We start from the raw sequence: 115,343 nt of genomic DNA on the forward strand, positions 1-115,343 counted from the left end.
GGCAGGGGCAGTTTTATTCATGTAAGCGAATTAGTTTATCCGAATGTAACATGTTTCTTGCGGTCAGGCGGGATTCTGACAGACAATTTGTAGCTTGTAGCATCAATAGTTTTTATGCGTAAAAAATGGTTGCTGGCCATTCCGGCACTGCTCTTTGTTGGATATATCGTGGGACCTAATCCGTCTACTCCCGTTTACCGTACCGACCTGCCGGTACTGCCTTCCGATGCCGGGGAACTGGAGACCCACATAAAAAACAAGGAAGCCGAACACAAAATAAAGCCCGATAACCAGGCCCGCATCGTCTGGTTCAATGATTCCATCAAACAACAGACGGAATACGCCATCGTTTACCTGCATGGATTTTCCGCCTCCCAGTTTGAAGGAGCGCCTACGCATACCAATATCGCCCGTAAATTCGGCGCCAACATCTACCTGTCAAGGTTAGCCGAACATGGCATTGATACCACCGACGCACTGGTTAATCTGACGCCGGAAAAATATTGGGAAAGCGCTAAGGAAGCATTGGCTATCGGAAAGCAACTGGGGAGAAAGCTGATCCTGATGGGCACATCTACGGGCGGTACCAACGCCATCCAGTTGGCAGCAACCTACCCTGATGATGTCCATGCGTTGATACTGCTATCCCCCAATATAGCCATCAACGACCCGAATGCCTGGCTGCTCAACAATCCATGGGGATTACAGGTGGCGAAACTGGTGCTGGGCAGTCCATACAGATATTCCTCCGACAAGCGACCAATGTACAACCAGTACTGGAACAGCCCCTACCGGCTGGAAGCGACAGTAGCGCTGGAGGAAATGCTGGAAACAACCATGTTGCCGGAAACTTTTTCGAAAGTAAAGCAACCCGTATTGCTCCTGTACTACTACAAGGATGAGGACAACCAGGATCCGGTGGTAAAGGTATCCGCTATGCGGGAAATGTTTCACCAACTGGGTACGGCACCCAATTTAAAAAAGGAAATATCAATGCCGCTGACCGGCGATCATGTGATCGGCTCCCCGTTCAAATCCAGGGATGCAGCCGGGGTGGAAAGGGAGATAGAACAATTCATGAAGCAGGTAGTCCTTCAGCAACAGGTGTCAGATTCCAACCATCCTTGACGACTCATACATCTGTTCGAGGTTGTAGTCAGTTGCAAGTCTTTTGTGATTGACGATATCGACGATGGTACCGATGAGACAGAGACCTCCTGTGAGAAAGTAAACTACGCCCAGTCCAACTTCCCCGGTGATCATGCGCTGGATACCTGCTACGCCGATAAAGCCAAGGCAGGTCAGCAAAAGAATTTCATCAGGCTTTTTTCTTTTACCGCTGTAGAGCATCAGGAACTGGTTTCGCTGGGAGTCGGTCATTTTGCTGGTGAGTTCCCTTATCCCGGCCATCTCTTCCGGCTGCAGTCCGGGCAGCCCCATCAGGTAATTATCCATGAATTATGTTTTGGGTTTTATAGTTAACTGTTACCAGTTTGATGATTCGTGCTGCAATGGCTAACAGTGCAGGTATGCCTGCCCAATGATATGTAAGGGATTGTGTAAAACGGCCATGCATAACCGCATTAATGCTGCGACCGATTCCGCAACCCATACAATTACCTTCGCCCGGCACCAGGTCAATTCCGGCTGCCCTGAAAGGACACCACCCCTGTGCATTTTCAGCAGGGTTGATCATGGTATAAAGCCACACCATGGCTCCGGTCCAGATCAGCAACTCATTGTTACGGTATAACCAGTTGATTACCATCCACCCAAATATAATTAAATTCCACCTCCCTTTCACCTCTCAGGTATCCAATATCAGTTCTCACCACTCACCCCTATCTTTGTTTACTAAACAGCTTGCTATGATCCGCTCCAGAATCGCCGGAATTGGAATGTATGTCCCGAAGAATGTAGTGACCAACAACGACCTTACCCAGTACATGGACACCAATGATGAGTGGATCCAGGAAAGAACAGGAATAAAAGAAAGGCGCTGGGCGGACCGGACCGGCGAAACCACTACCACCATGGCGGTGGAGGCAGCGCGGATCGCTATTGAAAGGGCGGGAATCACCGCGCAGGATGTTGACTTTATCGTATTCGCCACATTATCTCCCGATTATTATTTTCCCGGCTGCGGGGTATTGGTGCAACGTGCCCTGAAGATGAAGGAGATCGGGGCGCTGGACGTGCGCAACCAGTGCAGTGGTTTCGTGTATGCCTTATCGGTAGCCGACCAGTTTATCCGCACAGGAACCTATAAAAATATTTTAGTAATAGGCAGTGAGAAACATTCCTTCGGGCTGGACCTTACCACCCGCGGCAGGAATGTATCCGTGATCTTTGGTGATGGCGCCGGTGCGGTTATCCTGCAACCCACTACAGAAGAAGGCCGCGGGATATTAAGCACCCATCTGCACAGTGATGGCGAAAGCGCAGAGATCCTGGCTATGTATAACCCTGGTACCCATGCCAACCATTGGGGTCATCATGCCGACTTTAACGATGCGCCGGTGGCAGACATGTTCATGAGTCATGCCATGATCGACAATGCGCAGAATTTCCCCTTTATGGACGGACCGGCAGTATTCAAAAAAGCCATTGTCAAATTCCCGGAAGTAATCATGGAAGCGTTGGAAGCCAGTAAACTCAAACCATCCGATATCAATATGCTGATACCGCACCAGGCAAACCTGCGCATAGCACAGTTCGTGCAGCAGAAACTCGGACTGGGTGATGACCAGGTGTACAATAATATCCAGCAGTATGGAAATACCACAGCGGCATCGGTGCCCATTGCCCTTTGTGAGGCCTGGGAAAAAGGAAAAATCAAGGAAGGCGACCTGGTATGCCTGGCTGCCTTCGGCAGTGGTTTCACCTGGGCCAGTGCACTGTTGAGATGGTAGGATTTTAACCTGTTTTAGCCGGATATTCACTTACGGCTGGTAATTTATTAGGATAAGGTTAATTTAAGGTCTGTTTTACACTTAAAACGACCGATATGAAGGTTCTGCATTTTACCATCCCGGTACCGGGCGAAAGAAATATCATAGTGCAGCGGGATAAAATGCCTTATATGTATCCGCACCTGCACCGCCATGATGAAATGCAGCTCACCTGGATTATCAAAGGGGAAGGCACACTGGTAGTGGAAAATAATATGCACCCGTTCCGGTCCAACGAGATCTATTGCATCGGCGCCAACCAGCCCCATGTATTTAAGAATGAACCCGATTATTTTTCCGGTGACCTGGAGGTGGAAGCGCTGACGATCTTCTTCAATCCGAATGGAAAACTCCGGCACCTTTTTGAACTGGCAGAAACCAGGCAGATCAGGAGTTTCCTCCACAAGCACCGGACGGGTTTCATGTTACCCGAAGAAACTGTTGAAGAGATCAGCGGTCAGATATCACTGATAGAAGAACAGGGCGGGGTTGAACAGCTAATTTCCTTCCTGGATATGCTCAGGAAATTCTCTGCCTTCACCAACCTGAAAGAACTTTCGGGCATATCGGAAATGGCAGGATTCAGCGAGCATGAAGGGATTCGGCTGGGGAATATTTACAACTATATCCTGGGCAATTATGCCCGGCAAATCACCCTGGAGGACGTTGCCCGGCAGGCGCATATGACTCCGCAGGCGTTCTGTCGATATTTCAAAAAAAGGACCCGGCATACATTTGTATCCTTCCTGAATGAAGTGCGCATCAATGAAGCCTGCAAGAAATTGACGGACGGAACATTTGACAGTATTTCCGCCATTGCCTACAACTGCGGATTCAACAGCATCACCAATTTCAACCGGGTGTTTAAGTCCGTGGTAGGAAAATCACCCAGCGAATATGTGGAGGAGTATTTCCTGCATACGTATGAGGCAGCGAGTTAGGGAATTCCGCTCCAAAAAAACATTGCCTTCACAACAGGTAATGCCGGGTAAAACAAACACGAACAACTAATATATATCTGGCTTATAGTGGTTATTCAGACCCGGAATAAGGTGACCTGCTTCCGTGGAATTTCCAATAAAGAGACAGTTTTCACGCATCATTTTATCTGCAAAAAACACCAGTTGGTGTAAAATGTCTTCCAGGCATTGAATCCCAGCCCCTGTTTACCGATGGGGAAAATAATGGAGGAAGCGGAATTCGGAATGGAATTGCCTAAATAATAGGCTGCCCTTTTATCCCGGCTCTCACTTACTACCTTTCGATAACTCAGTTTCCTGTCCTTATCGACCAATGCCTCCACCAGTGCCAGGTCGCCGGCGCTTTTCGTTGCAACTGTCTTTTCACCTTCAGACCGGTCCACATTGGTTTCATTATCATTGTAAACAATAACGATTTCATTCCCGATAACTGAGCTAATCACCCCTGAGGAAGAAACAGAAACGGAGGGCGATTGTACCAGCTTAATAGTTCCAGAGCCACTACCCGCGGAACTGGATAAAACCATTTTCCTTGGAATGGCCACATGCTCAAATGTTTTGTTGTTCATATCAGGAAAAAAAAGAAGCACCGGACCAACGTTCAGGGTGGAAGTAGTCACCGTCTTTGTCTCGTTTCGCATGTTGGGCACCGATTGAGAGATTTTTACGTCAACATGCTCCGGACTGCCGGAAATGGCAATGGATCCATTTTCCAGTTCCATCAGTGGAAATTCCGCTCTGTATAATCACTATTTTCCGTCAATAATTGATCACAGAAATCAATGCAGACAAAATCGCTGCCATTAGAGAATTGATTCGAAATTTGTACCTGACTAATAGTGGTCATTCAGGCCCGGAATAAGGTGGTCAGCTTCAGTGGAATTTCCACCCTATTCCCCCATCTTGATATCCGCATACTGCCAGGCCTGCTCAAATTCCTGCTGAACTTGCTTCGCTTCGGGATGCTTGTTCTGCAGGGCTAATGACCGTTGCAGTCCGGCTAAGGCCCAGCCGTTTTTCCTCCATTGCTTCAAATCCTGCCGGTACACTTTTTCGGCCGCAGCATATTGTCCAGATTGTAATAAGGTGGCGCCCAGTTGATGGCGGACAGAGAAAAACCAGTCCGGCGGCTCATTATAGTTCAGGCCATCTTCCAACGCAACGGCCCGCTCCAGCAGCGCAATGGCGGTGTCTAACCGGCCCTGCCTGCCCGCAAGGTTGGCTGCCAGGGAATGCCGCGCAATCTGCACCAGGTCCGCCACGGTATTGATATTCCAGATTGACAGCTTTTCCAGGCTGCTGTCGGTAGAAATAATTTCCAATGCCGCCAGTTCCTTTTGCGCATTTGCCAGGTCATTCTTACCCGCAAATGCAGTACCCCTGGCGTAATGCCAGATCGCTTTAGGATAAGGCAGATGGTTGGGCGGACTGGGAAGCGACAAAATGGTATCATACATACCAAGCTTCGTTGCAATGTAGTAGGGTATGGAATAATAATGCTGCAGGGTGCCCCATCCCGGCATTTGCATGATCTCTGCAGAGGTATTGTGCTGCAGTTTCCGGGCTGCCATCCAGGCCAGGGCTGAATTCCCTTCCAGCGTGGCCGTCGCCGCCAGGAAATGATAGTTGTGCGGATAATATGCCAGCGGATAAGCGCCCTGTGCATGACAGGCAGTAATATAGGAACTGTCCACCTCCACCGCCTTGAGATTGGACAAAGTGCCCTGGTGGTAGTCGCCCGTATTGATGTAAATATGAGAAGGCATATGTACCAGGTGCCCCGATCCCGGCACCATCGTCAACAGCAATGCTGCACTGGGAAGCGCTTTCTCCGGACTGGCAGATGCTTCCAGCGCATGAATATAAAAATGATGCGCGCCGGGATGACTGGGATGCAGTTTCATTAAATGTTCCAGCACTGCCAGTATTTCACCGGTCCAGGGCTTGGGCGCCTTGCTGCCCTTTTCATACAGATCCCAGGGATGCAGGTCCATCATAGCCTCCGCATACAGCGCCCCGATATCAGGATTGTTGGGATATTGGTCAAACACTTTTTTCATGGCATTGGCATAGGCAATATCCAGCGGCGAACGGTCTGCGGGCGGCTGTTCCGAATATCTTTGCCCCAGGGCTTCGATCAGCGCAGCTTCTGCCGGCGTGGCATTTTTAGCCAGTGCGCGCGCCCGGGTAACGGCCTCGTATGCCCGCTGAAAATTATCCTCCTCCATACCTGCATTGTAGTTGGGACCCAGCACAAATGCATAGCCCCAATATGCCATGGCACAGGAAGAATCAATCCGCATGGCTTCATAAAAGGAACGGGCGGCTTCAGCATGGTTGAACCCATAAGCCAGCATCAGTCCCTGGTTGAAATACTCCTGCGCTTCCTTATTGTTGGTGGTGATCCTGAAATGTATTCCTTCCAGTCCAGCCAGCCGGGGCGCTTTTTTGCCGGATGAATACCAGTCCTTATCATGGGTGGGTGGCGGGGAGCAGCTTATGGATTTCCTTTGGGCGGGTTCGTCCAACAGCCCCTCCTTTGTTCCCGCGCTGTTATTACAGCTATAGAGCAGGAAGCAATAGAGCAGTAACAGTTGAACCTGTTTCATAATGTTGGTTTTCTACTGGACAATCCATTCGTGAATACCCGCCGAATGTTCTTCCGGCAGTTGCACTTCCAGTCGCAATGCCCTGGTAAGCACCGGTTTGAACCTAACCATATTATACCTGTCTTTACTGATGGCATCAGAAGCAATCACCTCTACAGGCACCCATCTTCCCTTCTCAAGATAATAAATTTTATAATATGTCGGAATTCTGCAGCCACCAAAAGGCGCATCATCAAACCAGTAAACTTTTGATTCACTTACCATGTAGTCCTGGTCAAAATCATACTGAACCCATTCCAGGGTATTCTGTTTAGGCCACCAGTGCAGGTAAACAGAATTGTGATCCTGCGCATCCGCGGGTTCATACTGGTCGTTGAGTCCGCGCAGCATCCTGGGGTTGGACTGCGAAGAGCTGACCTTACTTTTTGATGCGATGGTGGGCGAGGGTTTGGGGCGGACAGACGATTCGTTGTAGGGAATCCAGACCTGCATTTCACCGGCACCGCGGTTATTCCAGGAATAATATGGAATTGCCTTCACGGTTTGTGCTGTTTTCAACAAGGCTTCTGAATTCAACTGCCTTTTGGTGGAAATACCTTTGGCAGTTAACACCATCACGCCATTCAGCAGACCAGGTTCATAGCCGGAAACAAAATCAGCCTGGCGGTCCACCATGATATTGTTGACCGCACTATCGAGGTTATCAGCACCTTCCAGGCAATACACCAAGGGCCCCCGCTGCAAGGCAAAACGATTTAGGTCGTCCTTTACTTTTTGATTGGCGAGCACTTTTTCAATTTCCATCGGCAGCTCCAACTCAAGTTTATCACCCTTGCTCCAACTGCGGCTGATCACGGCATAACCCTTCTCCATCAGGTATTTCACCGGCTTCCCATTCAGTCGTATGTTAACGGGCTTTCTTTCCTGGTCGAGGAATTGGTACAAACTACCGGGAACGGCTTCCTGCCTGGCCCAGCCGGGAATCCTGAGGTGTATGGTGAAAGCTGATTTTTTATCGGGATCAACTTTTAAAACCACTTTCCCCTTCCAGGGATATTCTGTTTCCTGGCCGACAGACAGTTTTCCAGCCGGCATATCGATCTGCGATGCACTGGCTACATAAAGATTCACATAAAGATGGTTATCCCGCTGCGCATATACATAACCGGGAATTGACGGCATGAACCGCGTCATGTTAGAAATGCAACAGGCACAGCCAAACCAGGCACTGCGCTGGTGCTGTCCCATGGATGCCAGCGGGTTGGGATAAAAGAAACGGTCACCACTCAACGAAACCCCTGAAAGCAGGCCATTGTAGAGGATGCGTTCCAGCACATCAATATAGCGGGCATCGCCGTTCATGAGGAACATGCGGCTGTTCCAGTATACATTGGCAATGGAGGCACAGGTCTCCGCATAGGCCGACATATTCGGCAACTGGTAAGCCGCGCCAAAAGCTTCCCCATTTCCCGTAGCACCAATGCCGCCGGTCAGGTATAATTTATGTTCCACCACATCCTGCCAGATATCGTTGATGGCACGGATATATGCTTTGTTCCCTGTTAATGCCGCCACATCAGCCATGCCGGTATACATATACGCTGCGCGCACGGCATGGCCTACCGCTTCATGCTGATCGGTTACCATTTTGTGCGACTGGCTGTATTCGGCTCCCCTGATCCGGCCATTGCCCCTGATATCCAGGAAGAACTTTGCCAGGTCGAGGTATTCCTTCTTACCGGTTACCCTGTACATGCGCGCCAGTCCCATTTCCACCACCTGGTGTCCCGGAAAATAGGCGGCTTTACCCGGACCGAAATCTTTCACCAGCAGGTCGGCATTTTTGATGGCAATATCGAGGAAGGATTTTTTTCCGGTTGCCAGGTAATGTGCCACAGCGGCTTCGAACAGGTGCCCCGAGTTATACAATTCGTGACTAAGATCGGGATCATTTTCCCAGCGCTTCGGACTGATCCAGGGATGCAGGGTATCAGGCTTCATGGTCCGGAAAGTATAGAGGTAACCATCAGGCTCCTGTGCATCACCGATGATGGCGATCAGTGTATCGAGGGTTTTATCCAGCGCCGGATCAGGTTTTGTTTGCAATGAATAGGAAGCCCCTTCAATCAGTTTGTACAGGTCGGTATCATCAAACGGGTATTCGGTGATTTTTCCAACGGGCATCTTACCTGCTGCCTTCAGGAAATTATCAATGCGCCCGGTTTCCCTGCATTTCTGCAAGGTGTAGGGGATGGTAACGCTGGCATTCACTTCCATCTTGGGCGCCCAGAACCCATCGTTGAAATGCACCTGGGTAAATGGTACCGGCCTGATCGGATAATCGCCCTTAACGGATTGTGCATGCAGCCCGGTAGCCATTACTGCACAGGCTAATATCGATGCAATTGAACGGATTCTCATGTTTACTAAATTTAAAACGGCTAAAATTATTTTAAATGTATGCATGACATTTATAAATAAGTGAACACAAATTGACTGTTGCTGCACATATTTTCTCCTTCCCTTCCTGTACGTCCGGATTTGTTTGTAAATTAAGTGTCGTAACCGAAATTAAAACGATCAATATGTCAAGTCAACGCCGGAATTTTCTCCGTAATACGGGTGGACTGTTATTGGGCACCACACTTTTGCCTGTTTTCACTGAGGATTTGCTAGCTGCTGTTCCTGCAACAACCGCCCCTTCCGACCAGTTAACTTTTGGACTGATTGGCGTTAATGGAATGGGATGGAGCAACCTGCAGGCCTTGCTGAAGATACCAGGAACGAGATGCGTGGCACTCTGTGATGTAGATGAAAATGTTCTCAGGCGCAGGGCGGCAGAGCTGGAAAAAATCAATATGCCGGTAAAGACTTATTCAGACTACCGCCAGTTGCTGGATAACAAAGAGGTGCAGGCAGTGATTATTGGCACTCCCGACCACTGGCATTGCCTAATGATGACTGATGCCTGCGCGGCAGGAAAATATGTGTATGTGGAAAAACCATGCGGTAACTCCGTGGAAGAATGCGCTGTGATGGAAGCTGCCCAGCAACGATATAAAAGCATTGTACAGGTTGGTCAGTGGCAACGGAGCGCCCCGCATTTCAGGGATGCCATCGATTTTGTACACAGCGGAAAACTGGGCAATATCCGCACGGTAAAATCCTGGGCCTATATGGGCTGGATGAAACCGGTTCCCATTAAACCGGATGGCACACCGCCTCCCGGTGTGGACTATACGAAGTGGCTGGGACCGGCCACCAGCAGGCCTTTCAATAGCAACCGTTTCCATTTCAATTTCCGATGGTTCTGGGATTATGCAGGCGGGCTGATGACAGACTGGGGTGTTCACATGATCGACTATGCGCTGCTCGGCATGAAGGCAGGATTTCCCAACAGGGTTCTGGCTTCTGGCGGCAAAATGGCCTACCCGGATGATGCCTCCGAAACACCGGATACGCTTACCGCCGTATTTGAATATGACAAATTCAATATGGTATGGGAACATGCCACCGGTATTGATCTCGGTCCATACGGACTCACCCATGGGACTGCTTTTATCGGTAATAACGGAACACTGGTACTGAACCGTGAAGGCTGGTATGTAACACCAGAGAAGGGAAAGATGGAAGCCGTTGAACTGCAGAAAGACCAGGGAACGGCATTGGTAAGGCATATGCAGAATTTTGTGGATGCCATCAAAGCCGGATCACCCGATGGTTTGCACACCCCCATACAGGAAGCATCGCTCACCGCACAGGTTTGCCAGTTGGGAAATATTGCTTTCCGCACCCGGGAAAAACTGACCTGGAATCATGCTAAAAAATCATTCGATTCCGCTGCGGCGAACAAATTACTCAAAGCGCAATACCACAATAATTACAAGCTTCCCCGGATTGGATAATATCCGGTTAGCTGCCGTCGATATCAGGCAAGGCAGCCAGTCGCGCCTTGTTACAGGATTCACTAACTTCCGTCTCCTGTAACAATTCAGCTTATGAGTCACACCAATTTTAAACCGACCCTGCGATTGCTCGACGCCACAATGATTGTGGCAGGTTCCATGATCGGCTCGGGTATATTTATCGTAAGTGCAGATATCACCCGAAATGTAGGAAGTGCCGGCTGGCTGATAGCAGTATGGCTGATAACCGGATTCATGACCATTACTGCCGCACTGAGTTATGGCGAACTAAGCGCCATGTTCCCCAAAGCCGGCGGACAATATGTGTATCTGAAAGAAGCCTATAATCCACTTGTCGGATTCCTGTATGGCTGGAGTTTTTTTTCTGTCATACAAACCGCCACCATTGCAGCAGTTGCCGTTGCCTTTGCAAAGTTTGCCGCATATATCTTTCCTTCCATCAGCGAAGACAAAGTAGCTGTTGACCTTGGAATACTGGCCATCTCCCCTGCCCAACTGATATCCATACTGGTCATAGTCATACTAACCTATATCAATACACGAGGAATAAAAAGCGGGAAAACAATCCAGACAACATTTACCCTCACCAAGCTTTTGAGTTTATTCGGGCTGATCCTGTTCGGGATACTGGCTTTCCGTCAGGATCTGTGGAATTCAACCTGGACAAATGCCTGGTCTCTCCAATCCCGCACCCCATCAGGCGTTCTGGGCGAGTACACCACTTTTGCCGCCCTGGGTGCAATCGCCGCTGCCATGGTGGGATCCATCTTCAGCAGTGATTCCTGGAACAACGTAACCTTTATCGCCGGTGAAATCAAAAACCCACAACGCAATATAGGACTCAGTCTTTTTCTTGGCACCCTGATCGTAACCGTTATATACGTACTCACCAACCTGGTGTATTTGTCCGTGTTGCCACTGAACGAAATTGCCGGCGCCGAGAAAGACAGGGTGGGCGTAACTGCAGCACAGGTCATCTTCGGCGGGGCAGGCACCCTCATCATTGCACTGATGATAATGGTCAGCACCTTCGGCTGCAATAACGGCCTCATTCTGGCTGGGGCCCGGGTTTATTATACAATGGCGAAGGATGGGCTTTTCTTTAAAAAAGCAGGTTCGTTGAACAACAACGATGTACCGGGTTATGCGCTCTGGTTTCAATGTGTTTTTGCCTGTGCCTGGAGCCTCAGTGGCAAATATGGCCAGCTGCTGGATATGATCTCCTTTGTGGTAGTTGGATTCTATATGCTTACCATCGCAGGCATCTTCATCCTGCGTAAACAAAGGCCTGATGCTGACAGGCCCTATAAGGCATTTGGCTACCCCTTACTTCCCGTAATCTACATATTGATGGGACTCAGCTTCTGCATTCTGCTGATCATCTTCAAGCCGGAATTTACCTGGCCGGGACTCATCATTACCCTTCTCGGCATCCCGATTTACTATGGAATCCGGAAACGCGTCTGACGTGCGTCTGACGTACGTCAGACGCACGTCAGACGCGTGGGGGGGTTAAACAATGGCATCCCTCGTATAAACGCCGTTTATTTTCCTCATTAAATTCAATGGATTGCTGTTCTGCAGGGCGGGCGGCAGGTGTTCGGCAGGACAATCCTGCCAGCATACCGGCCGCAGGAACCGATGCATGGCATCAGAACCTACCGAAGTAGATCGCGCATCAGTGGTAGCCGGGAATGGTCCGCCGTGTACCATGGCATGACATACTTCCACACCTGTTGGCACCTGGTTAAAAATGATGCGGCCAACTCTTCCGATCAAGGACTGAACATGCGCACCGAAGGCCTCCAAATCAAATGCATCTCCAAATACTGATCCGGTCAGTTGGCCATGTATGGTACCAATCGCCTGCAGCATTTCAGCCGGACTGGCACAGGTTACCAACAGTGATGCAGGACCGAAAATTTCTTCCTGCAGGTCCGGATTCTGCATAAAATCCGCAGCGCTCACCTGCAGTAAAGCCGGAGTGCCCTGGAATTCACCTGAAGCATTTGCCCCTTCGGTCAGCACCTTTACACCGCTGATTGATTTTACTTTTTCCTTATTGAAATAAAAACTGTCGCAGATGGTTTTGTTCAGCATGGTGCCCCCGGGAACCGCAGCCAGCGCCTTTCCCAGCTCATCCGCAAAGAAGCTTGTATGCTCATCTTCCACCACAAAGAGTAATCCGGGATTAGTACAGAATTGTCCCACACCCAGTGATATGGATGCGGCCAGTTGCTGGGCAAGCACTGTGGGACCAGAGGCAATTTTTCCCGGCAACAACAGCACCGGATTGATGCTGCTCATCTCTGCGTAAACCGGAACAGGAACGGCACGCTCATTATTTGCTGCCCGGAATAAAGACATACCTGCACGGAATGAACCGGTAAATCCGATCGCTTTAATTCCGGGATGCCTGGCAAGATATTGTCCCAGCGTAACACCTTCCCCCACCAGGGAGGAAAATACTCCATCGGGCATACCTGCGCGTGCGGCCGCTCGCTGCACCGCACCGGAAACCAATTCATTGGTCCCGAGGTGCGAAGTATGCGCCTTCACAATAACAGGGCATCCCGCTGCGAGTGCAGAGGCAGTATCTCCCCCTGCTGTTGAAAACGCAAACGGAAAATTACTTGCCGCGAAAACAGCCACCGGACCAATGGCCACCTGCATCTTGCGAAGGTCGGCCCGGGGCAGTGGTTTTCGGTCAGGCATGGCCGTATCAATCACAACTCCGGCCCAGCTTCCTTCCCGCAATACTGTAGCGAAGAGTTTCAACTGGTTCACAGTCCGGTCTTTTTCACCATTCAGCCTGCCCAACGGCAAACCTGTTTCCATATTTGCACGGGCTACCAGCACCTCGCCAATGGCAGCAATCTCTTCGGCTATTGCTTCCAGGAAACCGGCCCTTGCATTAGCGGGGAGAACACTGAACGCAGAAAAGGCCTGCCCCGCCTTGTTGATGGCCAATTCTATTTCCTCCTCACTGGCCACAGAAAAAGCTTCCGGCAACTGCCTGCCTGAAACAGTACTGAAAGCAAATAATTTCTTCGGTTGTTCCCCGGCCTTATCCAGACCGATCACACTAAGCCCATTCAGCATTTGAAAAATTTTGAAGATTAAGATAGTCCGGCAATTCAGGCCGGGTGGCCAGGGCATCATCGATCACCTTCTGCACCGCAGCCCTTTCTGCCCCTTCCAGCACCAGGCGTGGCGCTCTTACATATTCAGTACCAATCCCTGTAGCTTTCGCCGCCAGTTTGATATACTGCACCAGTTTGGGATGGATGTCCAGTTCACACAGGGGCAAAAACCACCGGTTTATCGCTACCGCATCATCAATGCGGCCTGCCTTTACCAGCCGGTAGATCGCAACCGTTTCACGCGGGAATGCATCCACCAGTCCGGCTACCCATCCGTGTGCACCCAGCAACAGGCTTTCCAGTGCAATAGGGTCAACTCCGGTCAGTACTTTGTACCGCTCACCAAATCGGTTAAGCATCCTGGTTACATTCATTGTGTTACGGGTGGATTCCTTTACCGCCTGTATATTCTGGTTGTCAAGCATCTGCTCAAACATATCCAGGGTAATTTCAATCTTGTAATCAACCGGGTTATTATACAGCAGGATTGGCAGGGAAGTGCTTTCTGCCACCGCTTTAAAGAAAGCAACAGTTTCCCTTTCATCTGCCTTATAGCGCATCGGCGGCAGCAGCATTAAACCATCCGCACCATTGGCTTCTGCTTCACGGGCAAGTGCAACAGCCACTTTTGTGCTTTGTTCCGCAATATTCACTATCACCGGAAGTGCAGAAGGAACAATTCCTTTTGAATAAACCAGGAGATCCCTTTTTTCCTCGCTGAGAAGGGTGCTCGTTTCACCGAGTGAGCCACCAATGATGATACCATCCACGCCGGCACTCACCTGTGCATCAACGTTGGTCTTATACATTTCAAAATCCACCCTGTCATTCTTATCAAAAGGTGTCAGCAGCGCGGGATATACTCCGTGCCAGTTAATATTTGCCATAAATTTTCTGTTAGTTCAAAATTGATAGTCAAAATTACTTCCTGCCGGCTGCCAATGCTATCCGGCAATTAATACATTGTTTACCGATTTTAACAAGTTAATCAATTCCTTATTTCACCGGGATAAAAGCGCCAGCTGGTTGAAAAATTCTGCCGGGGTGGCCGGTTTGTCAGGATCTGCCGGATCATTTCAACGGGCATCTGGTTTTGCTGCAGGATGGCATCATGGTATTGCTTATAACTCATCTTGCCGCTGTCAACCAGTTCTTTTTTAAGTGCGTAAAACTGCAGGCCACCGATCATGTAGGCAAGCTGGTACAACGGACCGTAATTTCCCTGGAAAGACCTTCTCACCTCTCCCTCCGCATTAGCGCGCTCATGGCCTACACGATCCACCAGGAAATCAATACACTGCTGCGGCGTCCATTTTCCGAGATGGTAATTGAGCGAGAAAATAATCCGGGCGCAACGGTGCATTCGCCAGAACAGCATACCGATCCTGTCTTCAGGTCCGCGCGGGAAGCCCATATCCCAGAGGATCATCTCCCAGTACAAGGACCATCCTTCGATCCAGAAAGGAGTATAAAAATTTCGATAGGCCCGGTAGCGATCATTCTGGTACATCTGCAGGTGGTGTCCAGCAATCAGTTCATGATGAACTGTGGCGCGTGAAAAATGCGGATTGTTTCCCCGCATACTCATTAACTTGTCCGGCTCCGCCATCGTATTGGTTGGATAGGAAATGATAATACTTTCACCTCCCAGGAAAAAAGGATTGACCAACTGCTGCCTGGGCGACATCATGTTCATGCGCCAGGTTTCTTCTGCAATGGGCGGAATCGTAACCAGGTCTCTTTTCTTAATGAAATCTACACTTTGGTTATAAAGGTCCAGGATCATCTCCGGTTGTTTACCCTCAGGCACATAGGTATTTTTAACCTTCTCCATAGCAGCTTTCCAGTCCGTTCCAAAACCCATTTCCCTGGTCGCTTTCAGCAACTCCTTATCACACCAGGCAAATTCCTGTTCTGCAATGCGAATCAGCTCTTCTGCCGTGTAAGGAATATATTCCAACTCAAGTTGTTTCTTTAATTCAACAGCACCGATCGGTCGTCCGATGATACCACTGCCATCATCAGCCGAAGAGGAATTTTTTCTTGCCCTTGCCAGCATGGAATCACTGTATACATTCAGCAGGCTGTCCATCCCCTTATATGGCGCTTCCATCCACCAGGTGAACTGCGGGTCATAACCGTAATAAAAATCATGAATGCTTTTAAGCGCATCACGGACATCCTTTACCCTTCTTTGTGCAGCATAAGCAGTTACCAGGTTGATCTGCTGGTCCGTTTCCAGCTTTTTGATCTGTTGCTTCAGTTCCGTCTGCCAGCCATGCATTTCCTTTGCCAACTCTGCTGCCGGCAATACTGCACCGCGGCGACGTTTCTTTTCATACCTAAAAACCTCCTCCGCAAATGGGCTATAGCCCTTCGAAGCAACAGCAGTTACAGCTTCCTCTTCCAGCAAACGCAGATCATTCTGCAGGTTCCTGCTGAACAATACATAATCAACCTTACCATCGAGCCCCAGCTTATCAAAATTGAATTGCTGCAATCGCAATGAATACTGCCGGTCAAGGAGTTTCAGTCTTTCGGTACGTTCTGGTGATGTTTCGAGCATGTAAAATCTGTCGAGGCTTCCCCGGTCTGCATTGTACTGGATGATTGTATTGGTGAGTTCCGATGCCTGCAGGGAAATTTCATGACCTGTATTAACCTGGGCATTCATTAGTGCCGGCGCAAAAAGCAGGAACGGTGCCCACAGCATTGCCATACAGGAATCGAATCGTTTTATCATTTACTTGAGCTTTTATAGTATAAAAATAAAGGACCCGCCTGAATAGCGGGCCCCATTCTTTTATTGGACATCTCACCAGACAGGTGTATTGTCTCTTTTACACTTTATATGCATTTTGCATTACACACACTTCAGAGGATAAAAATCGGAAAGGATTCACCAATTCCGGATGATATTGATTCGTTCAGGAAAGCTAACTTCGGAGAACTAAAGGCAAGGAATGAAAAAGACATTTTTCTGTATTGATGCGCATACCTGCGGCAACCCGGTGAGGCTGGTGGCAGGTGGCGGACCCGTATTGCAGGGAAACACCATGAGTGAAAAACGCCAGCACTTCCTGAAGGAATACGACTGGATCCGGAAGGGACTGATGTTTGAACCCAGGGGGCATGACATGATGAGTGGTTCCATTTTATATGCACCTCATGATCCGGACAATGATGTGGCTGTGTTGTTTATTGAAACCAGTGGTTGCCTGCCCATGTGCGGACATGGAACCATTGGCACCATCACCATTGCGGTGGAAGAAGGATTAATAATTCCAAAACAACCTGGCCGCATCAGGATGGAAGCACCGGCGGGACTGGTTGATATTGAATACAAACAGGAAGGCGGCAAAGTAAAATCTGTAAAACTGACCAATGTGCCGGCCTACCTGGCTGCTACTGAACTGACGGCAGTCTGTCCTGAACTGGGTGAACTGGTTTTCGATGTGTCTTATGGCGGTAATTTTTATGCAATTGTGGATGTGCAGAAAAATTTTGCCGGACTGGAACACTATTCCGCCGACAAACTGATTGCCTGGGCACGTGAATTACGGCAACGCATCAACGAAAAATACGAATTCGTTCATCCGGAGAATCCGACCATCAACGGATGCTCACATATTTTGTGGACAGGGGCTGTGCTGGATCCGGCTTCAACAGCGCGGAATGCGGTTTTTTATGGCGACAAGGCCATCGACCGCAGTCCCTGCGGCACCGGCACATCAGCCCGTATGGCACAGTGGTACACGAAAGGCAAACTAAAAAAAGGTGACCGCTTCATTCATGAAAGCATTATCGGATCCACCTTTACCGGCACTATTGAAGAAGAAACCACCGTAGCCGGGAATCCGGCCATTCGCCCGGGCATCGAAGGATGGGCACGCATTTACGGATACAATACCATTTCCATTGACCCATCTGATGACCCGTATGCGTATGGGTTTCAGGTGTTGTGAAAGGTGTCTGACATGTGGTGAAAGGCGTCTGACGGGATTCAGGCGTCTGACGTTTAGCATTATTGGAAACCGTGGATCCAAACGTCAGACGCCTGAATCCCGTCAGACGCCTTTCCACCCAAAAAACACAACATGAAAAAAACACTCATCACCCTTGCAATAGCGACCATCAGCAACCTTGGCATGGCGCAAAATTATATCCCGGTAAAAAATGACCCGAGGCTGAAGGTTAAACCTGCGGCCCCCATCAGGGCCTGGGCTTTTGACCTGAAAGACGTGAAACTGCTCGAAGGCAGCCCTTTCAAAAAAGCCATGGACAAGGATGCCGGTTATCTCCTCTTCCTCGAGCCAGACCGGCTGCTGCATCATTTCTACGAGAATGCGAAACTTCCCCCAAAAGCGCCCGTTTACGGCGGCTGGGAATCAGAAGGACTATCGGGTCACACCCTCGGTCACTACCTTTCTGCCATCAGCCTGATGTATGCTTCCACAGGAAACATCGAATTCAAAAAGCGCTTAGACTATATAGTTAGTGAACTCTCCCGCTGCCAGCAGGCCCGCGGAACGGGGTTTGTCGGCGCCATGCCCGGCGAAGACAGCGCATGGGCAAGGGTCTCCAGGGGCGAAATAAAATCCGGCGGCTTTGATCTCAACGGGCTCTGGGCACCCTGGTATGTGGTGCACAAACTGATGGCCGGATTGCTGGATGGTTACCTGTACACCGGCAACAAGCAGGCAATTAACATAGCAGAGGGCCTGAGCGACTGGACCGGCAACCTGCTTAAGGAACTCAACGAAGAGCAGATTCAGAAAATGCTGCGCTGCGAATACGGTGGCATGAACGATGCGCTGGCACAGTTGTACGCCATCACCGGAAATAAAAAACACCTCGAACGTTCCTATTTATTTTTCGATGATTTCGTAATGAAACCATTGTCACAGGAAATAGATCCGATGCCCGGAAAACACAGCAATACCAATGTTCCCAAGGCCATCGGAAGCGCTTCCCAGTACACGCTTACCGGCAACCAACGCGAAAAAACCATCGCTTCCTTTTTCTGGAAAACCATGGTTCATAACCATAGCTATGTAATCGGCGGAAACAGCAACTACGAATACTGCGGGGAGCCCCGCAAACTAAATGAACGCCTCAGCGATAATACCTGCGAAACCTGCAATACTTATAACATGCTCAAACTGACCAGGCAGTTATATAGCTGGCAGCCCACAGCAGAACTGGGCGATTTCTATGAGCGTGCACTCTACAACCATATCCTCGCTTCGCAAAACCCGGAAAACGGTATGATGACCTATTTCGTTCCGCTGCGGATGGGCACTAAAAAACAATTCTCTGATTCCCTTAACACTTTCACCTGTTGTGTTGGCAGCGGCATGGAAAATCACAGCAAATACGGCGAAGGAATTTATTACAACGGCACTGACGGCAGCCTGTATATAAACCTTTTCATTCCTTCTGTTTTGCAATGGAAAGAAAAGAACATCACCATAAAACAGGAAACAAATTTCCCCGAATCAGATGAGATAAGGTTCACCATCTCTGCAAAAAAACCAGCCAGCTTTCCGATCAGAATCCGCCAACCATATTGGGCATCCACCGCCATCATCAACGTCAACGGAAAAATCAAAACAGTGCAAGCCGATAAAGACGGCTTCCTGGTGCTGGATCAAACCTGGAAAAACAATGACCGGATCAATCTCTTACTGTCCAAAAAACTGCACACCCAGAGCATGCCCGATAATCCCAACCGCATTGCTGTGCTGTATGGGCCGCTGGTGCTCGCAGGCCGGCTCGGCGAGCAAATGCCGGATCCCGTTTTCGGAACCCCTGTCCTGTTGACCGATGATAAAAATGTCAACAACTGGATCAGTCCGGTCGCCAACCAACCCCTCACCTTCGAAATGAAAGGCGTCGGCAAACCATCCGATGTGCAGCTCATTCCATTTTACCAGATGTACAAGGAGTACTACAGTGTGTACTGGGATTTTTTCACCCATGCTGACTGGTCCAACCGCCAGGCAGCGTATGAAGCGGAAAAGAAAAGGCAGGGAGAAATCGCAGCCCGTACTATTGACTTCTTCCGGATCGGCGAAATGCAGCCGGAACGCGACCACAACCTGAAAGCAAGCGAAAAAAGCTATGTCAGCGATGCCATCGGCGTGAATGGCAGGGAAGTACGTGCAGGAGGATATTTCTCCTTCGAAATAAATGTTGACCCCACTCTTAACAACAATCTTCTATTCACCTACCTGGGTGATGACAAAGACCGGAAATTTGACATCCTTGCTGAAGGCAAACTGGTCAAAACGGAAGAACTCACCGGCGGGCCAACAGGAAAATTCTATGATCGCGAATACGAACTTCCCAAAGAGTTAATCGGCGATAAAAGCCGGATCACGATCCGCATCGAATCGAACCATGGCAGAACCGCCGGCCGGATCTTTGGCGTAAGGACCATTAAGGGAACCGAAAGGCCAAAGGAACAACATCCGCAGGCACTATCGTCTCAGGGCGATAGCGTGCTGCTTTTCTCCTACTTCAAGGGTAACGGGGAAGACGGGCTGCACCTGGCTTACAGCGAAGATGCGCTCCACTGGAAGGCACTTAAAAATGATCAGTCCTTCCTCAGTCCAACCGTTGCCAAAGACAAACTGATGCGCGACCCCTGCATCACCCGAGGTCCGGATGGATTGTTTCACATGGTCTGGACCGTTAGCTGGAACGACAGGGGAATCGGCTATGCCAGCTCCAAAGACCTGGTGAACTGGTCGGAGCAGGTATTCATTCCCGTTATGTCGCATGAGCCCGGAGCACTCAATTGCTGGGCCCCGGAAATCACCTATGACCCAAAGGCAAAACAATTCATGATCTACTGGTCCACCACCATACCAGGCCGCTTCCCGAAAACCGAGGCCCTGGGCGATGAAAAATATAACCACCGCCTGTATTACACTACCACCAGGGATTTTAAAACATACAGCGCCACCAGGCTGCTGTACGACAAGGGCTTCAATGTCATCGATGCAAGCATTGTCCGCAACGGAGAACAATATATCATGTTCCTGAAGGACGAAACGCTCAAACCAAGTCCGCAGAAAAATATCAGGATCGCCACCAGCAGGAAACTCAAAAAAGATTATTCCTCACCAGGTCCTGCCATTACCGGAAACTACTGGGCAGAAGGCCCTACTGCCATCCGTTTCAACCACAAATGGTGGCTGTACTTCGACAAATATACCCAGCACCAGTATGGCGCGCTGCAGTCCGCTGACCTGCAGCAATGGACTGATATTTCCAGCCAGGTGAAATTCCCGGAAGGCTCCAGGCATGGCACAGTGTTCATGATCAGCCGGGCAGAATTTAACCACTTATTACAAAACTGAAACACTAGCTTTGAAGGCATTAATTGCCCATGATGCCAACATCCAAAAGCAATAAAAAATATATTTTTCTTGTTAACCCGATTTCCGGAACCTCCGCAAAAACCGGCCTCGGGGAACAGGTATTGAAAGTGGCAAACAGTCACGGGGTGACGGCAATAATTTTGCCTACTGTTGCCGGGGGGGATTACCGGTTTGTTGAACAAAAGATAATCGAAGAAGGTTTCACAGAGGTTATCATCTGCGGTGGCGATGGTACCGTTAACCAGGTGGTAAACAGTATACGGCATTTGCCCGTAAATTTCGGGATCATACCCTTTGGTTCCGGCAACGGACTTGCCTTTAGCGCACGTATCCCAAAATCCACCCCAAAAGCCCTGGAACTTGCCTTCACCGGTAAAGCCCGCTATGTGGATGCATTCATGGTAAATGACTCCTTCGCCTGTATGCTCTGTGGTCTTGGGTTTGATGCAAAAGTTGCCCACGATTTCGCCAACCAGCCCGGCCGGGGATTGCTGACCTATACGCAACAAACGCTGAAGAATTTTTTCTCCGCAAAGCCCTATCATTTTGAGATGGTGGCAAATGACCATATTATCCAGACAGATGCTTTTTTCATCAGCGTGGCCAACAGCAACCAGTTTGGCAATAAGTTTACCATCGCCCCGAAAGCAAGCCTGAACGATGGATTGCTCGATATAGTAGTGGTGCCTAAAATGAACAAAGCCATCCTGCCATTTGCCATCATACAGCAAATCAGCGGTGGGAAACTGACCGGGACAAAGGACGACAACTATCAATCGATACAGTACTTTCAGGCAAGCCGTATCCAGATCAGGAACCGCGATGACGCGCCGCTCCACATTGATGGCGAACCGCGGGAAACAATGGAAACACTCAATATAAAAATCATTCCGCGTTGTTTCCAGTTGATCCAGCCAATGACCGATTAAATAGCAAACTCATCTTTCCGTTAACTGCATGACGGTGGTATCCGACTTAAGCAAGCTCCCGAAATGCTGGAATGTTTGCCTGTTGGCTTTGTCATCTAGGGCCCGGACAATATCATTTTTTTCCCTTTGGGTAAGATGGAAATTCAATGCAGCCCTGGACTCTTCTTTTTCGGGCTGGTACTGAAAGGTCAGTTTTTGAAAACGTCCTTCCATAAGGTCTGATGTAAGGCCAAGCAGATCCTGCTGGTTATATTGCTGCATCTTATGCCAGTTATATTGCAGCAACAACATGGGCCTGGTAACGATCTCTGAGATGTCTTTTGATTCGAAGGGATATTCCCACCCCCCACCCTGCCTGTCACGGATCTGCACCAGGACCACGCCCCTTGTATTTGCACGGATCCAGTCACTGAATACATGGGTGAAACGAAGTGCCGTTTCCACACCATAGTTATCGCGCAGGCCTGCATCCATCACATCGATCTTGGGTTCGGTGGGCAGCCACACATTCGGAAGCACATACGGAAATGTTGCGTTCATGCGAAGGGCCGTGAGTAGCCGAAGATTCATGGGATCCTTTTTCTCCAGCAGGGCGGCAAAATCAATGGCATCAGGATCACTGGCATCCTGCAACCTGGAATCGCCGGCAGGTCGCATGAGGAAACTTACGGGCAGGGTGCTGATCAGCAGTTTCCTGCCATCTCGGGTGATTACCGAATTAAATATCATGGCCGGCACCAGGGCCTTATGTTCTTCATCCGCCAGCATGCCCAGTTCTTTATCCAGCAGGTAGCGGGTATTTTTATTCAGTTGCTGTTCAAAGGAATAAGCGCGATCCTTTACATATTCGTAATTGCCCACACGGAATTTCTGTGCAGGTGCTGCCAGGTCGCGGGCCACAAAGGACGAAAAAATCGGGTTCAGCAGGTCCCTGGAGATATCATCCACATAAACCGGGTCCTGCAGGACTATCGGTTTGCCAAGATCCCTTTCCCTGGACAGCGCCCTGAAATAAGCCGCCCCCAGCATACCGCCGGACGCACCGGTGATCATAAAAGTCTGCCGCATCAACTCCCCGCCGGAGATGCTGTCCAGCTTTTGCATCACTCCCATGGTAAAAGTGGCGCTCCTGGTTCCGCCCCCGCTCACAGCCACCAGGTAGAGGTAGGGCTTTTCCGTACCCTGCCTGGCTTTCCAGTTCTCCAGCACTTCCAGCATCCGGGTTTTATCGGATTCCATTTTTTCGTTTGTGCTTAATCGTTTAAGACTGGCTGGTGAATATTCAGCCTTCGGAATATCCTTACGGTAATCCAGTCCGTATGCTTTATTGGTAGGATCGATTATCCCATACCGGTAGAGCAGGTTGACCACTATGATCACCAGCACGGCAAAAGGCATACTCCAGCTTTGCAGGAAATAGGAGATCGCGCCCACCACTGCCACGAAGATGGCCAGGAAAACGGTAATACTTGCCGCCGCAGGTAACTGGAAAATATCATAGTCCAGGATAAAACCTATCACCATAAGGAACACAAAAGCAATAAAAATCGACAGGACGGCAGCCAGGTGGTGGCGGTTGAAAATATTCTCCAGGAAGTCCTTGCTGTAATGCGATACATCCCTCACTGCCTTTACTTTTCCCCGGCCACTGAAATAGGTGGTTACTTTGATCAGGCGGCTGCCGCCGCTGTTCAGCACTATATGGGACCTGACGCCGCGATGCAGGGGCAAAGGGGAGGGATCAAGGTTGATCATATTGCGGGCAATATGCATGTCGGCCCCGAAAAAATACCCGAACGAAATGAATATTATCAGCAGTAAACCCAGCAGGAAGCCTGCCACCAGTGTAATGATCTCTGCCGGGGCCATCAGTTCCTTGTGCATATCAAAGTCAACCGCCCTGATAAAATAAAAAATGAGGAAGATCAAAGGAATCACGGCATTATTGATACAGTATTTCAGGAAGGGACGGGTGGCAGTTGCCAGGAAGCGGAAATGCCTGCTGAACAGGATAAAAGTGGTAACATTCCAGCTCATGATGAAAATACCCACTGTGGCCCCTACAATACTGGCACTTAGTGCATTCACCTTACCCAGGTATTCGGGTGAAAGGTAAAGGGAATCCATACCAAAAGTGGCCATAAAACTTCCGTTAATGGCCCCAAACAGCACAAGCCAGAAAAGCAGCAGCACCTGGAACTTCTTTAAATGAAGCAGGATAAGCTGTACGGGAAAGGAATAGAATATGGCTTTCAGGTTTTGCTTCATAGCTGGTTCAAGGTACACTCTATAAACGTGTAGACAAGAACCAAATTATGCCTGCTGCCTTCGGCTGAAAAGATATAGCATAAATACCAGCGATAATACCAGGAACATGGCCACCAGCTGGTGTAACTGCGCCATCCATTCAAAATTGCCCCAGACATTGGGTACAATCCCGGTACTTGTAAGTACTGATAAGATACCCAGCAGTACCTGGATGACTACCAGTACCAGCGGCAAACGGCCGTATTTCAGGAACAGGGTGCCTGCCGCTTCACGTGCCGCTTTCCGGTACCAGATGATCACCAGCACTATTATCAGGTAGGCAATATTGCGGTGCAGGAAATGAATGGTGAGGGTGTTGTCTATGAGGTTGAGGAGGATTGGTTCATCGCGGCCCATCCCGGACGGGAACCAGCTGCCGTTGATGGTAGGCCAGGTTGGCGCCACTGTGGCTGCCCGGTGCCCTGCCATCAGGGCGCCATAAATCAATTGGATGGTCAGAAGTGCCAGCATCAGCACGGTTAGTTTTTTAACCGGTGCTGAATGAACCCGTTCCCCCGGAGGCACCAGCAACCGGAGGGCAAACCAGAAAGTATAACAGAGCAGGCCGATGGCCAGGATGAAATGCAGGGCAAGCCGGGTTGGTTTTACATAAACTGCATCACCGGTAAGCCCACTGGCCACCATGATCCAGCCGACCGCTCCCTGCAATGCCCCCAGCAAAAAGAGTATGAGCAGTGGATTGACCATATCCCTGCGGAGGTATTTTCGGGCTACCAGGTACACAAAACCAATGAGAAAGACAAAACCGATCAGCCTTGCCCATACACGGTGAAACCATTCCCAGAAAAAGATGAATTTAAAATCGCCCAGGGTGAAGTCGGTGTTTAACAACCTGTATTGCGGTGTCTGCTGGTATTTTCGGAATTCTTCCATCCATGCAGCTTCGCCAAGTGGGGGCAGTGTTCCCGTTACTACGTCCCATTCTGTAATCGACAGGCCGGAACCCGTCAAACGGGTGATCCCGCCCAGTAATACCTGTACAATGATCATTGCGACACCAATCAGCAACCAGGTCGCTACGGCCTTATTCCCCTTTTGCATTCCGATCTGTTCCATGGGATGCAAATTTAAGGGAACTAATGAGTTTTATGTTTCGCAGGAACCGCCAGTAATGGAATATGGATACCGTCGGCCACGCGGGAGGTAATGCTGTAATTGAAAAGTTTCTCGAATACGGTACGCTCATGCACGAACATCATCAGCAGGGCCTCTTTGCGGTCGGCTGTAAACTGGACCAGGTTCCGCCACATGGGCAGGTCATTGACCTTGGGTACCAGGTGAGCTTTTACATCCGGGTAGTTTTTCAGTACATCATCAAGATGTTCCTGGTCGGCCGCCGGAACCGAGGTTAGGGTGACAAGCTCCGTGCTGGTCTGCATCCAGCCCGCCCAGTGCAGTATATTCGGAATGCATTCCGTTGCTTCCTTCAGGGTTACAGCCGCTACCAGTTCCCTGAGTTTCACCGGGTGCCAGTGCGGCGGCACTGCCAGGATTGGGAACAGGGAATGATTGATCATGGTGGAGGTATTGGAACCCCAGAACCTTTCGATGGCATTGGTAGCGCCATGTGTACCCATAACGATCAGATCAGCCTTGTTCAGCAACATATGGTTGATAATGCCGCCGTTGATCATCACACTCTCCCTTACCAGCGAAGTCACTTCCGGAGCCCCTGTTTCACAGCAATTGCTGATTCTTTCCTTCACCACGGCATTCAGTTTCTCTTCAATAATTCCCAGGTCCACGTGATGCGGATCAATTCGCCAGTCTTTGGGGTATTCATGTGCTGCTTTAAAATTCAGAATGTGCAGCACTTCCACCGAAAATCCCTTGCCGTCTGCTATCAGCAGCGCCTGGTCCAATGCAGCAATGGCATTGGCTGAAAAGTCGAAAGGAACTAAAATATTTGCCATGATTCAACGAGAACTTTGAGCCAAGATACAGAAGAAAACCTAAGCGGTTCCCTTTAAAATTTTATTCCAGTACAGCCATGGAAGTATGTAACGCTTCAGTACCCACATAGACCACCGGGGCTTGGACTGGTCGAAGGGGAAGGTTTCCATCCGCACATTGTCATAACCAAACTCTGCCAGGATCAATTTTCCATAACCAACCACCAGCGGACAGCTTCCGTAACCGGAATATTTTCCAGGCATAGGCTGGCCATCCATCAGTGCAAGCATGTTCTTCACCATCACAGGCACCTGCTTGCGCACGGCTGCACCGGTTTTTGAATTGGGCGCACTCATCGCATCACCTAAACCGAAGATATTGGCATAGCGTGTATGCTGAAGGGTGTATTTATCTACCTCCACCCAGCCGGCTTCATTGGCAAGGGGACTTGCTTTGATAAAATCAGGAGCACTCATGGGTGGCACCACATGGATCATATCAAAATGTTTCTGAACCATTTTGGTAACACCTTCAGCATCAGTCACCTTGAATGTGGCCAATTTATTAGGTCCGTCAATGGCAACCAGGTCGTGCTTGAAATTCAGCTTGATGCCGTATTCGTTCACTTTTTTCATCAGCTGCTCGGCGTATTCCTTGATGGCAAAAATCACTCCGCCGGCGGTTACAAATTCAACGGTAGCTTTTCCCTGGAGGCCGTGCTTGCGCAGGTAATCTGCTGCCAGGTACATGATCTTTTGGGGTGCACCACCACATTTTACTGCAGTACTCGGACTGGTAAACAGCGCGGTTTGTCCCTCTTTCAGCTGGCGAAGGCACTCAAAAGTATAAGGAGCGTAATCCACAGAATAGTTGGTGGTAACCCCGTTCTTGCCCAGGGTTTCCTTCAAACCTTCTATAAGGTGCCAGTTCAGCTGGATACCGGGTGCCACGATCAGGTAATCGTAGGTATAGGTTGCGCCGGTGCTGGTAGTCACCTGGTTTTGCTCGGGTTGAAAACTGGCTGCAGCTTCCTTGATCCAGGTCACACCCTTAGGTATAACCGAAGCTTCGGAACGGATGGTATCGTGTACATTGAACACCCCACCGCCTACCAATGTCCAGGCAGGCTGGTAAAAATGTCTATCAGAAGGTTCAATGATGGCAATTTCTAACTTTGAACGCTTACGTAACAGTTGAGCCGCTGCAGAAATTCCGGCATTGCCGCCGCCGATGATAAGTATTTGATGATGTTGGCCCATATTATTGGTTTTTTATAAACATAAAGTTAGAAAGCAGCCTAACCCTCCTAAGTGATCAACATCACTTTCCCACATGATACTTAACAGCATGAAAATCAGGTATTGATTGTAAGATAGGACAAATATGCAAAAATAAAGCAGGACCCTTTGGGGGTCCTGCTTTTTGGTTTTCTCATGTGTGTTGTAATACTTCTAGTGAGGCAATTTCTCGCGGAATTTACCATAAACCCAGGTACCGGCAATGGCACTCAGCAAGGTAACAATGATCACAGTGGCACCTGTGCCGATCTGGGCGAAAAGTGGTCCGGGACATGCACCAGTGATAGCCCATCCGAATCCAAAGGTAAGGCCGCCGTAAATCTGTCCCTTGTTGAATTTCTTGGGGTGGAACTCAATTTTCTCGCCATGAATGGTCTTGATGTTGAATTTCTTGATCAGAAAAACTGACAGCATTCCTACTGCAACAGCGGAACCGATCACACCATACATATGAATACTCTGAAGGCGGAACATTTCCTGGATACGGAACCAGGATATTACTTCTGCCTTTACGAAAACGATTCCAAAGAGAATACCCACTACCAGGTATTTCAGGTTACCGTACCAGGGCTCTTTGTACTCCTCGCTGTTTACACACATCGTATCGAGGGAGCGTACTTCAAAATCTGAATTGGCCGCGGTATCGGGCTGGTTCTGAACAAATGTATTGTTAGCCATTGAATGAATTGATTTAGAGTGATAAGATAAATGGAAGGATAAAGTTGGCCATCAGGAAACCACCGGCCATGAAACAACAGGTTGCCACCAGGGAAGGCCACTGAAGGGTACTGATACCCATAATGGCGTGACCGGAGGTACAACCACCTGCATAGCGGGTTCCGAAACCTACCAGGAATCCACCCATAACCATCATGATGAGGCCCCTTGCGGTAAACAATTCAGACCAGCTGAATACATCCTTTGGAACCAGTCCGCTGAAATCACTGATACCATAACCGGCCAGTTCATTTACCAGGTTGGGATGTACCTCAACCGGATTGGGGTTCAGGAGAAAAGCTGCCGCTATGATACCCCCGAAGAAAATACCCAGGACGAAGAACATGTTCCACAATTCCTTCTTCCAGTCGTATTGGAAAAATGGAATTTTTCCGGGGAAACAGGCAGCACAGGTATGCCTTAAGGAAGAGGAAATACCAAAGGATTTGTTCCCGATAATTAATAAAGTGGGAACCGTTAGCCCTATCAGTGGCCCGGCAACATACCATGGCCATGGTTGCCTGATCATTTCAATCAATGTCATAATTGTTTGTTTGAGATTTGTTGTTAGTTGTTTGTTGTTTTATATTGACTTTAGCCTGTAACCTGTTTCTTACTTCTCCCCCTTCACTTTTCCAAGTACCTGTTCTATCTGCCTTGCCGGTACTACACCACTCTGTCTCCATTTGATCTGCCCCTGCTGGAAAACCATCAGGGTTGGTACCCCCTGGATACCATACTGCCTTGCGGCCTGAGGATTCTTATCCACATCAACTTTTATAATTGTAACGGAATCTCCCATGGAAGCTTTCACATCTTTGAGAATGGGGGCCATCATCTTGCAGGGACCGCACCACTCCGCAAAGAAATCTACCAGGACCGGTTTTTCAGATTGTATGATATCATTAAATGATGACATGGTTAAAAATTTTACTGGTCTGATTTTACTTCTTCATAACTGATGGTTTCCTTTCCGGCTGGCTGGTTACCACGGGGACTTCTGTAACCGGTACTGCAGGCGCCACCGGCACAACATCCGGCATTAAACAGGGCCATCAATACCAGGAAGACACCGGCTGCGGCAAGCAAAGGCTCACGCTGCATCCATGCTGCAACGAGCGCATACAAGCCAATACCCAGTCTTAAAAATCGCATAAAATTCCAACCTGTCAGTATCGTTCTCATCCTCTTAAATTTTATTTTTCAGTGATATCCAGGCGCCACCATTGTACGCTTCAATGCCAGCCTGTTTCAGTTGTGCAACAGCCATCGCACTTCTGTTGCCGGAACGGCATACCGCAATTACGGGCATACCTTTCTTTTTCAGGATGGGAAGCTGGGCCTTCAGTGCATCCAGTGGAATATTCAGGGAGCCGGAAATATTTCCTGCCATAAACTCACCTGGTGTACGCACATCAATGATGACGGCGCCCTTCTCCTTTAATGCCCTGAAATCTGTACCGGGACCAAACAGTTTTTTCAGAAAATCAAACATATCAGTTTGTTGTTAAGTTTGGTAAACTGGTTAATGCACCGGCATTATACACTTCTTTAATACCGGCCTGTTGCAGCATCAGTTGCGCAATGCCGGAACGGTTACCCGAACGGCAATACAGCAGAATGGGCTGCGACATGGACCTGAATTCTTCCATACGCTGCGGAATCTGGTCCAGGGGAATCAGCAATGCTCCGGGGTAATGCCCCATAGCAAACTCCATTTCACTGCGAACATCCACCACGGTGGCATTCGGATCCGCCAGCATTTCGTTTATTGTCTTCATATTATATTTTTATACTCCATTTGAAATTTCACCCGTCGGGTGCCACCCGACGGGTGAAATTTTCCTTCACATTTACAGTGATTTCTTAGCCAGGTACCAGTCAACCATTTCGAGGTTGCTTGCCTTTCTTTCGGCCAGGGCTTCCACAGTTTTAGGTGCGGGAACAATCACTTTGTCACCAGGCTTCCAGTTTACGGGGCAGGCGACACTGTTTTCAGAAGCGGTCTGAAGTGCAACGAGTGCACGCTTGATCTCTTCCATATTCCGTCCGATATTCAGCGGATAGTACATGATCAGCCTTACAGATCCTTCGGGGTCAATGATAAATACTGCACGAACCGCAGCCGTTTCGCTTTCACCAGGCTGCAACATACCGTATAATTTGGCCACTTTCATGTCGATGTCGGCAATGATCGGGAACTCAAACAGTATCCCTGTCTTTTCCTGCACGGCATTCACCCAGGCAATATGAGAGTGAATACTATCTATACTCAAACCTATCAGCTTTGTGTTTTTTGCGGCAAAGAATTCCTTATCCTGGGCAAAAGCACTTAATTCAGTTGTACATACAGGGGTGAAATCAGCAGGGTGTGAAAACAGGATCACCCAGCTTCCCTTGTTATAATCAGAAAACTTCAATTTACCGGTAGTGGTTACGGCTTCAAATTCCGGTGCCTTATCACCAATACGTGGCATATATGTTACTGTACTTTCCATAAAAATGGTTTTATCTTTTAAAAATTAAATCCTCTCTTACAATCCGTGTTTTGATTACAATAAAGTCGTCGGGCACACATAATCAGTTACCCTGAACTTTCCACTTTCCTTGATCGCCTTGAAACCACCCTGTACATCAATCAGGTTGTCATAACCACGCGCACGCAGGATAGAGTTGAAGATCATGGAACGGTACCCGCCGGCACAATGCACGTAATAAGTTTTGTTTTTATCAATCTTCAGCATGCTTTCATTCACAAAATCCAGTGTTGCATTTTCAGCATCCACCACATGCTCGCTCAGATACTCACTGTGCTTGCGTACGTCCAGGATATTTACTTCCCCATTCGCCGCGCGGCCAGCCAGTTCTTCTGCGGTTACAGATTCAATTTTATCCACTTCCTTACCGGCATTTTCCCAGGCAGCGAATCCACCTTCGAGATAACCAATAGTAAAGTCATATCCAACCCTTGCCAGTCTTGTTACCACTTCCTCTTCCCTGCCAGGTTCGGCAACAAGCAGTAACTGCTGTTTAACATCCGGGATCAGGGCCCCTACCCATGGTGCGAAATTGCCATCGATACCGATATTGATTGAATTGGGAACAAATCCTTTTGCAAATACCTGCGGATCACGGGTATCGAGTATGAGGGCACCGGTTTCATTGGCGGCCACTTCAAAAGCTGCAGGACTCAGCGCGTGTTGTCCGCGCTTCAGCACCTCATCGATACTGTCATATCCCTGCTTGTTCATCATAACATTCAGCGGGAAATATGCGGGAGGCGGCATCAGGCCGGTAGTAACTTCTTTTACAAACTCTGCCTTTGTCATATTGGCGCGGAGCGCATAGTTGGATTCCTTCTGATGACCCAGCGTATCGGTTGTTTCCTTGCTCATATTCTTACCACAGGCACTGCCGGCGCCGTGTGCAGGGTATACGATGAGATCATCAGCCAGCGGCATGATCTTGTTACGCAGTGAATCAAAAAGGGTCTCGGCCAGTTGCTCCTGGGTCATGTGTGCAGCTTTCTGTGCAAGGTCAGGACGACCCACATCACCTATAAAAAGGGTATCACCTGAGAACAAACCAATGTCCCTGCCATTCTCATCTTTCAACAGATAAGAAGTGCTTTCCATGGTGTGACCCGGTGTATGCAATACTTTAAAAGTCAGTTTGCCCACTTTGAATTCCTCCTCATCCTTTGCGATATAGGCATCAAAGCTTGGATTCGCATTAGGACCGTAAACAATAGGGGCACCGGTTTTTTTGGACAGATCCAGGTGGCCGCTTACAAAGTCAGCATGGAAGTGCGTTTCAAATACATACTTGATCTTTGCACCATCCTTGTCTGCCCTTTCAAGATAGGGTTCAACCTCACGAAGGGGGTCAATTACCACAGCTTCGCCTTCACTTTCAATGTAATAGGCTCCTTGTGCCAGACATCCGGTGTATATCTGTTCTATTTTCATATTGCAAGAGTTTTACTGTATTTGTATGTGCAAATTTGAACACTTTTTCAAGCCTGTTCTATGACTTTTGTCACATAAAAAGGGGGGCGAAAACTGAACCGGGCAACATTTCTTCCCTGCGGTTCCGGAGTGGGAACAGTTTTAACAGTTTCTAAGTGACTAGACTGTTCCTGTTTATGACAACTTTATGATTTCTACCGAGTTACGATGCAGTCTTACCTTACCCAGCTGCTCCATCTTTTTTAGCAGCCTGGAAATTACTTCACGGGATGAATTGAGTTCTTCCGCAATTTCCTGGTGACTCAGCTGGATGATATTGGAATGAAGGCTTTCCATATGCTTTTTCAGGTAAAATTCAAGCCGCTCATCCATGGCCCTGAAGGCGATGTGGTCAATTGTAACCAGTAACTCTTCAAACCGGGAACGGTATGTTTCCAGCACAAAGTGGTACCATGACTTGTACTTACTCATCCATTCGTCCATAAAAGTGAGTGGAATGGCGATCACCTCTGTGTCCTTTACCGCCTTGGCCATGATTTCACTGGTTTCCTGCCTGGTGGCACAGATCATACTGAGGGCACAAGCCTGCCCCGGCCGCAGGTAATACATAAAGAATTCGTTACCCTGGTCATCTTCCCTGTAAACCTTGACCAGTCCGTCTATGATGAGCATGGTGCTCCTGAAATACTGGCCGGTACGCATCAGCTGGTCACCGACCCTGAATGTCCGGATCTCGCTATTCTTCATGATCTCATCGACAAGCCCTGCCTCAAAAGTTGGGAAATGCTGCATGATTGTAGCGGTAGACATTGCGTATTTTTTAGTGGGTCTATTAAAATTACAACAAAAGATTCTTTTTACATTTGGCCGGTTGGCACTCAAACATACATACCAGGATCAATTGACCGAAGCCGGCTGCGATGAAGCCGGAAGAGGATGTTACGCAGGACCCGTGTTCGCCGCGGCGGTTATTCTTCCCCGTGAGTTTCACCATCCCCTGCTCAACGACTCCAAACAGGTGAAGGAAAAACAGCGTTATGAGCTGCGAACCTATATTGAATCAAATGCCCTGGCCTGGGCCGTGGCCTCCGTCAGCGAAGCAGAAATTGACCGGATCAATATTTTACAGGCATCCTGGCTGGCCATGCATAAAGCTATAAAGCAGTTATCCATTGGGCCCGGATTGTTACTGATAGACGGCAACAGGTTCAAAGCCTATCCCGGCATCCCGCATCGCTGCGTGGTTAAGGGAGACGCGACCTTTATGTCCATAGCCGCTGCCAGCATCCTTGCCAAAACCTACCGGGATGACCATATGAAGCTGCTGCACGAAAAACACCCCCAATACGACTGGAAACAGAACAAAGGTTACGGAACAGCCGTTCACCGAAATGCCATTGAACGGTTTGGGTTATGCGAATACCACCGTAAAAGTTTCGCCATCAGTCCGGAGAATAGTGCCGGACTATTCTGATTCAATCCTGGATTCAAGATAATGTTTTACTTCCGGCCATTCTTCTTTTAAAACACTGAAATAAACTGAATCCCTGCGCCTGTTGCCTGGCATAAGCATGTGGCTGCGCAAGATGCCTTCCTCGCGGGCGCCGATTTTCCGGAGTGCCGCCCTGGATCTGCTGTTGAGGGCATCGGTCTTGAATTCCACCCGTTCAAAAGCCATCACTTCAAATGCATACTGAAGCATCAGGTACTTGCAATGCAGGTTGATACCTGTGCCCCTGAAATCATTGCCGTACCAGGTCCAGCCAATCTCGATCCTTTTATCATGGAAGGATATATTTCCGAAGCTGGAGCTTCCGGCAACAACTCCGGACTCTCCTGAATCACCGGACCATCCATGATTCGCAGCACCCAGATCTATCACGGTGATGGGAAACCGCAGTTTGCCCTCCTGCTGGACAAGCGCTTCCTTCACCCATGCTTCCAGTTGGCCGGTTTCATCAAGCCGGCGGGTGAACCAGTTCCACATGTTTGGATCACCGGTCAGTTGCCGAAACCCTTCCAGGTCCGACTCCAGCATATTTCTTAACAGGACCCTGCCGGATTTCAGTTGAAAGGAAGGATGAAAAAAATGGTCAAATCCCATGCTATATTGATTCTGTTTCTTCCCACTCGCCCAGGCCTTTTCTCAATACAACCGGTGGTTCCTGGGTACAATCCACGATGGTGGAAGGCACCCAGCCGCCAATACCCCCATCCACTACCAGGTCCACCTGCTTCCTGAAATTGTCGTACATCATTTCGGGATCAGTGTATTCTTCGATCATTTCCCCGGGAAGTGATGCACTCAGGATCGGGTGGCCCAGTTCCTGTATGATGGTACGGGCAATATTGTTATCGGGCACACGAAGACCAATGGTATCTTTTTTACTCTTCAGTATTTTGGGGACTTCCTTGCTGGCCGGTAAAATAAAAGTATAAGGGCCCGGCAGGTGACTTTTAAGCAGCCTGTACAACGGCGTTGAAATACTTTTTGTATACTGGCTCAGGTCACTCAGGTCATAGCAAATAAAAGACAGCTGGGCTTTTTCGGGAACCACCTGTTTGATCCTGCATATCCTTTCTATGGCCTTCGGCTGAAAGATGTCGCAACCTATTCCATAAATTGTATCAGTAGGATAAATGATGATGCCACCCTTTTGCAGGGTTTCAACAATGGTCCTGATCGCCCTTGGCTGCGGATTTTCAGGATGCACGTGTATAAGCATGACCTAAGTTAAGAAGAATAGCATCGCTAATGCCGGAAATGACCTTTCAGCAGAAAAATCAAAAAAACATATAATTATTTTGAATAAATTTTGTCCGGTATTAAAACAGGCTTTAAATTTAACCAGATTTTAAATAAATCGCCAGTTCCGATACCCTTGTAAGCCTGTCTTTCAAACCTATCCCTCAAGCCATATCCAGGTAAAGCCCGTCTGATCGTTGATCCCTTTAGTTTTTTATTGTAATTACCCCATGGAATATTCCGTCTGAACGATGGTACGTATAAATCATTGAAAACCCATATAACCTCTTTCTTTTTGTGGTTTCAGAGGTAAGCACAGGCCGGCGATGTCCATCGCTGGCTTTCTTTTTTCCAATACGTTTAAAAGATCCGGGGAAAGGTTTCAGGAAATGGTCCAGGTTTCGGAACCCCTGAGTAATTTGTCGAGGTCACCCTTACCCCTACGCGAAATAGCGTCATCGATCTGAAGTGCCATCTGCTCTTCATAGCAGGCCCTTTCTGTTTCATAGAAAACACCAAACGGACGGGGTAAATGACCTTCAAGACGGGGGTCATCAAACATCCTTACCAGTATCTGCGCCTTGTAGAAATCGCGCTCGTCATGCACCCAGCAGTCTTCCGCGCTGGCACCTTCATTAAGGTTTACTACCACCGGCTTGAAACCATCCAACTTAATGCCCTTTTCCTTGTTGGCGCCGAATAACAAAGGCTTTCCCTGTTCCAGGAATAGTGCCTGTTCGGGTTTGGTGGACTTTTCCGTGAAGATCTCAAATGCCCCGTCGTTGAAAATATTACAGTTCTGGTAAATCTCCAGGAAGGAAGCTCCCTTGTGTGCATGGCTTCTCACCAGCATTTCCTGCAGGTGTTTGGGATCACGGTCCATACTGCGGGCAATGAAACTGGCATCCGCCCCCATTGCCAGGGCAAGTGGGTTAAAGGGATGGTCAATAGAGCCGAAAGGCGAACTCTTGGTGATCTTTTTTTCCTCCGAAGTGGGGGAATACTGGCCCTTGGTCAGGCCATAAATCTGGTTATTGAACAGTAATATGTTTACGTCGAAATTGCGGCGAAGGATGTGAATGGTATGGTTTCCGCCAATGCTTAATCCGTCGCCGTCACCGGTAACGATCCAGACACTCAGTTCGGGGCGGGTAGCTTTCAATCCGCTGGCAATGGCCGCCGCCCTGCCATGGATGGAATGCATTCCATAGGTATTCATGTAGTAAGGAAAACGACTGCTGCAGCCGATCCCCGAGATAATCACGATATTCTCCCTGGGAATACCAAGTCCGGGCATCACTTTCTGTACCTGGGCCAGAATGGAATAATCACCGCAACCGGGGCACCAGCGTACTTCCTGGTCGGTTGCAAAATCCTTTGCTGTCAATGCGGGGGTGGGTATTGCAGTAGTATTCATAACGTGAATATAAGCAAAGATAATGCGTCTGACATATGTCAGACGCATACCAAACCAAAACTAACTGACTGTCCCGGGCCTGAGACGCCAAACCCTAATAACAGTTAGGCAAAACTGGCAAATTAGGGTTGCATACGAACACACAACCGATTGCACATTTTTCTTTGAACCGCCATCAGGGCAGTTTTTGGGTCAGGTACATATAAGGCGTATGTGCGTGGTGGATAAAAATCCGTGAACCGCCCTCCGGGTACCTGCGGTAATACTCCTCATCGGCAGCCAGCACAATGGTTGTTCCCGTCCTGACATAGTGATTGCTTTTGTAATAAGCGGGCGGTATAAATTCCGGAATATATTTCTGAACAATTCCCGAGGTCATGGTTCCCAGGTACTTCCGGTAATTCCGCTGCGCCCTGAAAACAGGTTTGCTCAGGCGGTTGTAAACATGCTTCAAAGCCAGGTTCCTGGGAAATTTTTGTTTTTTGATCTGCGATTTTGCCTGGATAAACGGATTGGTTGAATTGAAATCATGCAATGTTTGAATAGACATGGGAACCTCCGGAACCCAATCGGCACTGTTTACCACATTGAAAGCCCATCCCCCCATCGTCATTGCTTCATATTCATAGGCAAAATACAGGTTTCCGGGCTTGGGTCCTGCACTGCAATAGGTTTTGAAACGCATATCCGCCGGCAACACCTTTTTCCTTTGTAACTCATATAAATGTGCCGTCAGCAGATACGCAATGGCGCCACCCTGGCTATGCCCCATGACCAGGAAATCTTTGGTGCCGCTGCGATAGGAAGAGTCAATCTTAGGCAACATATCATTTACCAGGAAGGCTGTACTGATCAACCAACCCACATGAACAGCCGCTTTTGGATCTTTCGCCAGCTCATAATTAAACTTGTACTCATTGGTAATCCGGATACTTCCTTTTGCAGGCACCATCGCCGCATACAGATTGGCCAGCCAGCTTTCGCCATTTTGCGTGGTACCCCTGATACTGATAACAGTCCTTCCCCGGTGATTGGTCCACAGGTCCCACATATTGTCCAGGCCGACAACCGCCGATTGATAAACCATCAAATACTGCTGCGGTTCTGGCAGGGTATCGTAGTAATTTTTGTTGGCAGTACTGCGCGCCGATATTTTTAGCAACTCAAGATATTCGGCCTTATCAAAACCTGCCGACAAAGGCTGGGCCAGGCAATTCATCGCGATAACCGACAAAAAAACAATCGGAAAAAAAAGTTTTCCACTCATAATTCAGGTAAATTTTTGGAAGATCCTATTAATTATTTTCAATATACATAATGATTCCGGCATGACGGCAGTATCGTTACGCAACGAAATTCTTTTGATTTTTATAGCGTATTTTAGCGCTGGCGACCAAATATGATCAGCAAAAAATTACCAACCATAAAGGAGATTGCGAAACAGTTGGGCATTTCCGTTTCAACTGTTTCCAGGGCACTGCATGACCATCCCAGCATCGGATTGCGAACCAAGACCAGGGTGCGGCAACTTGCAGAGGAACTGGGGTATGAGCCCAATCAAACCGCCATCTTTTTCAAACAGCGCAAGACTTTTACCATTGGGGTGATCTTACCTTACCTGATCGAGGATTTTTTTGCCGGTGCTATCAGCGGAATAGAAAAAGTTGCCAACGACCACAAATACAATGTGCTCATCGGACAATCGAACGATGATGTGGAAAGGGAGAAAGCCATCATCACTGCCATGAAGAATCAACGGGTGGACGGCATCATTGTTTCCCTGTCAAAACATACCAAAAATCTCGACCATTTCAGGGCGCTGGAAAAATACCAGATACCAATTGTTTTCTTTGACCGGGTTCCTGCCTCCAATGACTTCAATAAAGTGGCATTCGATATGCCTCATGGCACCCACCAGGCTATTACTTACCTGATGGGAAAAGGACACCGCCGTATCGGCATTATTAACGGCCCGAAGGAAATGAAATCTTCCAAGGAACGCACCGATACATATATGGAAGTGATGCAGAAAAAAAGGCTGAAGATAGACCTCTCACTGGTTGCATACTGTGACCTGACCAAGGAAGGGACCGCTGAAGCCATGGAAACCCTGATCACCCTGAAACAGCCTCCCACAGCCATTCTCGCCATAAACGACTATGTTGCTTTGGATGCGATACAATACTGCAAGTCCAAAAAACTGAAAAACAACAAGGATATTTTCTTTGTCAGCTACGCCAACCTGCCGATCACCAATTACCTGGAAAGTCCCCCCATGGCTTCCATTGAGCAGTTTCCGGAGAAACAGGGAACTGCCGCCGCGGAGATCCTGATGGACCTGATCAACAGCGATAAGGAAAACCAGCCCGCCCCCCGGAATATCTTGATCCAGGGTGAGCTCGTTGAACACAAAAGATGAGTCCCTTTTTGACAACCGTTGTCTCTATCCCAAAAAATTATTGCCGGCTTAGTTCAACTCCAGCTCAATCACCTGCACAGGACCTTCATAAACAATTTTGTCTGTACTGATAATCAACCCCTCGGCCTGTTGCTTAAATTTTACCGGCGTGGCGGTTCCGAAAACCTTTGCCGTCTTAACCTTTGCTTTATATCCGGGGAATAAAATCATATTCCCGTAAGGTGCCCTGAAAAGGTGAACAAATATTCGTTTGTCCTTCTGCGTTGTAACACCCCATTCCTGCGGTTGAACAGGGCCACCACGGGTTCCGTAAATCGTTTCGCCGTATTTCTCCAGCCATCTTCCCGCTGCAGCCAGGGTATCGGTGAACTCGGACTGGATCAGTCCGGTCGGCATAGGGCCAACATTGAGCAGCAGGTTGGCATTGCGTCCTGCTGCACCCACCAGTAACCGGATCACCTGGTCCACTGTCTTGTACCTCCGGTCGGTGATATTATAGCCCCATGCGCCATTAATGGTTTCGCAGGTTTCAAGAGGCACTTCATCAGAAGCTTTCTGGTAACTCAGCCCCGATTTATTTTCACCCGGCAGATCCCGCTCAAACATCTGGAAATCCTCGCCCGGAATCGGATCCAGGTGGTGATTGTTTCCTATCATACATTGGGGCTGCAGCTTATGTATGAGACCATATATCTCATCATAACGCCAATCTATACGCGAAGCTCTGTCACCATGACCTTCCGGATTGGTCTGGTCCCAGTGACCGTCAAACCAGATCGACATGATCTCACCATAATCGGTCAGCAGTTCCGTCAACTGGTTCTTCATGAATTGCAGGTAGGAGTCGTAATTACCCTTGCCTTTGCGCCCCGTACCTTTTCCGGTTCTGCCGGTTTCATGGGGGTAATCTTCCCTGTACCAGTCGAGCGTGGAATAGTAAAGGCCCAGTTTCATGTCCTGTTTTTTGCACTCTTCCGCCAGCATCTTCAGCACATCCCTGCCGTAAGGTGTGTTGGTTATTTTCCAGTCCGAATATTTGGTATCCCAGTTGGAAAAACCATCGTGGTGCCGGGTGATGAAAACAATGTATTTCATCCCGGCATTCTTTGCCGTGCGAACCCATTGGGCCGCATCAAAATCAGCGGGATTAAAAGCATGCAGCAGGCGACTGTAGTCTTCCACTTTAATATTCCGGTTGTTCATCACCCACTCGCCATCACCCAGCATGCTGGATAATCCCCAGTGAATGAACATGCCATATTTATTATCCTGGAACTGCTGCCTGGAAGCAATATTTTCTTTTGAGGGAAGATAGCCCTGCCCCTGCATCACCGAAACGGAAACGATCATTACGAGGATGGTCAGCGTAAGTTTTCTCATACCTGAAATTACTGCAATATCTTCCCCCGGCAGCAAGGCCGACTTACTTGTTTTTATCCTATCCTTCCGATTCTTTCACCAATTCTTCCCAATATTCCGCTGCCCGTCTCGTATGCGGAATAACAATAGTGCCCCCCACGATATTGGCAACGGCGAAGATCTCATACAATTCCTCCGTGGTGATGCCCAGTTCATGGCATTTTCCCACATGGTATTTAATGCAGTCATCACAGCGCAATACCATACTGGCAACCAATCCCAGCATCTCTTTGGTCTTTTTGTCCAGGGCGCCTTCCTCATAGGTATTGGTATCCAGGTTCCACAACCTTTTCATCACCAGGTTGTTCTTGCTGAGGATAACCTCGTTCATTTTTTCGCGGTATTCGTTGAATTCTTTTACTAACTGGCCCATTGATAATTTTTTATTCCTGCAAATCTACATATCCGCATCAAGCGGTTTCGTATTTTAGATAAAAGCGCTCTGTATGAAATCCCTTTTCTTCCCACTATTGTTTTGCACGCTCCTGGCCCAGGGGCAGTCACCGGTTAAAAACGGGCAAACACCGGTATTGCTGACCGATATGCTTCGGATCAGACAACCGGGCGGATTGCAGTTGTCGCCTGATGGCACCAAAGCTTATTTCACCCTTACCTCCATTGAGGCAGAGGCAGATAAAACATGGGAATACCAATACCGGACACAGATCTGGACTGTCAGTACAGATGGGCAATCCGCCCCGCGCCAGCTGACTTCTTCAAAAGAGGGAGCTTCCCAGCTGGCTGTCAGTCCCGACGGGCAGCAGATCGTTTTTGTGCGCAACACCGACGGAAAGCCACAGCTCTACCTATTACCGCTTGCCGGTGGGGAAGCCATCCAGCTAACCCGGTCACGGTATGGTGCGGCTTCGCCGAAATGGAGCCCTGATGGCAGGCAACTGGCATTTGTTTCCTCCATCCCCCTGACAGAACTGGCCAATGATACAGCCCTGAACCCCGACAAGCAGGTACCCGAATGGTCCATCGAAAAACCCGGGTTCGGCAGCAACGCATTTATCCTGAAGAACAACCAGAAAGCGGATCCGGACGGTTCATTGGATGAAGTAAGGGCGTGGCTGAGTAAAAACGAACAGGATAAAAAAGCCAAAGTGATTACCAGGCTTCAGTTCCAGGGCGAGTCCGCCACCAACGGGGAACTGGCCAGGTCACATGTATTTATCATCAGTGCGCAAGGCGGCGCCATCGCAAGGCAGGTAACCAAAGGATTCCAGTCTTACAGCAACCCCCAGTTTCTTTCTGCCGGCCAGTTGCTGGTGGAAGGAGAGATGACCGACAACACTCATCCCGACCGCAACCTTAGTTCCGCCCTTTACAGGGTCAATACTGATGGCAGCGGTTTTAAGTTGCTGTTGGGTAAAAAGGATTACCGCTATTTCGGCGCAACTGTTTCACCTTCTGGTAAGTGGATCGCCTTGCAGCATTCCGCCACCGGGTTTGTAACTGTGCCTGCACTTGCCATCATGCCCGCGGGAGGCAGCGAAAAAGACCTGACGGATATCCCCTTTGACCGTAATAAAGGGGGGCTCACCTGGAAAGGGGATGATATGTTGTACGCCATCACACAGAGCAATGGCGGCGCCATATTGCTGCAATATGACCTGAAAACAAAAAAGCAGCAGGTCCTAGGAAGCACGGACGAAGGAATCAGTTCCATTGATATTGCTGCTAACAGGCTCGTATATGTGAAAACAATGGTGAGCAATCCATTTGAGGTTTATACCGCTGACCTATATGCGAAAAATGAAAAAACACTCACCGGATTCAACCGTGAATGGCTGGCCGCCAAATCCTTATCCCTCCCCACCAAACATAGTTTCATTAATGAAAAGGGGATGACTATTGAATACTGGGTGATGAAACCGGCCAATTATACCCCCGGGAAAAAATTCCCCCTGCTGCTGCAGATCCATGGCGGACCGTCAGCTATGTGGGGGCCTGGTGAAAGCTCCATGTGGCATGAATTTCAGTACTGGAGCAGCAAGGGCTACGGGGTGGTGTACAGCAACCCCCGCGGTTCCGGCGGGTATGGATATGATTTCCTGCGCGCCAACGTAAACGATTGGGGAAAGGGGCCCATGCAGGATGTGCTGACCGCGCTCGATAAAACAGTGGCCGAAGGCTGGGGCGATACCAGCCGGCTTTTTGTAACAGGCGGGTCCTATGCAGGTTACCTGGTCGGATATATCCTGGGGCATGACAAGCGCTTCAGGGCCGCATGCAGCCAGCGCGGGGTGTACGACCTGCGCACCTTCTTTGGCGAAGGCAATGCCTGGCGGCTCGTGCCCAATTATTTCGGCGGTTATCCCTGGGAAAGCAGGGTGCTGGAAACCCTGGAAAGGGAATCGCCCATCAATTATGTGGAAAATATCACCACCCCTTATATCATATTCCATGGGGAGAACGACCTGCGGACCGGGGTCATCCAAAGCGAGCAGATTTATAAAAGCCTGAAGGTCCTGGGCCGGCCGGTGGAATATGTGCGGCACCCCGGCGCCACCCACGAGATCACCCGCAGCGGCAACAACCGCCAGCGGATGGACCAGATGCTCCGCACCTGGGAATTTTTCGAGCGATTCCGCTGAACAGTGTTCACCCGTCGGGTGGCACCCGACGGGTGAACACTGTTCAGCGGAGTTCTGCCACTGATTTTAAAAAAAATGAAGGAAATTCGACCCTCATTCTGAAGTATTGATATGAAGCCAGCCTGTTTTCTGAAACCGATCCTGTCCGTTTTATTACTACTGCCTGCCCTGCTGATGAAAGCGCAGGTCATAGATTCCGTGCTCCTCAAACTGGAATCGCAGTACCCACAGGAAAAAATCCACCTGCAATTCGACAAAGGCGCTTACAATCCCGGTGAAACCATCTGGCTGAAAGCTTACCTCATGTCGGGGCACCTTTTATCCGGCATCAGTAAAAATGTTTACACCGAACTGGTCAATGGAAACGGACAGGTGCTACAGAAAAAAGTTAGCCCGGTTCTGATGTCCGGAGCCGCTGCGGCCTTCGACCTTCCGGCAGACCTGAAGGACTCGGTTGTTTTTGTGCGCGCCTATACCAGGTGGATGCTCAACTTCGACACCGCTTTTCTCTATGTTAAGGCCATACCCATTTTATCGGCCACCCCGGCGCAGCCTGCAACCGCAAAGCAGGTGTCATCGCCTCAGTATTTCCTGGAACTTTTTCCGGAAGGCGGTGACCTGGTTCAGGATGTCCCTTCCAGGATTGCCTTCAAGGCCACCGATAAAAGGGGATGGCCTGTCGCGTTTTCAGGCGATCTCCTGACTGGCAAAGGAGCCAAAATAGAAAGCTTCAGCAGCACACATAACGGAATGGGATTTTTCAACCTCACCCCGAAAGCAGGTGAAACCTATAAAATCACCTGGAAGGACCCTTCCGGGAAACAGCAGCAGGTAATGGTTCCCGCCGCCAGGCCCAATGGCATTGTGCTGGAATTAAACCACACAAGCGGGGGCATTCAGTTTAACATCAAAAGGAAGGATGGTGTTCCTTCACCGCTGCCTGTTGTACAGGTGATAGCCCAAACCCAGCAGCAACTGATTTATCGGGCAAAGGTCAATCTCACCAAATCAGCTCTCGTAACCGCCGTCATCCCTACAGAAGGAGTGCCCGCGGGAATTGTGCAGGTCACCATTTTCTCGGAAGACAACAAACCCCTGGCTGAACGCATCATTTTTCTGAATAACCAGGATTACTATTTCATTACGGATCTGAATGTACCGCTGAAAGGGCTCGACAAACGCGACCGCAATGTGATACAGGTAGATGTTCCCGATACCATCCCCTGCAACCTATCCATGTCCATTACTGATGCGGACATCAATCCGGCACAGCCGGGAGAAAACGATATCTACTCGCAAATACTCCTGGCCAGTGATATCAAGGGATATGTGCATAACCCGGGTTACTACTTTTCGAGTGAAGCCGATACCGTAGCGCAGCACCTCGACCTGGTGATGATGACTAACGGATGGAGGCGATTCAGATGGGAAGATGCCATTGCGGGTAAGTTTCCGGTAATCAAACACCTGCCGGAGGATTACCTGACAATGGAAGGCAGTGTCACCGGCCTGACAAAGAGCGAACTGGTGAACCAGGAAATAACCGGCATCATCAACCTGAAAAACGGAAGCCAGCAGTTCCTGACCATCCCGGTTCAGCAGGATGGGAAATTTTATGTACCCGGTATGATCTTTTATGATACCGCCAAACTCTACTACCAGTTCAGCAATGACAAAAATAAATTACTCACCACCAAGGCGCTGATTGATGTAAAAAACAACCTGCTGGTGAAGGGCCCCGCATTTTCAGTATCACCGAAGTGGACGCCTTCCTTTAACCCGCTGGATCCGTTAGCGCAGAAGAAGAACCAGCTGATGGTGGAAAAAAACAGGGCTTTACTGGATGAACAGCGAAAGGTCCAGACCCTTGCCGGTGTGACGGTTGTGGCCAAACAAAAGTCGAAGGCAGAAAAAATGGATGAGCAATATGCATCCGGATTTTTCAAGGGGCAGGAAGGCTATACTTTTATCACGGAAGACGACCCGTTTGCCAATGGTTCGATGTCAATCCTGAACTACCTGCAGGGCAAGGTGCCGGGGCTGCAGATCACTGGGGCCGGTACCCAGATGAGTTTATCCTGGCGGGGAGGTACACCTGTACTGTATGTGAATGAGATGCAGGGGGATGTCAACATGATTCAAAATACCCCCATGACCGATGTGGCCATGATCAAGGTATTCAGGCCCCCGTTCTTTGGTGCGCCCGGAGGCGGCAGTGGCGGTGCCATTGCCGTTTACACCAAAAAGGGTGCAGCCCTGAACGATAATGTGAAGGGCCTGGATTTCGCATCCATCCCCGGTTATGTTCCGGAAAAACAATTCTATTCGCCCGATTACATGAAGTATGAAACAGAGCACAAGCAGACGGACAACCGCACCACCCTGTACTGGAACCCTTTCATTATAACTGATAAAAACACCCGCCGGATTTTGTACACCGTGTACAATAATGATATCAGCAAGAGGCTCCGGATCGTTATCGAAGGGGTTAACGCTGATGGAAAACTGACCCGTATCGAAAAGATCATTGAATAAGTTCTTATTTCACCCATCGGGTTGCATTTCACCCGTCGGGTGGCACCCGACGGGTGAAATGCAACCCGATGGGTGAAGCTCACAAAATAAAACAGGCCATCCGATACCGGATGGCCTGCAATTTTTTGGAAGATGACATTGCTGTCATCTAAGTTCTTACCAACGGCTTCCGCTGTTGCTGAAAGAACGACGGTTTCCACCACCGCCATTACCAGAATTGCTGCGCTCTTCGCGAGGCTTGGCAACTGATACGCGGATAGCGCGACCTTCTACCATACCACCATCAAGTTCAGAGATGGCTTTCTGGGCTGCCTCATCATCAGGCATTTCAACAAAACCGAATCCACGGCTTTTGTTGGTGAATTTGTCCATGATAACACGGGCAGAAGATACTTCACCATACTCGGTGAAAAATTCTCTCAGGTCTTCGTCTTCAACGTTGAAGCTCAGATTTGAAACGTAAATGTTCATACTAAAAATAAAAAATAAAATAAAAATGAGCGATACGATACGGGCGGGAGATTTCCAGATAGCAGAAAATGCGTAGCAGAATAACTCGATCCAAAGCCGGGATCAATAACTCAATAACGCCGCAAAGCTAACACAATTAAATGGTAACTCAAGATAGTTTAAGGCGCCCCCCTGAACTTTGCTGTTAAAGTTTTGCTTCCCCATCCTTCCTCCTCCTGAAATCAAGCTTGCCGGCTCCTCCGTGTAATCCCCTGTAAGCCAGTACTGCACTGATTCCTATCAGGAGCGCTGCCATCAGGAAGGGCACCCCCGGAAAATATACCGGTGCGGCAGGTGCGGTGAAATAACTGAATAAATTTGTCATCAGCGGCGGACCGATGATGGAAGTTGCGCTCATCAGGCTGGTTAATCCGCCCTGTAATTCGCCCTGTTCATTGGCAGGCACGGAGGAGGAAATGAGCCCCTGGATGGCAGGACCGGTTATTCCACCCAAACTGTAGATCACTGTAAAGGCGAACATCATCCAGGTGGCGGAAGCAAATCCGTACAGTAAAAACCCGAGACTGTACAGGAACAGACCCGTATACACGCTGCGTTCGTTTCCCAGCCGGGGGATCACCACCCTGATCAGTCCGCCCTGCACCAGCGCCACCATCAAACCCACAAAACCCAGCGAATACCCAATCAGCCGCTCGGTCCAGCCAAACTTTTCAATAGTATAAAAGGTCCAGGTACTCTGCACGGCATGGGCTGAAATATAAATCAGCACAAAAGAAAGTATCAGTCCCGATACAGCCGGGTACTTGCGCAAATGTTTAAACGCACCCAGCGGATTGGCCCTTTTCCAGTCAAACTGCCTGCGGTTGTCTACCGGAAGTGATTCGGGCAATACAAAATAACCGTAGAGTGCATTCACCAGGCTTAATGCAGCAGCGGCCAGGAAGGGTACCTGGGCGCCATAATGCCCCAATACCCCGCCGAATACCGGTCCGATGATAAAACCCAGTCCGAATGCAGCGCCGATCATCCCAAAATTCTGTGCCCGGTTCTCCGGTGTGCTGATATCGGCTATATAGGCGGAAGCAGTTGTAATACTGGCGCCAAAAATGCCTGCGATGATCCTTCCCACAAACAGCCAGGCAATAGTGGGTGCCAGGGCCATGAATATGTAATCGATTCCAAAGCCAAGGAGGGATAACAGTAAAACCGGACGGCGGCCATAGCGATCACTCAGGTTACCCAGCACGGGGGCAAACAGGAACTGCATGATGGCATAGGCAAATCCGAGCCAGCCGCCATATCGGGCGGCATCACTCATATTGCCGTGAATAAGATGGGTGATCAGTTTAGGCATCACCGGAATGATGATCCCAAGGCCTGTTACGTCTATCAGCAGAGTAATAAAAATAAATCCGAGCGCCGCCTTCCTGTTGCTTGCCATTGTTCAGTAATTACTGCAAAATAAACCTGTCCGCCGGCAACTGCCCTAAAAAAATATTTAAGCGGGCTTTCCCGTAGGTCCCTTGCCCGGCTCCTTCCCCGGCCCCAAACCCAACAACAAACCCAACAACAAACAAAACACCAGACGCATCGCTATACAAAACGCTATACCCAGCCCTCCAAACCAGGCTCAACCCCAAACTTCAGTAATCTCCCCATAAAATAGTTGCACCTTCTTACCTTTGCGGCCTATCCAACCAGCAATAATGGACAACCTACAATTTGATTTTGGCATGGTCGGCCTGGGTGTTATGGGCCGGAACCTGCTCCTGAATGTTGCCGATCATGGTTTCAGGGCCATCGGCTTCGATAAAGACCCCCAAAAGACAACCGATTTTGAACAGTCCGCCACTCCCGGCACGATCGTAAAAGGCGTCAACAGCCTGGAAGAAATGGTGAACAGCCTTTCCGTTCCCCGCCGCATCATGATCCTGGTGCCGGCCGGCAAACCGGTGGATGATGTGATCGAAAGCCTGCTTCCCCTGGTGAGCCAGGGAGATATCATCATCGATGGCGGCAACACCTATTATACCGATACCCTGCGCAGGTACCAGTACCTCCAGCCAAAGGGAATCCATTTCATTGGCATCGGGGTTTCCGGTGGTGAAGAAGGCGCGCGCTTCGGTCCTTCCATGATGCCCGGAGGCGACCAGACCGCCTGGGAACATCTGAAACCAGTGCTGCAATCCATCGCTGCAAAAGTGAACGGCGAGCCCTGCGTGGATTATATGGGCAAGGGCGCAGCCGGACATTTCGTTAAAATGGTTCATAACGGTATTGAGTATGCGATCATGCAACTGATCTGCGAAGTGTACGACCTGTTGCATCGGGGTGCCGGCTTCAGCAATGAAGAGCTTCACCAGCTTTTCAGCAACTGGAATGAAGCGGAACTGAAATCCTACCTGATAGAAATCACTGCCGCCATCTTCAAACAGCAGGATCCCGAAACCGGCAACCAACTGGTTGATATGATCCTCGATAAGGCCGGCTCAAAAGGTACCGGCAAATGGACCTCGCAGATTGCAATGGATATGGGAGTGGCCATTCCCACCATCGACATGGCCGTTACCATGCGCAACCTTTCTGCCCTGAAATCCGAAAGAGTGGAGGCAGAAAAACTTCGCACTGCACGGACAGCCAACCCGTCCCCAGCGGCCGGACAATACCCGCTTTCCACCGACAGGGAAAGCCTTGCCAATGATTGTCGCAAAGCGCTTTTCTCAGCAATTATACTTTCTTATGTCCAGGGGATGGCCATGTTGCAAACGGCCTCTAAAGATCTCGACATGGACATTCCATTGCATAATGCCGTCAAGGTTTGGCGGGGAGGATGTATTATCCGTTCTACCCTGCTGGAAACTTTTTACACTGCCTACCAGCTCAACCCAATAACGCCTAACCTGTTACTGGATGGAACCATTGCGGAATTGGTCAGCGATAACATTGGATCACTTCGCACCATCAGCAGCCTTGCTGCCCTCAATGGCTTCCCGGCAGGATGCCTGATGAATGCATTGACGTATTACGATGCGTATACCACGGGACGCCTGCCGCTGAACCTGTTGCAGGCCCAGCGCGATTATTTCGGGGCCCATACTTACGAAAGAACCGATCGCGAAGGAAAGTTCCACACGCAATGGACCTAACCAACTACCACAAACTACAAACCTCAAACACAAAATGTCTTCCAACCATAAACGCCCACCAGCATCCCTCATATTCATCTTTGGCGGCAGCGGCGACCTCAACCATCGCAAGTTGTCACCTGCACTTTACAATCTTTTCATTGATGAATGGATGCCGGTAAAATTTGACATCGTGGGCATCGGCCGCCGTCCTTACGACAACGACTCCTACCGAAAGCACCTGTTCAACGGAATTGAAATGTTCAGCCGGCGTAAAGATGATCAGGGCGGCAAATGGCAAACCTTCTCGCAGAAAGTTTCCTACCTGCAGATGGATGCACAGAAAGAAGAGGAATACGAAAAAATAGCCGAAATCGTTCGACGGAAGGAAGAGGAGTATGGTGAACATCCCAATGTGATTTTTTACCTGGCTGTTGCTCCCCAGCTGGTACCCGGCATCGTGGGCAAACTCGGACCGCTGAATATCTGCGCCGACACGAAATGTACCCGCGTGGTGGTTGAAAAACCCTTTGGTCACGACCTGGAAAGTGCGCTGGAATTGAATAAACTCCTTGCAGGGATGTTTGATGAGAAGCAGATTTACCGGATCGACCACTACCTGGGAAAGGAAACCGTGCAGAATATCCTGGCCCTGCGATTTGCCAATGCCTTGTTTGAACCCATCTGGAACCGCAATTATATTGATCATATCCAGATTACTGCCGCCGAGACTGTTGGGGTGGAAGGCAGGGGAGATTTTTACGAACATTCCGGAGCCCTGCGTGATATGGTGCAGAACCATATTCTGCAACTGCTTTGCATGGTGGCCATGGAAGCACCGGTTAGTTTTGACGCCGATGAGATCCGCAATAAAAAAGTGGATGTGCTGCATGCCATGAGAAAGATCAGCCGGGAAGAGGTTCACAATTATGCAGTCCGTGGTCAATATGGTGCAGGCTGGATGAAGGGCGAGCAGGTTCCGGCCTACCGGCTGGAAAAGAATGTGGCCCCCGATTCCAATGTGGACACCTTTGCTGCCGTGAAGTTCTACATCGATAACTGGCGCTGGCAGGATGTGCCTTTTTATGTTCGCACCGGCAAACGCATGCACGAAAAGGAAACCATTATTACCGTACAATTTAAAGCTGCCCCCAGTTTTGCATTCCCGCCGGAATCAGCCGAAACCTGGCGGTCCAACCGGTTAACCATCAGTATTGCCCCTGAGATGGACATCCGGCTGCGCTTCCAGGCCAAACGACCCGGGCAGGATCTCACGCTTAGTCCGGTTGATATGATCTTCAGTTATAAGGATGCGTATGATGAACATGAGCCTGAAGCATACGAGACCCTTTTGCTGGATGTGATGGAAGGGAATGCCACTCTCTTCATGCGGGAAGACCAGGTGGAAGCTGCCTGGAAAGTAATCATGCCCATACAGGAAGCCTGGGAACAAAGGCCGCCGGTGGATTTCCCGAATTATAGTCCGGGTTCCTGGGGTCCTGAAGACGCCGAAGCCCTCATCGCCCGCGACGGACGAAACTGGGCAAGCCTGCCCGAACCCCACCAGGAATGACCACATTGACCCATTCACCCATTGACCCATTCACCCATTGACCCATTCACCCATTGACCCATTCCCATGCTCCACATTCTCCCTAACGCCGAATCAGTTGCCACAGCAGCGGCTGAATTCATCACCGAAAAAATTGAAACCGTCCTGAAAACCCGGGATCGCTTCACCATTGCCCTGTCCGGCGGCAGTACACCCAAAAGGCTCCACCAATTGCTGGCGGAAGCTCCTTATAGCAACCGGATCGACTGGACAAGGCTGCATATATTTTGGGGAGATGAAAGATACGTGCCGCTGGAGGACGAGCGTAACAATGCCAAAATGGCCTATGACACCTTGCTGAACAAGGTCCCGGTGCCAGCGGAGCAGATACATATCATGCGTACCGACCTGCCTGACCCGGAAGAGTCTGCCCGCCAGTATGAAACCATCCTGCATACTTATTTTGATGGGAAAGAAAACAGTTTCGACCTCCTGCTGCTGGGAATGGGTGATGACGGGCATACCCTTTCACTTTTCCCGGGAACGGAGGTAATCCATGAAACCGGAAAATGGTGCACGGCTTTTTTCCTTAAGCAACAGGAGATGTTCCGGGTAACGCTCACCAGAACCATTGCCAACCAGTCGGCCTGTATACTTTTCCTGACAACAGGTAAAGCCAAAGCACCAGCCCTGAAGGAGGTTCTGGAAGGACCACCCAATATCAATATCTATCCATCACAGGTCATACAGCCAGTGAATGGCACAACACACTGGATAGTTGATGAGGCTGCTGCATGTTTGCTGACGCGATAAAAGCTGAGGCAGAGAAGTCTACACTATCTGCTGCTCAACCGAATCGTACACTACTACTTTTTGCCAGACCATGCTGCATTCTTCAATAAATTTGAGATGGATGGGATCCACCTGATATTTGGCCTGGTCTTCTGCCGTATTAAATACCAGCAGCCAGGAAACAGAATAGGATCGGTCAATCACATCGCGGTTGGTGGGCGCAGGTACACCGATATGTGACATGGCGATAGTCTTGACCGCTGAAAGCTTTTTCAGTCCTTCCAGCAATTTCCTGAGGTCTTCTGCGCTCTCAGGATTTTTCAGCCAGAAATAAACATGGTGGATGAATTTATTGTGGAGTTTGTTCTCCCAGGAAGCTGCTGAGAAAGCTCCCAATCCACCCATAACCGTTGCCTTACCAGTTTCGGAAAGAAATTCCCGCCTTGTTTGAGATTCCATGGTTTTGCTTGCGTTTTTGGATAAACAATCTACGAAAAATTTTCAGGTGTCTGACATGTGGTGTCTGACATGTTGGAAAGGGTGAGAGCGATAAGGTGATTAAACGGCCATCGGGCATATTGTACGTGAGAAAAGGTCCTCCCCTTTTTAGCTCTTTGAGTTTGAACAGAATGAAAGGTATGCTTCAATGTGGCATAGCCAGAATATCCATGCAGGAGACAAAACAAAGAGAGATTTTCATTTTAAATCACTAAATATTGAATTGGTATGAACTCTTTACTCAGAAAGGCAGCGCGTATTGATGTGGCATCAAAATGAAAGCGGTGGTGGCAGTGCAGAGGAAATTAATGGAAATAAACTATGTGCTTTTCAGGAATAACAGTACCAATCGCAAATTCTATATTCACAACAACCCTTTGTCAAAGGAAGCACTATAAAAAATTAGGGAGCAGTCATCAAGAGACTGCTCCACTAAACAGGCTGGCTTAAGCCGCCTAAAGCACAAAAATATGAATTTATATCAAAACCTGGTGTTTGGGGAATGGCGTCTGACGTTTGGGGGGGATGGCGTCTGACGTTTGGGGGGGAATGGCGTCTGACGTTTAGGATTACCGAATTCATCGGATACTAACGTCAGACGCCTGCGTTCCGGGAATGGCGTCTGACGTTTGGGATTACTGATTTCACCGGATACTAACGTCAGACGCCTTTCCGAATTAACGTCAGACGCCTTTCCGAACTAACGTCAGACGCCTGCGTTCCGGGATCGGCGTCTTCTCACCATGAAAAACCCGATCACTCCAATTAACAGGGCAGCCGCCATTAGCAGCACCCAGTAAGGAAGCTTTTTTTCCGGTACCTCCGTAATGGTAATCAATTGATTGGTTTTTACATCTGTCAGCACCTGGCGGTTTCCCCCGGTCCAGATCACAGTCAGCCGGTCTATTTTGGTCGTTTTTCCCAATCCAAAATGTGCGATAACAGAATTCTGGGAGAGATGGCTGGAGGCACCGCCGTCAATTTCCCGGATCATCTTTTTACCCCCGGCTTCTACCTCTACCCGGGATCCGATCCCATGGCTTTCGGCCTTCACTCCTTTCAGTGCCACTTGCAACCAGTTGCCGCTGGCTCCATCATTCCGGTAGAGTCGGGTAAACGAGGGCACGGGATAATCCCTAAGCGATTCCTGGTTCACCACCAGCAGGTCAAGATCACCATCTCTGTCATAATCAAACACCACCGATCCCCTGCCAATCCCATAATCCGCCAGTCCGGCCGCCCGGGCATTATCCTGGAATTTTTGGCCAAGATTATCAAAATAAAAATCAGCCATCGCCACACAATTCGGGTTCAGGTCACCATTGGCGACATACAGGTCCAGGTCGCCGTCCTGGTCAAAATCGGCAAAATTGGCGCCCCAGCTGATGGTATGAAAATCCACGCCCAGTTCCACTGCTTTATTAACAAAAGGTTTACCGACTCCCTGGTTCACCATAAAATAATTGAACCGGATATTGGTCACGTAATAATCCATCAGGCCGTCATTGTTATAATCTCCCACCGCGGCACCCATGGAATTAATCTTCAGGTCCATGCCCGATTCCTTGCTTACCTCCCTGAAAGACCGGCGCGGGTAGCGGTTCTCCAGCAAAACGTTCGGCTTCCGTTTAAAACCAAAATCATGGTTGATGAGCAGGTCCTGGTCGCCATCATTGTCGTAGTCGGTGAAAATCCCGCCAAATCCATAGCCGGTGAAGTCAATTCCGTATTGGTCACTTACATCTGTAAATTTTTTTCCCCCTTCATTTCGCAGGAGAAATCCTTTTGCTGTCTGGTTGGCACCCACCACATCTGCATCACTCACCGCGCTCAGCTCTCCCTTGAATTCATTGAAATAATTAGCGACGTATATATCGGGCCATCCGTCTGCGTTGAAGTCGCCAAAGCTGACACTTGTACTGAAAGACAATTCCTGGTCCAGCCCGAACTCCCTGGTTGCGTCCCGAAAAGTTCCGTTGCCGTTATTAATAAAGAACAGATTGATCTCCCTGGGGATAGCCTGCTTCACTCCCCTGGAAGTAATGGTGGTGATAAACAGGTCCACAAAACCATCGCGGTTTACATCTGCACTGGCCACCCCCTGCGTTACATATTTCCTGGTGGCGGTGAGGCCGGATTGCGAAAATACATTCGTGAACGTACCGTTGCCGTTGTTTTTATACAAAACGTCGTCGTTCATGCCGCCGGTGATATACACATCTTCAAAGCCGTCGTTATTAAAATCAATCACACAGGCGCCGCCTCCGAAAAGGCCTTCATATACCTTGAAAACATGGTCAATGCCTGCCTGTTTGGTTATATCGGTAAACCTGCTTTGGGAACGAACAGGTTCGGCAGCATATGCCACCAACAGCAGTAAAAAAATCTTGAGCCTCTTCATGTATCTGGATTTAGGGTGTTGGTTTTTTCCAGTTCAGGCGGTTCACATTCGTGGCGATCTCCCTGCCTTTTTCCAATCCCGCTTCATTATCGTGCGGAACATGAATGCCGCCATAAAACCTCGATAGGGCAGTTTCTTCAGCGACTTCCCAGAATGACTGGAATTTGCGGGCCTTAAACTCAACGTTTCTTATTTCATCCTTTTCACGACCCACGTGGGAACTGTCCGTAAATGCAAACCTGTCTCCATACAAATCAGTGAGCACAGTGGCAGCGGCGGCAGCCTGGATGGCATGGCCCGAAGGGAAGGCGGGGAAAGGCGGATCAGGCCAGAACGATTCCCATTGCTGGTCAATATGCTGCGGAATAAAAGTATTGGCCCTTTCCGTGAAAAACCGGTATTTCCATTTCCAGCAATTCCGGAATGCATCGGCAACGGCCATTCCCGTTCGCGCGAAGGTTTCAGCAGCTTTTACCAGCGAAGCCCCGGACTTTCGTGCTGCTATTGTTGCCAGGTAATACGAGTGTCCGGGTGGGGTAAAGGTTATATCGGGATCATCTCCCCACCAGATAGCAGCTTCTTTTTCATCCTGGGTGAGGGACTTGTTCTTTTCATATACCTGCAGGAATTGCTGGTAATAGGCCGAGCCGGGAAGGGTATCGTAAGGGATGGGCACCGGATCTGCTATGGCAGAATCAAGGGCCAGGAAGGTCCGGTTCTTGCCCCAATGCGGATGCAGGGGATAGTGACTGATCGACTGGGCATATAAGGGTGGCTGCCAGGAACCGGGGGTTTCCGGAAATACCATTTGCTTGTCAAAATTGCGGAGATAACCCCTGTGGCCTCCATCTGTTTTGGACCATTCAAAAATCTGTTCTGCGATCTTTCTTCCGAAAGCAACAGATCTTTTAAGTACCGCATCATCCTTTACTATCCTGCCATAGATATCCGCATAATGCTTTTCCAGGGAATCAATGGTGGCTTTGTGCTGATCCGGTGCCTGGATATAAATGGAACGCAGGATGGCTGCCTGACCGGCATTCAGGGCGGATGGCCAGTGATAGGTCTTACCCGGTTCCGGAGCATCCAGCTTGCCCAAACCATTCAACTGGGGGGCCACTGACTGATAGGCTGAATCACCATACACCACCGACTCATACATGGTGAGCCCAATGTATCCAAAGGCGCGGGAGGCAAAAGTCGGGGAATTGCCCGGAGTATTTTTGGTGATGTAAATGGTAAGATCAGCCCATGAAGTGGCTACCTCCACATCAGCCGGAACTTCCTGGGTTTCCTGCCTGCAGGAGCCCGTCAGCAGACCACCGGCGGCCAGCAGGAAAACAATCAGAGGTTGAACAAGTATCAGTCGTTTCATTTCTTTCGCTTGCCAGGTGCATAGGCTGTCAACGCCTGCCCATTGATGCCTAAAATAATTTTATCGCCGTCGAGCATGCAGGTCCGTACATCACCCCTGATGTGGAAGCCCGATTCAACCTGTGACACATAGGTGTATCCGCCCTTCCCATTTCCCTTCAGTAACTGTCCGTAACTGGCATCAAATTTTCCGAGCCTGATTTTTGTATGGCTGTTATTGCCACAGAGCAGGAGGTCTGTATTGCCATCTTTATCATAATCCAGTTGCAGGATGGTAAACACGGGAGAATATTGCACTTCCACCGGAAGCTGCGCAGGAGACAACCTGCCTCCGGTGCCGGAAAGAAACAGAGTGGTTTGCAGGTGATTGGCTCTGAGGTGACCGGCTGTTTTCAGTTCGTTGTTCTGGAAAAGTTCGTCCATGCCAATGTCTGCATAACTCTTAAAACTTGAAAATCGTTTACGCATCACCGGGAGTTGTGCAATCAGTTCATCACGGGTTACATAGGGATAACTTTTCTGCCCGATATAAAAACTGAAGATCGGGTCCACGGAGCCGTTGCCATCAAAATCCTTAAAAAACATTTCAGCGGGTTCGGCCTCAGTTGCCCTGATCTGGGTATTGAGTCCCATATTTCCCACGATAAGATCAGGACGGCCATCGCCGTTGAAATCGCCGGCACTGATGGTATTCCAGAAACCTGAATAGGATTGGTCGAAATATTGCCGGGTACTGTTCTGCAGTTTACCTTTTTCTGATGTAAATACAGTCACTGGCATCCATTCACCTGCCACCACCAGTTCCTGTTTCTTATCCAGGTCAAGGTCAATCCAGACGGCATCTGTTACCATTCCAATCCGGGATAAACCGGGACAGATTGATTCCGTCTGGTCGGAAAAATTTCCTTTCCCATCGTTCAGCAGAAGGTAGCTGGCCGGGGCTTCGGGATATCGACCCGGTACTACCCTGCCACCCACGAAGAGATCCATAAAACCGTCGCCATTGATATCACCCGCCTTCACGCAGGATTTACTTCCCGATACAGCAGGCAAAGCGGCCCTGGTAAAATCATTCTTACCGTTATTGAGGTAAAGGCGGTCTTGCAGCAGTGGGTCTTGCGGCGCCAGGTTGTGGTAGCCGCCGCTGGCTATATACAGATCCGGTTGACCATCACCGTTAGCATCAAAAATTTCAATGGCGGCATCGTGAAATGCTTTGTCGGCATCAAAAGCTTTGATCGGATTGCGTTGGTAGGAACCCCCGGGCTGTTGCAGGTAGAGGGAAGCAGGAACACCCGATTCACCACCCATCAGGATATCCTGGAGTCCGTCCTGGTTAAAATCGTATTTCGCCATGCATGGACCACTGAAGGAAAACTGGCTGAGGAGCAGGGGCTGCCTGTTAAAATCATTGATGACGGGGTTGGTATGTATGTATGGAATACCGGGTGCAACTTCCGTGAACCAGCTTCCGGAATGTTTCGCCGGAACCGCTTTTTCACCGGCATTTGTTTCCGCAAGAGTCAGCAGCTGGTCTGCTTTTACATCGTACAGCTTTTGCTGCTTTCCGCTGTTCCATGTTATAATCAAAGAGTCTGCTTTTACGGATGTCCCGAGGCCAATATGCAGGGTTGTTGAAACACTGGACAGGTAACCCCGGACCGGGTTCTGCTCCACCAACTGCATTCCTCCCTCGTGGTACACTTTAAGGTTTGCACCCAGTCCCTGTGTATTGCCGGCTCCCCCGGTTAGGCGAACCTGGAGATAGTGATGCGGGTTGAGTCCGCGTGCATTATTGCTGTAAATAAAAGCAGGCTGGTTAATATTGTTGACCACCAGGTCAAGATCACCGTCATTATCAAGATCCGCATATACAGCTCCGTTACTGTTAGATGCCTGGCCCATACCCCATTTAGCGCCCTGGTTTTCAAAACCGGCGCCCTGCCGGTTCCGGAAGATATAGTTGGCCACATTGGAGGAAGGCATCTGCTGAATGATCTCCATTACATCTTCCCGTTGCAGCCTGCCTTTGGTCTGCACGTACTCATTCATGTAATGGATGAAATCCAGGTTGGTATAATCCCGCAGGTAGCCATTGGTTACATAGAGGTCTTTCCAACCATCATTGTCGTAATCGGCCAGCAGGGCAGACCAGCTCCAGTCGGTATTGGAAACACCTGCCACCTGGCCTGTTTCACTGAAGCTCCCGTTGCCGTTATTCAGTTGCAGCATGTTCCGCATATACTGGTAGTAAAAGCCGCTGCGCAGGTTCTGGTTGAATTTTTCGTAATTATCCGGCGCCAGCAACAATTTCTGCCGGCGATTGTCTTCGGGCAGCATGTCCAGCGAAAAAATATCAGGTAAACAATCATTGTTCACATCGGCCACATCATTCCCCATGGAAAACTGGCTGGTATGCCCCAGGCTGTTTTCCAGCCGGTTGGTAAAGGTTCCGTTTTGGTTATTAAGGTACAGGTAATCGGGAACGGAATAATCATTGGACACATAGAAATCAGGCCAGCCGTCGGAATTGAAATCCGATATCCCCAGTCCCAGTCCATAACTTAACTCCGAACCATTGATGCCGGAACGGGTGGTCACATCTTCAAATTTTCCGTTGTTCTGGCGGAACAGCCGAAGACCCTTTTCCGGATTATCCTGGCGAAGCAGTTCTGCGGTACCCACTTCATTGAGCAGGGGCAGGTTCTTGGGGTTATGATTCAGCAGCAACATATCCAGGTCGCCGTCTTTATCATAGTCAAGCCAATAAGATTGATTGCTGAAACCTGTGCTGGCAAGTCCAAACTGTTCTGCCTGCTCTTCAAAACGGGGAATTCCATTGCTGTCATTACCTACATTGATAAAAAGCTGGTTGGCCCTTTTGGGAGCCGGCATGGCGCCGGAATAACAGAGATAGATATCCAGTTTTCCGTCGGCATTTATGTCCACCGCACTGATGCCGGTTTTCCAGGGACCAGGCCGTCCGCCGGCAGCAGAAACGGTGGTGATATCCTGGAATTTCATCCCGCCCCTATTCAGGTAGAACCTGTTTTCACCCATATTGGAGCTGAAATAAAGATCTGCCAGACCATCGTTGTTGAAATCACCTGCTGCCACCCCACCACCGTTGTAGAAATATTCATACATCAGGATATTGGTGTTCAGCCCTTCGGTCAGGGTGTTCTGAAAATCAATATTGGTTTGTTCCGGAGTCAGCAGGGAAAATAATGCCGGACCTGAACTTCCTTCCGCTTTATCAGGCTGGTCCTTACAACCGGTGCCGGTCAGGCAGATACCGGCCATCAATACACTCAGGATAGCAATCGTACTCTTCATTAGAAATGAGATATATAAAAAAATCTATTCCCAATTTAGGAATAGATTTTTTTATCATTCGGTTGAATCTTTATTTAAAATCCGGGATTCTGAACGAGTTTATCATTCCGGTTCATTTCATCGCGACTGATCGGTCGGTAATACATTTTGTCCAGCCATTTCCTGGTTTCATTTTCAGTATTATCCACCACGGTATAGGTATAGTTATATACGGTTTTATCATGCCTGTATGGAACCAGCGCGGTTTTACCGGGCTTCAGCGTTGCCTTCACATTGATGGCTTTAATGCCGCGGCCAACAGTTTCTGCGGGTATCATCCACCTCCTGGCATCGTGGTAGCGATGCTCTTCATAGGCGAGTTCAACCCTGCGCTCGTTGCGGTAACGGTTCACCAGAGCTGTACCAGCATCGGTAATGGCAGGCATACCTGAGCGGAACCTGATCTTGTTCAGCCAGTTCCTGGCTTCACCTTCATCTCCGGTGGCAAGGCAGGCCTCCACATAGTTCAGCACCACTTCGGTGTAACGGATGAATGGCCATGGAACCAACTGCGCGTTCGACTGGTTATCGGCCAATGCCGGGTTGGGATCGATGAACTTACGGGTATAATAGTGCGTGCGGCTGCCGTTCCAGTTCTCCACCTCAGATTCGCGGGTATCAATTCCATTTACAAATCCACCAGCACCATTGTCATAGTAACCGGTCTGGATCTGGTTGGCAGGATCCTTTCCTGCAACGTCTGAGGGTCTTGGTTTCCATTCTGCGCCATCAAATAAAATGGTGGCATACATCCGCGGATCGCGATTAGCATAAGGATCAGCTTTATGATCTGGATTGGACCAGTCAAATTTGCTGCCATCCATCATTTCGTAATCATCCACCAATTGCTGGATCGGGGTGTTTCCTGCCCAGTTATGGTAACCATTCGGGCCATTGTTGATACCATAGTGGATACCACCAAGCGGCCAGTTATCTTCCTGGGTATAGAGGGCGGACATGGTCCGCTGGAAGATAAGTTCTACACCGGCAGCAGCATCTCCCACTGCACTTCCGCCACCGAGTGACAGGGAAATATAATTCGCTTTTCCAGCTTCCGCATCCACCGGTTCAGTGAGGTTCAGTTTATATCCCTGTCCTTCATCCAGCGCTGCTTTAGCGGCCGCTTTGGCAGCCTGCCACCTGGCCTGCCTGTCGCCGCCGGCATAAGCCACCAGGTCAATGTTGGGATAACCGCTTAAGGTAGCAGATTTTGCTTTTGCGGTTGGACCGTCGTGCAGGTCGCTGGCAGCATACAATAATACCCTGGCTTTTAAGGCCATGGCCGACAATTTGGATGCCCGGCCGGCAGTAACTGACTTGCCTGTCAGCAACAGTGCGGCACTATCCAGGTCGGAAACAATTGAACTCACTGTTTCATCAAATGTATTACGGGCAATGGTGTAGTCCTCATTCAGACCATAGGGCCTTTTGATCAGGGGTACGCCACCATAAAAACGCATCAGCTGGTGGTAATAGTAACCCCTCAGGAAATAGGCTTCACCCAACAGGCGATCCCTTAATACATCATCATCAAAAGTAGAGGTGGGCAACCTGTCGATGGCAATATTCGCGTCGCGAATGGCCAGGTACATATTATCCCAGCCATAGGTACCGCTGATCCAGCCGATATTGGAAGGTGATTCAGAGCCTTCCATGAAAGTATTAATATTCCGGCCGGCATGGGTAAACATGGCTTCGTCTGTCAGGGCAGCTAATGCCTGCTCTTCAAAGCCCCCGTATCCAAGGTAAGAATACACGTTATAAATAAAAGCCTGGGAAAGCGGACCATCGGCCCAGGTGGCTTCACTGGAAATTTTATCCAGGGGTTGCGTATTCATAAAATCCTTGCTACAGGAAACAATCGAAACCAATAAAGTGCAGGCAACTCCCAATATGATATTTCTATTTTTCATCTGTACTAGTTTAGAATGTTAAGCTGAGTCCGGCATTGATCACCCTTGGTTGCGGATAATAAACACCACTTTCAACAGTTGCTTCAGGATCGAACACTTTCATCCTGTCGATGGTAAATACATTGAGTCCGTTGGCGAAAAGCCTGAGGTTGCTCATTTTTAATTTGTCGAGGATTGCCGGCTTGAAATTATAACCGATCTCAATGTTTTTCAAACGGAGATAATTCTTGCTGAACAGATAGTAGGTGTTGAAACCGAAGTTACCACCGGTGAAATAGGTATCACCACGACTGGCCAGCCTGGGATGTTCGCTGCTTGGGTTATCAATTGACCAGCGATTCTCGTAGAAATAGTCGAGGTAGTTACCGATATCCCCAGATTCTGTCTGGATGCGGATGGCTGCACCGGCTGCGCCCTGGAACAGGATGCTCAGGTCGAAGCCCTTGTAACGCACATCTACAGTGGCACCATAGTTAAAGGTTGGGGTAGCATTCTTATCCATCCTCACACGGTCATCGGCATCAATCTTATTGTCGCCGTTCACATCTTCAAATTTCATGTCACCGGGACGCAGGGTTCCTGTCACACCACTATAGTCAATAGTGTTCTTGTTGATGTCTTCCTGGTCTTTGAATACACCGGCTGATTTATATACCAGGTAACCATTGATCTGTTTGCCTTCCCTCTTCTGATACTCGGGAATTCCAGGTGTTTCATCCATGAAAACCACTTTGTTCTTGGCATAACCACCATTGATACCTGCCCTGATAACGAGGTCTTTGTTTATGGTGGTATTATACCCCAGGCTAAATTCAAATCCTTTGTTGTCAACGCGGCCGGCGTTAACAGGCGGAAGCCTGCTTCCAATGCCGGAGGAACCCGGGGTGGAACCCAATTTCTGGATCAGGATCTGGTCTCTCTTATTAAAGAAGTATTCCAGGGTCAGGTCGATCTTGCCATCCAGCAAACCCGCGTCCAAACCGATATTGTAGTTATTGGCCCTTTCCCAGGTAAAATCAGGGTTGGCGAGAACTGTTTCCCTCAGTGTGGTAACCACCTGGCTGTTAATGGGGTAAGCACCAAAACCATAGGTCGAGAGGTAAGCATATTCCTGAAGCCTTCCGCCATAGAATACCTGGTCATTACCCATCTGGCCGTAAGAGGCCCTGAGTTTCAGGTAGTTTATTGCTTTTACATTCCAGAAGTCCTCATTGGAGATATTCCATCCAAGCAGGAGACCGGGGAAGAATCCAAAACGTTTGTTTTCAGAAAACATCTGGGAACCATCATAGCGCCAGATAAATTCTGCCAGGTATTTTTCCTGGAAGTTATATTGAGCCCTGCCATAATAACCAAGGCGTGCTCTTTTATAGGCACCTCCATCGGTATTCTGCTGCAGGGAACCACCAGCAAATAACTGGTCAACGGCGGTGGAAATATAGTTCCTGCGATAGGCAAGGAAGCCTTCCCCTTCAAATGTTTCCTTGGTTACACCTGCCATTATGCCGATGTTATGGCTTCCGATTTTACGGTCATAGTTCAGCATACCGGTCAGGTTGGTATTCAGCACCATGCCATAACGCTGTGAAAGCCTGGGGTCGGTGAAATTGGAACGAACGGCTCCCACCAGTTTGGGTGTTTTACCATCTTCCTCATACGTGATCTTATCCCAGTAATAGAGTTTCCAGGGGGTTTGCCACCTTTTTTCGGTCTGGCTGTTCTTATCAACGGCGCCGGATAAGGTAAGTTTAAGTCCCTTGATCCAGGGATTGGTAATGTCAACGGAGCCATTGGCCTGCACATAATCGGTCGGATTCTTCACATAACCGGTAGCGTTCGTGGTAATCACGTAAGGGTTTTGTCCGTTTTCGATATCCGGACCGGGAAGGCCGTTTGGCCATACTTCAGGCTCAGTGGGGCGACCACGCATCAGCATACGGAAAATGGAACCCGCACTTTCAGTGGGGAAATTCCGGTCTTCCCTCCGTACCAGTATACCCAGGTTCGCACTGATATAGTTATTCACCTTGGCATTCAGGTTTGTCCTGAAGTTATACTGCTTATACTTCGTGGCGGAATTGTTGTAATACGCGTCCTGGCTGATATAACCCATGGAAGTGAAATAGCGCACATTTTCATTGCCCCCGCTCAGTTGCAGGTTATGGCGCGATTGTGGCGACCAGTCCTTGAAAGCATCATCAAACCAATCGGTATCGGGGTAACCCCATGGATCGCTGTGGTCCTTATATTTCTGTACAGCTTCCGGACTATAATTGGCATTAATGGTATTGATGCCGGGAGTGGGTGAATCGTAGGTTCCTGTTTGCTGGATAGCAGACCAGGCAGCCTGCCATTCGTTCACCGGAATGGTTTTATAGATGGGCAACTCATTCATGATATTGGCATACTGGAAAGCATTGGCCATTTTAGGAACCCTGCCCGGCTGGCTCCAGCCCTGGTTGAAATCATACGTGATCTTGGGCTTGCCGGTAGCACCTTTTTTAGTGGTGATCAGGATGGCTCCGTTTGCCGCACGCGCACCATAAATAGCGGCAGAGGCGTCTTTCAGCACGGAGATGGATTCAATGTCCTTGGGGTTCAGGCGACCCAGGCCACCATCCCTGTCGGGTATACCATCGATAACCACCAGCGGGCTGCTGTTACCCAGGGTGTTGGTACCACGAATATTGATGGTAGCGCCATCATATCCGGGCTCACCACTCTGCTGGATAACTACCAGTCCGGGCAGTCGCCCTGCGAGTGAGTTAGACAGGTCAACCGCAGGTGATTTTACCAGTGCCTCGCCTTTTACGGCAGTAACGGCACCGGTTACCGTAACTTTCCTCTGGGTACCATATCCCACCACCACCACGTCGGATAGTTGGGAGGATTCCGGCATCAGGGTAATGGAAACCGTATTGGAACTGTTGAGGGTATATTCCTGTGATTTAAAGCCGATATAACTAATTACCAGCACGTTTTTACCGTCTGGTACCGTCAGTTTAAAATTTCCATCTTCATTGGTAGTGGTACCGATGGTGGTGCCCTTTACCTGGACGGAAGCGTTGGCAACGGGACTGCCTTTTTCATCAACGATGCGTCCGCTGATTTCACGGTCTGCAAAATAGGCGATCCCCGCGGGATCAGTTGGTGTGGCATTGGAAAACGCAGGTGCCGCAAGGGATAATCCGACTAATGCGACGAGCATAAAGCCGGTTCTCTTACTGCCACAAAATGGGTGAGGCATAAATGAATGATTCATTTAATAGAATTGACAATAGTTGAAAAATGGGGTTCCGCAGCATTTGTGTTTCAGCCTCGTTTCGACCGGCTGTAAATCAATTGTGGAATCAAATACTGATGAGGGGGGAATACATCACTCCTTGTATGGCGGAGCCATAATAGCAATCGTCTCATAATTAGTTGCAGTTTGGTTACTAACCCCTAATATAAGACAATTTTAACAATAGTCAATCTTACACTTATTGGATTTTAACCAATAATGATACAAATCTGCCCTGTGAGCTTCCGCAAACGATTGCGGAACAAAAAAAAGAGGGTGTGTGACGGTTGGACAGGTGTCTGACATTTGGACCCACGGTATGGCGTCTGACGTTTGGGCTCGCTGTATTCAGTAATGCTAAACGTCAGACGCCTCTGCTCCTACAACGGGTATTTATTATCGCTGATGATCTTCGCTGCAACCCTGCGCCTGGCTTCCTTGCTGTTGAATGGCGCTGTTTTGGTGAAGCGCTTCAGCCCCAGCAGCATCATTCTCTGCTCATCGCCTTCGGCAAAAGCATTGATCGCATCCTTGCCGTACTTGTTGATCTTGTCAGCCGCATCGTAGAGATAGGTACGTGCCATATCAAGTTCCATCTGGCAGGCCGCTTCACCACGCTGTTCAACCAGCTTCATTACACGCAGTAATGCACTTTCAGCATTGTATGTTTCGATGGCCATATCCGCCACATTCATCAGGATTTCCTGCTCCTGCTCGATCTTCATCATCAGCTTCTGCACAGCAGCACCAGCAGTCATCAGGATGGCCTTTTTGAAATTGACAATAGTTTTGCGCTCTGCATCAAAAGGCTGCTCCTCACCGCTGCCGAAATCAGGAATGCTCATGAGCTCCTTCATCACGTTCATAGCCGGACCCATCAGGTCGAGCTTGCCCTTCATGGCACGCTTCAATACCATATCCACGGTCAACAGACGGTTGATCTCGTTGGTGCCTTCATAAATGCGGTTGATCCTGCTGTCACGGTATGCTTTTGAAATGATGTATTCATCGCTGTAACCATTGCCGCCATGGATCTGCACCCCTTCGTCCACAATGAAATCCAGCACCTCACTGCCGTACACTTTCAGGATGGCACACTCAATGGCATATTCTTCTGCAGCACCCAGCAAGGCCTCATTGAATGGTTTACCACTGGCCACCAGTTCTGCTTCCTTGTTATCGATCCACTTACTGGTGCGATACAGGGCAGATTCGCAAACCCAGATCTGGATGGCCATCTCAGCGATCTTGTTCCTGATGGCGCCGAAATTGCTGATGGGCTGCTTGAATTGTTCACGCGTATTGGCGTATTCAATGGAGGTATTAAATGCACGTTTGGCACCACCCAGTGCGGCAGCACATAATTTAAGACGGCCGATGTTCAGGATGTTAAAGGCAATGATATGTCCCTTACCAATCTCCCCCAGCACATTTTCAACCGGTACTTTGCAGTCCTGGAAATAGAGCTGGACAGTAGAAGATCCCTTGATGCCCATTTTATGTTCTTCAGGCCCCTGGGTAAATCCCTCCATTCCGCGTTCGACAATAAATGCGGTAAACTTATCACCGTCCACTTTGGCAAAAACAGTGTAGATATCAGCAAAACCACCATTGGTGATCCAGCACTTCTGGCCATTCAGGATATAATGCTTTCCATCCTCACTCAGTTTTGCAGCGGTTTTAGCGCTAAGGGCATCACTGCCGCTGTTTGGCTCCGTCAGGCCATAGGAACCCTTCCATTCGCCCGTTGCCAGCTTGGGTATGTATTTGGCTTTTTGTTCAGGGGTGCCGAAATAGAGGATGGGTAAGGTTCCGATACCTGTGTGCGCAGCTATAGCCACGGAAAAAGAAAATCCGCCACCCAGTCCCTCATTCACCAGGGTAGCCGTGATGAAATCCTTACCAAGCCCGCCATATTCCTCAGGGATGGATGTTCCCAGTAGTCCCTGTTCACCGGCCTTGTCTACCAGCGAGGGCATGAGCCCCGGTTCCAGTTTATCAATACGGTCAACAATGGGCAACACTTCCGACTCGAGGAACCCGGCACACATATCTTTCACCATCTGTTGCTCTTCGTTGAAATCTTCCGGGATAAAAGTTTCAAAAGGAGAGCTCTCCTTAATGAGCCATTCTCCACCTTTCAGGATGGAGGCTGATTGTTGAATTGTGCTGGACATATTTGTGGTTTTTTATATGGAAAAAATAGTTCACCTCCTTACGACTCACTTCAGATTGTCATACACAATCTGCAATACCTGCTTACTCACTTCTACCATGTCGGCCGGAACACCCTCCAGCGCTTCGTTCAACGTTTCTTCCGCCAGCGCCATGGACTCAACTTCCATTTTTCTCGCTTCGGCTGTCAGGAAGATCAGGTTCATTCTCCTGTCTTCTTTCGAGGATACCCTTTTTACCAGTTTCAGCTTTTCCAGGTTGTCCACCAGCCTGGTGATACTGGGCTTGTCCCGAAAGGTAGCATTGCATAATTCCTGCTGGCTGATGCCGTCCTGCTTCCATAAGTGGTACAACACACTCCACTGCTCTATGGTCAGGTTCAGCTGCGCCGTATTGAATTTCTTCTGCAGCCGCCTGGCAATAGCCGTGGACGCCTTACCGGTAATGAAACTGTATAATTCCCCTTTTTTAAATTGGTTGTTTGGCATATAGTTAGTTAAACAACTAATCAAATATAATGGAATTTTCCCAGTCCGGCAACGGGATGGCATTTATTTTTCCGGAGCCATCCGCCGGCCACCTGGCGGTCGTCATGCCCGCCTTCTGCCTGCCATACCCTGGCCACCTGCCGGCAATCCCGACCGGTTGACGGAACAAGCCAGCCGGTACATGCTGATTCGCGCCGATAATTTCCAATCTTTGCCCCCGATGTTACTGCACCACCAACAGCATACGATCAGCTACCAGGTTTTTGGGAAAGGCCCCGCACTGCTATTCTGCCTGCATGGTTATGGCGAATCCGGTTTAGAATTCGCCGCCCTGGGTGAACAGCTGGGTAATGATTATACCCTGGTTTGCCCGGATCTTCCCCTCCATGGAAAAACCAGCTGGACAGACAAATCATTTGAGGTGGATGATCTTTACAGCCTGCTGATGGCACTTGCGGCTGACACAACACTCAGCGCTTATACCACCCCGGGGACAACTGCACCCGGGACCGGGCCAACACCCGGCAGCCGCTTCAGCATTGCCGGATACAGTATGGGCGGCAGGCTGGCACTCAGCCTGGCAGAAAAGTATCCGGCAGAATTGGCGGAACTAATCTTAATTGCACCGGACGGACTTAAGATCAATTTCTGGTACTGGCTGACCACCCAGACCAATTGCGGCAACCGCCTGTTCAGGAAAACCATGCAGCGGCCCGCCTGGCTCTTCAGGGCCATGGAAACCGCCCGAAGCCTGCGGCTCCTCAACCAGAGTATTTATAAATTCACGCACCGCTTTCTCGATGATCCCCAACAGCGGGAAGACCTTTACGCGAGATGGACTTTCTTCCGGCATTTCCGCCCCAACAAAAAACGCCTGCAGCAACTGATTCGCATCAACAGGCTCAGGACCCTGCTCTTCTTTGGGAAATTCGACCGCATCATCACCAGCAGGCTGGGGACCCGTTTTGCCAAAGACATGGGCAATGAAACCGGTATCTTCCTGCTGGAAGCCGGTCACCGTTTGCTGAAACCGTCAAATGCAGCTACCATTGCAAAAATTATCCTGTCCCGGGAAGAATACCCGGCCGGAGAAAAATGATTTTCGTTTATACCATAACGTTCCTGTTACTGATCGGCTATGCCTTCCTGTTACAGTTCTATCACCGCAGTTGGAAGCAACAACCGGAAGACAGCCCCCCGCCCTCAGGTTATACTCCTGTAACAGCCATATCAGTGCTGGTTCCTGCAAGGAATGAAGAAGGGAATATCGGGCACTGCATTGCCTCACTGCTGGCCCAGGACTATCCGCAACAGCTACTGGATATCATCATAATTGACGACCACTCTGAAGATGGCACTTCATCCATTGTGAAAGAATTTGAACAACAGGGCGTTCGGTTGCTTTCCCTTCGCGACTGGATTACAGCCGGCCAGTTGAATTCCTATAAGAAAAAAGCCATCGAAGCAGGCATCAGCCTGGCGAAAGGTACACTGATCGTAACGACCGATGCAGACTGCAGCGCCGGACCCGACTGGCTGAAAATCATCGCCCATTGCCACGAAACAAAAAACGCACAACTGGTTGCAGGGCCGGTTAAAATGCGGCTTCAACGGGGATGGTTATCCGTATTTCAGAGCCTCGATTTCCTGAGCCTGCAGGGGATCACCGCCGCCTCCGTTTTCAGGGGATTTCACAGCATGTGCAACGGCGCCAACCTGGCTTATACAGTCGCCGCATTCAGGGCCGTGGATGGCTTCAAAGACATTGACGGACCTGCTTCCGGAGACGACATGTTGCTCATGCATAAGATTTCCGGTCGGTTCCCCGGGCAGATCGCCTACCTGAAAAACCGCGCTGCAATTGTTGATACCGAACCGGCCGGCGATCTCAGAACCTTCCTGCAACAGAGGATCCGCTGGGCAAGCAAGGCAAGATTCTATGAAGACAAACAGGTGTTCAGGGTACTGTTGCTGGTGTATGTGATGAACCTGGGACTGCTGATCACCCTTACGGCCGCATTTTTTTCGGGGTTCCATGCCGCTGTTGCAGTGGGATTCATCCTCCTTAAAACACTGTTCGAATGGCCCTTTATGAAAAGCGTTGCCAGCTTTTTCAACCAGTCCGGCATCATGAAATATTTCCTGTTCTTTCAACCGGTTCATATAATATATACCATCACAGCAGGAAGCTTCGGACAATTCGGCCGGTATGAATGGAAAGGCCGGATGGTTCGCTAATTCCTTATTTTTATCGCATGACCGGTAACGAACCCACATCCGCATGGCGAAAACTGCTTCATAACAAAGGGGCCGTAATCGGTATCGTGATCATTGTCATCGCCCTGCTCACCGCCCTGCTGGCTTATTGGCTGGCTCCTGATTCCACCCCCGATGCAAACAGGATGATGGTGGAAATCGGCGGCCGTAAACCGGGCTTTACACAACAGTTTTTCCTCCTGCCAAAAGAGCCGGCCGTGGCAAAAGTCAATTGGCTAGACCGCACCCTGCACGGACAGCCCGATATGCACCTGTTCATTCCCGTTAGTACATATGAAATAAAGGATGGACAGGTCATCCTGCAGAAATATATTGATGATGGCATCACTGAACCCGTCACCTATTCTTTGGCGGGATGGCAGCAACCGGTGGAACAATTATTTGTTTCCAAAACATTTCTCCTCGGCACCGACAAATATGGCAGGGATATCCTGAGCAGGCTGATCATTGGTGTTCGCGTGAGCCTGCTTGTGGGCGGAATCGCCATGCTCCTGTCACTTTCAATAGGCCTACTCCTGGGAGCGCTGGCGGGTTATTATGGCGGCAGGTGGGACAACTGGATCATGTGGTTCATCAATGTAATCTGGAGCATCCCTACTTTGCTGCTGGTGTTTGCAATAACCCTTTTATTGGGAAAGGGTTTCTGGCAGGTGTTCATAGCGGTTGGACTGACCATGTGGGTGAACGTGGCCAGGATCGTGCGCGGACAGTTGCTGGCCATCCGGCACCTGGAATACGTAGAAGCCGCCAGGGTGCTGGGTTACAAGGACCTGCGAATAATAGTAAAACATATTCTGCCCAATATCATCGGGCCGGTGCTGGTGGTAGCTGCGGCGAATTTCGCATCGGCCATTGTGGTGGAGGCCGGACTCAGTTTTCTCGGGGTTGGTGTGCAGCCGCCGCAGCCAAGCTGGGGAGGAATGATCAAGGAAAACTATAATTTTATCATAACAAATAACCCGATGCTCGCATTGGCACCGGGTTTTGCAATTATGTTCCTGGTATTGGCTTTTAACCTGCTGGGGAATGGCATCCGCGACGCCCTCGATGTCCGCAACTAAACCCTCTTTCTCCCCATCATCATTTCCTCGAATACAAATAAAATCCCGTTTTCGTATTGGTCGCCTTGGAAACCGATGTAACGGTAACGGTTACCCGCGATACAGTAAGCTGTGGTGTATTGGTAATGGTAAAACTGGTGGTTGCACCGGAGGTTGTCTTTGTATCAGTAAAAAACGCCGTCGTTCCGGACCCGTCGGGCCTGGCGCTTACTTCGATTTTTACGCCCTGCGGTGGCATTTTGGATGTTACGGTAACGGTAAGCGGGAAATTAGGTCCCGGTGCCACCGACTCCTGCTGGCCATTGATGGCCGGACTGGTAGTGATAACCAGGTTTTCCTCCGCTGGTACCGGATCCCCGCCACCACTGCCGCTGCAGGATGGGAGTGCTACAAAGGAAATGCCTGCGGCAAGCAACAAAATCGAAAACTTTTTATTCATATGCTAAAGATAAATCATCTCCCCTTCCCCCACAACCCCTCTCACTCACCCCCGTTCTCAGTTCTCACCATTTGCACTTACCTGCACATTCCTGTTCAGGCTCTCATCCAGGGAAATAAAAGTTTCCGTTCTTTCAATCCCCTTTATTTTTTGCAACTGGTCGTGCAGCACATTTCGCAAATGATTGATATCCTTGCAAATGATTTCAGCCAGGATACTATAATTACCAGTGGTATAGTTCATCCTGACAATCTCAGGTATTTTCGCCAGTTCCCGCGCGACATTATCATATAATGAGCTCTTTTCCAGGTAAATGCCGATGAAGGCGATTACATCATATCCCAGCATCTTCAGGTCCACATTCAGCCTGCTGCCCTTTACCACCCCCATTTCCTGCAGTTTTTTAATGCGGACATGGATGGTGCCACCGGAAACAAAGAGTTTCTTCCCCAGGTCAGCATAGGAAGTTTCGGCATTTTCCATCATTTCATGAATGATCTGGTAATCCAGTTTGTCTAAATTCAATTTGTTTGCCATTTTGAATACTGATTTTTGACAATTTCTACCACAAGATAGTATTTTTTGAACATTTTCAATAGTTTTTAATTTATACTTGAATTATTTGCAATAATTCGGCAATTCATTGTATGTTTGCATTGTCAAAGTTCTTAAGACATACTGTGGGATGATGAAATTTTCGGCAGACATGCCCTCTTGTCTCGGGGGTGGGGAAAATTGGACAAACGTGCTTACCGCATCGCTAACGACCCCGTGGAGGTTCGACTCCTCCTCCTACAGCCAGTTTTTTTTAATAGTTCTTTATACTGTGGGGTGATGAAATCTTTGGCAGACATGCCCTCTCGTCTCGGGGGTGGGGAGTCCAGGATAAACGTAGCATAGAGCCGACTGGTATTGCTGTTCAACGCAAGTTGAACCGTAATAAAGCCGACCAGGGTTGACCACTAATCTTTGTACTACAGCTAACTGCCCCGTGGAGGTTCGACTCCTCCCCCTACAGCATTTTTTAAATCCCACAAGGTTTCAGTGGGGTTTTGTACCGCCCGCAACGTTGGCGACACCCGACGATCGCATGCCATTGGTACACACTGCTTTTCTCATGTGTGTGTTTACAGCTGTTAGGTAGCCCCTCTTTTCCCGAGGGGCTTTTTCATTAGCCCACGCTCCATCCATTAAGCTCACATAAGCCTGATCTTATTAACTTTAATACGTTTGCATCAGCATAACAGCAGTCAAAACCGGTTGATGCAATTGAATTGATTGTATGAAAACATTTAAACTGGAGCACCGTAAACAAAAAGTTGTAACACTGCCTCACTTCTTTGTGCGGCTTGGCAGGTATTCGATCTTTGCCGTGTTGTTAATTGCTGTATCCATTACCATTGGCAGTGTTGGTTACCATTACTGGGGAGAATTAAGCTGGATCGATAGCTTCCAGATGTCCTGCATGATCCTGACAGGAATGGGTCCGGTTGCCAGCATGAACACTGATGCGGCCAAACTGTTTTCCTCCTTCTACGCACTCTATAGCGGTGTGGCCTTCCTGAGCATCACCGCCGTATTCTTCGCCCCTGTCATTCACCGCTTGCTCCACATTTTACAGGTAGACACAGATGGCAATGGTAAATGATTCCAATTTTCATTATTTTTAGTGTCTGTTTTACACTTATTCCGGTTTCAGTGAATTTACAATGCCATAATTATGCGATTGCTGTCTCTTTTTATTTGCACCATCATTGTCACCAATGCCCTGCAAGCCCAGCCTGGCAGGCTGCAATATTTTCCCATATCCGCCGTACGATTATCGGAAGGCCCCTTCAAAGCCGCACAGGAAACCGATAAACAGTATATCCTGTCCTTAAGTCCCGACCGGCTGCTGGCACCTTACCTGAAAGAAGCCGGCCTCACCCCAAAAGCCGCCTCCTACGGAAACTGGGAAAATACCGGGCTCGATGGACATATCGGCGGACACTACCTTTCAGCCCTGTCCATGATGTACGCGGCAACCGGCGACAACCAGATAAAACAACGGCTCGATTATATGCTGAACCAACTGGCTGTTTGCCAGGAAAAAAATGGGAACGGTTACCTCAGTGGCATTCCGGGTGGAAAAGCCATGTGGGAAGAGATCCGTGGCGGCAGGATCGATGCCGGCAACTTCGGACTGAACGGTAAATGGGTGCCGCTGTACAATATCCATAAAATCTTCGCGGGATTACTCGACGCTTACAGCGCAGCAGAAAGCAAGCCCGCACTTGCCATGCTGGTCAAACTGACAGACTGGATGGATGACCTGACCAAAAATTTGTCTGACGAACAGGTGCAGAATATGTTGATCAGTGAGCATGGGGGACTGAATGAAGTATTCGCGGAACTTTATTCCATCACCCGCAATTTGCGTTACCTGAACCTGGCTGAAAAGTTCTCCGATCGTCGCATACTCACACCCTTACTGGAAGGCAGGGATCAGCTCACAGGCCTCCATGCCAATACCCAGATCCCCAAAGTGATTGGGTATGATCGCATCGGGCAGTTAGCCGGTAAAAAGGACTGGTCCTCGGCAGCAGCATTTTTCTGGTACACCGTTACCCAACACAGAACCGTTTCCATCGGCGGCAACAGCGTGCGCGAACATTTCCATCCTGCCAATGATTTTTCCTCCATGCTCAGTTCCAGCCAGGGGCCGGAGACCTGCAACTCCTACAATATGCTGAAACTGACCAAAAGCCTGTTCCAGTCTGCACCCAACGGAACACTGGTAGACTATTACGAAAGAACACTTTACAACCATATACTTTCTTCCCAGCATCCAAAAGGAGGCTTTGTTTACTTCACCCCCATGCGGCCGGGCCATTACCGCGTGTATTCACAGGCACAGGAAGATTTCTGGTGCTGCGTGGGATCCGGACTGGAAAATCATTCCCGTTATGGTGAAATGATCTATGCCCACAACGAGAAAGACCTCTTCATCAACCTCTATATCCCGTCCTCCCTTGAATGGAAAGAAAAAGGTCTGCGGCTGGAACAAAACACCCGCTTCCCGTATGAAGAGAAATCATCCATCCGGCTGAAACTTCAAAAACCCATGATAGCGTATATGCATTTCCGCTACCCATCATGGGCCGCTAAAAAGGAATTCAGTATTTCTGTCAACGGAAAAATACAACCGAACCTTACGATCAAAAACGGGTTTGTCTCCATTCACCGCAACTGGAAAAACAATGATGTAATCAGCATTCGGCTGCCCATGGAAACAAGTCTTGAATACCTGCCCGACGGATCAGAATGGGCATCGTTTGTTCATGGCCCGATTGTGCTGGGAGCCATCACAGATACCACAAAACTTACCGGTTTATGGGGAGACGGCAGTCGAATGGGGCATGTTGCCAATGGGCCGCTCCTGCCCACTGACCTGGCACCCATAATCCTGAAGGATGAGCAGCCATTGAGCAGCTACCTGCAACCTGTCGCCGGCCAGCCTTTGCATTTCAGCCTTACCAGCCATGTGTACCCCAACAAATACACCAATATCAGGCTGGTTCCATTTTACACCATCCATGAAGCCCGCTACATGGTTTACTGGCCCGTTACAGGAAAAGAACAACTGCCGCTGCGCCTGGCAGCCATGAAGGCAAAGGAAGATGCCTTACTCCAACTGGAAAACCAGACCATCGACCAGGTAGCAGCAGGCGAACAGCAACCCGAATCGGATCACCAGTTCGCAGGTGAGCAAACGCAAACCGGATTAACAGATGACCGTTACTGGCGTGAAGCAACAGGATTCTTTAGTTATGTATTGAAAAATACAGCACACAAAGCTCATGCACTTCAGGTGACCTTTGTGAAAGGAAATACCAACACAGCATTTGACCTCCTGGTGAACGATTCAGCGCTTCCCGCACCGTCATTGGAATGGGCCGAAAACGCTTCAACCTTAACCGTTACATTTGATATCCCTGCAATGCTGAAAAACAAGGATACCATAACCATCCGTTTCCAGGCAAAAGCCGGGAGCAGTACGCCAAGAGTTAGGGAGATCAGGTTATTGAAGCGTGCAACTGGAAATTAATCCCGATCCAAACCATCCTGCAGCAATGCTTCACTTGCAATACCCGCAGGAATGGTTTTGCCAGATTTGATTTCCAGTTGTTTCATCTTCTCAGCCTGGAAAATAATATTACCACGTCCGCTGGCCAGTTTCCTGTGCGCCTCGCCGTATACTTTCTGGACGGCGTTAATGGACTTGCCGATGCTTTCAAAATCTTCAATAAAACCCGCCACTTTATCATATAACCGGCCTGCCCGCTCCGCCACCGCCTCGGCGTTTTTATTGATGGCATCCTTCTTCCACATGTCATAAATCAGTTTCATTGCCACCACAAGGTTGGCGGGACTCACCAGCAGCACATTTTTCCTGTAAGCATACTGCTGCAGGTCAGGGTCATTCTGCAAAGCAGTTATATATGCGGCTTCCACTGGAAGGAACATGATCACCATATCCAGGCTATTGGCGATCTGTGTATAATTCTTTCCGCTCAGTCCATCAATATGATTGCGCAGGGATTGTACCAGGCTTTTCAGCAATATGACCTGTGTATCCGTATTTTCTTCCCTGCATAACTGGTCATAATGCACTAAGGAAACTTTGCTGTCTATTACCAGCACCCTTTCATCAGGATACTTCACCACGATATCGGGACGCATCCGGTTGCCGTCATCATCATTCGAACTCTCCTGGGGAAAGAAATGGACACCTTTTTGCAAACCACTGTATTCAAGAATGGTTTCAAGAATCCATTCGCCCCAGTCACCCTGCTTTTTTGTATTCCCGCTGAGTGCAACAGCCAATGACTTTGCTTCTTTTGCAAGGGTTTCATTTAACTGCACCATCAGCTTCACCTGTTCTTTCAGTGAAAGCCTTTCCTCGTTTTCAGATTTGTAGGTCTTTTCAACCTGTTGCCGGAAATCATTCAGGTTTGATTTCAGCGGTTCCAGTAATACATTCATTTCCCTTTGCTGTACTTCGTTGAACTTTTTCGTTTTCTCATCCAGGATATCATTTGCCAGCAGGGAGAAATCCTTCCGCAATTTTTCCGTCATCTGCTCCAGGTCGGTTTTCTGCTGCTGGTACACCAGTGATTGGTTTTCCAATTTGGCCTTCAGGTCAGTGATTACCCTGTTCGCTTCCATCCATTCATTCGTCCTGGATTCCAGCTTCTGCCTTATTGAATTGTTTTCCAGCTGCAGGTTTTCCTTTTCGCCGTTAACTATACCGAAGGCAGTTTTTTCAGCGCTCAGGGATTCACGCTGGCGATGGCTCACTTGCTCAAGTTCAGCACTACGCGCTTTTAACGCTGCCAGTTCATCAGCCTGCATTCTTGTTTTTTCTTCAGCCAAAGCCAGCCGGGTGATGGTCTGCTGTAATGTTGCGCTTGTTTCAGCATACCGGGCGGCGGATACAAAGTCTCTTTCAACAAGTAGTTTACGTACCAGCCAGGTAATTGTAATTCCAGCGAACAAACCAAACAAGCCAACTATCATCAGAGTCGTATTCATATTAACAGATTTACACTGCAATAATACAAGCCGCCGTTGCAACCTATTTGCATTTCTGTTTCTTTACCAAACTTCAACCCCATATTCCACACAGCTCACTCCTCCTTATCTTTGCCCAATGGGTCAGAAAAAATTAGTTCGGTTCGAAGCCATCAAAGGATACCCTAATGTGCTGCAATACCCCGAAAACATGGCGGGAAAATGGAAAGACCAGTTTGGCAATTCCAACCCGATTACACTCGAATTGGCTTGTGGTAAGGGCGAATACACTGTTGCATTATCAGCAATGTATCCGGCCCGGAATTTTATTGGCGTGGATGTGAAGGGTAACCGGCTCTATATAGGCGCCAAACAATGCCTGGCAGCCGGCCAGACAAATGCAGCCTTCCTGCGTACGCAGATTGACCGGATTGCGACTTATTTTGAACCGGGTGAAGTGCGCGAAATCTGGATCACTTTTCCGGATCCGCAACTCCGCCGTTCTCGTGCCAAAAAAAGACTGACCCATCCGAAATTCCTCCGGCTGTACCAGCAATTCCTGCAACCCGGCGGAATCATTCACCTTAAAACGGATTCACCGGTTTTATACAGGTTTACGCTGACTGTCATTGATCTCTACGGTCTCGAACTGGTTACACACTCCGATGATGTGTACGGGCAGGCTGAAGTCAGCCCTGAATTGCGCATCAAGACCCACTATGAGAAACTGGACATAGCCGGTAGTAACAGGATCCATTACATTTCATTCAGACTCCCGGCTTTACCATTGCCGGACAAAGACAGGGAATTGCAAGAACTGGTATTTCAACATGAAGAAGCAACTAATTGAAGGAATCGATTTCTATTATAATGAAGATGGATATGTGGTGCTGACGGAAAAATATCACCTTGAGAAAGGGGTTTGCTGTGGCAATGGTTGCCTGCACTGCCCTTTTGATTATATCAATGTTCCCGAGCCACGCCGCAGCCAGCTTCAACAGCAAAAAGCCATCAGAAATGCCCAGGACAGGCAAAACGGCCAAACCGAAAACTGAAAAAAAACAAAAGAGCAGCAGGCAGGCAGGCGGATTAAAAAAACTCAGGCCATCCGGCGAAGCGGAAAGCAGCTTTTTTGAGCAGGTGTATGACCTGGTGGAACATGTGCCGCCTGGGCGCGTTACGACCTATGGCGCCATAGCCCGCGCACTCGGATCGGGACTATCCGCCCGTATGGTTGGCTGGGCGCTTAACGGATCTTTCAGCAGCAGCAGGAATATCCCGGCGCAGCGCGTCGTAAACCGCAATGGCCAGTTGAGCGGCAAAGCACATTTTGCCACTCCCACCCTCATGCAGGAACTGCTCGAAAAAGAAGGAATCAGGGTAAAAAACGATACAATAGAAAACTTCAAACAGGTTTTCTGGGATCCGGCAGACAGTTTATAGGTGGTGATCAGATCCCAGCTACATCCTGATCACTCAGCCTGAGCTGGATCATCACTTTGTGTTTGAAGGGATTGAGGCCCCCGAAAATAACCAGTATGGTCAGGGTAAGGCCCAGAAAGGCCCAGTTTCCGGTAATCAGGTAACAGATGGTGCAAAAAATGCTTGCGGATTCCAGCAATGACCACTGGACCAATGAAGCGCCACGATATCTGCCCAGCTTCTCCCTTGCATGTTCTTTTCCATCCCTGATCGTTTCGAGCCGGCGGCGGAAAAGCTGTATCCCCACGATCACGGCTGCAAAGGAATATAAAACAGCAATCACCTGTAGCAAACGGTCCAATGGCACATCTGCAGGGGGAACGATAATATTGAATTGTACCAGTAAGAAAGCAATGATTCCGAAGACGATCTGTGCATACAGTAAACGCCGGTAAAGTACCTGCATGTCGCGAAACGGTGAAGTTGGCTGGTTGGTCATGATGGAGTCAAACTTGCTCTAATTTAATTTATTCTGTTCAGGCATTGCCATAATAGGGACTGATCATGAGGTACACCAGCACCCCGGTTAAAGCCACATAGAACCAGATAGGCCAGGTAATCCTTGCCAGCTTTTTATGCGCCGGCCATTCGGCCACCAGGGCACGGTAGGCCGTAAACAAAATAAAGGGAAGAATGATGGCCGCCAGGAAAATATGGGTGATCAGGATAAAATAATAAACCGGTCTTATCCATCCCTCACCTCCAAACTTTGTATCACCGGCAAAGAGGTGATGCCCGATATAGGAGACCAGGAATAGTGCAGAAAGGATCATAGCAGTAAACATGACCTTTTTATGCAACCGGTAATTACCATTCTTAACAGAGATCAGGCCAAACACCAGTAAGACAGTTACCATTGAATTAATAATCGCATTGATCCTGGCAAACAGGTGCACATCAAAGCCAAGGTCAACTTCAAGTTTAACACGCGACAGCAATACAACTGCTGCAAATACCACAAAGGATACAATCCCGATCAGAAGCTTCGCCTGTGGATCATTTTTCTTAATGAGCGCCGGTAACATGATTTTCTATTTTCTGAATAAATTCCGCTTTTTCTTCCTGTCTTTTTCAATCGTTATTTTGACTATGTCGCCCGCGAGGTCAGCCATTGCCATGCTGTCAAGCCCATTGTAATAACCCCTGACAACCCTGTCCTTATCCAGCAGTACAAATTTTTCTGAATGGATAAAATTGGAATCAACGTTCTCGCCATCCACCGTAGCCAGTTTCACTTCATTGAGTGCAAAATCATAAATCGTTTTCTTATCGCCTGTAAGCATCCACCAGACATCATGGTTCACTCCATAACGATCAGCAAATTTTTTAAGCTGAACCGCTGAATCCCTTTGGGGATCAACGCTGAACGACAGGAACTGGACAAAATTGGTATCAATCTTACGGGTAACATCTTTCAGTCTAAGACTGCTCTGAAGCCTTTTCATGTTAACCGTAAGCGTTGGGCAGATAGAGGGGCACCGGGTGAAGAAAAAATTGATGACCATTACCTTACCCGGCAACTGGTCAAGTGAAACCGTATCGCCCAGTTGATTCACCAGTTCGATATTGGCCACTTTATGCCATACGGTATCGGTAGATTCCTTTCCTCCCTCCACTTTGGTAAGAACAGTATCAACATAATAACGCCTGGGCATGTCAACTGCTCCCGCCTGGAAATAGTCAACAATGAAGTAACACACCACCGGTAAAACCAGTGCCAGCAAAATCCCCAGAAAAGCCTTCTTGTTCATTGGACCGGATTTAAATAAAAGTGTCTGACATCTTTTACAACATGTCAGACACTGTATAAGTTTAAGAATAAAAGATGTCAGACACCCCGACGATTATTCCATCGTACCCTCTTTCTTCGCATCCTTATGCTCTTCAGCACCATGAGCGGGAGCATGTTCGGTCTTTTCAACCTTTATCTGGCTCTGCTCATAGTGATATGGATCGTAGGTGTTCTTCAGGTTCTTGTAGGAATTACCATCGTACAGGAAGGCGACGATAAACCAGATAAACAGCAAAAGTGGCACCACAATAGTCATGATCATGGCACGGATTTCGTGTTTGAGGTGCATGAAGTAGGCCACAATGTAAAACGCTTTGGCCAGCATCAGCACACAGATCACACCTTTTACCAAGAGGCGGAAGAAATCACCTTCCAGTGAGATCAGCCAGAAACCGAGCGCCAGTTCGATGAGGGTAATAACTGAAAGGATCACGGTTACCTTGACTACTTCCTTACGGCCTGCTTCCCGGTCAAACTCGTGGTGGAACGTTATTTCGCTAGAATTGGAATGATTATCCATTATTAATTCGTTTAATCGTTATACAAGGTAAAATACGGTGAATACAAATACCCATACCAGGTCTACAAAGTGCCAGTACAGACCAGCTTTTTCGATCATCAGGTAATGCCCGCGCTGTTCAAACACATTGTTCAGGGTCATGATCAGCATAATGATATTGATGATCACACCACTAAATACGTGGAAACCGTGGAAACCGGTGATGGTAAAGAAAAAGTTGGTAAAGTTGGTAGAAGCTTTTGTACCATCGATGTTCAGGAAGGGATTGCTACCCCACCAGGCACCTTCATGGAACATATGTGTCCATTCCCAGGCCTGGCAGCTCAGGAAGGCGATACCGCCGATAATGGTAAGCACAAGGTTTCGCACCACGCCTTTTTTATCCATCGCATGGCCGGCCTGCACAGCCAGTACCATTGTAACGGAACTGATGATCAGGATAAAGGTCATCAAACTCACGAACATGAGCGGAAGACCGGAACCTAACCCGGGGAATGACTGGAATACTTCGTTGGGGTCGGGCCATGAGTTGCTGGAAAAACGGATGGTGCCATAAGAGATCAGGAACGCACCAAAGGTGAACGCATCACTCATAAGGAAATACCACATCATCAGTTTACCATACTCCACGTTGAAGGGACTTTTACCGCCACTCCACCATTTTTGTTCTGCAGGTACTGCTTGTGCCATGTTCAGTGTTTAAGATTGGTTCGCAAATTTAATTGGATATACGGAATTAACTATTGCAATAACATAAAAAATACCATCAGGTAAAGCCATAACAGATCCACGAAATGCCAGTAAGTTGCCATCACTTCCACCGGAACCGCATTGTAGTTCCTGAGCCTGGTGCTGAAGGCCCGGAAAAACATCAGGATCAGGGCGATCAGTCCGCCAATCACGTGCAAACCGTGTAATCCGGCGATGATATACAGGAACTGCCCGCCGCCCGCACCGGAAAACGTGATTCCCGTTGACCAGATCTGGCTGAATCCCGACCATTGCAATACCAGGAAAATAATGCCCAGGATGGCTGTAATAGTCAGCAAGGTTCTGTATTTCACCCTTTCGCGCTGACGGAACGCCCTCAGCGCCAGGTGCATGGTTACACTGCTCACCAGTATTACCGCCGTGGAATACCAGAAAACAACAGGCATCTCAAAAGTTGTCCAGTTTGGCTGGCTGCGCTTCACAATATAAGCGCTGGTCAACCCTGCAAACATCATGATAATGCTCGCAATTGCCACCCAAAGGGTAAACTTGCTGGGATGTATTTTTTTTCTTTGGTCCATTGATATTGTAGTTTCCATACTCACTTTATCTTATCTGCCACAAGGGCAAAAAATATCACCATCAGATAAATATAACTGCCGAACATCACTTTCCTTGCCGCACCCTTCTCCATGTCCATGTACAAACGTACACTCAGGTAAATCATTCCCAGGTTCGACAGCAGCACGATCAGCATGCTAACCCAGCCTGTCAGTCCGATCAGGTAGGGCAGCAATCCTACCGGAACCAGCAGAACCGAATAAATAATCGACTGCACTGCCGAATATTTGGTGGGTCCCTGGTCAGACGGCAGCATTTTAAACCCAGCCGTTTCGTAATCCTTGTGCGCAAGCCAGGCTATGGCCCAGAAATGCGGGAACTGCCAGAAAAACTGGATGGCAAATAGTGCCCAACCACCAAGGTCCTGCCAGCCGTGCTCACCCGCAACTATGGTATCATTACCGGCAGCAAACCCGATCAGGCAGGGCAATCCGCCTGGGAAAGCACCCACCAGCACAGAAATGGCATTTACCTTTTTAAGTGGTGTATAGATGAAGGCGTATAAAAACAGGCTGAAGGCAGCCAGCGCCGCGGAAAGACCATTGAAAAAATACCAGAGCATAAAAACACCCAGTATTCCGGTCACTACCGCAAAAGCCCATCCTTCCGTTACAGACATCCTGCCCGAAGCAATTGGCCGGTTAGCCGTGCGCTTCATCAGGGCATCCGTATCTTTTTCTACTACCTGGTTGATGGTATTGGCGCTGCCCGTTACCAGGAATCCGGCAAGGAACAGCAGGGTAATCATCAACCAGTCATAAGCCACCACTTTTGGAGCCAGCAGATAACTGATCACTGCTGAAAACACCACCATTATTGTCAAAGAGAACTTCACCAGCAGCATATAATCACGCAACCGCTTACTCATCGAATTCTTGTTCACTGGTTTAACGGAATCACTTTGCTGCATCAATATTTATTAAACAAATCTTAGCGATCTAAAAAAACGCCCCGATAAAACATCAGGGCATTTTATGTTGATTCTGTTATCTTATCATTCTGACCCTATCAGTGTTTGCCTTCGGGTGTTTCATTTGCACCAACAGGCTCGGTCTGGGGAATGAACTCGCGTCCATCCTTGCCATAATCGTAGGCCCAGCGATGAACCTCAGGGATCTCACCTTCCCAGTTACCGTGACCGGGATTGATCGGTGTTGTCCATTCCAGGCTGGTTGCACCCCATGGGTTCTGGGTCCTTACCCTTCTGCCCTTGAACATGGAATAGAAGAAGTTGAACACAAAAAGCAACTGAACCGCAAAAACAATGATCGTTACAATAGAGATGAAACGGTTCAGTCCGTCAAACTGGTTGAAGGAAGCCCAGCCACTGAAATCCAGGTAACGGCGAGGCACGCCTGCAAGACCCTGGTAGTGCATCGGCCAGAAAATCAGGTAAGCACCCACCAGTGTGATCCAGAAGTGGATATAAGCCAGCGTATTGTTCATGAAACGCCCGAACATCTTGGGGAACCAGTGGTACAGACCTGCAAACATTCCGAAGAAGGCAGATACACCCATTACGATGTGGAAGTGTGCAATTACGAAATAGGTATCATGCAGGTGGATATCCAGTGTTGAGTTACCCAGGAAGATACCGGTCAGACCACCGGAAATGAACAGGCTCACAAAACCAATGGAGAAGAGCATCCCCGGTGTAAACCGCAGGTTACCTTTCCAGAGCGTGGTCAGCCAGTTGAACACCTTGATCGCAGAAGGCACCGCAATAAGCAGGGTCAGCAATACGAAGAAGGCACCGAGGAACGGATTCAGGCCGGTTACGAACATGTGGTGTGCCCATACGAGGAAGGCCAGCACCGCAATTGCAAACATGGAACCCACCATGGCCATATAACCGAAGATTGGTTTGCGGGCATTGGCAGACATCACATCTGATACCAGTCCCATCGTCGGCAGGATAATGATATACACTTCAGGGTGACCCAGGAACCAGAACAGGTGCTGGTAGAGGATCGCGCTACCTCCTTCATTGGGCAGGGCTTTCTGTGTGGATGCCAGGAAGATATCAGACAGGTAGAAGCTGGTACCGGCGTGACGGTCGAACAGCAACAGGATGAAACCCGACAACAGTACAGGGAAAGACAGCACACCCAGCACAGCAGTGAACAGCAGGGCCCAGATTGTCAGGGGCACCCTTGTCATGCTCATACCTTTGGTACGCATGTTCAGGATGGTTGAGATATAGTTCAGACTTCCGAGAAGGGAGTTCACAACGAAAAGAGCCATCGCAATCAGCCAGAGGTCCATCCCGATCTTGGAACCTTCGGATGCATCACCCAGGGCGCTCAGCGGAGGATAGGAGGTCCAGCCACCACTCGCAGGTCCGGTTTGAACAAACAGGGAAGCAATCATGATAATGCTCGCTGCAAAAAAGAACCAGAAGCTGAGCATGTTCATGAAAGGCGATGCCATATCACGGGCACCAACCTGCAGGGGAATCAGGAAGTTGGAGAATGTTCCGCTTAGACCGGCAGTCAGTACGAAGAACACCAGTACGGTACCGTGCATGGTAGTAAGGGCATAATAAAACTCGGGATTAAGCTTACCACCCTCTGCCCACTTACCTAAGATTGTTTCCAGGAAGGGGAAAGTTTCATTGGGGAAACCCAGTTGCAGACGGAACAACACAGAAAACAAACCACCAATGATGGCCCAGATGATACCAGTTACGAGGAACTGTTTGGCGATCATCTTGTGATCCTGGCTGAAGATATACTTCGTAATGAATGTTTCCTTGTGATGGTGCCCGTGGTGCTCATCATGATGAACTTCATGGGTAGTGATCACCTCTGATTGTCCGTGCATATTCACTTCGTGGCTCATGTTAATCAGTTTATGAAATCGGTACGATCTTAATTAGATAATGATTTTGTTGCTTCAACCGCTGCAGTGGCAGTGCTGTCTGCCGCAGGTACCGCAGGGGCAACAGCAGGCTCAGGGTTAGACATCACATAGTTGGGCTTTTGCTTGGCCAGCCACAACAGGTATTCCGCAGGCTCCACCACTTTCACGATTCCCTTCATGGAATAGTGCCCCTTGCCACACATCTGGTCACACGAAATTTCATATTCGAAATCAGGGTTTCCGGTCTTCTCCTTCATCTGGGCAGTGGTGTATTTGGGGGTAAACCACATGGTAGTGGGAGTACCCGGAACCGCATCCATCTTCATACGGAAATGAACCAACCCTACATCATGTACTACGTCACGGCTGTTGATCACCAGTTTCACCGGCTTACCAACCACCATGTACATGGCTTCATTGGTAACGATGTCATCCTGGGCAGCTTTGTCATCCCAAAGCAGACCAAGCTGATTGAGGTTTCCTTCGTCAATATTCTTATAGTATTTCTTACCAAATACTTTATCCTTACCGGGGTAGCGGTAGATCCAGCCGAATTGCTTTCCGGTGATCTCTATGACATTGGCCTCTTTCGGTGCATCGCCGGTGATCTTGAACCAGTAGTACAGACCAAAACCAACCAGTACGGTGAGGGCAATCGCCGGTACAGCAGTCCAGAGAGCCTCCAGTTTGTTGTTATGCGGATAATAGAATGCTTTGCGCTTCTCATTGTACTGGTATTTGAAAGAGAACCAGAAAAGCAGGATCTGGGTAATGATGAACACTATACCAGTAATAGCAATGGTAATGTACAGCATGTTATCGATCTTCTCACCATGATCTGATGCAGCTTCGCCCAGGATCTTACCCTTGAACATTTCATTACACCAGTACACACCGATCAGTCCCAGGATCAGGAAGGCCAGCAGGAGGAAACCATTGATACGGTTGTTCTGCTCAAAGGTCTTCTTTTCTCCCTTGAGCACCGATACATACTCGCTGGCTTTTGCGATCTGGAAGACCACAATAAAACCCAACAACAGGATCGCAATGATTAATAAAGTTGACATGTTATATACCGCGTTTATACAAAGTTTTGAATGAATGCTTGTTCTTACAGCTTTTGTTTAAAGATCGCCTCCTCTTATCAGGTATGATGAATGATGCTTTCCTTGAAGAAGGGGTGATTTTTGGCGATCAATGAGCTCTTTGTCAGGGCATTGCCTGCCGTCCACATGATCAGTCCGATGAATCCGGCCGCCACACCAAAATCAAAGAGGTTCAGTTCAACATGCTCTTTTGATACACTGGCGATAACCATCTGGTAAAAATCGATCCAGTGACCAAAGATGATCAGAACAGACATGAACACCAGCAGTGTATAATTCCGCTTTGAACTTCTTCTCATCAGGATCAGCAGCGGAGCCAGGAAGTTGATGATCAGGTTCAGGAAGAAAATTCCCCTGTAAGGTCCCTGAACACGATGCTTGAAATAAACAGTTTCTTCAGGAATGTTGGCATACCAGATCAGCATGTACTGGCTGAACCAGAGATATGTCCAGAATACAGAGAATGCAAACATGAACTTACCCAGGTCATGCAGGTGTTCCTGGTTTACCAGCTCCAGGTAACCCTGGTTCTTCAGGTAAATCACGAACAGGGTAATCAGCGCCATACCTGCCACAAAAGAAGAAGCAAAGGTATACCAGCTGTACATGGTACTGTACCAGTGTGCGTCAATGCTCATGAACCAGAGCCAGGGAACCGTTGAAGCAACTGTCAGACCAAACCAAACCAGGTAAAGTGATCCCCAGATGGTATTCTTGAAAATGTATTTCTTGCCCTCTTCCGCAGTGTAAGGACCGTTTGCATCGGTCTCTTTGCTGAGGGAACGCATTTTTGCACCGAGGAAGATCCATCCGATGATGGTCAGGGCTGTCCAGACGATAAAGAAAGTTGGATTCAGAAAGCCGGCCTTTCCAAGCAGGATCTTATCATCACCCGGAGTAAGCCAATGGTAGATATGGTGCTTATGACCAAGAACCAGGGCCAGCAGGATCACGGCAGAGATGATGCCGATAGGAATCACTGCCACTGAAATGGCTTCCGCAACCCTGCGAAAAGACATCTGCCAGCCGCCCATTGCCATGGTTGTTGCACAAATAAAAAACATGGAAGCATTTACAACCAGAAGGAAGTAAACACTGTTATACAATAATACACCCCAGAAACGTGCGTTCTGGTGATCATCGCCCGCTCCATACATGAAGTATCCAACGAGGATGGAAACCAATCCCACCGCCATCAGGATCAACGACCACATCTTGTACTTGGCAGGTATTTCAAATTGCTCTCTGAAAGACATTCTCAAAATTTTATCGTTTGGTCAAATTGGTTGTCGAACAAATTCTTATTTAGCGGTGCTGTCGGCAGCAGGCGCGGCTTCAGCAGCCACCGGGGCGCTTTCACCACTCGCTTCTCTTTGCTTAGCCTTAATATAATGAACTACCATCCATCTTTGCTTGGGACTCAACTGTGACGCATGGGGGCCCATCAGGTTCCTTCCATAAGTAATGGAATAGAACATGGTGCCTTCAGCCATGGCAGCATACAAGGGATCCCCCACAAGGGTCGCCGGTTTGGCAGGGAATGGTCCGTCACCACCTTTGTACAAGGGTCCGTTTCCGTCCAGTTTGGTGCCATGACAGATACCGCAGTTGATCAGGTACAAACGCTCTGCTTCTTTGGAATCAACCTCATTCAGCAAGGGCAGGGGGTTCTTCAGGGCAGCAGATGCCATATACCCTCCGGTTGTATCCGCAGGTTGCTTGTAAATAACCTCCTCACCCCTTGCAACCGTTCCGGCAACAGGCCTGGCATTATAATTAATGCCCTCAGCCTGTAATTCGCGGGGGTCACTGTACGTTTCAACCGCGCGGCTGTAAGCCATATCGGGCATATAAATCTTTCCGGGTGTACGCTTTACATCGCTGCTGCAGGCTGTTACAGCCAGCGCTCCGATACAAACAGCTATGATAGAAATCTTATTCATTGCTCGTGGGATACTTTCTTAATAATTTATACTAAACTACTTTCGGTCTTGTTTTCAAACAGCTTCTGCTCCTTGTCGTAACGACCAAGCCACCAGCCCTCTTCAGCTACCTGCACGTTGATCTCCTTTGCACCTACTGAAGCAAGAAAGGCCTTCGCCTCTTCTTCATTGGTCCTGGAAGTGCATTCCAGTACCATTACCATCAGGTCATCCGTGGCACGGGCATGAAAATGATGCTTCTTAACAAACGGGGCCAGCTGACAGAGATAACAGAAAGTCAGTACCATTCCCACCGCTGAAAACAATACGGTCAATTCAAATGTAATCGGAATAAAGGCCGGTAAAGGAAAATGCGGTTTACCACCGATATTCAGGGGCCAGTCCTTCGTGAACACCCAACCCATAAAACTCAGGGCGGTAGCAGTTCCCGTGATACCATAAATGAAGCCCGCAGTATGCAGACTGGTATCCCTCAGACCCATTACCTGGTCCAAACCATGAATCGGAAACGGAGTGTACACGTCGTGGATCTTATAACCTGCCTTGCGAACTTTTTTCACCGCAGGAAATAATACCTGTTCGTCCTCAAAACTTCCGACTACAAATTTTTTTATCGCCATTTTGTAAAAATTCGTTGTTAATGTTTCTTCTTAGTTCTAAATGCTGCCTTCTCACTGATCTTAGTGGTGTGCGTGCTCGTGGGCAAACTTTTCCACCGATGCTGATTCTTCTTCCACCATTTTTTCCTTGAAGCTTTCTCCGTTTTTCTTCAGGATATGCTTGATTTCGGCTATGGCAATTACAGGGAAATATTTAGCGAACAGGAAGAAACAGGTGAAGAACAATCCGAATGTTCCAAGATAGAATCCTACTTCCCAGATGGTAGGCGCATAATAGGTACTCCAGCTACTGGGGATATAATCACGGTAAATAGACGTTACGATGATCACAAAACGTTCGAACCACATACCCACGTTCACAATAATACTCATGAAGAAAGTGAACAGCAGGTTTCTTCTCAGCTTTTTGAACCAGAAGAACTGCGGAGCGATTACGTTACAGCTCATCATCAGCCAGTAGCTCCAGGCATACGGTGTGCTGAGGTCATAACGGTTTTTAAAGGCCGCCATTTCATATGGGTTCTGGCCATACCAGGAAATGAACAATTCGGTGATATAGGCAATACCCACAATGGAACCGGTCAGTACAATTACCTTGTTCATCACCTCGATATGTTCCATAGTAATATATTCTTCCAGGCTCAGCACCTTACGGGTAATGATCAGTAGGGTTTGTACCATGGCAAATCCTGAGAAGATCGCACCTGCCACGAAGTATGGCGGGAAGATCGTTGTATGCCAGCCGGGTATTACAGATGTGGCGAAGTCAAATGATACAATGGTGTGTACAGAAAGTACCAGTGGTGTACTCAGACCTGCCAGCACCAGCGACAGTGCTTCGTGACGCTGCCAGTGCTTGGTGGAACCCGTCCAGCCGAAAGCCAGCACGCCATACATATGCTTGCGCCATTTTTCCCTGGCACGGTCACGTACGGTTGCCAGGTCAGGCAACAGGCCGGAGTACCAGAACAGCAGCGATACAGTAAAATAAGTAGAGATCGCAAATACGTCCCACAACAGCGGAGAGTTGAAGTTAACCCACAATGGTCCGCGGCTGTTGGGATAAGGAAGTACAAAGAAGGCCATCCATACACGACCCATGTGGAAGATCGGGAACTGGCCCGCACACATTACCGCGAAGATGGTCATGGCTTCTGCGGCACGGTTTACACCGGTACGCCAGCCCTGGCGGAACAACAGTAGGATAGCGGAGATCAGGGTACCCGCGTGACCGATACCTACCCACCAAACGAAGTTGGTGATATCCCAGCCCCAGCCGATGGTCTTGTTCAGGTTCCACTCCCCGATACCGTAAGCTACCTCACGATACACGGAATACACACCAAACAATAACAGCAGGACCGAAATGGTAAAGCCAATCTTCCAGAGCCTGGAAGGTTTCATCTCAATGGGACGAACAATATCCTCCGTCACATCATGATAGGTCTTTTCACCTGTTACCAGGGCTCCCCTTACTTGCGATTCGTATCTTAATGATGCCATATCGTATAAGCATTTAGTGTCCGGGTACTACCCCTTCCACTTATTGGTTTTTTAAACTTCTTCTTTTCAATTTTTCCCCCACTCGCCCTTCACCATTCACCATTCACCATTAATGGTGCGCCCCTCCACCTTCAGCCCCCTCTGCCGCCGGTGCCGCTGCATGCGGCGCACCAAACTGCTCATGGGCGCTGATCTTATCGGTATTACGCACTTTGGCAAGGTAGTTCACATTCGGCAATACGTGGATCTGCTCCAGTGAATAGAACATCCTGTTCATGTTGTCATGACGGTGTTTGGAAACGGCACTTGCGCTGTTGTTCACGTTACCGAAGACAATGGCATCAGCAGAACAAGCCTGCTGACAGGCAGTCTTCACATCCTTATCTTCGAGCGGACGATCCTGCTTCTTCGCAGTCAGTTTACCCTCCTGCAGACGCTGTACACAGAATGAACATTTTTCAATCACACCACGGCTGCGGACAGTAACATCCGGATTCAGCACCATGCGGGTGAGGTCATCGTTCATCATCATAATCACATCGCTGGACTCATCCTGGTTACCGCTGAAGCTGTCAGCTCCGGTGTAATCAGCCCAGTTGAAACGACGCACTTTATATGGACAGTTGTTGGCACAATACCTGGTACCGATACAACGGTTATAAGTCATCTGGTTCAGGCCCTCGCTGCTGTGGTTGGTAGCGGCAACCGGACAAACGTTCTCACAGGGAGCGTTGTCGCAGTGCTGGCAAAGCATTGGCTGGAACACGGTCTGGATGCTTTCCGGATCGTTCACATCACCTGCGAAATACCGGTCGATGCGCAACCAGTGCATGTCATGCGCACGCAGCACTTCAGACTTGCCAACAACAGACACGTTGTTTTCAGCCGTACAGGCAACCACGCAGGCACCACAACCATAACAGCTGTTCATATCGATGCTCATGCCCCACTTGATACCGGGCTTGTCAAACATCGGATAGAGCGTGCCATCCTTATCATAATTCTCCAAACCACCCCATGGCTCCAGTTCTTTCTTACGGCCATCCAGGATCTTGGTCGGATTCTTGACATATTCAGCCAGTGTCAGCTCCTTAACCACTTCGTAGCGGCCTTCGTAGCTGGCATGGGTTTGTGTAGTAGCGATCTTGAATTTGCTAGTACTCTTTTCCAGCGTGGCATCTGCAAAATTCAATACAGAAGTTCCGTTGAAAGAAGCAAGCTGGTAAACATTCTGTCCCACACCCGCTGCCGCTTTACCGATCTTCTCGCTGCGACCATAACCTACAGCGATGGCAATGGTGTCGTTGTTCATACCGGGAATCAACAGTACCGGCAGGTCAACGGTCTTATTTCCAACTTTTACAATTACCGCAGGCTTTTCAGGGAATGCTTCGTAATTATCAGATTGGGAGGGATTAGAAATATCAATATCAAACATTGCCTTGCCCATCGCAGGGGACATCATCACATAGTTGTCCCATGTAGCCCGGGTAATCGGATCAGGCGTTTCCTGCAACCATGGGTTGTTGGCATGACGTCCATCGCCGATTGTTGGCTTCTGGTAAAGCACCACTTCCACTTTACCGCCTTTTTTAGCAGCAGCCACAGCAGCAGCAGCGGCGGCGACACCTGCACCGTTGAAGCTGGGGAAACCCATCACGGCAGCAGCTGATTCAATCACACCATCCTGCAAAGCTTTGTTGAAATTGTCGCTTCCACCAAGGCGGGAAGTCCAGAAATTCTTGTGGTAATCCGCATAAGTAGTGGCGTTACCGCTCCACTTCAGCAGGGTATCCTGCCACTGGCGGGTCTTGAACAGGGGAGAGATGGTAGGTTGTACCAGGCTCACATATCCTGCTTTATGTTCTGCATCACCCCAGCTTTCCAGGAAATGGTTAGCAGGTAATACATATTTACACAGTTCGGTGGTTTCATCCATTTTCTCATTGAAGGAAACAGACACCCGAACTTTTTTCAATCCGGTTTTGAACTTCTCTGCATCAAAGTAATCGTATGCAGGATTGGCATCCTGGATCAGCAGGGCACCTACGGCACCTGCATTCATATCTTCCACCAGTTTGGCCATATCCGCATCGATACCAGCCCTGTTTTGCAGGGGGGATGCCCAATTGATGACAGCACCATTAGCACCTATCGCTTCGTTGATGGCATTCACCAGGATCTGAACATTCACATCATTGCTGCCACAAACCACCAGTGACTGACCCTTATGGGCTGCCAGGTCCTTTGCAACTTTTTCGATGCCTTTTTTCAGTTTGTCGCCTGTAACTCCGCTAACACCCTGCCCATTCAGCGCTCCCAGGAGGGCCGCTGCCACAGCACCGGTTTCTGAGGGACGGTGAGTGAAACGTTCGTCAGCATTGGCCCCGGTCATGCTCAGCATTGACTCAAACTGGTAATGCTTGCTCATGGATGGATGTTGTGCATCCACCTTGCGCCCTTTCGAGTAGCCTTTGGAGAACTCAACGGGGTTCAGCCAGGTTCCCAGGAAATCAGCACCCAGGCTCACGATAACCTTGGCATTTTCGAATTGGTAGGATGGGATGGCGCGTTTGCCATGTGTGGCTTCATTTGCCAGCAACATGCCGCTGTATGAAACCCCATCGTATTGAACATGGCGGCTTCCGGGATATTTCGCCAGGAATTCGCTGATCACCTGCTTGGATGAAGGAGAGTTGATGGTGCTGGTTAACAGTACTACAGGAGCACCACCCAGTCCGTTCAACGCATCACCCACCATTTTATCAAAAGCATCGAAAGTGCTTACTTCCTTGCCATCTGCCATCGGGAAACGGAGACGTGCCGTATCATAAAGATCCAGCACAGAGGCCTGCACCTGTGAAGTGGTACCGCCCCTTGACCAGGAAGACAGTTCGTTCCCTTCAATTTTGATGGGACGGCCGTCTCTTACCTTGGCTACCACCGGAATGGCATCACCTCCTGATATATAAGTGGTGGCGTAATAATTGGCAATCCCGGGTACAGCATCAACCGGACGATTGATGAAAGGGATCGCTTTTTTTACAGGTATCTCACAACTGGCTGCAACTGCAGCGGCAGCTGTGCTGAAACCCACGTATTTTAGGAAGTCGCGGCGCGGAGTCTTTGCATCAGACAAGCCCTGTGCATCAAAATTCTCAAAAGGCAGATCTTCCTTGAATTCATCCTGCGCGTTCTTTTTAAAGGCGTCTGAGTTATTCAACTCACCGAAACTTTGCCAGTACTTTTTTTGCTCCATATACCCAAACCCCTGAAGGGGCTTTGATTTTTTGGTGATGAAAAATGGTTTATTGCAATGCTATTAATAGTGACACTTCTGACATTCTGTACCACCGATCCTTTCTACGGTTACACTGTCCAGGGTACCGTTTTTCAGGTCGTTGTGGAACTTCTCGTAAATACTGTAGAATTTGTTGTCGGTAAACTGAACCTTGGTTTCGCGGTGACAGTTCACGCACCAACCCATGCTCAGGTCTGTAAACTGGTACACTTCGCCCATGTTCTGAACCTCTCCATGACAGGTCTGACAAGCCACCTGGCCTGCTTTAACGTGCTGGGAGTGGTTGAAATAAACGTGATCAGGCAGATTGTGGATCTTAACCCACTCGATCGGCTTGGGCTCGTTTGCGTATTTTTTCTGGTCAGGATCCCAACCAGTGTAAGAGTAGAGTTTCTTGATTTCCTCAGTACCATTCACTTCGGTACCATCTTCACGGTATAACTTCTCACCGGCGTATTCGTTGATTGCCATGTGACAGTTCATACAGGTATTGAGGGATGGAATATTAGCGTGTTTGCCTTCCTGGGCACCGCCGTGACAGTACAGACAGTTGATCTGGTTGGTACCGGCATGCACCTTGTGAGAATAATAAATCGGCTGCTCAGGCTGGTAGTCTTTGGAACGGCCCAAACCGATGGCACCCATAATAGTATAATACCCTCCTATGATAAATAAAATCACGGCAAACAAAGCGATATAGGCTTTGTTGCGGTAGAAAGGAACCGGCTCATAGGAGGGAACTCCCTCCTTTTCGTCACTCAGGCGCTTCAGGTTGGCATTCACCTGCATCAGCACCAGCACAATGATCGCCAGGATCAGGGTCAGGATACCAAAGAGGAGTGAGTTGTCAGCCTCCGGAGCAGCTGCACCGGCAGCATCAGTCTTTACTTCGGGCTTTTTGTTAGCCTCAGTACTGATGTAAGTCAGCATGGCTGCGATTTCCTCATCCGTCAGGTTGGGGAAAGCGTTCATCGGCGTTTTGTTCCACTGGTTGTAGAGATCAGTGAAATACTTATTACCAGAAGAAAGTACTGCCTGGTTATTACGGATCCACGCATACAACAGTTTCTTGTCAGTTACACGTTCTTCAATACCAGCCAGTGCCGGACCGGTCAGGTTCTTGGATACAGCATGACAGGAAGCACAGTTCTGCTGGAACAATGCTTTACCATCCTGGGCAAAAACCTGCTGGTCAAAACAAACAACTGTGAGAAGTAGAAAACTGATTACTAATTTCTTCGCAATCGACCTATAATGAATCATAAGCTGGAAATGTCGTTGGTAATGTTAAAATGCCTCAATTCGCTGGCAAAAATATGACACGTTATTGACAATCTATCAACATGGTCATTTTTTTTTTAGCCGCGCAGGGCTTGCATTTCAGCGAATTGTGCAAACTTATAGATAGCACTTTTATACAATTCGTAAACGATTTTTGTTAAAACAATTCTGCTTAGTTTGCGGCATGTTTGAGAAACTACGGCATAAATGGAAGGTGGACAGCACCCAGCTTTTCCTGGTCATTACCACTTTCGCGGTAGGCGGTAGCCTTACGGGGATAGCTGCCCGAAAACTCATGACTTTACTACCCGTTCAACAGGCTGTCCTCTGGACCATATTATATATCATCATAATGACCCTGACCTGGCCGGTAATGGTACTGGTGGTGAGTATCCCCCTCGGTCAGTTCCCGTTCTTTAAGAATTATCTCGCCCGCATCGCCTCCCGGATTTCCGGATCACCCCACAAAACCGAAAACGTCAATCCTCATAAAGTTATGCCCCAGAATATGAATATCGCCATTTTCGCCTCGGGCGCGGGTTCAAATGCCCGGAAAATAATCGAGCACTTCAGCAGTCATCCGCAAATAAAAATTGCCCTGGTGGTCTGCAATAAACCAGGCGCCGGTGTGCTGGATATTGCCGCCGAACATGGCATCCCCACCCTGCTCATCGAAAAAGAACAGTTTTTCCGCGGCGATACCTATCTGCCTCAACTGAAGGATAAAGGCATCGGTTTTATCGTGCTGGCCGGCTTTCTCTGGAAGATTCCCGCCGCCCTGATAGCAGCCTTTCCTCACCATATTATTAATATACATCCGGCACTGCTTCCCAAATATGGTGGGAAGGGTATGTATGGCTCCTATGTACACGAAGCCGTCATTGCTGCCGGGGAAAAGGAAAGTGGCATCACCATTCATTATGTAGATGAACAGTACGACCATGGCGGCACCATCTTCCAGGCTACCTGCCCAGTGGAGCCCGGCGATACCCCGGCCAGCCTGGCCCAACGGATCCATTCGCTCGAGCATGCCCATTACCCGGCCGTGATTGAACAGACAATTCTTTCGCAACTCGTTAAAAATCATTAACGCTGCTCGTTCTGACACATTTTGGTTGTACTCTTGTAAACCTTTCATGAAACCGTATTTACGCATACCCCTGCTCCTGGTTTTCCTTGCCTTCACCCAGCCCATACTGGCGCAGGTACGGATCAGTGGCACCGTATTCGAAATGAATAAAACCTTTCCGCTGGCTTCCGTGAGTGTCCTGACCAACACGGGCAGGGGTACCCTCACCGACTCAAACGGACATTACAGCATTGTGGTGGCGGAAGACGACTCGATCTATTTTTCCTACCTGGGCCGCCCCACACCCAGGTATGCCGTCAGCAGCATCAATGCACTGAACCAGTTCGACATCGCCCTCCACGTAAATGTTACCACCCTCAGGGAGGTACGGGTGATGCCCCGTGATTACCGCTTCGATTCCGTGCAAAACAGGCAGGACTATGCGAAGGCCTTTGACTTTAAAAAACCGGGGATCGGATTATCATCTGCATCACCCGCTTCGGGTAATTTCGGGGTGGGACTTGACCTCGACCAACTGATCAATGTTTTCCGCTTCCGGCGAAACCGGAGCATGGCAGCCTTCCAGGACAGGCTGGTACAGGAAGAACAGGATAAATATGTGGCTTACCGGTTCTCCAGGGCCAAAATCATCAAGATCACTGGAATTACCGGAGCTGACCTCGATACTTTTATCAGGTACTATTCGCCCCCCTATGAAGCAGTGACCGTAGCTTCCGAATACGAGCTGCTCGAATACATGAAAAAAGCCGGCGAACAATATAAACGCATCCGCGCCATGGGTGGAAAAATCTCAGGCAGAAAAGAAGAATGGCTCGACTGGTAAAACAGCTTTCACCCGACGGGTGGGACTTCACCCGACGGGTGAAAGCCCCCACTTGATAAATATCACCCCCTGATTTGACATCACTTATGGCTTTTTTGCCGGAATTGTTGGACTTTACAGGTAATGAACCGAATCACCCATATATGGTCATCCGGCCTGATGGCGGCCTTCCTCCTAAGCCTCGCTGCACCATTGGTGGCACAACCCGTGGAGTCTGCAAAAGAAATCGTCCGTAAAGCTGACCTGCACGTTCGGGGCAATACCTCACAGGCTACTATCATCTTCCGGATTGTAAGGCCCACCTGGAGCCGCGACATGACCACAAAAACCTGGTCCAAAGGCAATAAACTGGCCATGATCCGTATCGAAGCACCCGTAAAAGACCGCGGTACGGTTTACCTCAAAAGAGAAAAGGAAGTGTGGAACTGGATCCCCTCCATTGAACGTAATATCAAACTGCCTCCAAGCATGATGAGCCAGAGCTGGATGGGTACCGACTTTACCAATGATGACCTGGTGAAAGAATTTTCCATCCTGGAAGATTATGACCATACCCTGGTTGGGGAAGAAAAAATCGGCGATCGAATCTGCCACATCGTTGAACTCATCCCTAAACCTTCCGCCGCAGTAGTCTGGGGCAAGGTCCGGATTTGGATCGATAAAAAAGACTACCTGCAACTTAAAGGCGAATACTTTGACGAAAGCGGGAAACTGGTGAACCGCATGGTCACCAATGATATCAGGATGCTGGGTGGCAGACTCCTGCCGGCATACATGGAAATGCTGCCGATTAATAAACCCGGACAAAAAACCGTACTTATTTACAAGGAGATCCAATTCGACAAACCGATACCCGATCATTTTTTCACCGTTGAAAACATGAAAAAAATACAATGATCTACCTGCGCATGGCATGGCGGAATATCTGGCGCAACGCCAGGCGGACCTGGATCACGGTGGCCTCCATCTTCTTCGCCGTAATCCTGGCCACCCTCATGTTTTCGCTGCTGGAAGGTGTGTATGTAAACATGATCCGGAACGTGGTAAGCTTCTCAACAGGTTACCTCCAGGTTCATGAAAAAGGTTATTGGGAGGATAAAAGTATTGAACATGTTTTCACCGCAGATTCAGCCAGCGCCAGGTTAATCGAAAATACGGATGGTATAACGGCGATGGTTCCACGAATAGAAAATTTTGCACTGGCTTCAACAGGAAACCAGACATCGGGCGCCATGGTCCTGGGCATAGACCCGGAAAAGGAAAATACTGTCACCGGCCTCAAATCAAAACTTTCTGAAGGGAACTACCTCGGCAATAACAGCAGGGGCGCCATGATAGGAAGTGGCCTGGCGCGCAAACTTCGGTTATCCGTTGGCGATACCATGATCCTTCTCAGCCAGGGATATCATGCCGGCAGCGCTAACGGATTGTTCCGGGTGGATGGCATTCTTAAAATGAACTCCCCGGACCTCGATAAGGTGATGGTCTACCTCAGCCTTCCCAGGGCTTCGGAACTTTTTGGACTCGAAAACCAGTACAGCTCATGGGCCCTGATGATCAGGGATGATGAAAACATGGAAGCCGTGAAACTTGCCCTGCAACAGCGCATAGACAGCACCAGGTTTGAAGTGATGGACTGGAAGGGCATGATGCCGGAACTGGACCAGATGATAGAGGCTGATAGTACCGGCCACAGAATCACCATTTATATATTATACATGGTAATCAGTTTTGGTATCTTCAGCACCATCCTGATGATGCTGGCAGAAAGAAAACATGAATTCGGCATTATGCTGGCCATCGGCATGAAAAAGCACCAGCTGGCTTTTATCGTTTTCCTGGAAACGGTTATCATCAGTTTCCTGGGAGTGCTGGTCGGAACGGCCGGTGCACTTCCCGTAATCCATTATCTTTCCAGAAATCCAATCCAGCTGCAGGGGGATTTAAAAGTGGCGTATGAAAGTTATGGTTTTGAACCAATCATGCCGGTATCCACCGCACCGGAAGTATTTATCACCCAGTCGAAGGTAGTGCTGATCATAACCATGCTGGTGGCCATATACCCGATTATACAACTGCTTCGAATGAGGCTGATGACAGCCCTTAGAAGCTGAAACACTTAATATGTTATTTGTCATAGCCTGGAGAAATATCTGGCGCAATAAAACCCGCAGTGCAGTGATCATCGTATCAGTGCTGCTCGGGCTTTGGGCAGGTATTTTTATAATTGCCTTTTTCATGGGCATGACTAATGAACAGATCGATACTGCCATTGCCCAACAGTTTTCCCACATGCAGGTACACCATCCCAAATTCAGGGAACTGGATGAAGCCGTTTATACCATCGAAAACAGGGAGAAGGTGGTGGAGCTGGTAAAGAAAGAACCCGGTATCATTGCCTCGAGCGAGCGCATAGTCATTACCGCCATGGCAGCCTCGGCATATTCCTCATCAGGAATCTCTTTACTGGGAGTGGACCCTGAAAAGGAAGCTGCCGTCACCGGCCTTTCCGGAAGGATCGACCAGGGAAAATACCTGGAAGAAAATGGCCGTAACCAGCTGCTGATCGGAAAAAAATTACTCGAAAAGCTTAAGCTCGATTCAAATAGCAAAGTGATACTTACATTCCAGGATGCTTCCGGTGAGCTCACTTCTGCGGCTTTCCGGATAACAGGAGTGTTCACGGCTGCCAGCACCTTCACCGAAGAGAACATGGTTTATATTAACCGAAGGGAACTTGATTCCCTGGCCGGCTTTCGGGGTGGCATACACGAACTTGCCATCCTCCTGCAGTCCAACGACCAGTTGGAAAACACAGCAGCAGCCCTCAGGCAAAAGATTCCCGGCGGAGCCAGGCTTGAAACCTGGAAACAACTGTCGCCCGATCTCAGGCTGATGATCGACTCCTTTGAGCAGTATATGTACATCATTATCGGCATCTTACTGATTGCCCTCGCCTTTGGGATTGTCAATACGATGCTGATGTCAGTCCTCGAACGGCAAAAAGAACTGGGAGTACTGATGGCAGTGGGTTTGAATAAAAGCAAACTGTTCAGCATGATTCTCCTCGAAACTATCGGCATAACTTTTCTGGGCTGCCTGGCCGGACTGCCACTGGCATGGCTGACAGTGATGATCACCAATCATACCGGCATCAACCTCTCCCAGTTCAGTGAAGGTCTTGCCATGTATGGTTTTGGTAATATTATTTATCCGGATCTGGAATCATCCTATTACTGGAAAGTAGCAGGGATGTCAATTTCAGCGGCAATACTGGCAGCCATTTACCCGGCTTATAAAGCATTGCAACTGCAGCCGGCTGTTGCGATCCGAAAAATCTGACACATGGAAAAAGCAGTTATTGATGCCCACAATATTTCAAAGGTCTATGACGAAGGCCCCGTTCCGGTTAACGCTGTACGCGATGTTCACCTGCATATCAACAGAGGTGAATTCGTGGCGCTGGTCGGACCTTCCGGTTCCGGTAAAACCACCCTGCTGAATATAATTGGCGGGCTCGATAAACCTACCACCGGACAGGTAATCATTAATGGTGTCAACATCACCGGGCTGAGTGCCAACGCACTGATCGACTTCCGCCTGAAAAATATCGGCTTCGTTTTCCAGTCATTCAACCTGATACCCGTACTTACGGCAAAGGAAAACATAGAGTTCATCATGCTCTTGCAAAAGATCCCCAAAAACCAGCGACAGGAAAGAGTACAGAAACTTCTGGAAGAAGTCGGAATGCCTGACAAAGGGGATGCCAGACCAGGGGAACTGAGTGGCGGACAACAGCAACGCGTAGCCGTAGCAAGAGCCCTCGCATCCAAACCCCAGTTTGTGCTGGCCGACGAACCAACCGCAAACCTCGATTCAACCGCTGCCTCCAACCTGCTCGATATCATGGAAAAACTGAACAGGGAAGAAGATATGACCTTTATCTTTTCCACCCACGACCAGCGGGTAATCAAAAGAGCGAGACGTGTGGTAACCCTGGTGGACGGGAAGATTGCTTCTGATACAAAACAAACTCCACTGGTTCACGATGAATAAACCAGGGATGATAGCAACCCTGCTGTTTGCCATCCTGTCCTGTTTATATTCCCTGGCAAAAGAACCGGTCCGGACGATCGGTCCCACATCCCTGCGGCCAGCAAACCCAGAAACAATCCCGCTCCCCTGGCCACCAAACCGGTTTTCTGCAGACACGATTCCCAGCCCGCCGGATTTACTCTCCCCTGATCAGGAAAATGAAAAAATTAAAACTTCGGCTACCCTGCATGGTTATATCAAGAACATGCCATCCCTTTCATTCGGCAACCGCATCGATTCGGCAGAATTCCTGAACCTGTTCCACAACCGCATCAATTTCAAACTTCAATTTCCCCGGCAACTCAGTTTTAAAATGGAAATGCGCAACCGGGTTTTTGCCGGCAGCCAGGTGAGGAAGTCCCCGGGACTTGCCACCAGTCTCAAACAGGATGATGGATTCATGGACCTCGCCTGGGTACCTGCCAGCTCATCCTCCATGGCCTGGCAAACCAATATCGACCGGCTCTCACTCAACTGGTACAATGAGAAATGGGATCTCACCATCGGACGCCAGCGGATCAACTGGGGTATCCACAATACCTGGAACCCGAACGATCTTTTCAACACATTTAATTTCCTGGACTTCGATTACGAAGAAAGACCCGGCAGTGATGCGGTACGTATTCAGTACAGTCCCAAACCCATGCAAACCATCGAAGCCGCCTGGAAGGTCGGCCGGAATGGCAAAGACCATGTGGCCGCCATGCTCTACCGCTTCAATAAAAAAGGCTACGACTGGCAATTGATCGGTGCACGGTATATCAACGACTGGGTTGCAGGCATCGGCTGGGCCGGAGGTATAAGGGATTTTGGGTTCAAGGGTGAAGCCAGTTATTTCCACCCCTCAAAAAATTTCAGCGATACGGCAGGCACCCTCAGTTTTTCAACCGGACTGGATATCAGTCTGGATAAAGAATGGTACCTGTCTGCCTCCTACCTCCTGAATAGTTCGGGAAACAACAAGGCAGGATTCCTGGGTTCCGGATTTGTTTACAGTCCGACAGCCAGGACCCTCCTCCCCTTGAGACATAGCTTTTTTTTCCAGGGCATGAAAGCCTTCACACCCATCCTGTCGGCCAATGCAGGCATCATGTATGCACCGGGCGGAGCCAATGTCCTGCTGTTTTTCCCATCGCTGCAATATTCACTCGCGGAAAACTGGGAGCTGGCTTTTTTCAGCCAGCATTTCTTTGGTGATCTTGATGGCTATAAGGCACTTGGCCACAACATTTACCTGCGGGTCAAATGGAACTTTTGAGACAGGCCGATTATCCATAATTTTATCAGCCCAAACCCAACTACAAACAAATTATATGGATCAACTGGTTCTCGGCATAGGCACACGTCTTCAACACACCCAATTCGGTCCTGGTGTGATCGTAGGTCTCAAGTACGCCGCCTACCTCATTTCCTTTATTCACCACGGTATTAAGGAAGTAGATAAAAACGATCCAAAACTGGAAGAGATCATCCCGGAAAATGTCAGCGAAGAAATCGAGACCCATTCTGAAGTGGAAAAATCCCTCCTTAAAATTCTTCGGTTATGGAACGGGTTCAGTGAAGTCGTTCCCCTGGGCGACCGCTGGAAGGGCGGCACCATGGTACTCCAACCCGGAGACACGACATTAAAGGCAAAGGAAATTCCTATCGATGTCTTTTTTCACAAAATAGTTATGCTGCGCGATCGGCTCCGGGTAATGGAACAGCAGATCAACGCGCACAAAATCATGAGCGATGAAGACAAAGTAAATCTCCAGCAATATATCACCCGCATCTATGGCTCACTGACCACTTTCAATGTTCTGTTTAAGAACAAGGAAGACTGGTTTGTAGGTGATAAAAGCAGCGAATAACGGCACCCCTTTTCTATGCCTTCTTTGTTGGATTGGTACTCATGCCAAACAGGGTATATAACGGACAGAATCCCACCAGGCTGGTGAGTACAAATACCGCAGCTACTACTGCCAGGACAATACCGAGAGTTCCGGTAACCGTGCCGGAAAAATAGAGGTAGCCCAAAACTGCGGCTACAACCAGGCGAATAATGCGGTCAGTGCCGCTCATGTTCTTTTTCATATGCAAATTAATTTAGGTGATATGCCTTAGCGCATACAATGTTTGAACTATGAAATTATTGCAGGAATATATTAAATAAACTGATATTTATCAAGTTTACGAATGACTTGCAACTGCTATTATCATAAGGCCGGGGGTCCACAGAATAAAATCATCCGTCCAGGATTACCTGTTGCGATAAGAAATGGTAAATTGAAGGATGAACACACCGATCAAGCTGTCGAAACTTATTCTTTTATCCGCGGCAGCAATATTCTTACAGACTGCCGGTATAGCCCAGAAAAACCTGCACGAAAATTCAATTGTAATCGATGCCCACAACGACGTGTTGTCTTCTGCAACCTTAAAGGGTCTTAATATTGAGGACGACCTGTCGGGTAAAACACACAGCGACCTGGCCAGGTTCCGCAAAGGTGGTATTGATATCCAGATCTTTTCAATCTTTTGCGACGAAAGGTATGGGGCCGGAACCGCGTTTAATCACGCCCTCCGCGAAATGGATTCACTGGATGCCATTGTGGCCAGGAACCCAACCAAAATGATGCTGGTCAACAACCTGGCCGACCTTCGCGAAGCAGTAAGGTCACGCAGGCTTGGGGCCATGAAAGGGGTGGAAGGCGGCCACATGATCGAAGACAAAATGGAATACCTCGACAGCCTGTACAAAAGAGGTGCCCGTTATCTTACACTCACCTGGAACAATTCCACTTCCTGGGCCAGTTCTGCCTGGGACGAAAATTATCTCGATGCCGGCAAGCCCACGACCATCACCAAAAAGGGATTGAATGATTTCGGTAAGCAGGTAGTTCGCCGGATGAACGAATTAGGCATGCTGGTCGACCTCAGCCATGTTGGCGTTCAAACCTTTTACGACGCACTGGCTACTACCACCAAACCCGTCATCGTATCTCACAGCTGCGTCCATGCGATTTGCCCTGTTCCGCGTAACCTGGATGATGACCAGATAAAAGCCATCGCAAAAAACGGGGGCGTCATCCACCTGAATTTTTATTCCGGTTTTCTTGACAGCAATTACACCAGGAATAAAAATGCATTCTTCGCAAATCACCGGGAGGAAGTCGATTCGTTGAAACTATTGAAACTGCCTGAATATGAAATTGCCGAATTAATTGCCAAAAAATATCCCGAAGAGGCTGAAGCGCTCCGCCCCTCAATGAATGTTCTTCTGGACCACCTGGATTATATCGTGAACCTGATAGGGGTTGAACATGTCGGTATCGGTTCGGATTTCGATGGTATAGATTCTGCCCCACAGGACCTCGATGGCGTGGAAGACATGCCTATCCTGACTTCCGCACTGATCGTACGCGGTTATTCCCGCAAGGATATCAGGAAAATACTTGGCGGCAATTTTATCCGGGTGTTTAAAGCCGCCGGTGCCAGATAAGGGTTTCGTAAACATAGGTATCCCCCGATGCTGGTTTCCAGTTCACGGTGCCATCCCGGCAGGAACGCCAGTCGGACAGGTCCACTGGGGCTATGGCAGCCTGATATGTTCAACATATCAATAGCCCAGCAATTTCTGGACAATACCTGCCAGCCTCGATTTAGCCAGAAAATTTTTCTCCAGTTCAATATTGAAGGGAACCGGTGTATCAAGGGATGCGCAACGCATTACAGGGGCGTCCAGCAGTTCGAAACAATGCTCGCTGATCCACGCACTGATCTCGCCACCAATACCTCCTGTAAGAGTGTCTTCATGCAGGATCACTACCTTACCCGTACGGCTAACCGAAGAACGGATGGCCTCGTAATCCAGTGGTAACAGGGTTCTCAGGTCGAGAATGTCTATACTGATTTCAGGGTGGGCATTTGCATAATCAAGGGCCCAGTGTACGCCTGCACCATAGGTTATGATGCTGATACCGGAGCCCTCGCGTACCGTCTTCGCTTTTCCTATCGGCACCTCATAATAGCCTTCCGGTACAAGCCCGCTGATGCTGCGGTATAATGCCTTGTGTTCAAAAAACAATACCGGGTTTGGATCGTTGATGGCGGCAATCATCAACCCCTTCGCGTCTTCCGGCGAGGAGGGATACACCACTTTTAATCCGGGCGTATGAACGAACCAGGCTTCATTGCTCTGGCTGTGAAACGGCCCCGCCCCTACTCCCGCGCCCGTTGGCATCCTCACCACCACATCGGCGTTTTGCCCCCAGCGGTAATGGATCTTGGCCAGGTTGTTCACGATCTGGTTCAGTCCCACACTCACAAAATCGGCGAACTGCATTTCCACCATGCTCTTGTATCCTTCCAGGGACAGGCCCAGGGCGGTTCCCAGGATCGCGCTTTCACAGAGGGGTGTGTTGCGAACCCTCGCTTTCCCATATTTGTCCACAAAACCTTCCGTTATCTTGAATGCGCCACCGTATTCGGCTATGTCCTGTCCCATTAAAACCAGGTTTCCATGCCGCTGCATGGAAAGGTCCAGTCCATCCTTAATGGCATCGATAAATCTTTTCTCGCTACCCGCTCCAGCCGCAATGCTACCCGCAGCTTCCACTACTTCGCTTCTCACCATTCCGCCACCACTACTATAAACATCCCTCAGTTCCTCCTCCGTATCCGGAACAATCTCAGGTGCGGAGGCAGCCAGCGCCAGTTCCTGCTCTATTTCACTTTTGATCGCACCGCGGATGCCTTCAATTTCGGAATAGGTCAGCAGGCCCTGCAACACCATCCACTCTTCGAATTTTTTCACCGGATCACGCTCTGCCCATTCATCGAACAGGTGCTTTGGTACATACTTGGTTCCGCTTGCCTCTTCATGACCCCGCATCCGGAATGTCATACATTCCACCAGGTAGGGCTTCTGTTCGCGGATGCAATAATCCCGCACACCCCTGATGGTATCATATACCGAAAGCAGGTTATTGCCGTCAATGCGAACTCCTTCCATGCCATACCCTTTGGCACGGTCCACCAGGCTGTCGCACCTGTATTGTTCATTGACCGGGGTACTCAACCCGTAGCCATTGTTTTCAATGATAAAGATCGCGGGAAGGCCCCATACGGCTGCCACATTCAGCGCCTCGTGAAAATCACCTTCACTGGTTCCACCATCTCCCGTAAAAGTGACGCTTACCTTTCCCAGGCCGCGCAGTTTATATGCCAGCGCCACACCATCGGCTATTGCGAGTTGCGGACCCAGGTGCGAAATCATGCCACAGATATGGTGCTCGCGGGCGCCAAAATGAAAACTCCGTTCCCTGCCTTTGCTATAGCCCTCCCTGTTACCCTGCCACTGCATGAACAGCTTATTCAACGGCATATTGCGGCTGGTGAATACTCCCAGGTTGCGGTGCAGGGGCATGATCCATTCATCGGGATCAAGCGCAAGGCCCACACCTACGGAGATGGCTTCCTGGCCGATACCGCTGAACCATTTACTGATCTTACCCTGGCGGAGCAGGACCAGCATTTTCTCTTCTATCATGCGGGGCTTGAGGATACTCTGGTAAAAATGTACCAACTGTTGATCCGTCAGGGATTTACGGTCGAAATTCATAGCGGCAATCACTCTTTTGTACTGGAAGAATTTATCAGCGATGTTGTTACTGATAACACAATACTAAACAATAATGCCGACCAAAAACCATCCGTTTTAAAGCCGTCCACCAATTTGTCTGCAAGCAGTATGATCACTGCATTGATGACCAGTAAAAACAAGCCCAGGGTTATGATGGTGATCGGGAAAGTGAGGATTGTCAGGATCGGTTTTACCAGCATATTCAGCAGGGCAAGTACCAAGGCAAAAATCAGGGCAGGCACCAGGGAATCAAAATGAATACCAGGCAGCAGGTAGGATAAACCAAATGCCACCAACGCGGTAATCAGCAAACGGGTCAGAAAATTCATAGCAGGTATTTTACTAAAGTTAATCAAAATCGGGCGCGGTTGATACCCCGTCCATTTTCAGGTAGGCCTTTCCGTTAGAATTATCCTTTCGGGCTGCATGAATATCACCGGTCGCTACCGGCATCGCAGGTACTGCAAAAATCCTGTAACCGGTTTTATCCGCCTGTCCGTTTTGGCCTGGTTGCTGGCGTCGAAGGCTTTGTTGCCGGACGGGTGGCGGGCCTGGTTGCCGGTCTGGTTGCAGCTGGGCGGCTTTGCGGGCGGTTCCTTTCATAATTCTGTTGCCTGATCACCCCTCTTTCCCGCTGCTGGCTGGCACGATCCAGTTCCTTCATCCTTTCCTCGCCGGACCTGTCCGCAGGCTTCCAGACATTGGCCTTATTATCCCGCTGGTTCCATCCTCCTTCCTTTTCTCTCCGGTACACATTGCCGTCAGGGTCGGCAAATACATTGTTCTGTTCAGTACCGGGCCGGGTTGTTTCCCCACCGGGTCTCCGCTCAGGTCTTTTTACCGGTTTTGTTTCCGGCTTCGGCGCAGGTCTTGTTGCCGGTCTTTCAGTACCAGGCCTTTCGGTACCAGGCCTGGTTACAGTTCCGGGCGCAGGTCGCCGATCTGCATCCCGCGTTACCGTACCGGGCCTCCTGTTGTAAATATTGCCGCTGCCCGGACGGACCGGCGAGGGCCGTACCGATGGCCTGGGACCTGTTCCCCCCGGCCTTGTTGAAGGACGATAATGCCCATAATAACCGCCGTGGTAAGGCGGACGATACGGCGGCCTCCACATGGGCGGACCAAACCAGCCACCATAATAAGCTCTATATCCCCAGAAATCATAGCCAACATAGAGAAATCCGACATTGAAACCAACATTCATACTCCAGCCAGTCCATGGATTATAATTGAACCCGAATCCCCAGGTGACAGGCCTGGGATAATAATATGTGCCAAACCAGGGACGGTAATAGTAGCCGGTTCCATATACCACCGTGGGTCCATAGATATAGCTGCCCAGGTAACCGGGCGTGTACCCTACATACACATATTGGGGTGTGGCTTCATAGACGTACACATATTTCGTATGATAGGCGGCACAACTGGGCGGGATATTGTCCACATCCGCAGGCCGCTCGGTGGCTACGCTCCAGGGGCCCCTGGCACTGGCAGATTCAAACCAGATGCCGTTATCAACCGCATAATATTTTCCGTTTGACCTGATCACTGTGGAGGCGGTGTTGGTGGCCAGTTCAAGGCTGGTTCCCTCTATCCTTTCAAATATGGGATCACCATCATAACTGATCTCCGCTTTGGCGGTATTGCGATCCACTTTGGCCGTTTGGGGAATCTCCGTATCAATCCGTGCTTCTTGCGCAGCGGCAGTTCCTGCAACACTTGACAGGACCCCGTCCATTTCACTGCCCTCGGGAATTTTAGCAAAATCCGCCGGCAGTTCATCCGCGGATATATAGTTCCAGGGACCATTTATTCCGGTGGCCGCATACCAGCGGCCGGTCAGCAGGATATAAGTGCGCTGGGTATTGATGTCCTTGAATATTTCATTGTTGGTATTGCTTACAAATAACAGGGATGTTCCCTCGATGGTCTTGTATTGCGGTTCACCATTCGTTTGCAGCAATTCCGCCGGTTCGGTTTTAACAATGATTTCAGTGACCTGCGGATTGTCTGTGACAGCCTTTCCGCCATTCTCTTCCTTCTCCTGTTTCCTGACTTGCCTGTCTATGGACCTGAGTTTTTTGGTGAGTTTGGTATTCGGCTCCCAGCCATCCGTAACCGAATTCGATTTATACCAAAATCCGCCGGCATATAAATTCCACATACCGCCTTCCCGTAGGATCAGGTAAGGCGTATTCATCACCCGGTCCGCTTCAAGGTCTTCGTCTTTCCGGATCTTCGGTTCGCCATCAATCAGCACCAGTGTCGATGGCTTATTGGTAACGATGATCAGCGGAGCGTCGTTTTTAAAATTATCCTTAGGTCGGTGACCGGTTTCTTTTTCAATGGATGTCAGTAACTGGTCTATTGAAATTTCAAGCCGGGCATTCATAGCGGCGTCCTCAATCGCCCTTGCCAGGGCCGTGATCCTGCCTTCCTCTTCTATTCCGGGAAATTTAATATTGGTAACCTTGAAGAGTTCCAGGTCAGCCATCCGGTTGTCTCTCTCCGTGGATAAGGTCGCTTCATAGAACATGGCCCCGAAGACCGGCTCAGAACCGGCTTTTTCCTTTACAGACAGGGCACTCCTGCCAACAATCTTATTATTCTGATAGGATTCCGGCTGGGGCTGATAAATGGTCACAGAACCTCCCTCCTTCAGGGCAATCGTCTGGGGCCAGGTGGTTTGCGCGTTCACACCGCCAAAACCCAGGAGCAGAAGAAAAATGACCCTGCTCAGGTGATCCGTCATTCTTTTCATAACCATTGATTTGAAGTTCATTATTTTGGCTGGACAATGCCGCGGATATCCCCCATATAAGAGATGGGCTGCCTGCTGTTGGACTGGATTCGCAGATCAGCCGAACCATTGGGGAAAACGGTCAGGTAAACCGCCTGGATATCCGATACATCCCTTGGCCTGATGGTGATCTCCTTACGGTCGTTTTTGCCGGAAACCTCCTCATAAGAAAAATCCTTCGAAATGAATTTCATTCCCGCATCCGAGAGTATAGGCGCATTATAAGCCCTTCCGAAATAGGGAAGGTCTGCTTCCACCCTGTCTTTGGTTACCACCAATGTATAGTTTCCCGATACAATCCTTTGCCTGCCTCCGGTTGGCCTGACAAACTGCATGTTGAACTGGTATTGCTGTTCGGACAACAGTTGGGTGACCTGCTCGGGAGTGGCAATGGTAACGGCCTGCTGGCTTGAACAGGAGAATAGTAAGATGCCGGATATACATGCAAGGAGAATGGTCTTTAGTTTCATATAGTGTGCTTATAAAGGTGAGGAATACACGAAACCGCCACTAATGGAGAGCTATTTTTCCGGTAAAATTCAGGACCGAAGCAGTGAGCAAAAATCAATATTCAGTGAAGACAAATTTCCTTATTATTAAACAAATGCACTATAAAAAGTTGCATTACAACATGGTCTTAACGTTTCAGTTTTGTTGCTGCTGGCATATTCAGGGTTGGATGATGTCCTTTACACAACGGAACCCCACGTGGCTCATGCCGCTTTCCGGCGAGCTGCTCTGCCGGGCACTGGGACGGTATCGCTGGCAATAGGAATCATGACATAAAAAAGATCCTCCCTTCTGCACGCGCAAAGGAGTATATGGCTGGGAAGGATCGCGGCTTGATGCCGGTCCAGCCGGATTATCCTGCACTGCCCCCTCTTCGTATGTACGGAACAGGTATTTATCATACCAGTCCTGGCACCATTCCCACACATTACCCGCCATATCATAAAGCCCATAACCGTTAGGGGAAAACGATTTCACCGGGGCTGTGCGCTGGTATCCGTCTTTCTGCAGGTTCTGTGACGGGAACTTCCCCTGCCAGGTATTGGCGAAGACCCTTTCATCGGTTGGAGAGTCATCCCCCCACACATAATTTTTGCCCTGCAATCCGCCCCTGGCCGCGAATTCCCATTCTGCTTCGGTAGGAAGTCTTTTGCCTGCCCATTTGCAATAAGCCTGCGCATCGTTCCAGCTCACCTGCACCACGGGATGATCTTCCCGGCCTTCAATAGTGGAGCCAGGCCCCTCCGGCTGACGCCAGGTGGCGCCATGTTTCCAGGACCACCAGTTACTGATGTCATCCAGGGGCACTACCTGTTCGGGTGAACTGAACACCAGCGATCCGGGAACCAGGTCCTTCGGATCAGGGGGTGGGGTGCCCGGCGGCAACTGGGCCATGATCTCCTCCAGTACCGGTGCTTTTTCCGCATCGGTGATATAACCGGTAGCCATTACAAATGCTGCAAATTCCGTATTTGTCACTTCATGCTGGTCCATCCAGAACCCCCTGACCCTTACCTGGTGCGCGGGCCGCTCTTCTTCCCATGCCATCGGATCATCGGAACCCATCAGGAATTCCCCGCCGGGAATCCATACCATGCCGTCGGGGGCGGATTCAGGCGGGTGACTGCCGGCTTTAAACGCAGGGCCGGACTGAACAGACCTGCTTCTTAATACCAGCCAGGTGCCAAGGCCAGCCACAAGTAAAAGCAGGATATATAGGAAAAGTTTCTTCATGAATTTTATCCAATCAATTGCAATAAGCTAACCGGTAAAGCCCCGGCCTGCTGACCACCTACACCACCACCAGTTCATAAAAATCCTCCGGCACCAGGTACTTGTTCGCCAATGCCTTCAGCTCTTCCGCAGTGATGGATTTGATGGTTTGAATGCTGTCATAGAAATAATGCTCATCGAGGTCGTTCAGGATGATATTCTTCCAGCGCCCGATGATATGAAACGGACCATCCAGGTCTCCGAGGATGGAACCCATCAGGTAATTGCGCACCAGCATCAGTTCTTCATCATCCACCAGTTCATTGCGCAGGATCTCCATCTCCCTGTAAACTTCTGTAATGGTTGCCTCCGACACATCCTTGCCCGCTTCAGTTGAAACCATCCATGCGCTTTGCTGGATATGGTTCTGAAGGTAGCTGTAGATGCCGTAAGTATAGCCCTTGTCCTCACGGATATTGTTCATCAGTCTCGCGCCGAAAAATCCGCCGAAAACAGTGTTCAATACCTGTGCGCCAAAGAAATCGGGATGATGGCGGTTCGGGAAATGACGGGCCATGCGGATCGCGCCCTGCACACCATTCGGATCATTGCTGATCCTGAATTTTTTTTCACCGGATGATATTACAGGATGAATCACTTTCTCCGGCTCATTGGCATGCAGCGGAAGGTCACCAAAGTTCTGCTCAAGTAGTTCAAAGACGTTGGGGGGCAATTTACCGGCCACAAACAGGATGCATTTGCCATTGCGGTAATATTTGTCATAAAACGCTTTAATGGAATCCCTGTCCAGGGCGGCCAGGTCTTCAAAGCGACTGTAACGTCCGTATGGATGGTCGAAGCTGAAAAGATATTCATCGATCAGTCGGTTGGCAACAAAATCATTCTTCTTCAGGTTCACTTCCAGTCGCTGTTTGTTGTTCTGCTGGTAGAGCGCCAGTTCCTCTTCGGGGAATACCGCATCTGTCAGCAGCTCCCTCACTACCGGCAATAATTTCGGCAGGTGCTTGGTCAGTCCCTGGAGGGCGATGGAAGCGGTTTCATTATAACAGGCACGCGTAAGCGCAGCTCCGTAATAATCAAAATGTTCATTGATCTGGAAAGCTGTTTTGGTGCTGGTGCCATTTTTCAGCAGGAAGTTGGCAGCGGGTGCCACCAGGTTCTGATTTTCAAACCAGTTGCCTGCGCTGAAGACCCATTCCACCTGAATTACTTCTTCTGCGCCGGCGTTCACGGCATATACTTCCACGCCGTTCTTCAGCACGTATTTATCGTAAGGTTTGAGCCGCAGGTCAAATTCAACGGCATCTTTTATCGGGGGGGCAATTTTTCTGTTTACCATTTTGTGTTTGTCATGATTCTGCGTAAGCAGGGGATTTGGAGCAAGGTTGGTTTTAGCCTTCTCACCCCTTACTCCTGTAATACAATGTATGACTGTTCTTCTCTTCAAAGATCCGCTTGCTTTCGCGCACGATGTCATCCGCTGTTACTGCATAATATTTTTCGAGTTCTGTGTTCATCAGTTGTGCGTCGCCAAGCAGTTCATAATAAGCCAGGCTGGCAGCGCGGTTCATTACACTCATGTCCTCAAAAGCCATGGTGCTTTCCGTTTTGTTTTTCACCTTTTCCAGCTCGGCTGTGGTTACTCCTTCAGCGATCAGTTTGTCGATCTGCTGCTGTACGGCTGCTTCCGCCGCTTCAGGCGTTACACCCTTCACCAGTTTACCGTCAATGCAAAGCAGTCCCGCATCGGTTGAACCGAAATGGTAACAATCAATATTGGTGAACAACTGCTGTTCCTTTACGAGCGACTGATACAACCTGGAAGAAGCCCCGCTGCCCATGATATCGGTGATGAGATCCACGGTGTAGTAACGGGAATCCATACGCGAAGGCATATGCCAGGTCTTCAGGAAAGCATCTACGGGAACATCGGCTGTGATGTCCATCCTTCGGGCAGCCTGCTGTTCGGGCTCCTGCGGCACGCTGCGGTTATATTTCTCGCCGGCCGGTATGTCTCCAAACCACTTTACCGCCAGCTCATAAACCTGCTCGGTTACGATATTACCTGCCACCACCAGGATGGCGTTGGCGGGATTATAATGTTTGCGGAAAAAATTCTTTACGTCTTCCAGCGTGGCGTCTTCCACATGCTTCAATTCCTTCCCGATGGTCATCCACTTGTAGGGATGCTGTTCGTAGGCCATCTCCCGCATCTTAAACCAGATATCGCCATAAGGACGATTGATATAATGTTCCTTGAATTCCTCGCAGACCACTTTGCGCTGGACTTCGAGACTTTTTTTGCTGAAAGCCAGGCTCAGCATGCGGTCGCTCTCCAGCCAGAAAGCGGTTTCAATATTGGCGGAAGGCAACTGGCAGTAATAATTGGTGAGGTCATTGGTGGTATACGCATTGTTTTCACCTCCTGCTTTCTGCAGCTCATCGTCGTACTCGGGAATATTGATACTGCCCCCGAACATCAGGTGTTCAAACAAATGTGCAAACCCGGTCCTCTCGGGATCTTCATCCCTTGCACCCACATCATATAAAACATTCACCACAGCCATCGGGGTGGCAGAATCTTCGTGTACCAACACCCTCAGCCCGTTCGGTAATACAAATCTTGAAAACTGGATCATAGTCAAAAATGCGTCCTTTTCAACGCGCCTGCAAGTTACACCCAAATGCCCAATACCTTTCATTGCCGGCCGGCCCCATTCACCTTTTCACTTCTTCACTTCTTCTTCTTCAAAATACTTCCCACCCTCATATACAACTCCTCCAGGTCTCCATCCTTTTTCCTCACCACCAGGAATTTCAGCCTGATGCCCACCTGCTGTAACATATTACGGTATTCCTGAATGTTTCTCGACATATTATTATTTACCGCGATGATGATATCACCCTCCAGGAAACCTGCTTTTTCTGCAGGTGATCCGGGCATGATATCCGTAACGGTCACCTGGCCATTGATAAAATAAAACCCGAGGCCGGTATAGGCATAGTCGAAGGCATCGCGGTAATGCCGGTTGGGTACCAGGTAGATATCACGCCGTTCATAATTCAGGATCACATTGAAACGGCGGAGCAGGTCGTTGCCGATCAGTCCGCCCAGGTAGGGGTAGGAAGTAACATTGAACTCATCCTCGAAAATGAATGTCGGCACTTTCCGGAACCGGTAGGGGCCAATCCGGAATTCTTTGGTGGTGGTGATTTTCATGAAAGCCTTCCCCCCCAGCCCTTCGGCCTGGGTCATATAAATCTTTTTCTTCTTGCTGTACAGGCTGCTGTCCCCCACAAAATCCTCGGTGAGCAACAGGGATAGTCCGGCACCGGTGTCAAAGAAAAACCGGGTGGTGATATCGGCTTCATCCCTGATTCGGTTGATGGTTACCGGTATCGTGGCCAGATTGGGTTTCACCAGGTATCCGCCTTTTGGATATTTCATATATCCTTTCGAATAGATGTACACGCGGTTGGTATCGTAATCCAGCTTCACGATATAGCGGGAGAAAAAACTGTACCCGATGATGCCGTCAATATTCTCACCATATACACTGTGCAGGATCTCGTAATCATTGATGTGGAAATTCAGGCTGTCAACCGTCAGTCCGGGAAAATGCAGGCTGTGGTTGTTGGCAAACCTTACTTTTTTGATTCCCGCGATGCCGCGGATGGTGCGGTCGGTAGCCTCACTCGGGATCTTCAAACGGTCCACGGTACCGGAATCCAGCGAAATGCCGCCGCTGCCGGTATCCAGGATAAAATTGAGGGAGTCGGGATACTGATCAAGCTTGGCCCGCACCATTACGACACCACCGCTGTATTGCCGGAATTTAAAATTTGTGATCAGCTGGGCTGCGGGCCTGGAAAAATATTCCTGCGCTGCAGCGGGCTGGATAAAACTGCAGGTGAGGATAATGGCGGTAAAAATGGCAAGTATAGATCGCACATTATGAATTTACTACCTATTTAATCAGTATCAATGCCGTTGGTCATAAAATATCCGTCACATTCCAACATTCAAAGACCTAATTTTGTTCCTCCATTTATAAGCTGATGCCCATGCAATTATCCGAGCTCTACCGTAAGGCAAAAAATTTTGAGTTCCTGTCCGCTGAAGAAGGGGTTTACCTCTTTCACCATGCCCCCCTGACCGATCTCATGAACATCGCGGATGAGCTGAGGAAGATCCAGGTGCCCCATGGCAAGGTAACCTGGATCATCGACCGCAACATGAACACCACCAATGTTTGTATTGCGAATTGCAAGTTTTGTAATTTCTATCGCATCCCCGGACACGCGGAAGCCTATATTACCGATATCGAAACCTATAAGGAGAAGATTGCCGAAACCTTCCGCTATGGCGGTGAACAACTCCTGCTGCAGGGTGGCCATCACCCCGAACTGGGGCTGGACTACTACACCAGCCTCTTCAGGCAGTTGAAACAGCTTTTCCCCAACCTGAAACTGCATACCCTGGGGCCACCTGAAGTGGCGCATATCTGCAAGCTCGAAAAGAAATCACACCATGAAGTGCTGACGGCTCTCAAGGAAGCGGGCATGGATTCCCTGCCGGGTCCCGGTGCCGAGATCCTGATCGACCGTGTTCGCCGCCTTATCAGCAAGGGGAAATGCGGTGCGCAGGAATGGCTGGATATCATGCACGAAGCGCATAAGATCGACCTCACCACTTCCGCCACCATGATGTTCGGGCATGTGGAGACCATCGAAGAAAGATTCGAACACCTGGTGAAACTGCGCGAAGTGCAAAGCCGCAAGCCAGAGCATGCAAAGGGTTTCATCGCTTTTATACCCTGGACTTTCCAGGATGTGGACACCCTGCTGGCGCGGATCCGCGGTGTGCAGAACCTGGTGACCCCGGAAGAATATATCCGCATGATCGCCCTGAGCCGCATCATGCTGCCCAATGTGAAGAATATCCAGGCCAGCTGGCTGACGGTTGGCAAGGAAGTGGCGCAGCTTTGCCTGCATGCGGGCGCCAACGATTTCGGCAGCATCATGATCGAAGAAAACGTGGTCAGTGCCGCCGGCGCCCCGCACCGCTTCACCTACCGCAGCATCCAGGACGCCATCCGCGAAGCCGGTTTTGAACCCCAGCTCCGCAACCAGCAATACGAATTCCGCGAACTGCCCGCTGCCATCGAAGAGCAGGTGATCACCTATTAAATTTTTCACCCGTCGGGTGGCACCCGACGGGTGAAGTTTAGGTGTCTGACATGTGGTGTCTGACATCTGGGGGAGTGGAATCGTGAAATAATAGATGTCAGACACCACATGTCAGACACCTACCCCTACTTATACTTCAAATGCAATGAGATGATATTCGACTGCAAGGTATTACTGCGGGTATAATGCCC

Annotated in this window: 99 protein-coding genes (2 of these 99 only partly in view); 33 read left to right on the forward strand and 66 right to left on the reverse strand. The window is 49.2% G+C overall.

Annotated elements, in window-relative coordinates:
* Positions 1-21 carry the beginning of an acyltransferase family protein gene (locus tag BC349_RS13130; protein WP_187257227.1) on the reverse strand. It extends 1,107 nt beyond the left edge of the window, so 21 of the gene's 1,128 nt are visible here — the first part of the coding sequence; it begins with the start codon at positions 19-21; its stop codon lies beyond the left edge, outside the window.
* Positions 22-114: 93 nt separating this feature from the next.
* Between BC349_RS13130 and BC349_RS13135 the strand changes: the two genes are divergently transcribed.
* The gene (locus BC349_RS13135) at positions 115-1,128 is read left to right on the forward strand and encodes an alpha/beta hydrolase (RefSeq protein ID WP_187257228.1); all 1,014 of its coding nucleotides are present in this window, start codon (positions 115-117) and stop codon (positions 1,126-1,128) included.
* Here the strand turns inward: BC349_RS13135 and BC349_RS13140 are convergent.
* The gene (locus BC349_RS13140; RefSeq protein WP_187257229.1) at positions 1,108-1,455 is read right to left on the reverse strand and encodes an NINE protein; all 348 of its coding nucleotides are present in this window, start codon (positions 1,453-1,455) and stop codon (positions 1,108-1,110) included. The two genes, BC349_RS13135 and BC349_RS13140, sit on opposite strands and share 21 nt — an antisense overlap.
* Positions 1,448-1,768 carry a DUF2752 domain-containing protein gene (locus BC349_RS13145; RefSeq protein ID WP_187257230.1) on the reverse strand — a complete coding sequence of 107 codons (321 nt, stop codon included), beginning with the start codon at positions 1,766-1,768 and terminating at the stop codon, positions 1,448-1,450. The genes BC349_RS13140 and BC349_RS13145 overlap by 8 nt, the downstream gene beginning before the upstream one ends.
* Positions 1,769-1,868: 100 nt before the next feature.
* On the opposite strand from BC349_RS13145, the gene BC349_RS13150 reads away from it, so the two are divergent.
* The gene (locus tag BC349_RS13150) at positions 1,869-2,912 is read left to right on the forward strand and encodes a 3-oxoacyl-ACP synthase III family protein (RefSeq protein ID WP_187257231.1); all 1,044 of its coding nucleotides are present in this window, start codon (positions 1,869-1,871) and stop codon (positions 2,910-2,912) included.
* A gap of 95 nt (positions 2,913-3,007) precedes the next feature.
* Complete coding sequence (locus BC349_RS13155) at positions 3,008-3,892, forward strand: helix-turn-helix domain-containing protein (protein ID WP_187257232.1); 885 nt, start codon at positions 3,008-3,010, stop codon at positions 3,890-3,892.
* Positions 3,893-4,050: 158 nt separating this feature from the next.
* Here BC349_RS13155 and BC349_RS13160 read toward each other — a convergent pair whose 3' ends face one another.
* The 3 genes from BC349_RS13160 to BC349_RS13170 all read right to left on the reverse strand — a co-directional run bounded on the left by BC349_RS13160 (position 4,051) and on the right by BC349_RS13170 (position 8,961).
* Positions 4,051-4,653 (reverse strand): hypothetical protein, encoded by a 603-nt coding sequence (locus tag BC349_RS13160; protein ID WP_187257233.1) that lies wholly within the window; start codon positions 4,651-4,653, stop codon positions 4,051-4,053.
* A 168-nt stretch (positions 4,654-4,821) separates the two neighbouring features.
* Positions 4,822-6,540, reverse strand: a complete 1,719-nt coding sequence (locus tag BC349_RS13165) for a tetratricopeptide repeat protein (protein WP_187257234.1) — start codon at positions 6,538-6,540, stop codon at positions 4,822-4,824.
* A gap of 12 nt (positions 6,541-6,552) precedes the next feature.
* Positions 6,553-8,961: a glycoside hydrolase family 127 protein gene (locus BC349_RS13170; protein WP_187257235.1), complete on the reverse strand. Its 2,409-nt coding sequence runs from the start codon at positions 8,959-8,961 to the stop codon at positions 6,553-6,555.
* A gap of 164 nt (positions 8,962-9,125) precedes the next feature.
* On the opposite strand from BC349_RS13170, the gene BC349_RS13175 reads away from it, so the two are divergent.
* Together BC349_RS13175 and BC349_RS13180 are read left to right on the forward strand one after the other, a co-directional pair.
* Positions 9,126-10,445, forward strand: coding sequence for a Gfo/Idh/MocA family protein (locus BC349_RS13175; protein ID WP_187257236.1), 1,320 nt, complete (start codon positions 9,126-9,128; stop codon positions 10,443-10,445).
* A gap of 93 nt (positions 10,446-10,538) precedes the next feature.
* A complete protein-coding gene (locus BC349_RS13180) occupies positions 10,539-11,933 on the forward strand; it encodes an APC family permease (RefSeq protein WP_187257237.1) in 1,395 nt (464 codons plus the stop codon).
* A 45-nt stretch (positions 11,934-11,978) separates the two neighbouring features.
* Here BC349_RS13180 and BC349_RS13185 read toward each other — a convergent pair whose 3' ends face one another.
* From BC349_RS13185 to BC349_RS13195, 3 genes are all read right to left on the reverse strand, one after another.
* On the reverse strand, positions 11,979-13,568 hold the full coding sequence (locus BC349_RS13185; RefSeq protein ID WP_187257238.1) for an aldehyde dehydrogenase (NADP(+)): 1,590 nt from the start codon (positions 13,566-13,568) through the stop codon (positions 11,979-11,981).
* On the reverse strand, positions 13,552-14,496 hold the full coding sequence (locus BC349_RS13190) for a dihydrodipicolinate synthase family protein (RefSeq protein ID WP_187257239.1): 945 nt from the start codon (positions 14,494-14,496) through the stop codon (positions 13,552-13,554). Before BC349_RS13190 ends, BC349_RS13185 begins: the two co-directional genes overlap by 17 nt.
* 101 nt (positions 14,497-14,597) lie before the next feature.
* Positions 14,598-16,352: a DUF885 family protein gene (locus BC349_RS13195; RefSeq protein WP_246456930.1), complete on the reverse strand. Its 1,755-nt coding sequence runs from the start codon at positions 16,350-16,352 to the stop codon at positions 14,598-14,600.
* Between the two features lie 220 nt (positions 16,353-16,572).
* On the opposite strand from BC349_RS13195, the gene BC349_RS13200 reads away from it, so the two are divergent.
* The 3 genes from BC349_RS13200 (at position 16,573) to BC349_RS13210 (ending at position 21,926) form a co-directional block, all read left to right on the forward strand.
* Entirely contained in the window at positions 16,573-17,574 is a 1,002-nt protein-coding gene (locus tag BC349_RS13200; RefSeq protein ID WP_187257240.1) for a 4-hydroxyproline epimerase, read from the forward strand.
* Between the two features lie 132 nt (positions 17,575-17,706).
* Positions 17,707-20,976, forward strand: a complete 3,270-nt coding sequence (locus BC349_RS13205; protein ID WP_187257241.1) for a beta-L-arabinofuranosidase domain-containing protein — start codon at positions 17,707-17,709, stop codon at positions 20,974-20,976.
* Positions 20,977-21,005: 29 nt separating this feature from the next.
* On the forward strand, positions 21,006-21,926 hold the full coding sequence (locus BC349_RS13210; protein ID WP_246456931.1) for a diacylglycerol/lipid kinase family protein: 921 nt from the start codon (positions 21,006-21,008) through the stop codon (positions 21,924-21,926).
* 9 nt (positions 21,927-21,935) lie between these two features.
* Here BC349_RS13210 and BC349_RS13215 read toward each other — a convergent pair whose 3' ends face one another.
* The 13 genes from BC349_RS13215 to BC349_RS13275 form a co-directional block, all read right to left on the reverse strand.
* Positions 21,936-24,194, reverse strand: a complete 2,259-nt coding sequence (locus BC349_RS13215) for a patatin-like phospholipase family protein (RefSeq protein ID WP_187257242.1) — start codon at positions 24,192-24,194, stop codon at positions 21,936-21,938.
* 45 nt (positions 24,195-24,239) lie between these two features.
* On the reverse strand, positions 24,240-25,310 hold the full coding sequence (locus tag BC349_RS13220) for a COX15/CtaA family protein (RefSeq protein ID WP_187257243.1): 1,071 nt from the start codon (positions 25,308-25,310) through the stop codon (positions 24,240-24,242).
* 20 nt (positions 25,311-25,330) lie between these two features.
* Entirely contained in the window at positions 25,331-26,167 is an 837-nt protein-coding gene (locus BC349_RS13225; protein WP_187257244.1) for a universal stress protein, read from the reverse strand.
* Between the two features lie 39 nt (positions 26,168-26,206).
* Positions 26,207-27,406 (reverse strand): NAD(P)/FAD-dependent oxidoreductase, encoded by a 1,200-nt coding sequence (locus BC349_RS13230; RefSeq protein ID WP_187257245.1) that lies wholly within the window; start codon positions 27,404-27,406, stop codon positions 26,207-26,209.
* Positions 27,407-27,598: 192 nt separating this feature from the next.
* Complete coding sequence (locus tag BC349_RS13235) at positions 27,599-28,123, reverse strand: DUF6691 family protein (protein ID WP_187257246.1); 525 nt, start codon at positions 28,121-28,123, stop codon at positions 27,599-27,601.
* A 13-nt stretch (positions 28,124-28,136) separates the two neighbouring features.
* The gene (locus tag BC349_RS13240) at positions 28,137-28,706 is read right to left on the reverse strand and encodes a YeeE/YedE family protein (protein ID WP_222840173.1); all 570 of its coding nucleotides are present in this window, start codon (positions 28,704-28,706) and stop codon (positions 28,137-28,139) included.
* 69 nt (positions 28,707-28,775) lie between these two features.
* The gene (gene trxA, locus BC349_RS13245; protein WP_187257247.1) at positions 28,776-29,081 is read right to left on the reverse strand and encodes a thioredoxin; all 306 of its coding nucleotides are present in this window, start codon (positions 29,079-29,081) and stop codon (positions 28,776-28,778) included.
* 11 nt (positions 29,082-29,092) lie between these two features.
* Complete coding sequence (locus BC349_RS13250) at positions 29,093-29,347, reverse strand: hypothetical protein (protein ID WP_187257248.1); 255 nt, start codon at positions 29,345-29,347, stop codon at positions 29,093-29,095.
* A 4-nt stretch (positions 29,348-29,351) separates the two neighbouring features.
* Entirely contained in the window at positions 29,352-29,657 is a 306-nt protein-coding gene (locus tag BC349_RS13255; protein ID WP_187257249.1) for a rhodanese-like domain-containing protein, read from the reverse strand.
* 1 nt (position 29,658) lies between these two features.
* Entirely contained in the window at positions 29,659-29,943 is a 285-nt protein-coding gene (locus tag BC349_RS13260) for a rhodanese-like domain-containing protein (protein WP_246456933.1), read from the reverse strand.
* A gap of 72 nt (positions 29,944-30,015) precedes the next feature.
* Complete coding sequence (locus BC349_RS13265) at positions 30,016-30,660, reverse strand: peroxiredoxin (RefSeq protein ID WP_187257250.1); 645 nt, start codon at positions 30,658-30,660, stop codon at positions 30,016-30,018.
* A 54-nt stretch (positions 30,661-30,714) separates the two neighbouring features.
* Positions 30,715-32,130, reverse strand: coding sequence for an MBL fold metallo-hydrolase (locus BC349_RS13270; protein ID WP_187257251.1), 1,416 nt, complete (start codon positions 32,128-32,130; stop codon positions 30,715-30,717).
* Positions 32,131-32,304: 174 nt separating this feature from the next.
* Positions 32,305-32,940: a Crp/Fnr family transcriptional regulator gene (locus BC349_RS13275; RefSeq protein ID WP_187257252.1), complete on the reverse strand. Its 636-nt coding sequence runs from the start codon at positions 32,938-32,940 to the stop codon at positions 32,305-32,307.
* Positions 32,941-33,001: 61 nt separating this feature from the next.
* On the opposite strand from BC349_RS13275, the gene BC349_RS13280 reads away from it, so the two are divergent.
* Positions 33,002-33,604: a ribonuclease HII gene (locus tag BC349_RS13280; RefSeq protein ID WP_246456934.1), complete on the forward strand. Its 603-nt coding sequence runs from the start codon at positions 33,002-33,004 to the stop codon at positions 33,602-33,604.
* Here the strand turns inward: BC349_RS13280 and BC349_RS13285 are convergent.
* The 4 genes from BC349_RS13285 to BC349_RS13300 all read right to left on the reverse strand — a co-directional run bounded on the left by BC349_RS13285 (position 33,596) and on the right by BC349_RS13300 (position 37,560).
* Positions 33,596-34,234: a GNAT family N-acetyltransferase gene (locus BC349_RS13285; RefSeq protein WP_187257254.1), complete on the reverse strand. Its 639-nt coding sequence runs from the start codon at positions 34,232-34,234 to the stop codon at positions 33,596-33,598. The two genes, BC349_RS13280 and BC349_RS13285, sit on opposite strands and share 9 nt — an antisense overlap.
* Position 34,235: 1 nt before the next feature.
* Positions 34,236-34,856 (reverse strand): L-threonylcarbamoyladenylate synthase, encoded by a 621-nt coding sequence (locus tag BC349_RS13290; RefSeq protein WP_187257255.1) that lies wholly within the window; start codon positions 34,854-34,856, stop codon positions 34,236-34,238.
* Between the two features lie 402 nt (positions 34,857-35,258).
* Positions 35,259-36,293 carry a 2-oxoacid:ferredoxin oxidoreductase subunit beta gene (locus BC349_RS13295; RefSeq protein ID WP_187257256.1) on the reverse strand — a complete coding sequence of 345 codons (1,035 nt, stop codon included), beginning with the start codon at positions 36,291-36,293 and terminating at the stop codon, positions 35,259-35,261.
* A gap of 175 nt (positions 36,294-36,468) precedes the next feature.
* Entirely contained in the window at positions 36,469-37,560 is a 1,092-nt protein-coding gene (locus BC349_RS13300) for a lipase family protein (RefSeq protein ID WP_187257257.1), read from the reverse strand.
* A gap of 132 nt (positions 37,561-37,692) precedes the next feature.
* Between BC349_RS13300 and BC349_RS13305 the strand changes: the two genes are divergently transcribed.
* Entirely contained in the window at positions 37,693-38,712 is a 1,020-nt protein-coding gene (locus tag BC349_RS13305) for a LacI family DNA-binding transcriptional regulator (RefSeq protein ID WP_222840174.1), read from the forward strand.
* Between the two features lie 48 nt (positions 38,713-38,760).
* Here the strand turns inward: BC349_RS13305 and BC349_RS13310 are convergent, their stop codons facing one another.
* On the reverse strand, positions 38,761-40,092 hold the full coding sequence (locus BC349_RS13310; protein ID WP_187257258.1) for an alpha-L-fucosidase: 1,332 nt from the start codon (positions 40,090-40,092) through the stop codon (positions 38,761-38,763).
* 58 nt (positions 40,093-40,150) lie between these two features.
* On the reverse strand, positions 40,151-40,504 hold the full coding sequence (locus BC349_RS13315; protein WP_187257259.1) for a carboxymuconolactone decarboxylase family protein: 354 nt from the start codon (positions 40,502-40,504) through the stop codon (positions 40,151-40,153).
* Positions 40,505-40,577: 73 nt separating this feature from the next.
* Here BC349_RS13315 and BC349_RS13320 point away from each other — a divergent pair, with 73 nt between their 5' ends.
* On the forward strand, positions 40,578-42,731 hold the full coding sequence (locus tag BC349_RS13320) for a S9 family peptidase (protein WP_187257260.1): 2,154 nt from the start codon (positions 40,578-40,580) through the stop codon (positions 42,729-42,731).
* A 111-nt stretch (positions 42,732-42,842) separates the two neighbouring features.
* Entirely contained in the window at positions 42,843-45,266 is a 2,424-nt protein-coding gene (locus BC349_RS13325; RefSeq protein ID WP_187257261.1) for a hypothetical protein, read from the forward strand.
* A gap of 156 nt (positions 45,267-45,422) precedes the next feature.
* On the opposite strand, the gene BC349_RS13330 is transcribed toward BC349_RS13325, so the two are convergent.
* Entirely contained in the window at positions 45,423-45,737 is a 315-nt protein-coding gene (locus BC349_RS13330; protein WP_187257262.1) for an RNA recognition motif domain-containing protein, read from the reverse strand.
* Between the two features lie 184 nt (positions 45,738-45,921).
* Positions 45,922-47,178: a TCR/Tet family MFS transporter gene (locus BC349_RS13335; protein ID WP_187257263.1), complete on the reverse strand. Its 1,257-nt coding sequence runs from the start codon at positions 47,176-47,178 to the stop codon at positions 45,922-45,924.
* A 265-nt stretch (positions 47,179-47,443) separates the two neighbouring features.
* Between BC349_RS13335 and gndA the strand changes: the two genes are divergently transcribed.
* The 3 genes from gndA to pgl all read left to right on the forward strand — a co-directional run bounded on the left by gndA (position 47,444) and on the right by pgl (position 51,227).
* Positions 47,444-48,883, forward strand: coding sequence for an NADP-dependent phosphogluconate dehydrogenase (gene gndA, locus BC349_RS13340; RefSeq protein ID WP_187257264.1), 1,440 nt, complete (start codon positions 47,444-47,446; stop codon positions 48,881-48,883).
* Positions 48,884-48,917: 34 nt separating this feature from the next.
* Entirely contained in the window at positions 48,918-50,435 is a 1,518-nt protein-coding gene (gene zwf, locus BC349_RS13345; RefSeq protein WP_187257265.1) for a glucose-6-phosphate dehydrogenase, read from the forward strand.
* A gap of 66 nt (positions 50,436-50,501) precedes the next feature.
* Positions 50,502-51,227 carry a 6-phosphogluconolactonase gene (gene pgl / locus BC349_RS13350; protein WP_187257266.1) on the forward strand — a complete coding sequence of 242 codons (726 nt, stop codon included), beginning with the start codon at positions 50,502-50,504 and terminating at the stop codon, positions 51,225-51,227.
* 18 nt (positions 51,228-51,245) lie between these two features.
* Here pgl and BC349_RS13355 read toward each other — a convergent pair whose 3' ends face one another.
* From BC349_RS13355 to BC349_RS13390, 8 genes are all read right to left on the reverse strand, one after another.
* Entirely contained in the window at positions 51,246-51,665 is a 420-nt protein-coding gene (locus BC349_RS13355) for a Dabb family protein (RefSeq protein WP_187257267.1), read from the reverse strand.
* A 745-nt stretch (positions 51,666-52,410) separates the two neighbouring features.
* Positions 52,411-54,105 carry a CRTAC1 family protein gene (locus BC349_RS13360; protein ID WP_187257268.1) on the reverse strand — a complete coding sequence of 565 codons (1,695 nt, stop codon included), beginning with the start codon at positions 54,103-54,105 and terminating at the stop codon, positions 52,411-52,413.
* Between the two features lie 10 nt (positions 54,106-54,115).
* Positions 54,116-55,480: a vanadium-dependent haloperoxidase gene (locus BC349_RS13365; RefSeq protein WP_187257269.1), complete on the reverse strand. Its 1,365-nt coding sequence runs from the start codon at positions 55,478-55,480 to the stop codon at positions 54,116-54,118.
* Complete coding sequence (locus BC349_RS13370) at positions 55,477-58,815, reverse strand: VCBS repeat-containing protein (protein WP_187257270.1); 3,339 nt, start codon at positions 58,813-58,815, stop codon at positions 55,477-55,479. Before BC349_RS13370 ends, BC349_RS13365 begins: the two co-directional genes overlap by 4 nt.
* A gap of 74 nt (positions 58,816-58,889) precedes the next feature.
* Positions 58,890-60,767: a RagB/SusD family nutrient uptake outer membrane protein gene (locus BC349_RS13375; protein ID WP_187257271.1), complete on the reverse strand. Its 1,878-nt coding sequence runs from the start codon at positions 60,765-60,767 to the stop codon at positions 58,890-58,892.
* A 10-nt stretch (positions 60,768-60,777) separates the two neighbouring features.
* The gene (locus tag BC349_RS13380; RefSeq protein ID WP_187257272.1) at positions 60,778-63,975 is read right to left on the reverse strand and encodes a SusC/RagA family TonB-linked outer membrane protein; all 3,198 of its coding nucleotides are present in this window, start codon (positions 63,973-63,975) and stop codon (positions 60,778-60,780) included.
* A 455-nt stretch (positions 63,976-64,430) separates the two neighbouring features.
* Entirely contained in the window at positions 64,431-66,227 is a 1,797-nt protein-coding gene (locus BC349_RS13385; protein WP_187257273.1) for an acyl-CoA dehydrogenase family protein, read from the reverse strand.
* A gap of 45 nt (positions 66,228-66,272) precedes the next feature.
* Entirely contained in the window at positions 66,273-66,713 is a 441-nt protein-coding gene (locus tag BC349_RS13390) for a MarR family winged helix-turn-helix transcriptional regulator (RefSeq protein ID WP_187257274.1), read from the reverse strand.
* Positions 66,714-66,933: 220 nt separating this feature from the next.
* Between BC349_RS13390 and BC349_RS13395 the strand changes: the two genes are divergently transcribed.
* From BC349_RS13395 to BC349_RS13405, 3 genes are read left to right on the forward strand one after another with little or no spacing between them, the layout of a single operon-like run.
* Positions 66,934-67,812 carry an alpha/beta fold hydrolase gene (locus BC349_RS13395; RefSeq protein ID WP_187257275.1) on the forward strand — a complete coding sequence of 293 codons (879 nt, stop codon included), beginning with the start codon at positions 66,934-66,936 and terminating at the stop codon, positions 67,810-67,812.
* Positions 67,809-68,951 carry a glycosyltransferase gene (locus tag BC349_RS13400; protein ID WP_187257276.1) on the forward strand — a complete coding sequence of 381 codons (1,143 nt, stop codon included), beginning with the start codon at positions 67,809-67,811 and terminating at the stop codon, positions 68,949-68,951. Before BC349_RS13395 ends, BC349_RS13400 begins: the two co-directional genes overlap by 4 nt.
* A 17-nt stretch (positions 68,952-68,968) precedes the next feature.
* The gene (locus BC349_RS13405; protein ID WP_187257277.1) at positions 68,969-70,051 is read left to right on the forward strand and encodes an ABC transporter permease; all 1,083 of its coding nucleotides are present in this window, start codon (positions 68,969-68,971) and stop codon (positions 70,049-70,051) included.
* Between the two features lie 19 nt (positions 70,052-70,070).
* Here the strand turns inward: BC349_RS13405 and BC349_RS13410 are convergent, their stop codons facing one another.
* Entirely contained in the window at positions 70,071-70,490 is a 420-nt protein-coding gene (locus tag BC349_RS13410) for a hypothetical protein (RefSeq protein WP_187257278.1), read from the reverse strand.
* A gap of 57 nt (positions 70,491-70,547) precedes the next feature.
* Positions 70,548-71,027 carry an Lrp/AsnC ligand binding domain-containing protein gene (locus BC349_RS13415; protein ID WP_187257279.1) on the reverse strand — a complete coding sequence of 160 codons (480 nt, stop codon included), beginning with the start codon at positions 71,025-71,027 and terminating at the stop codon, positions 70,548-70,550.
* A gap of 745 nt (positions 71,028-71,772) precedes the next feature.
* Here BC349_RS13415 and BC349_RS13420 point away from each other — a divergent pair.
* Positions 71,773-72,138, forward strand: a complete 366-nt coding sequence (locus BC349_RS13420; RefSeq protein ID WP_187257280.1) for a hypothetical protein — start codon at positions 71,773-71,775, stop codon at positions 72,136-72,138.
* A gap of 72 nt (positions 72,139-72,210) precedes the next feature.
* Positions 72,211-74,577, forward strand: a complete 2,367-nt coding sequence (locus BC349_RS13425) for a glycoside hydrolase family 127 protein (protein WP_187257281.1) — start codon at positions 72,211-72,213, stop codon at positions 74,575-74,577.
* On the opposite strand, the gene BC349_RS13430 is transcribed toward BC349_RS13425, so the two are convergent.
* The gene (locus BC349_RS13430) at positions 74,574-76,064 is read right to left on the reverse strand and encodes a DNA recombination protein RmuC (protein WP_187257282.1); all 1,491 of its coding nucleotides are present in this window, start codon (positions 76,062-76,064) and stop codon (positions 74,574-74,576) included. The genes BC349_RS13425 and BC349_RS13430 overlap by 4 nt on opposite strands.
* 118 nt (positions 76,065-76,182) lie before the next feature.
* Between BC349_RS13430 and trmB the strand changes: the two genes are divergently transcribed.
* The 3 genes from trmB to BC349_RS13445 are packed head-to-tail and all read left to right on the forward strand — an operon-like array spanning position 76,183 to position 77,486.
* The gene (trmB, locus tag BC349_RS13435; RefSeq protein ID WP_187257283.1) at positions 76,183-76,893 is read left to right on the forward strand and encodes a tRNA (guanosine(46)-N7)-methyltransferase TrmB; all 711 of its coding nucleotides are present in this window, start codon (positions 76,183-76,185) and stop codon (positions 76,891-76,893) included.
* Positions 76,874-77,098 carry a C1orf53 family protein gene (locus tag BC349_RS13440; protein WP_187257284.1) on the forward strand — a complete coding sequence of 75 codons (225 nt, stop codon included), beginning with the start codon at positions 76,874-76,876 and terminating at the stop codon, positions 77,096-77,098. Before trmB ends, BC349_RS13440 begins: the two co-directional genes overlap by 20 nt.
* Positions 77,061-77,486, forward strand: a complete 426-nt coding sequence (locus tag BC349_RS13445) for an MGMT family protein (protein ID WP_187257285.1) — start codon at positions 77,061-77,063, stop codon at positions 77,484-77,486. Before BC349_RS13440 ends, BC349_RS13445 begins: the two co-directional genes overlap by 38 nt.
* A 7-nt stretch (positions 77,487-77,493) precedes the next feature.
* On the opposite strand, the gene BC349_RS13450 is transcribed toward BC349_RS13445, so the two are convergent.
* The 15 genes from BC349_RS13450 to BC349_RS13520 form a co-directional block, all read right to left on the reverse strand.
* Positions 77,494-77,964 carry a hypothetical protein gene (locus tag BC349_RS13450; protein WP_187257286.1) on the reverse strand — a complete coding sequence of 157 codons (471 nt, stop codon included), beginning with the start codon at positions 77,962-77,964 and terminating at the stop codon, positions 77,494-77,496.
* 37 nt (positions 77,965-78,001) lie between these two features.
* Positions 78,002-78,550, reverse strand: coding sequence for a DUF420 domain-containing protein (locus BC349_RS13455; protein WP_187257287.1), 549 nt, complete (start codon positions 78,548-78,550; stop codon positions 78,002-78,004).
* A gap of 6 nt (positions 78,551-78,556) precedes the next feature.
* On the reverse strand, positions 78,557-79,276 hold the full coding sequence (locus BC349_RS13460; protein ID WP_187257288.1) for an SCO family protein: 720 nt from the start codon (positions 79,274-79,276) through the stop codon (positions 78,557-78,559).
* 93 nt (positions 79,277-79,369) lie between these two features.
* Entirely contained in the window at positions 79,370-79,837 is a 468-nt protein-coding gene (locus tag BC349_RS13465) for a cytochrome C oxidase subunit IV family protein (RefSeq protein WP_187257289.1), read from the reverse strand.
* An 18-nt stretch (positions 79,838-79,855) separates the two neighbouring features.
* Positions 79,856-80,527, reverse strand: coding sequence for a cytochrome c oxidase subunit 3 (locus tag BC349_RS13470; RefSeq protein ID WP_187257290.1), 672 nt, complete (start codon positions 80,525-80,527; stop codon positions 79,856-79,858).
* Positions 80,528-80,577: 50 nt separating this feature from the next.
* Complete coding sequence (locus tag BC349_RS13475; RefSeq protein WP_246456937.1) at positions 80,578-81,129, reverse strand: cytochrome c oxidase subunit 3; 552 nt, start codon at positions 81,127-81,129, stop codon at positions 80,578-80,580.
* Positions 81,130-81,149: 20 nt separating this feature from the next.
* A complete protein-coding gene (cyoE, locus tag BC349_RS13480) occupies positions 81,150-82,079 on the reverse strand; it encodes a heme o synthase (protein ID WP_187257292.1) in 930 nt (309 codons plus the stop codon).
* Between the two features lie 98 nt (positions 82,080-82,177).
* Entirely contained in the window at positions 82,178-84,010 is a 1,833-nt protein-coding gene (locus BC349_RS13485; protein WP_187257293.1) for a cytochrome c oxidase subunit I, read from the reverse strand.
* 29 nt (positions 84,011-84,039) lie between these two features.
* The gene (locus BC349_RS13490) at positions 84,040-85,098 is read right to left on the reverse strand and encodes a cytochrome c oxidase subunit II (RefSeq protein ID WP_187257294.1); all 1,059 of its coding nucleotides are present in this window, start codon (positions 85,096-85,098) and stop codon (positions 84,040-84,042) included.
* A gap of 77 nt (positions 85,099-85,175) precedes the next feature.
* Positions 85,176-86,393, reverse strand: a complete 1,218-nt coding sequence (locus BC349_RS13495) for a quinol:cytochrome C oxidoreductase (protein WP_187257295.1) — start codon at positions 86,391-86,393, stop codon at positions 85,176-85,178.
* Positions 86,394-86,438: 45 nt separating this feature from the next.
* Entirely contained in the window at positions 86,439-87,080 is a 642-nt protein-coding gene (locus BC349_RS13500; protein ID WP_187257296.1) for a c-type cytochrome, read from the reverse strand.
* 26 nt (positions 87,081-87,106) lie between these two features.
* A complete protein-coding gene (locus BC349_RS13505) occupies positions 87,107-87,700 on the reverse strand; it encodes a DUF3341 domain-containing protein (RefSeq protein ID WP_187257297.1) in 594 nt (197 codons plus the stop codon).
* A gap of 60 nt (positions 87,701-87,760) precedes the next feature.
* Positions 87,761-89,203: an NrfD/PsrC family molybdoenzyme membrane anchor subunit gene (nrfD, locus tag BC349_RS13510; protein ID WP_187257298.1), complete on the reverse strand. Its 1,443-nt coding sequence runs from the start codon at positions 89,201-89,203 to the stop codon at positions 87,761-87,763.
* A gap of 109 nt (positions 89,204-89,312) precedes the next feature.
* Positions 89,313-92,462, reverse strand: coding sequence for a TAT-variant-translocated molybdopterin oxidoreductase (locus BC349_RS13515; protein WP_187257299.1), 3,150 nt, complete (start codon positions 92,460-92,462; stop codon positions 89,313-89,315).
* Positions 92,463-92,525: 63 nt separating this feature from the next.
* Positions 92,526-93,767, reverse strand: coding sequence for a c-type cytochrome (locus tag BC349_RS13520; protein WP_187257300.1), 1,242 nt, complete (start codon positions 93,765-93,767; stop codon positions 92,526-92,528).
* 202 nt (positions 93,768-93,969) lie between these two features.
* Between BC349_RS13520 and purN the strand changes: the two genes are divergently transcribed.
* From purN to BC349_RS13560, 8 genes are all read left to right on the forward strand, one after another.
* Positions 93,970-94,875: a phosphoribosylglycinamide formyltransferase gene (gene purN, locus BC349_RS13525; RefSeq protein WP_246456939.1), complete on the forward strand. Its 906-nt coding sequence runs from the start codon at positions 93,970-93,972 to the stop codon at positions 94,873-94,875.
* Between the two features lie 46 nt (positions 94,876-94,921).
* Positions 94,922-95,698, forward strand: coding sequence for a carboxypeptidase-like regulatory domain-containing protein (locus BC349_RS13530; protein ID WP_187257301.1), 777 nt, complete (start codon positions 94,922-94,924; stop codon positions 95,696-95,698).
* Positions 95,699-95,821: 123 nt separating this feature from the next.
* A complete protein-coding gene (locus BC349_RS13535) occupies positions 95,822-96,595 on the forward strand; it encodes an outer membrane lipoprotein-sorting protein (protein WP_246456940.1) in 774 nt (257 codons plus the stop codon).
* Positions 96,592-97,812: an ABC transporter permease gene (locus BC349_RS13540; protein WP_187257302.1), complete on the forward strand. Its 1,221-nt coding sequence runs from the start codon at positions 96,592-96,594 to the stop codon at positions 97,810-97,812. The genes BC349_RS13535 and BC349_RS13540 overlap by 4 nt, the downstream gene beginning before the upstream one ends.
* A 10-nt stretch (positions 97,813-97,822) precedes the next feature.
* Complete coding sequence (locus BC349_RS13545) at positions 97,823-99,040, forward strand: ABC transporter permease (protein ID WP_187257303.1); 1,218 nt, start codon at positions 97,823-97,825, stop codon at positions 99,038-99,040.
* Between the two features lie 3 nt (positions 99,041-99,043).
* Entirely contained in the window at positions 99,044-99,754 is a 711-nt protein-coding gene (locus BC349_RS13550; protein ID WP_187257304.1) for an ABC transporter ATP-binding protein, read from the forward strand.
* 7 nt (positions 99,755-99,761) lie between these two features.
* Positions 99,762-101,051: a hypothetical protein gene (locus BC349_RS13555; protein WP_187257305.1), complete on the forward strand. Its 1,290-nt coding sequence runs from the start codon at positions 99,762-99,764 to the stop codon at positions 101,049-101,051.
* Positions 101,052-101,106: 55 nt separating this feature from the next.
* Positions 101,107-101,646 carry a hypothetical protein gene (locus BC349_RS13560; protein ID WP_187257306.1) on the forward strand — a complete coding sequence of 180 codons (540 nt, stop codon included), beginning with the start codon at positions 101,107-101,109 and terminating at the stop codon, positions 101,644-101,646.
* Between the two features lie 13 nt (positions 101,647-101,659).
* Here the strand turns inward: BC349_RS13560 and BC349_RS13565 are convergent, their stop codons facing one another.
* Positions 101,660-101,869 (reverse strand): YgaP family membrane protein, encoded by a 210-nt coding sequence (locus tag BC349_RS13565; RefSeq protein WP_187257307.1) that lies wholly within the window; start codon positions 101,867-101,869, stop codon positions 101,660-101,662.
* Positions 101,870-102,068: 199 nt separating this feature from the next.
* Here BC349_RS13565 and BC349_RS13570 point away from each other — a divergent pair, with 199 nt between their 5' ends.
* Entirely contained in the window at positions 102,069-103,277 is a 1,209-nt protein-coding gene (locus tag BC349_RS13570; RefSeq protein WP_187257308.1) for a dipeptidase, read from the forward strand.
* A gap of 117 nt (positions 103,278-103,394) precedes the next feature.
* On the opposite strand, the gene BC349_RS13575 is transcribed toward BC349_RS13570, so the two are convergent.
* From BC349_RS13575 to BC349_RS13610, 8 genes are all read right to left on the reverse strand, one after another.
* Complete coding sequence (locus BC349_RS13575) at positions 103,395-105,398, reverse strand: alpha-ketoacid dehydrogenase subunit alpha/beta (protein ID WP_187257309.1); 2,004 nt, start codon at positions 105,396-105,398, stop codon at positions 103,395-103,397.
* Positions 105,399-105,406: 8 nt separating this feature from the next.
* Positions 105,407-105,748 carry a phage holin family protein gene (locus BC349_RS13580; RefSeq protein WP_187257310.1) on the reverse strand — a complete coding sequence of 114 codons (342 nt, stop codon included), beginning with the start codon at positions 105,746-105,748 and terminating at the stop codon, positions 105,407-105,409.
* A gap of 155 nt (positions 105,749-105,903) precedes the next feature.
* Complete coding sequence (locus tag BC349_RS13585; RefSeq protein ID WP_187257311.1) at positions 105,904-108,180, reverse strand: hypothetical protein; 2,277 nt, start codon at positions 108,178-108,180, stop codon at positions 105,904-105,906.
* Between the two features lie 20 nt (positions 108,181-108,200).
* Complete coding sequence (locus BC349_RS13590; RefSeq protein WP_187257312.1) at positions 108,201-108,689, reverse strand: DUF4251 domain-containing protein; 489 nt, start codon at positions 108,687-108,689, stop codon at positions 108,201-108,203.
* Between the two features lie 199 nt (positions 108,690-108,888).
* Positions 108,889-109,962, reverse strand: a complete 1,074-nt coding sequence (locus BC349_RS13595) for a formylglycine-generating enzyme family protein (protein ID WP_187257313.1) — start codon at positions 109,960-109,962, stop codon at positions 108,889-108,891.
* A 58-nt stretch (positions 109,963-110,020) separates the two neighbouring features.
* The gene (locus BC349_RS13600) at positions 110,021-111,409 is read right to left on the reverse strand and encodes a M16 family metallopeptidase (RefSeq protein ID WP_246456941.1); all 1,389 of its coding nucleotides are present in this window, start codon (positions 111,407-111,409) and stop codon (positions 110,021-110,023) included.
* Positions 111,363-112,601 carry a M16 family metallopeptidase gene (locus BC349_RS13605; protein ID WP_187257314.1) on the reverse strand — a complete coding sequence of 413 codons (1,239 nt, stop codon included), beginning with the start codon at positions 112,599-112,601 and terminating at the stop codon, positions 111,363-111,365. The genes BC349_RS13600 and BC349_RS13605 overlap by 47 nt, the downstream gene beginning before the upstream one ends.
* Before the next feature lie 95 nt (positions 112,602-112,696).
* Positions 112,697-113,914, reverse strand: a complete 1,218-nt coding sequence (locus BC349_RS13610) for an aspartyl protease family protein (RefSeq protein ID WP_343063718.1) — start codon at positions 113,912-113,914, stop codon at positions 112,697-112,699.
* Between the two features lie 113 nt (positions 113,915-114,027).
* On the opposite strand from BC349_RS13610, the gene mqnC reads away from it, so the two are divergent.
* Positions 114,028-115,152: a cyclic dehypoxanthinyl futalosine synthase gene (gene mqnC / locus BC349_RS13615; protein WP_187257315.1), complete on the forward strand. Its 1,125-nt coding sequence runs from the start codon at positions 114,028-114,030 to the stop codon at positions 115,150-115,152.
* A 125-nt stretch (positions 115,153-115,277) separates the two neighbouring features.
* On the opposite strand, the gene BC349_RS13620 is transcribed toward mqnC, so the two are convergent.
* Positions 115,278-115,343, reverse strand: partial view of a DUF3570 domain-containing protein gene (locus BC349_RS13620; RefSeq protein WP_187257316.1) — the 3' portion only. 1,125 nt of this gene lie beyond the right edge of the window; only the last 66 of its 1,191 coding nucleotides appear in the window; its start codon lies off the right edge, out of view; it ends in the stop codon at positions 115,278-115,280.

This window comes from Flavihumibacter stibioxidans, from assembly GCF_014332695.1.
GTDB lineage: Bacteria > Bacteroidota > Bacteroidia > Chitinophagales > Chitinophagaceae > Flavihumibacter > Flavihumibacter stibioxidans.

Excerpts from the sequence above, each read along its gene's own strand:
- BC349_RS13135 (WP_187257228.1), top strand. The coding sequence starts at position 115 with ATGCGTAAAAAATGGTTGCTGGCCATTCCGGCACTGCTCTTTGTTGGA.
- BC349_RS13140 (WP_187257229.1), bottom strand. The coding sequence starts at position 1,455 with ATGGATAATTACCTGATGGGGCTGCCCGGACTGCAGCCGGAAGAGATG.
- BC349_RS13145 (WP_187257230.1), bottom strand. The coding sequence starts at position 1,768 with ATGGTAATCAACTGGTTATACCGTAACAATGAGTTGCTGATCTGGACC.
- BC349_RS13150 (WP_187257231.1), top strand. The coding sequence starts at position 1,869 with ATGATCCGCTCCAGAATCGCCGGAATTGGAATGTATGTCCCGAAGAAT.
- BC349_RS13155 (WP_187257232.1), top strand. The coding sequence starts at position 3,008 with ATGAAGGTTCTGCATTTTACCATCCCGGTACCGGGCGAAAGAAATATC.
- BC349_RS13160 (WP_187257233.1), bottom strand. The coding sequence starts at position 4,653 with ATGGAACTGGAAAATGGATCCATTGCCATTTCCGGCAGTCCGGAGCAT.
- BC349_RS13165 (WP_187257234.1), bottom strand. The coding sequence starts at position 6,540 with ATGAAACAGGTTCAACTGTTACTGCTCTATTGCTTCCTGCTCTATAGC.
- BC349_RS13170 (WP_187257235.1), bottom strand. The coding sequence starts at position 8,961 with ATGAGAATCCGTTCAATTGCATCGATATTAGCCTGTGCAGTAATGGCT.
- BC349_RS13175 (WP_187257236.1), top strand. The coding sequence starts at position 9,126 with ATGTCAAGTCAACGCCGGAATTTTCTCCGTAATACGGGTGGACTGTTA.
- BC349_RS13180 (WP_187257237.1), top strand. The coding sequence starts at position 10,539 with ATGAGTCACACCAATTTTAAACCGACCCTGCGATTGCTCGACGCCACA.
- BC349_RS13185 (WP_187257238.1), bottom strand. The coding sequence starts at position 13,568 with ATGCTGAATGGGCTTAGTGTGATCGGTCTGGATAAGGCCGGGGAACAA.
- BC349_RS13190 (WP_187257239.1), bottom strand. The coding sequence starts at position 14,496 with ATGGCAAATATTAACTGGCACGGAGTATATCCCGCGCTGCTGACACCT.
- BC349_RS13195 (WP_246456930.1), bottom strand. The coding sequence starts at position 16,352 with ATGATAAAACGATTCGATTCCTGTATGGCAATGCTGTGGGCACCGTTC.
- BC349_RS13200 (WP_187257240.1), top strand. The coding sequence starts at position 16,573 with ATGAAAAAGACATTTTTCTGTATTGATGCGCATACCTGCGGCAACCCG.
- BC349_RS13205 (WP_187257241.1), top strand. The coding sequence starts at position 17,707 with ATGAAAAAAACACTCATCACCCTTGCAATAGCGACCATCAGCAACCTT.
- BC349_RS13210 (WP_246456931.1), top strand. The coding sequence starts at position 21,006 with ATGATGCCAACATCCAAAAGCAATAAAAAATATATTTTTCTTGTTAAC.
- BC349_RS13215 (WP_187257242.1), bottom strand. The coding sequence starts at position 24,194 with ATGAAGCAAAACCTGAAAGCCATATTCTATTCCTTTCCCGTACAGCTT.
- BC349_RS13220 (WP_187257243.1), bottom strand. The coding sequence starts at position 25,310 with ATGGAACAGATCGGAATGCAAAAGGGGAATAAGGCCGTAGCGACCTGG.
- BC349_RS13225 (WP_187257244.1), bottom strand. The coding sequence starts at position 26,167 with ATGGCAAATATTTTAGTTCCTTTCGACTTTTCAGCCAATGCCATTGCT.
- BC349_RS13230 (WP_187257245.1), bottom strand. The coding sequence starts at position 27,406 with ATGGGCCAACATCATCAAATACTTATCATCGGCGGCGGCAATGCCGGA.
- BC349_RS13235 (WP_187257246.1), bottom strand. The coding sequence starts at position 28,123 with ATGGCTAACAATACATTTGTTCAGAACCAGCCCGATACCGCGGCCAAT.
- BC349_RS13240 (WP_222840173.1), bottom strand. The coding sequence starts at position 28,706 with ATGACATTGATTGAAATGATCAGGCAACCATGGCCATGGTATGTTGCC.
- trxA (WP_187257247.1), bottom strand. The coding sequence starts at position 29,081 with ATGTCATCATTTAATGATATCATACAATCTGAAAAACCGGTCCTGGTA.
- BC349_RS13250 (WP_187257248.1), bottom strand. The coding sequence starts at position 29,347 with ATGAGAACGATACTGACAGGTTGGAATTTTATGCGATTTTTAAGACTG.
- BC349_RS13255 (WP_187257249.1), bottom strand. The coding sequence starts at position 29,657 with ATGTTTGATTTTCTGAAAAAACTGTTTGGTCCCGGTACAGATTTCAGG.
- BC349_RS13260 (WP_246456933.1), bottom strand. The coding sequence starts at position 29,943 with ATGAAGACAATAAACGAAATGCTGGCGGATCCGAATGCCACCGTGGTG.
- BC349_RS13265 (WP_187257250.1), bottom strand. The coding sequence starts at position 30,660 with ATGGAAAGTACAGTAACATATATGCCACGTATTGGTGATAAGGCACCG.
- BC349_RS13270 (WP_187257251.1), bottom strand. The coding sequence starts at position 32,130 with ATGAAAATAGAACAGATATACACCGGATGTCTGGCACAAGGAGCCTAT.
- BC349_RS13275 (WP_187257252.1), bottom strand. The coding sequence starts at position 32,940 with ATGTCTACCGCTACAATCATGCAGCATTTCCCAACTTTTGAGGCAGGG.
- BC349_RS13285 (WP_187257254.1), bottom strand. The coding sequence starts at position 34,234 with ATGGGATTTGACCATTTTTTTCATCCTTCCTTTCAACTGAAATCCGGC.
- BC349_RS13290 (WP_187257255.1), bottom strand. The coding sequence starts at position 34,856 with ATGCTTATACACGTGCATCCTGAAAATCCGCAGCCAAGGGCGATCAGG.
- BC349_RS13295 (WP_187257256.1), bottom strand. The coding sequence starts at position 36,293 with ATGAATACTACTGCAATACCCACCCCCGCATTGACAGCAAAGGATTTT.
- BC349_RS13300 (WP_187257257.1), bottom strand. The coding sequence starts at position 37,560 with ATGAGTGGAAAACTTTTTTTTCCGATTGTTTTTTTGTCGGTTATCGCG.
- BC349_RS13305 (WP_222840174.1), top strand. The coding sequence starts at position 37,693 with ATGATCAGCAAAAAATTACCAACCATAAAGGAGATTGCGAAACAGTTG.
- BC349_RS13310 (WP_187257258.1), bottom strand. The coding sequence starts at position 40,092 with ATGAGAAAACTTACGCTGACCATCCTCGTAATGATCGTTTCCGTTTCG.
- BC349_RS13315 (WP_187257259.1), bottom strand. The coding sequence starts at position 40,504 with ATGGGCCAGTTAGTAAAAGAATTCAACGAATACCGCGAAAAAATGAAC.
- BC349_RS13320 (WP_187257260.1), top strand. The coding sequence starts at position 40,578 with ATGAAATCCCTTTTCTTCCCACTATTGTTTTGCACGCTCCTGGCCCAG.
- BC349_RS13325 (WP_187257261.1), top strand. The coding sequence starts at position 42,843 with ATGAAGCCAGCCTGTTTTCTGAAACCGATCCTGTCCGTTTTATTACTA.
- BC349_RS13330 (WP_187257262.1), bottom strand. The coding sequence starts at position 45,737 with ATGAACATTTACGTTTCAAATCTGAGCTTCAACGTTGAAGACGAAGAC.
- BC349_RS13335 (WP_187257263.1), bottom strand. The coding sequence starts at position 47,178 with ATGGCAAGCAACAGGAAGGCGGCGCTCGGATTTATTTTTATTACTCTG.
- gndA (WP_187257264.1), top strand. The coding sequence starts at position 47,444 with ATGGACAACCTACAATTTGATTTTGGCATGGTCGGCCTGGGTGTTATG.
- zwf (WP_187257265.1), top strand. The coding sequence starts at position 48,918 with ATGTCTTCCAACCATAAACGCCCACCAGCATCCCTCATATTCATCTTT.
- pgl (WP_187257266.1), top strand. The coding sequence starts at position 50,502 with ATGCTCCACATTCTCCCTAACGCCGAATCAGTTGCCACAGCAGCGGCT.
- BC349_RS13355 (WP_187257267.1), bottom strand. The coding sequence starts at position 51,665 with ATGGAATCTCAAACAAGGCGGGAATTTCTTTCCGAAACTGGTAAGGCA.
- BC349_RS13360 (WP_187257268.1), bottom strand. The coding sequence starts at position 54,105 with ATGAAGAGGCTCAAGATTTTTTTACTGCTGTTGGTGGCATATGCTGCC.
- BC349_RS13365 (WP_187257269.1), bottom strand. The coding sequence starts at position 55,480 with ATGAAACGACTGATACTTGTTCAACCTCTGATTGTTTTCCTGCTGGCC.
- BC349_RS13370 (WP_187257270.1), bottom strand. The coding sequence starts at position 58,815 with ATGAAGAGTACGATTGCTATCCTGAGTGTATTGATGGCCGGTATCTGC.
- BC349_RS13375 (WP_187257271.1), bottom strand. The coding sequence starts at position 60,767 with ATGAAAAATAGAAATATCATATTGGGAGTTGCCTGCACTTTATTGGTT.
- BC349_RS13380 (WP_187257272.1), bottom strand. The coding sequence starts at position 63,975 with ATGCTCGTCGCATTAGTCGGATTATCCCTTGCGGCACCTGCGTTTTCC.
- BC349_RS13385 (WP_187257273.1), bottom strand. The coding sequence starts at position 66,227 with ATGTCCAGCACAATTCAACAATCAGCCTCCATCCTGAAAGGTGGAGAA.
- BC349_RS13390 (WP_187257274.1), bottom strand. The coding sequence starts at position 66,713 with ATGCCAAACAACCAATTTAAAAAAGGGGAATTATACAGTTTCATTACC.
- BC349_RS13395 (WP_187257275.1), top strand. The coding sequence starts at position 66,934 with ATGTTACTGCACCACCAACAGCATACGATCAGCTACCAGGTTTTTGGG.
- BC349_RS13400 (WP_187257276.1), top strand. The coding sequence starts at position 67,809 with ATGATTTTCGTTTATACCATAACGTTCCTGTTACTGATCGGCTATGCC.
- BC349_RS13405 (WP_187257277.1), top strand. The coding sequence starts at position 68,969 with ATGACCGGTAACGAACCCACATCCGCATGGCGAAAACTGCTTCATAAC.
- BC349_RS13410 (WP_187257278.1), bottom strand. The coding sequence starts at position 70,490 with ATGAATAAAAAGTTTTCGATTTTGTTGCTTGCCGCAGGCATTTCCTTT.
- BC349_RS13415 (WP_187257279.1), bottom strand. The coding sequence starts at position 71,027 with ATGGCAAACAAATTGAATTTAGACAAACTGGATTACCAGATCATTCAT.
- BC349_RS13420 (WP_187257280.1), top strand. The coding sequence starts at position 71,773 with ATGAAAACATTTAAACTGGAGCACCGTAAACAAAAAGTTGTAACACTG.
- BC349_RS13425 (WP_187257281.1), top strand. The coding sequence starts at position 72,211 with ATGCGATTGCTGTCTCTTTTTATTTGCACCATCATTGTCACCAATGCC.
- BC349_RS13430 (WP_187257282.1), bottom strand. The coding sequence starts at position 76,064 with ATGAATACGACTCTGATGATAGTTGGCTTGTTTGGTTTGTTCGCTGGA.
- trmB (WP_187257283.1), top strand. The coding sequence starts at position 76,183 with ATGGGTCAGAAAAAATTAGTTCGGTTCGAAGCCATCAAAGGATACCCT.
- BC349_RS13440 (WP_187257284.1), top strand. The coding sequence starts at position 76,874 with ATGAAGAAGCAACTAATTGAAGGAATCGATTTCTATTATAATGAAGAT.
- BC349_RS13445 (WP_187257285.1), top strand. The coding sequence starts at position 77,061 with ATGCCCAGGACAGGCAAAACGGCCAAACCGAAAACTGAAAAAAAACAA.
- BC349_RS13450 (WP_187257286.1), bottom strand. The coding sequence starts at position 77,964 with ATGACCAACCAGCCAACTTCACCGTTTCGCGACATGCAGGTACTTTAC.
- BC349_RS13455 (WP_187257287.1), bottom strand. The coding sequence starts at position 78,550 with ATGTTACCGGCGCTCATTAAGAAAAATGATCCACAGGCGAAGCTTCTG.
- BC349_RS13460 (WP_187257288.1), bottom strand. The coding sequence starts at position 79,276 with ATGAACAAGAAGGCTTTTCTGGGGATTTTGCTGGCACTGGTTTTACCG.
- BC349_RS13465 (WP_187257289.1), bottom strand. The coding sequence starts at position 79,837 with ATGGATAATCATTCCAATTCTAGCGAAATAACGTTCCACCACGAGTTT.
- BC349_RS13470 (WP_187257290.1), bottom strand. The coding sequence starts at position 80,527 with ATGGCACAAGCAGTACCTGCAGAACAAAAATGGTGGAGTGGCGGTAAA.
- BC349_RS13475 (WP_246456937.1), bottom strand. The coding sequence starts at position 81,129 with ATGGACCAAAGAAAAAAAATACATCCCAGCAAGTTTACCCTTTGGGTG.
- cyoE (WP_187257292.1), bottom strand. The coding sequence starts at position 82,079 with ATGCAGCAAAGTGATTCCGTTAAACCAGTGAACAAGAATTCGATGAGT.
- BC349_RS13485 (WP_187257293.1), bottom strand. The coding sequence starts at position 84,010 with ATGAGCCACGAAGTGAATATGCACGGACAATCAGAGGTGATCACTACC.
- BC349_RS13490 (WP_187257294.1), bottom strand. The coding sequence starts at position 85,098 with ATGTCAACTTTATTAATCATTGCGATCCTGTTGTTGGGTTTTATTGTG.
- BC349_RS13495 (WP_187257295.1), bottom strand. The coding sequence starts at position 86,393 with ATGTCTTTCAGAGAGCAATTTGAAATACCTGCCAAGTACAAGATGTGG.
- BC349_RS13500 (WP_187257296.1), bottom strand. The coding sequence starts at position 87,080 with ATGAATAAGATTTCTATCATAGCTGTTTGTATCGGAGCGCTGGCTGTA.
- BC349_RS13505 (WP_187257297.1), bottom strand. The coding sequence starts at position 87,700 with ATGGCGATAAAAAAATTTGTAGTCGGAAGTTTTGAGGACGAACAGGTA.
- nrfD (WP_187257298.1), bottom strand. The coding sequence starts at position 89,203 with ATGGCATCATTAAGATACGAATCGCAAGTAAGGGGAGCCCTGGTAACA.
- BC349_RS13515 (WP_187257299.1), bottom strand. The coding sequence starts at position 92,462 with ATGGAGCAAAAAAAGTACTGGCAAAGTTTCGGTGAGTTGAATAACTCA.
- BC349_RS13520 (WP_187257300.1), bottom strand. The coding sequence starts at position 93,767 with ATGATTCATTATAGGTCGATTGCGAAGAAATTAGTAATCAGTTTTCTA.
- purN (WP_246456939.1), top strand. The coding sequence starts at position 93,970 with ATGTTTGAGAAACTACGGCATAAATGGAAGGTGGACAGCACCCAGCTT.
- BC349_RS13530 (WP_187257301.1), top strand. The coding sequence starts at position 94,922 with ATGAAACCGTATTTACGCATACCCCTGCTCCTGGTTTTCCTTGCCTTC.
- BC349_RS13535 (WP_246456940.1), top strand. The coding sequence starts at position 95,822 with ATGAACCGAATCACCCATATATGGTCATCCGGCCTGATGGCGGCCTTC.
- BC349_RS13540 (WP_187257302.1), top strand. The coding sequence starts at position 96,592 with ATGATCTACCTGCGCATGGCATGGCGGAATATCTGGCGCAACGCCAGG.
- BC349_RS13545 (WP_187257303.1), top strand. The coding sequence starts at position 97,823 with ATGTTATTTGTCATAGCCTGGAGAAATATCTGGCGCAATAAAACCCGC.
- BC349_RS13550 (WP_187257304.1), top strand. The coding sequence starts at position 99,044 with ATGGAAAAAGCAGTTATTGATGCCCACAATATTTCAAAGGTCTATGAC.
- BC349_RS13555 (WP_187257305.1), top strand. The coding sequence starts at position 99,762 with ATGATAGCAACCCTGCTGTTTGCCATCCTGTCCTGTTTATATTCCCTG.
- BC349_RS13560 (WP_187257306.1), top strand. The coding sequence starts at position 101,107 with ATGGATCAACTGGTTCTCGGCATAGGCACACGTCTTCAACACACCCAA.
- BC349_RS13565 (WP_187257307.1), bottom strand. The coding sequence starts at position 101,869 with ATGAAAAAGAACATGAGCGGCACTGACCGCATTATTCGCCTGGTTGTA.
- BC349_RS13570 (WP_187257308.1), top strand. The coding sequence starts at position 102,069 with ATGAACACACCGATCAAGCTGTCGAAACTTATTCTTTTATCCGCGGCA.
- BC349_RS13575 (WP_187257309.1), bottom strand. The coding sequence starts at position 105,398 with ATGAATTTCGACCGTAAATCCCTGACGGATCAACAGTTGGTACATTTT.
- BC349_RS13580 (WP_187257310.1), bottom strand. The coding sequence starts at position 105,748 with ATGAATTTTCTGACCCGTTTGCTGATTACCGCGTTGGTGGCATTTGGT.
- BC349_RS13585 (WP_187257311.1), bottom strand. The coding sequence starts at position 108,180 with ATGAAAAGAATGACGGATCACCTGAGCAGGGTCATTTTTCTTCTGCTC.
- BC349_RS13590 (WP_187257312.1), bottom strand. The coding sequence starts at position 108,689 with ATGAAACTAAAGACCATTCTCCTTGCATGTATATCCGGCATCTTACTA.
- BC349_RS13595 (WP_187257313.1), bottom strand. The coding sequence starts at position 109,962 with ATGAAGAAACTTTTCCTATATATCCTGCTTTTACTTGTGGCTGGCCTT.
- BC349_RS13605 (WP_187257314.1), bottom strand. The coding sequence starts at position 112,601 with ATGATCCAGTTTTCAAGATTTGTATTACCGAACGGGCTGAGGGTGTTG.
- mqnC (WP_187257315.1), top strand. The coding sequence starts at position 114,028 with ATGCAATTATCCGAGCTCTACCGTAAGGCAAAAAATTTTGAGTTCCTG.